99 protein-coding genes and 5 pseudogenes (2 of these 104 cut by a window edge) are annotated in these 115,343 nt (G+C 65.0%); 55 read left to right on the top strand and 49 right to left on the bottom strand.

The genetic code is table 11. The features are described 5' to 3' along the window. The 8 genes from JN280_RS15020 to JN280_RS14985 all read right to left on the bottom strand — a co-directional run. On the bottom strand, positions 1–536 hold the beginning of the coding sequence (locus tag JN280_RS15020; RefSeq protein ID WP_202313207.1) for an amidohydrolase family protein. Its footprint begins 961 nt before the window's first position; 536 of the gene's 1,497 nt are visible here — the first part of the coding sequence; its start codon is at positions 534–536; the stop codon falls past the left edge of the window. After that, on the bottom strand, positions 533–1,726 hold the full coding sequence (locus JN280_RS15015; RefSeq protein WP_202313205.1) for an amidohydrolase family protein: 1,194 nt from the start codon (positions 1,724–1,726) through the stop codon (positions 533–535). The genes JN280_RS15020 and JN280_RS15015 overlap by 4 nt, the downstream gene beginning before the upstream one ends. Before the next feature lie 6 nt (positions 1,727–1,732). Next, complete coding sequence (locus JN280_RS15010) at positions 1,733–2,683, bottom strand: ABC transporter permease (RefSeq protein WP_202313203.1); 951 nt, start codon at positions 2,681–2,683, stop codon at positions 1,733–1,735. Positions 2,684–2,700: 17 nt separating this feature from the next. After that, positions 2,701–3,669: an ABC transporter permease gene (locus JN280_RS15005; RefSeq protein WP_202313201.1), complete on the bottom strand. Its 969-nt coding sequence runs from the start codon at positions 3,667–3,669 to the stop codon at positions 2,701–2,703. Positions 3,670–3,729: 60 nt separating this feature from the next. Continuing rightward, a complete protein-coding gene (locus tag JN280_RS15000; protein WP_202313199.1) occupies positions 3,730–5,289 on the bottom strand; it encodes an ABC transporter substrate-binding protein in 1,560 nt (519 codons plus the stop codon). A 515-nt stretch (positions 5,290–5,804) separates the two neighbouring features. Continuing rightward, entirely contained in the window at positions 5,805–6,596 is a 792-nt protein-coding gene (map, locus tag JN280_RS14995; RefSeq protein ID WP_202313198.1) for a type I methionyl aminopeptidase, read from the bottom strand. Then, the gene (locus tag JN280_RS14990) at positions 6,593–6,805 is read right to left on the bottom strand and encodes a ParD-like family protein (protein ID WP_202313197.1); all 213 of its coding nucleotides are present in this window, start codon (positions 6,803–6,805) and stop codon (positions 6,593–6,595) included. The genes map and JN280_RS14990 overlap by 4 nt, the downstream gene beginning before the upstream one ends. 96 nt (positions 6,806–6,901) lie before the next feature. Continuing rightward, positions 6,902–7,735, bottom strand: coding sequence for a 3-keto-5-aminohexanoate cleavage protein (locus tag JN280_RS14985; protein ID WP_244743329.1), 834 nt, complete (start codon positions 7,733–7,735; stop codon positions 6,902–6,904). Between the two features lie 91 nt (positions 7,736–7,826). On the opposite strand from JN280_RS14985, the gene JN280_RS14980 reads away from it, so the two are divergent. The 8 genes from JN280_RS14980 (at position 7,827) to JN280_RS14945 (ending at position 14,938) form a co-directional block, all read left to right on the top strand. Continuing rightward, positions 7,827–8,711, top strand: coding sequence for a MurR/RpiR family transcriptional regulator (locus JN280_RS14980; RefSeq protein WP_202313195.1), 885 nt, complete (start codon positions 7,827–7,829; stop codon positions 8,709–8,711). Continuing rightward, positions 8,708–10,045, top strand: a complete 1,338-nt coding sequence (locus tag JN280_RS14975; RefSeq protein WP_202313194.1) for an aspartate aminotransferase family protein — start codon at positions 8,708–8,710, stop codon at positions 10,043–10,045. The genes JN280_RS14980 and JN280_RS14975 overlap by 4 nt, the downstream gene beginning before the upstream one ends. Before the next feature lie 42 nt (positions 10,046–10,087). Continuing rightward, the gene (glnH, locus tag JN280_RS14970; RefSeq protein WP_202313193.1) at positions 10,088–10,828 is read left to right on the top strand and encodes a glutamine ABC transporter substrate-binding protein GlnH; all 741 of its coding nucleotides are present in this window, start codon (positions 10,088–10,090) and stop codon (positions 10,826–10,828) included. A 58-nt stretch (positions 10,829–10,886) separates the two neighbouring features. Continuing rightward, positions 10,887–11,543 carry a glutamine ABC transporter permease GlnP gene (gene glnP, locus JN280_RS14965; RefSeq protein ID WP_202313191.1) on the top strand — a complete coding sequence of 219 codons (657 nt, stop codon included), beginning with the start codon at positions 10,887–10,889 and terminating at the stop codon, positions 11,541–11,543. After that, positions 11,540–12,268, top strand: a complete 729-nt coding sequence (gene glnQ / locus JN280_RS14960; RefSeq protein ID WP_202313189.1) for a glutamine ABC transporter ATP-binding protein GlnQ — start codon at positions 11,540–11,542, stop codon at positions 12,266–12,268. The genes glnP and glnQ overlap by 4 nt, the downstream gene beginning before the upstream one ends. Then, positions 12,258–13,307: a C45 family autoproteolytic acyltransferase/hydolase gene (locus tag JN280_RS14955; protein WP_202313187.1), complete on the top strand. Its 1,050-nt coding sequence runs from the start codon at positions 12,258–12,260 to the stop codon at positions 13,305–13,307. Before glnQ ends, JN280_RS14955 begins: the two co-directional genes overlap by 11 nt. Before the next feature lie 109 nt (positions 13,308–13,416). Then, positions 13,417–14,550: a serine hydrolase domain-containing protein gene (locus JN280_RS14950; RefSeq protein ID WP_202313185.1), complete on the top strand. Its 1,134-nt coding sequence runs from the start codon at positions 13,417–13,419 to the stop codon at positions 14,548–14,550. Between the two features lie 118 nt (positions 14,551–14,668). Next, entirely contained in the window at positions 14,669–14,938 is a 270-nt protein-coding gene (locus JN280_RS14945; protein WP_202313183.1) for a glycine zipper domain-containing protein, read from the top strand. Positions 14,939–15,052: 114 nt separating this feature from the next. On the opposite strand, the gene JN280_RS14940 is transcribed toward JN280_RS14945, so the two are convergent. The 3 genes from JN280_RS14940 to hglS all read right to left on the bottom strand — a co-directional run bounded on the left by JN280_RS14940 (position 15,053) and on the right by hglS (position 19,098). Then, positions 15,053–15,904, bottom strand: coding sequence for a sulfite exporter TauE/SafE family protein (locus JN280_RS14940; RefSeq protein WP_202313181.1), 852 nt, complete (start codon positions 15,902–15,904; stop codon positions 15,053–15,055). Between the two features lie 217 nt (positions 15,905–16,121). Continuing rightward, a complete protein-coding gene (gene amaB / locus JN280_RS14935; RefSeq protein WP_202313179.1) occupies positions 16,122–17,633 on the bottom strand; it encodes an L-piperidine-6-carboxylate dehydrogenase in 1,512 nt (503 codons plus the stop codon). A gap of 64 nt (positions 17,634–17,697) precedes the next feature. Next, complete coding sequence (hglS, locus tag JN280_RS14930; RefSeq protein WP_202313177.1) at positions 17,698–19,098, bottom strand: 2-oxoadipate dioxygenase/decarboxylase HglS; 1,401 nt, start codon at positions 19,096–19,098, stop codon at positions 17,698–17,700. A 112-nt stretch (positions 19,099–19,210) separates the two neighbouring features. On the opposite strand from hglS, the gene JN280_RS14925 reads away from it, so the two are divergent. Further along, entirely contained in the window at positions 19,211–20,116 is a 906-nt protein-coding gene (locus JN280_RS14925) for a LysR family transcriptional regulator (RefSeq protein WP_202313176.1), read from the top strand. Positions 20,117–20,134: 18 nt separating this feature from the next. Here the strand turns inward: JN280_RS14925 and JN280_RS14920 are convergent, their stop codons facing one another. After that, a complete protein-coding gene (locus JN280_RS14920) occupies positions 20,135–20,590 on the bottom strand; it encodes a hypothetical protein (RefSeq protein ID WP_202313175.1) in 456 nt (151 codons plus the stop codon). Between the two features lie 280 nt (positions 20,591–20,870). On the opposite strand from JN280_RS14920, the gene JN280_RS14915 reads away from it, so the two are divergent. Continuing rightward, entirely contained in the window at positions 20,871–21,521 is a 651-nt protein-coding gene (locus JN280_RS14915) for an MBL fold metallo-hydrolase (RefSeq protein WP_202313174.1), read from the top strand. 58 nt (positions 21,522–21,579) lie between these two features. Here JN280_RS14915 and JN280_RS14910 read toward each other — a convergent pair. From JN280_RS14910 to JN280_RS14895, 4 genes and pseudogenes are all read right to left on the bottom strand, one after another. Continuing rightward, positions 21,580–21,888: pseudogene (locus JN280_RS14910) on the bottom strand (recombinase family protein); the annotation flags it as partial. Between the two features lie 68 nt (positions 21,889–21,956). Further along, on the bottom strand, positions 21,957–22,370 hold the full coding sequence (locus JN280_RS14905; RefSeq protein WP_244743328.1) for a type II toxin-antitoxin system VapC family toxin: 414 nt from the start codon (positions 22,368–22,370) through the stop codon (positions 21,957–21,959). Further along, positions 22,367–22,639 (bottom strand): type II toxin-antitoxin system VapB family antitoxin, encoded by a 273-nt coding sequence (locus tag JN280_RS14900; RefSeq protein WP_202313173.1) that lies wholly within the window; start codon positions 22,637–22,639, stop codon positions 22,367–22,369. Before JN280_RS14900 ends, JN280_RS14905 begins: the two co-directional genes overlap by 4 nt. Before the next feature lie 337 nt (positions 22,640–22,976). Further along, positions 22,977–23,144: a hypothetical protein gene (locus JN280_RS14895; protein ID WP_202313172.1), complete on the bottom strand. Its 168-nt coding sequence runs from the start codon at positions 23,142–23,144 to the stop codon at positions 22,977–22,979. A gap of 118 nt (positions 23,145–23,262) precedes the next feature. Here JN280_RS14895 and JN280_RS14890 point away from each other — a divergent pair, with 118 nt between their 5' ends. Both JN280_RS14890 and JN280_RS14885 read left to right on the top strand, forming a co-directional pair. Beyond that, a complete protein-coding gene (locus JN280_RS14890; protein WP_202313171.1) occupies positions 23,263–23,553 on the top strand; it encodes a DUF982 domain-containing protein in 291 nt (96 codons plus the stop codon). 88 nt (positions 23,554–23,641) lie between these two features. Continuing rightward, positions 23,642–23,785, top strand: a complete 144-nt coding sequence (locus JN280_RS14885; protein WP_202313170.1) for a hypothetical protein — start codon at positions 23,642–23,644, stop codon at positions 23,783–23,785. A gap of 106 nt (positions 23,786–23,891) precedes the next feature. Here JN280_RS14885 and JN280_RS14880 read toward each other — a convergent pair whose 3' ends face one another. Continuing rightward, positions 23,892–24,317, bottom strand: coding sequence for a PaaI family thioesterase (locus JN280_RS14880; protein ID WP_202313169.1), 426 nt, complete (start codon positions 24,315–24,317; stop codon positions 23,892–23,894). Positions 24,318–24,582: 265 nt separating this feature from the next. On the opposite strand from JN280_RS14880, the gene JN280_RS40000 reads away from it, so the two are divergent. Continuing rightward, positions 24,583–24,714 carry a hypothetical protein gene (locus JN280_RS40000; protein ID WP_274609081.1) on the top strand — a complete coding sequence of 44 codons (132 nt, stop codon included), beginning with the start codon at positions 24,583–24,585 and terminating at the stop codon, positions 24,712–24,714. 4 nt (positions 24,715–24,718) lie between these two features. Here JN280_RS40000 and JN280_RS14875 read toward each other — a convergent pair whose 3' ends face one another. Then, complete coding sequence (locus JN280_RS14875) at positions 24,719–25,873, bottom strand: OpgC family protein (protein WP_202313167.1); 1,155 nt, start codon at positions 25,871–25,873, stop codon at positions 24,719–24,721. A 191-nt stretch (positions 25,874–26,064) separates the two neighbouring features. Here JN280_RS14875 and JN280_RS14870 point away from each other — a divergent pair, with 191 nt between their 5' ends. After that, positions 26,065–26,730 carry an alpha/beta hydrolase gene (locus JN280_RS14870; protein WP_202313166.1) on the top strand — a complete coding sequence of 222 codons (666 nt, stop codon included), beginning with the start codon at positions 26,065–26,067 and terminating at the stop codon, positions 26,728–26,730. Between the two features lie 280 nt (positions 26,731–27,010). After that, the gene (locus tag JN280_RS14865) at positions 27,011–29,554 is read left to right on the top strand and encodes an SH3 domain-containing protein (RefSeq protein WP_202313164.1); all 2,544 of its coding nucleotides are present in this window, start codon (positions 27,011–27,013) and stop codon (positions 29,552–29,554) included. Between the two features lie 97 nt (positions 29,555–29,651). Here the strand turns inward: JN280_RS14865 and JN280_RS14860 are convergent, their stop codons facing one another. Next, positions 29,652–30,146, bottom strand: a complete 495-nt coding sequence (locus tag JN280_RS14860; RefSeq protein ID WP_202313162.1) for an SRPBCC domain-containing protein — start codon at positions 30,144–30,146, stop codon at positions 29,652–29,654. Positions 30,147–30,530: 384 nt separating this feature from the next. Then, positions 30,531–31,445: a polyphosphate kinase 2 family protein gene (locus JN280_RS14855; RefSeq protein ID WP_244743326.1), complete on the bottom strand. Its 915-nt coding sequence runs from the start codon at positions 31,443–31,445 to the stop codon at positions 30,531–30,533. A 264-nt stretch (positions 31,446–31,709) separates the two neighbouring features. On the opposite strand from JN280_RS14855, the gene JN280_RS14850 reads away from it, so the two are divergent. Continuing rightward, positions 31,710–32,039, top strand: a complete 330-nt coding sequence (locus tag JN280_RS14850; protein WP_202313161.1) for a hypothetical protein — start codon at positions 31,710–31,712, stop codon at positions 32,037–32,039. A gap of 333 nt (positions 32,040–32,372) precedes the next feature. Here JN280_RS14850 and JN280_RS14845 read toward each other — a convergent pair whose 3' ends face one another. Next, positions 32,373–33,065: a TetR/AcrR family transcriptional regulator gene (locus JN280_RS14845; protein ID WP_202313160.1), complete on the bottom strand. Its 693-nt coding sequence runs from the start codon at positions 33,063–33,065 to the stop codon at positions 32,373–32,375. Between the two features lie 171 nt (positions 33,066–33,236). On the opposite strand from JN280_RS14845, the gene JN280_RS14840 reads away from it, so the two are divergent. The 6 genes from JN280_RS14840 to JN280_RS14815 all read left to right on the top strand — a co-directional run bounded on the left by JN280_RS14840 (position 33,237) and on the right by JN280_RS14815 (position 49,672). Then, positions 33,237–34,424: an HlyD family secretion protein gene (locus tag JN280_RS14840; RefSeq protein WP_202313159.1), complete on the top strand. Its 1,188-nt coding sequence runs from the start codon at positions 33,237–33,239 to the stop codon at positions 34,422–34,424. A gap of 75 nt (positions 34,425–34,499) precedes the next feature. Continuing rightward, a complete protein-coding gene (locus JN280_RS14835) occupies positions 34,500–36,035 on the top strand; it encodes a DHA2 family efflux MFS transporter permease subunit (protein WP_244743536.1) in 1,536 nt (511 codons plus the stop codon). Positions 36,036–36,248: 213 nt separating this feature from the next. Beyond that, positions 36,249–38,693, top strand: a complete 2,445-nt coding sequence (locus JN280_RS14830; protein WP_202313157.1) for a FecR domain-containing protein — start codon at positions 36,249–36,251, stop codon at positions 38,691–38,693. Further along, on the top strand, positions 38,690–41,548 hold the full coding sequence (locus JN280_RS14825; RefSeq protein WP_202313156.1) for a PKD domain-containing protein: 2,859 nt from the start codon (positions 38,690–38,692) through the stop codon (positions 41,546–41,548). Before JN280_RS14830 ends, JN280_RS14825 begins: the two co-directional genes overlap by 4 nt. After that, on the top strand, positions 41,545–47,907 hold the full coding sequence (locus tag JN280_RS14820) for a PKD domain-containing protein (RefSeq protein WP_202313155.1): 6,363 nt from the start codon (positions 41,545–41,547) through the stop codon (positions 47,905–47,907). The genes JN280_RS14825 and JN280_RS14820 overlap by 4 nt, the downstream gene beginning before the upstream one ends. A 4-nt stretch (positions 47,908–47,911) precedes the next feature. Further along, positions 47,912–49,672, top strand: coding sequence for an adenylate/guanylate cyclase domain-containing protein (locus JN280_RS14815; protein WP_202313153.1), 1,761 nt, complete (start codon positions 47,912–47,914; stop codon positions 49,670–49,672). An 838-nt stretch (positions 49,673–50,510) separates the two neighbouring features. Here JN280_RS14815 and rbsK read toward each other — a convergent pair. The 3 genes from rbsK to JN280_RS14800 are packed head-to-tail and all read right to left on the bottom strand — an operon-like array spanning position 50,511 to position 52,994. Continuing rightward, on the bottom strand, positions 50,511–51,440 hold the full coding sequence (gene rbsK, locus JN280_RS14810) for a ribokinase (RefSeq protein WP_202313151.1): 930 nt from the start codon (positions 51,438–51,440) through the stop codon (positions 50,511–50,513). A gap of 4 nt (positions 51,441–51,444) precedes the next feature. After that, complete coding sequence (locus JN280_RS14805; protein ID WP_202313149.1) at positions 51,445–51,900, bottom strand: RbsD/FucU family protein; 456 nt, start codon at positions 51,898–51,900, stop codon at positions 51,445–51,447. Positions 51,901–51,935: 35 nt separating this feature from the next. Continuing rightward, positions 51,936–52,994, bottom strand: a complete 1,059-nt coding sequence (locus JN280_RS14800) for an ABC transporter ATP-binding protein (protein ID WP_202313147.1) — start codon at positions 52,992–52,994, stop codon at positions 51,936–51,938. A 346-nt stretch (positions 52,995–53,340) separates the two neighbouring features. On the opposite strand from JN280_RS14800, the gene JN280_RS14795 reads away from it, so the two are divergent. The 3 genes from JN280_RS14795 (at position 53,341) to JN280_RS14785 (ending at position 57,283) form a co-directional block, all read left to right on the top strand. After that, a complete protein-coding gene (locus JN280_RS14795; protein WP_202313145.1) occupies positions 53,341–55,014 on the top strand; it encodes an ABC transporter substrate-binding protein in 1,674 nt (557 codons plus the stop codon). Between the two features lie 207 nt (positions 55,015–55,221). After that, entirely contained in the window at positions 55,222–56,352 is a 1,131-nt protein-coding gene (locus JN280_RS14790; protein WP_202313143.1) for a carbohydrate ABC transporter permease, read from the top strand. A gap of 1 nt (position 56,353) precedes the next feature. After that, positions 56,354–57,283: a carbohydrate ABC transporter permease gene (locus tag JN280_RS14785; protein WP_202313141.1), complete on the top strand. Its 930-nt coding sequence runs from the start codon at positions 56,354–56,356 to the stop codon at positions 57,281–57,283. A gap of 220 nt (positions 57,284–57,503) precedes the next feature. On the opposite strand, the gene JN280_RS14780 is transcribed toward JN280_RS14785, so the two are convergent. Beyond that, positions 57,504–59,012: an FGGY-family carbohydrate kinase gene (locus tag JN280_RS14780; RefSeq protein ID WP_202313139.1), complete on the bottom strand. Its 1,509-nt coding sequence runs from the start codon at positions 59,010–59,012 to the stop codon at positions 57,504–57,506. Further along, a complete protein-coding gene (locus JN280_RS14775) occupies positions 59,009–60,112 on the bottom strand; it encodes a M42 family metallopeptidase (protein ID WP_202313138.1) in 1,104 nt (367 codons plus the stop codon). The genes JN280_RS14780 and JN280_RS14775 overlap by 4 nt, the downstream gene beginning before the upstream one ends. A 259-nt stretch (positions 60,113–60,371) precedes the next feature. On the opposite strand from JN280_RS14775, the gene JN280_RS14770 reads away from it, so the two are divergent. After that, positions 60,372–61,394: an aldo/keto reductase gene (locus tag JN280_RS14770; protein ID WP_202313137.1), complete on the top strand. Its 1,023-nt coding sequence runs from the start codon at positions 60,372–60,374 to the stop codon at positions 61,392–61,394. Positions 61,395–61,520: 126 nt separating this feature from the next. On the opposite strand, the gene JN280_RS14765 is transcribed toward JN280_RS14770, so the two are convergent. From JN280_RS14765 to JN280_RS39995, 4 genes are all read right to left on the bottom strand, one after another. Further along, positions 61,521–63,251 (bottom strand): AMP-binding protein, encoded by a 1,731-nt coding sequence (locus tag JN280_RS14765; RefSeq protein ID WP_202313136.1) that lies wholly within the window; start codon positions 63,249–63,251, stop codon positions 61,521–61,523. A 384-nt stretch (positions 63,252–63,635) separates the two neighbouring features. Further along, positions 63,636–63,968: a hypothetical protein gene (locus JN280_RS14760; protein WP_244743324.1), complete on the bottom strand. Its 333-nt coding sequence runs from the start codon at positions 63,966–63,968 to the stop codon at positions 63,636–63,638. A gap of 162 nt (positions 63,969–64,130) precedes the next feature. Beyond that, entirely contained in the window at positions 64,131–64,364 is a 234-nt protein-coding gene (locus JN280_RS14755) for a hypothetical protein (RefSeq protein WP_202313135.1), read from the bottom strand. Positions 64,365–64,567: 203 nt separating this feature from the next. After that, the gene (locus tag JN280_RS39995) at positions 64,568–66,493 is read right to left on the bottom strand and encodes a patatin-like phospholipase family protein (RefSeq protein WP_202313134.1); all 1,926 of its coding nucleotides are present in this window, start codon (positions 66,491–66,493) and stop codon (positions 64,568–64,570) included. Positions 66,494–67,067: 574 nt separating this feature from the next. Between JN280_RS39995 and JN280_RS14745 the strand changes: the two genes are divergently transcribed. Both JN280_RS14745 and JN280_RS14740 read left to right on the top strand, forming a co-directional pair. Then, positions 67,068–67,262, top strand: coding sequence for a hypothetical protein (locus JN280_RS14745; protein ID WP_202313133.1), 195 nt, complete (start codon positions 67,068–67,070; stop codon positions 67,260–67,262). Between the two features lie 309 nt (positions 67,263–67,571). Continuing rightward, on the top strand, positions 67,572–67,955 hold the full coding sequence (locus tag JN280_RS14740; protein WP_202313132.1) for a VOC family protein: 384 nt from the start codon (positions 67,572–67,574) through the stop codon (positions 67,953–67,955). A 230-nt stretch (positions 67,956–68,185) separates the two neighbouring features. Here JN280_RS14740 and JN280_RS14735 read toward each other — a convergent pair whose 3' ends face one another. Next, the gene (locus JN280_RS14735; RefSeq protein WP_202313131.1) at positions 68,186–68,701 is read right to left on the bottom strand and encodes a WD40 repeat domain-containing protein; all 516 of its coding nucleotides are present in this window, start codon (positions 68,699–68,701) and stop codon (positions 68,186–68,188) included. A 35-nt stretch (positions 68,702–68,736) separates the two neighbouring features. On the opposite strand from JN280_RS14735, the gene JN280_RS14730 reads away from it, so the two are divergent. Both JN280_RS14730 and JN280_RS14725 read left to right on the top strand, forming a co-directional pair. Then, on the top strand, positions 68,737–69,036 hold the full coding sequence (locus JN280_RS14730) for a hypothetical protein (protein ID WP_202313129.1): 300 nt from the start codon (positions 68,737–68,739) through the stop codon (positions 69,034–69,036). A 532-nt stretch (positions 69,037–69,568) separates the two neighbouring features. Continuing rightward, entirely contained in the window at positions 69,569–70,276 is a 708-nt protein-coding gene (locus tag JN280_RS14725) for an HD domain-containing protein (protein WP_202313127.1), read from the top strand. A gap of 695 nt (positions 70,277–70,971) precedes the next feature. Here JN280_RS14725 and JN280_RS14720 read toward each other — a convergent pair. The 4 genes and pseudogenes from JN280_RS14720 to JN280_RS39440 all read right to left on the bottom strand — a co-directional run. Beyond that, positions 70,972–71,673 carry an ABC transporter ATP-binding protein gene (locus JN280_RS14720; RefSeq protein ID WP_202313125.1) on the bottom strand — a complete coding sequence of 234 codons (702 nt, stop codon included), beginning with the start codon at positions 71,671–71,673 and terminating at the stop codon, positions 70,972–70,974. After that, entirely contained in the window at positions 71,670–73,382 is a 1,713-nt protein-coding gene (locus tag JN280_RS14715; RefSeq protein ID WP_202313123.1) for a branched-chain amino acid ABC transporter ATP-binding protein/permease, read from the bottom strand. The genes JN280_RS14720 and JN280_RS14715 overlap by 4 nt, the downstream gene beginning before the upstream one ends. Further along, the gene (locus JN280_RS14710; protein WP_202313121.1) at positions 73,369–74,235 is read right to left on the bottom strand and encodes a branched-chain amino acid ABC transporter permease; all 867 of its coding nucleotides are present in this window, start codon (positions 74,233–74,235) and stop codon (positions 73,369–73,371) included. Before JN280_RS14710 ends, JN280_RS14715 begins: the two co-directional genes overlap by 14 nt. Before the next feature lie 259 nt (positions 74,236–74,494). Then, a pseudogene (locus JN280_RS39440) lies at positions 74,495–75,004 on the bottom strand (ABC transporter substrate-binding protein); the annotation flags it as partial. Here JN280_RS39440 and JN280_RS39435 point away from each other — a divergent pair. Then, entirely contained in the window at positions 74,972–75,514 is a 543-nt protein-coding gene (locus JN280_RS39435; RefSeq protein ID WP_244743534.1) for a DNA-3-methyladenine glycosylase, read from the top strand. The pseudogene JN280_RS39440 and the gene JN280_RS39435 sit on opposite strands and share 33 nt — an antisense overlap. A 142-nt stretch (positions 75,515–75,656) precedes the next feature. Here JN280_RS39435 and JN280_RS14695 read toward each other — a convergent pair. The 4 genes and pseudogenes from JN280_RS14695 to JN280_RS14680 all read right to left on the bottom strand — a co-directional run bounded on the left by JN280_RS14695 (position 75,657) and on the right by JN280_RS14680 (position 77,444). Further along, positions 75,657–76,074 (bottom strand): annotated as a pseudogene (locus JN280_RS14695) (hypothetical protein). Continuing rightward, positions 76,064–76,326 (bottom strand): annotated as a pseudogene (locus JN280_RS14690) (type II toxin-antitoxin system Phd/YefM family antitoxin). Before JN280_RS14690 ends, JN280_RS14695 begins: the two co-directional pseudogenes overlap by 11 nt. A gap of 59 nt (positions 76,327–76,385) precedes the next feature. Continuing rightward, positions 76,386–76,955, bottom strand: a pseudogene (locus JN280_RS14685) (hypothetical protein); the annotation flags it as partial. Positions 76,956–77,183: 228 nt separating this feature from the next. Next, on the bottom strand, positions 77,184–77,444 hold the full coding sequence (locus JN280_RS14680) for a hypothetical protein (RefSeq protein WP_202313116.1): 261 nt from the start codon (positions 77,442–77,444) through the stop codon (positions 77,184–77,186). Between the two features lie 600 nt (positions 77,445–78,044). On the opposite strand from JN280_RS14680, the gene amaB (JN280_RS14675) reads away from it, so the two are divergent. Next, a complete protein-coding gene (gene amaB / locus JN280_RS14675) occupies positions 78,045–79,556 on the top strand; it encodes an L-piperidine-6-carboxylate dehydrogenase (RefSeq protein WP_202313114.1) in 1,512 nt (503 codons plus the stop codon). A gap of 108 nt (positions 79,557–79,664) precedes the next feature. Here the strand turns inward: amaB (JN280_RS14675) and JN280_RS14670 are convergent, their stop codons facing one another. After that, complete coding sequence (locus JN280_RS14670) at positions 79,665–80,783, bottom strand: Gfo/Idh/MocA family protein (protein WP_202313112.1); 1,119 nt, start codon at positions 80,781–80,783, stop codon at positions 79,665–79,667. Positions 80,784–80,936: 153 nt separating this feature from the next. On the opposite strand from JN280_RS14670, the gene JN280_RS14665 reads away from it, so the two are divergent. The 6 genes from JN280_RS14665 (at position 80,937) to iolB (ending at position 87,864) form a co-directional block, all read left to right on the top strand. Further along, the gene (locus tag JN280_RS14665) at positions 80,937–81,767 is read left to right on the top strand and encodes a MurR/RpiR family transcriptional regulator (protein WP_202313110.1); all 831 of its coding nucleotides are present in this window, start codon (positions 80,937–80,939) and stop codon (positions 81,765–81,767) included. A 106-nt stretch (positions 81,768–81,873) separates the two neighbouring features. Further along, positions 81,874–83,802 carry a bifunctional 5-dehydro-2-deoxygluconokinase/5-dehydro-2-deoxyphosphogluconate aldolase gene (locus JN280_RS14660; RefSeq protein ID WP_202313109.1) on the top strand — a complete coding sequence of 643 codons (1,929 nt, stop codon included), beginning with the start codon at positions 81,874–81,876 and terminating at the stop codon, positions 83,800–83,802. 21 nt (positions 83,803–83,823) lie between these two features. Further along, positions 83,824–85,671, top strand: coding sequence for a 3D-(3,5/4)-trihydroxycyclohexane-1,2-dione acylhydrolase (decyclizing) (iolD, locus tag JN280_RS14655; protein ID WP_202313107.1), 1,848 nt, complete (start codon positions 83,824–83,826; stop codon positions 85,669–85,671). Between the two features lie 175 nt (positions 85,672–85,846). Further along, on the top strand, positions 85,847–86,731 hold the full coding sequence (iolE, locus tag JN280_RS14650) for a myo-inosose-2 dehydratase (protein WP_202313105.1): 885 nt from the start codon (positions 85,847–85,849) through the stop codon (positions 86,729–86,731). A gap of 19 nt (positions 86,732–86,750) precedes the next feature. Continuing rightward, complete coding sequence (locus JN280_RS14645; protein ID WP_202314775.1) at positions 86,751–86,939, top strand: DUF3329 domain-containing protein; 189 nt, start codon at positions 86,751–86,753, stop codon at positions 86,937–86,939. Between the two features lie 127 nt (positions 86,940–87,066). Beyond that, entirely contained in the window at positions 87,067–87,864 is a 798-nt protein-coding gene (gene iolB, locus JN280_RS14640; RefSeq protein WP_202313104.1) for a 5-deoxy-glucuronate isomerase, read from the top strand. 636 nt (positions 87,865–88,500) lie between these two features. Here the strand turns inward: iolB and JN280_RS14635 are convergent. The 3 genes from JN280_RS14635 to JN280_RS14625 form a co-directional block, all read right to left on the bottom strand. After that, positions 88,501–89,295, bottom strand: coding sequence for an SDR family oxidoreductase (locus tag JN280_RS14635; RefSeq protein WP_202313103.1), 795 nt, complete (start codon positions 89,293–89,295; stop codon positions 88,501–88,503). A gap of 27 nt (positions 89,296–89,322) precedes the next feature. Then, positions 89,323–90,312, bottom strand: a complete 990-nt coding sequence (gene iolG / locus JN280_RS14630) for an inositol 2-dehydrogenase (protein ID WP_202313102.1) — start codon at positions 90,310–90,312, stop codon at positions 89,323–89,325. 154 nt (positions 90,313–90,466) lie between these two features. Beyond that, complete coding sequence (locus tag JN280_RS14625) at positions 90,467–90,916, bottom strand: hypothetical protein (RefSeq protein WP_202313101.1); 450 nt, start codon at positions 90,914–90,916, stop codon at positions 90,467–90,469. Positions 90,917–91,185: 269 nt separating this feature from the next. Here JN280_RS14625 and JN280_RS14620 point away from each other — a divergent pair, with 269 nt between their 5' ends. The 3 genes from JN280_RS14620 (at position 91,186) to JN280_RS14610 (ending at position 95,243) form a co-directional block, all read left to right on the top strand. Continuing rightward, the gene (locus JN280_RS14620) at positions 91,186–92,574 is read left to right on the top strand and encodes a pyridoxal-phosphate dependent enzyme (protein WP_202313100.1); all 1,389 of its coding nucleotides are present in this window, start codon (positions 91,186–91,188) and stop codon (positions 92,572–92,574) included. Continuing rightward, positions 92,571–93,746: a cystathionine gamma-synthase gene (locus tag JN280_RS14615; protein WP_202313099.1), complete on the top strand. Its 1,176-nt coding sequence runs from the start codon at positions 92,571–92,573 to the stop codon at positions 93,744–93,746. Before JN280_RS14620 ends, JN280_RS14615 begins: the two co-directional genes overlap by 4 nt. Before the next feature lie 138 nt (positions 93,747–93,884). After that, positions 93,885–95,243 (top strand): phosphomannomutase, encoded by a 1,359-nt coding sequence (locus JN280_RS14610; protein ID WP_202313098.1) that lies wholly within the window; start codon positions 93,885–93,887, stop codon positions 95,241–95,243. A gap of 134 nt (positions 95,244–95,377) precedes the next feature. Here the strand turns inward: JN280_RS14610 and JN280_RS14605 are convergent, their stop codons facing one another. Next, positions 95,378–96,064, bottom strand: coding sequence for a D-lyxose/D-mannose family sugar isomerase (locus JN280_RS14605; protein WP_202313096.1), 687 nt, complete (start codon positions 96,062–96,064; stop codon positions 95,378–95,380). Positions 96,065–96,217: 153 nt separating this feature from the next. After that, positions 96,218–97,147 carry a flagellin N-terminal helical domain-containing protein gene (locus tag JN280_RS14600; protein ID WP_202313095.1) on the bottom strand — a complete coding sequence of 310 codons (930 nt, stop codon included), beginning with the start codon at positions 97,145–97,147 and terminating at the stop codon, positions 96,218–96,220. A 442-nt stretch (positions 97,148–97,589) separates the two neighbouring features. Here JN280_RS14600 and JN280_RS14595 point away from each other — a divergent pair, with 442 nt between their 5' ends. Genes JN280_RS14595 through JN280_RS14550 form a run of 10 tightly spaced genes read left to right on the top strand, consistent with a single transcriptional unit; the run spans position 97,590 to position 105,825 of the window. Further along, positions 97,590–99,182 carry a globin-coupled sensor protein gene (locus JN280_RS14595; RefSeq protein ID WP_202313094.1) on the top strand — a complete coding sequence of 531 codons (1,593 nt, stop codon included), beginning with the start codon at positions 97,590–97,592 and terminating at the stop codon, positions 99,180–99,182. A 1-nt stretch (position 99,183) separates the two neighbouring features. Continuing rightward, positions 99,184–99,480, top strand: coding sequence for an STAS domain-containing protein (locus JN280_RS14590; RefSeq protein WP_202313093.1), 297 nt, complete (start codon positions 99,184–99,186; stop codon positions 99,478–99,480). Beyond that, the gene (locus tag JN280_RS14585; protein ID WP_202313092.1) at positions 99,481–99,846 is read left to right on the top strand and encodes a response regulator; all 366 of its coding nucleotides are present in this window, start codon (positions 99,481–99,483) and stop codon (positions 99,844–99,846) included. It begins immediately after the preceding gene. Positions 99,847–99,866: 20 nt separating this feature from the next. After that, a complete protein-coding gene (locus JN280_RS14580; protein WP_202313091.1) occupies positions 99,867–102,086 on the top strand; it encodes a chemotaxis protein CheA in 2,220 nt (739 codons plus the stop codon). Beyond that, positions 102,086–102,559, top strand: coding sequence for a chemotaxis protein CheW (locus tag JN280_RS14575; protein ID WP_202314774.1), 474 nt, complete (start codon positions 102,086–102,088; stop codon positions 102,557–102,559). Before JN280_RS14580 ends, JN280_RS14575 begins: the two co-directional genes overlap by 1 nt. Positions 102,560–102,561: 2 nt before the next feature. Continuing rightward, positions 102,562–103,440 (top strand): CheR family methyltransferase, encoded by an 879-nt coding sequence (locus JN280_RS14570; protein WP_202313090.1) that lies wholly within the window; start codon positions 102,562–102,564, stop codon positions 103,438–103,440. Beyond that, entirely contained in the window at positions 103,437–104,495 is a 1,059-nt protein-coding gene (locus tag JN280_RS14565) for a protein-glutamate methylesterase/protein-glutamine glutaminase (protein ID WP_202313089.1), read from the top strand. Before JN280_RS14570 ends, JN280_RS14565 begins: the two co-directional genes overlap by 4 nt. A 1-nt stretch (position 104,496) precedes the next feature. Then, positions 104,497–104,886: a response regulator gene (locus JN280_RS14560; protein ID WP_202313087.1), complete on the top strand. Its 390-nt coding sequence runs from the start codon at positions 104,497–104,499 to the stop codon at positions 104,884–104,886. After that, on the top strand, positions 104,883–105,428 hold the full coding sequence (locus tag JN280_RS14555) for a chemotaxis protein CheD (RefSeq protein ID WP_202313085.1): 546 nt from the start codon (positions 104,883–104,885) through the stop codon (positions 105,426–105,428). The genes JN280_RS14560 and JN280_RS14555 overlap by 4 nt, the downstream gene beginning before the upstream one ends. A 7-nt stretch (positions 105,429–105,435) precedes the next feature. Beyond that, entirely contained in the window at positions 105,436–105,825 is a 390-nt protein-coding gene (locus tag JN280_RS14550) for a hypothetical protein (RefSeq protein ID WP_202313083.1), read from the top strand. 242 nt (positions 105,826–106,067) lie between these two features. On the opposite strand, the gene JN280_RS14545 is transcribed toward JN280_RS14550, so the two are convergent. The 4 genes from JN280_RS14545 to JN280_RS14530 form a co-directional block, all read right to left on the bottom strand. Next, entirely contained in the window at positions 106,068–106,268 is a 201-nt protein-coding gene (locus tag JN280_RS14545) for a hypothetical protein (protein WP_202313082.1), read from the bottom strand. 78 nt (positions 106,269–106,346) lie between these two features. Further along, positions 106,347–107,372 (bottom strand): hypothetical protein, encoded by a 1,026-nt coding sequence (locus JN280_RS14540; RefSeq protein WP_202313081.1) that lies wholly within the window; start codon positions 107,370–107,372, stop codon positions 106,347–106,349. A gap of 376 nt (positions 107,373–107,748) precedes the next feature. Continuing rightward, positions 107,749–108,474: a hypothetical protein gene (locus JN280_RS14535; protein ID WP_202313080.1), complete on the bottom strand. Its 726-nt coding sequence runs from the start codon at positions 108,472–108,474 to the stop codon at positions 107,749–107,751. 87 nt (positions 108,475–108,561) lie between these two features. Further along, positions 108,562–109,404 carry a hypothetical protein gene (locus JN280_RS14530; RefSeq protein WP_202313079.1) on the bottom strand — a complete coding sequence of 281 codons (843 nt, stop codon included), beginning with the start codon at positions 109,402–109,404 and terminating at the stop codon, positions 108,562–108,564. A gap of 285 nt (positions 109,405–109,689) precedes the next feature. Here JN280_RS14530 and JN280_RS14525 point away from each other — a divergent pair, with 285 nt between their 5' ends. From JN280_RS14525 to JN280_RS14510, 4 genes are all read left to right on the top strand, one after another. Continuing rightward, positions 109,690–110,340, top strand: coding sequence for a TIGR02466 family protein (locus JN280_RS14525; protein WP_202313078.1), 651 nt, complete (start codon positions 109,690–109,692; stop codon positions 110,338–110,340). Positions 110,341–110,464: 124 nt separating this feature from the next. Next, complete coding sequence (locus JN280_RS14520) at positions 110,465–112,216, top strand: ATP-binding cassette domain-containing protein (protein ID WP_202313077.1); 1,752 nt, start codon at positions 110,465–110,467, stop codon at positions 112,214–112,216. A 5-nt stretch (positions 112,217–112,221) separates the two neighbouring features. Continuing rightward, positions 112,222–113,535 (top strand): HlyD family type I secretion periplasmic adaptor subunit, encoded by a 1,314-nt coding sequence (locus JN280_RS14515; protein ID WP_202313076.1) that lies wholly within the window; start codon positions 112,222–112,224, stop codon positions 113,533–113,535. A 238-nt stretch (positions 113,536–113,773) separates the two neighbouring features. Next, on the top strand, positions 113,774–115,343 hold the 5' portion of the coding sequence (locus JN280_RS14510; protein WP_202313075.1) for a DNA translocase FtsK. It continues 980 nt past the right edge of the window; the window shows 1,570 of its 2,550 coding nt (coding positions 1–1,570); it begins with the start codon at positions 113,774–113,776; its stop codon lies beyond the right edge, outside the window.

Genomic DNA, 115,343 nt, shown 5'->3' with positions numbered 1-115,343 from the left:
CGGTAGGCGGGGCTGAGATAGACCCTGAGGCCAAGATCGCCGGCGGCTGAAGCCGCCGCATCGAACTCGGCGACGGTCTCGCCCCATTCGCGATAGAAGAGCGAGGCGATCGGCGCCGCCGTCGTGATGCCGTTGAGCAGGAGCTGGCCGAAGGCGAAGCGCTTCTGGAAGACGAGCTCGTCCGGCGAATACATCTCATAGGGGCCGGCCTCGACATAGGAGCGGGGCCACACCCGCCCCTTGGCCCAGCCCGGATGGTGGTCGATGCCGAGGATCGTCGTGTCGAGATCGGACAAGGCGTCGAGATCGATGAAGCCCGGGCTGATCAGCGCATTGCCGAAATCGATGCGCCTTGCGACTTCGCCCGGAAAGCGATGTCCGACGAACAGCACCGCGCCGCCTTCGATAACGACCTCGCCGTTCCTCAGCAGGCGGTGCCCGCCCTCCCCGTGCCCGAGCACCCAGGCCGCCGTCAGCAGCGTGCGGCCATCCGGCCGCTTTCCGAGCGCCAGTGTTTCGAGCGTGTCCTCGCTCATGGCATGTCCACCATGGGCCGGCCTTCGCGCGCCGTGACACGCCCGCCCTTGACCACCAGCGGTCGCGGCGCGACGTCGACCACGGCATGCGCGAGCGTCTCGCCGGTCAGGAGGGTGAGGTCGGCACGGCAGCCCACGGCGAGGCCGTAGCCGTCGAGGCGCATGACGTCGGCGCCGCCCTGCGAGACGATCGCCAGCACATGCTCGAGTTCGCGATCCTGCCTCAGCCCGTTCTTCATGCCGATGACCTTTGCCCGGTCGAGCATGTCGGTCTGGCCCCAGGGTCCCCAGGTGTCGCGAATGCCGTCGCAGCCGGCCCCCACCCGCACGCCGGCCTCCTTCAGCCGCATGATCGATGGAACCGTCGCCGACGGCGCGCCGGTGGTGACGATGGCGATGTCGAGCTCGGCGAGTTGCGCGATCAGCTGGCCGACACGCAGATAGTCGTTCATCCCGAGCGCGAAGGCATGGCTGATCGCGACCTTGCCCTGCATGCCGTTGGCCCGGACCCGTTCGGAGATCAGTTCCATGGTGAAGGCGCCGAGCTCGCCCGCCTCGTGCAGATGGATGTCGATGGGGCACTGGTGTTTCGCCGCCAGGCCGAAAAGCACATCGAGCTGGCCCTTGGGATCGCGGTCGATGCCGCAGGGGTCGATGCCGCCGAGCACCTTGCATCCCTGGCTGAGCGCCGCGTCGAGCAGTTCCACGGTGCCGGGCATCACCATGACGCCCGATTGCGGAAAGGCGACGATCTCGATGTCGATGACGCCCCTGAGCTTCTCGCGCGTTTCCATGACGCCGTCGACGATGGCAAGCCCGTGCATGGTGTCGATGTCGACATGGCTGCGGATATGGGTGGCCCCGTGCGCGGCCAGGCCGATCGCATGGCGCATCGACTGCCGGTGCGGGTCGATGCCGATGGCGCTGCGCTGCTCGCGTTCGAAGTCGATCCGTTCGCGCAGCACGGCACGCCGGTTGTTCACATGCCAGGGCATGCCCCAGGTCGTCTTGTCGAGATGGGTATGCGCATCGATCAGCCCCGGGATCGCGATCGCGCCGCCACCGTCCTCCACCGGCATGCCGGGCTCCGGTTCGTAGCGCCCGATCGCGGCGATCATGCCGTCGCGGATCAGCAGGTCGCATTCGGCTTCGGCGAAGGGCCGGACATTGCGAAGCAACAGGTCGTTCATCGGTCGCTACCTCAGTTTCGGATTGAGCACGTCGCGCAGCCAGTCACCCAGGAGGTTGACCGCCACGACGAGCAGGCAGAGCTGCATCACCGGAAACACCACGATCCACCAGGAGCCGGAGAACAGGAACTGATTTCCGATGCGGATCAGCGTGCCGAGCGACGGCTGGCCGGGCGGCATGCCGATGCCGAGGAACGACAAGGTCGCCTCGGTCAGGATCGCCATGCCGAAATTCAGTGTGGCTGCCACGAGCACCGGCGTCAGCGTGTTCGGCAGGATATGGCGCGCCATGATGCGGCGGGCGGGAACCTTGAGCAGCCGCGCGGCCTGGACATATTCCTTGCCGCGCTCGACGATGCATTGCGCGCGCACGGTGCGCGCATATTGCACCCAGGCCGACAGGGCGATGGCGAGCACGAGCACGGCCGACGCCCCCACCTCGCGCAGATCGGCCGGAAGCATCTGGCGCACGACCGTGGAAACCAGGATGGCTATCAGGATCGTCGGTATGGACAAGGTGATGTCGCCGACGCGCATAAGGACGTTGTCGACGATGCCGCCGAAGAAGCCCGAGACCAGACCGGCGCTCATGCCGATCAACAGGGACAGCGCCACCGAAGCCACGCCGATCACGATCGAGATGCGCGTGCCGTAGAGGATGGCCGACAGCATGTCCCGTCCCTGGGTGTCGGTGCCGAGCAGGTAAGGCCATTCGCCGTCGTCCTGCCAGATCGGCGGCAGCTCGGCCTTCCACATGTCGAGCTGGGCGGGGTCATAGGGGTTCTGCACGGCGATCAGCGGGGCGAACAGCGCCGTCAGCACCAGGATGGCGAGGATCAGCGCGGCGGCCATCGCCGTCTTGCTGTTCGTGAACGACCACCAGATGTCGCTGTCGCGAAGCCGCCGGATGATGGCCGGCCGCGCGGCTGCCTCGGATTTGGAGATGTCTGTCGTCATCGATCCGATCCTCCCCGTCAGTGCGCACTGCGCAGACGCGGATCGATCACCGCATAGGTGATGTCGACCAGCGTGTTGAGCGTGACGAAGATGAAGGAAATGATGCAGAGATAAGCCGCCATCACAGGTATGTCGATGAAGGTCACCGCCTGGATGAAGAGCATTCCCATCCCGGGCCATTGGAAGACGGTCTCGGTGATCAGCGCAAAGGCGATCAGCGAGCCGATATTCATGGCCGTCATGGTGACGACGGGCATCAGGCAGTTCCTGAGTGCGTGACGGAAATGGATACGCCAGCGCGGAATGCCGCGGGCGCGCGCGAATTTCACATAGTCCGAACGCAGCACTTCCAGCATCTCGGCGCGCACCAGACGCATGATCAGCGTGATCTGGTAGAGGGACAGGGCGATCGCCGGCAGGATCAGCGCGGCGCGTCCGGATGGCGTGAGAACGCCGGTCGACCACCAGCCGATCGTGACGACGTCGCCGCGGCCGAAGGCTGGCAGCCAGCCGGCGATCACCGAGAACACGAGGATGAGCAGTATGCCGACGACGAAGCTCGGCAGCGAGACGCCGACGATCGACACGAACTGCAAGGCCTCGGAATACCATTTGCCGCGCCTGATGGCGGTGAGCACGCCGAGCGGAATACCCACGACGAGCGAGATCAGCGTCGCCATCAGCACGAGTTCCAGCGTCGCCGGAAAGCGGTCGGCGATCAGCGTCAGCACGTCCTGCCCGTTCCGGTAGGAAATGCCGAAGTCGCCTTGCGCGGCATTCACCACGAAACGGGCGAACTGCGTGACGATGCCGTCATTGAGGCCGAGCCTCTCCCGCAGTTCGTCGCGATCGGCCTGCGTCATCTGCTCGTTGGCCATGAGCTCGACCGGATCGCCGGTGAGGCGGAAGATCAGGAAAGCCAGCATTGCGACCGCCAGCATGACCATGATCGCATTGGTGATGCGGCTGATGATGAAGACCAGCATCTGGATCCTCGCGAGTTGGGCGGGAGCCGCAGCGCCCGGCGTTGCGGCTCCGCCTGAGGACTACTGCTTGAAATGCGTGAGCCAGTGCCGCGGCTTGTTGTCGGCGAGTTGGGCGATGCCGTCGATCTTGTCGCTCATCACCCAGGCCATGGGCTGTTGGTGCAGCGGCAGCATCACGATCTCCTGCTTCGCCATTTCCAGCGCTTTGGTCTGCATGGCCAGGCGCTTGGCGCGATCGAGTTCGGTCGAGGCCTTCATGACGAGATCGTCGATTTCGGGATAGCTCCAGCCGCCCCAGTTGAAGACGCCGGCCTTGTCGGTCTTCGTCCTGATCATCTGCAGCAGGATGGAATAGCTGTCGAGCATCGGCTCGTTCGCCCAGCCGATCAGATAGACGTCGGCGAGGCCGCCCGTACGCTTGGGTGCCTGGACGGCCGTGGGTGCGATGTCGAGCTGGGGCTTGAAACCGGCACGGCTCAGCATGTTGACGAGCCCCTGGCATAGCTCCTCTTCATTCACATAGGCGTCGGTCGTGCACACCAGGGTGAAAGGCAGGTCGCTGGCGCCGGCTTCCGCAAGCAGCTTCTTCGACAGGTCCGGATCATAAGGGACCACGGCATCGAGCGCCTCGACATAGCCCGGGATGTCGGGGGCGATGATGGCGCCGGCGGTCCTGGACTTGCCGCGCATGATACGCTTCTGGATGAGCTTCGGGTCGAGCGCATGCGCGAAGGCCTGGCGCACGCGCAGGTCGTTGAACTTGTTGTCGGCGCCGTTCGCCAGCTCGGGCTTGCGGTTGAAGCCGAGCATCACGGTGCGCAGGTCGGTGCGCTCCATGATCTTCAGTCCGGGCTGCGCGGCGAGCCGCGGAAGATCCTGGGCGGGCGCGTTCTCGGTGAAGTCGATCTCGCCGGACAGAAGGGCCGCGACACGCGTCGCTGCCGAGGTGATGGGCGTGAACTCGATGCGGTCGACATTGCCTTGCGGCTTGTCCCACCAACTCGTGTTCCTGTTCAGCACCGTCTTACTGTCCGGCACGCGGCTTTCCAGCACGAACGGTCCCGTGCCGTTGGCGTTGTAGGTCGCATAACCCTCAATCTGGGCACCGACGTCGGTCGGCTTCAGCGAATTGTTGTCCGCGAGCCAGGTGGCATCGAACACATGGATGTTGGTGAGGTCGTTCAGAAGCAGCGGATAGGGACCGACCAGTTCGATGTCGATGGTGAAGTCGTCGATCTTCTTGGCGGATTTGTAGGCCGGCAGATTGCCGCGCAGCGGCGACACGGGATCGCTCACCCGGGTGAGCGAGGCCAGCACGTCATCGGCGGTGAAATCCGCGCCGTTATGGAATTTCACGCCCTTGCGCAGATGGAACCGCCACACCGTGTCCGAAACCGTCTCCCACGACGTCGCCAGCGCGGGTTCGATCTGCAGCTTGGCGTCGTAGCGGACGAGCCCTTCGTAGACATGGTTCAGGAAAGCCAGGGTGTAGCTGTCGCCGTAGGAATATGGATCGACCGAGTAGATGTCGCGCGATGCTCCCCATTTGAGCGTTTCGGCGTTGGCAACGGTGGTCAGGCTTGCCGCCACGACGGCGGCAAGGGTCAGCTTTTTGAGCATTCGAATGTTCTCCCGATAAAGGTTCCTAAGTCCCCTTGGCGGGGATCTTGCTGTTGGGCGGCCGCGGCCGCCGCCGGGTCACTCGCCGAGGCGCGTCAGCCAGTGGCTTGTTGTCGGCGCGGATCAGGACCTGCTCGACCTGTCGGTCATCGCCATCGGCTTTCCTGATCGTCGGCAACGGCTGGTCTTCGAACACGATCGGCCAAAGCACGACCTTTGTCAACCAGATTGTAGACAATTTTTGTCGATGAAATTTAGCATGGATTGCAGACAAGACGTCATCAACCTCAGGCTGCCGTGGAGGATGGCGGTTCCGGTCGGCTCCGGGATGGGAAGAACAATTGTCTGAGGCCGCCTCCTTCCAGGCGCGGGCGGACAATGGTTGCGCGCGCGAAGGCGGTCTGTCCCAGCAGGGACAGCCGTTGCGATCCCATGGAAATCGTTATCGTTTTCAATTGGACGGCGGCAGCCGCAAAGAACCGACGCGGTTCACGAACAGACCGGCGTAGCGCAGGTCATGCCCGGCTGACCTGGTTGGTTGGTCCTGAGCCTCTTTCTCCAGGACGCAGCGTCAGCACCGACACGCCGGAAGCCGTCACGGCAACGGTGTGCTCGAACTGTGCGGAAAGCGACCCGTCTCTCGTCACGACAGTCCAACCGTCGGCCTCGGTTTTCACACTCCTCCGGCCCCGATTGAGCATCGGTTCGATCGTGAACACCATGCCCTCGCGGAGGGCGAGGCCGGATCCCGGCTTTCCGAAGTGCAGGACCTGCGGTTCCTCATGCATCTCCCGGCCGATGCCGTGACCGCAATATTCACGCACCACGGAATAGCCGTTTCGCTTGGCATGTCGTTCGATCGCCCAGCCGATGTCTCCGAGACGCGCGCCCGGGCGAACCGCCCGGATGCCCATCCACATGGCTTCGTAGGCGGTCTGGACCAGCCTCCTGGCGGCTGGATTTACCTCACCGACGAGATAGGTCTTGCTGGAATCTGCGATATAGCCGTTCTTCTCGAGCGTGATGTCGAGATTGACGATGTCACCGTCCCGAAGCACGTTCGATTGCGATGGAATGCCATGGCAGACCACGTCGTTCACCGAAGAATTCAGCACAAAGCCATAGCCATATTGCCCCTTGCTGGCGGGACGAGCCTGGAGATCGTGAACGATGAAACGCTCGACCATTTCATTGATCTGAAGTGTCGACATACCAACGAGCGGGGTTCGGTCCAGCAGCCCGAATACGGACGCCAGCAACCGTCCGGATTCGGCCAGCAACGCCAGTTCCTGGGGCTGCTTCGTCATGCTTCGCTCAAGGCCAGCGATTGAGCCGAAACGCCTGCGGAGCCTAGCTCGCGCTCCATGATCTCTGTGAAACTGAGTGTCGGATTGATCTCGCACAGCATGCCGACCTTGATCCAGAAGGCGGCCTGCGCATTGATCGAACGACACGATACCTTGCTCGCTCTGCGCAGCTGATCGTGCAAGTCGTCGTCTATGTTCACGATGCCCAAGAGGATCTCCATATATGATACGTATATGGATCGTATACATATCGAATACGGAAAAGCCAAGGGCAGCGTCGGAAGCACCTCAGTTCGAGGGCGCACTCATGCCCGGGCGAGTTCGCGGATCGCCGCGGCGTCGCACAGCCCGAGGCCCAGCGCGCGCGCCGCGGTCGCGACGGTCTCGACGAGCGCGGCATTGGAGGGGGCGAGACGGCCGTCGGGCAAAAGCAGGTTGTTTTCAAATCCGACCCGCACATGCCCTCCAAGCAGCGCGGCGGCGGTTACGCAGGCCGCCTCGTGCTGCCCGAACGCGCATACGCTCCAATTGGCGAAGCGGGGCATGTCGGGAGCGAGGAACGGCAGCAGGTCGACCGGCTGCGAGGTCTGCGAAACAGTGTAGCGGCCGAGTACATAGAGAACCGGAATGTCCTGCCACGGCACCACGCCGCGCCGGATCATGCCGGCGAGCCGGACGGCTTCCGCGGGGTCGTAGAGGATGATCTGCGGCAGCACATGCTCCTGCTTCATCCACGAGAGCGTGTCGGCAAACACCGGTTCGGCGGCGTTATCAGGCACGATCTCCCGCAGTGCCAGCGAAGCCGCCTCCGGCCTGACCTCTTTCAGCACCGCCACCTGCTCGGCCGGCGCATAGATGCCGAGCGCTTCGGTCGTGATCTGGATCACCATGCGCTCGCCCGTCGCGGCACGGATGGCGGCGATGGCCTCGCGATAGGCGTCGGCATCGAGCAGGTGCCGGCCATCGGGTCGGCGCACATGCACATGGATCATGCCGGCGCCGGCCTCCAGGCACTCGGTCGCCGTCCGCGCCAGTTCGGCCGGACTGAGCGGGATCGCCGGATGGTCCGCCTTGGTCCGACGCCCGCCATTCGGCGCCACCGCGATCGCCGTTCGTCGCTGTTCGTCCTGGTCCGCCACGGCGCGCTCCGCTCTATGATCCAATCCAATCATATGATGCAATATTGAAACATATGTTGCAATCCTTCCGATACCGTTGTATTGGGATGGAATGAAGTCCGGCCCGCTTACCGAAACGATCATTCGCGACTTCGACGACATGTCGGGGCAGTTGCAGGCCGCAGCGCGCTACGTGCTCGACCATCCGCGCGAGGTCGCGCTCCTGTCGATGCGGGAGCAGGCGCGCCAGGCCGACGTCCAGCCGGCCACGATGACGCGCCTCGCCAAGCATCTGGGCTTCGCCGGCTATGAGGACATCCGCCAGCTTCATGCCGATGCCATGCGTCACGAGGGCACGGGTTTCGCCGGCCGCGTCGGCGCCCAGGCCAAGAGCCAGAAGCTCAAGGGCGACCATGCGCTCGCGGCCGATATGGTGAGCGGCATCGGGAAACAGGTCGCAGCCCTTTCCCAACCCGCCGGGCTCGACAATCTCGTGGAGGCTGCCCGCCGCATCGCCGGCGCGCGCAGGGTCTACTGCCTCGGCTTGCGCTCCAGCCATCCGACCGCCTGGCACCTGCACTACATCCTGTCGCTCGCCGGCAAGCAGTCGGCCATGCTCGACGCCGTGGGCGGCATCGGCGTGGACGCGCTGGGCAGCGCGACGCCTGAAGACGTGATGGTGGCGGTCAGCGTTCTTCCCTATACGCGGCAGACGGTCGAGATCACCGAATATGCCAAATCCTGCGGCGTATCCGTCGTCGCGATCACCGACAGTCTCGTCGCCCCGCTTGCGCAACTCGCGACCGTGTCGGTGGTCGTGCCGACCGAGAGCCCCTCCTTCCTGCACACCATGTCGCCGGCCTTCGTCGTGGCCGAAATCCTCGGCGCCCTCGTCGCCGGCCATGAGGCAGACGCCGCGGGCAAAGCGCTTGCCCGCATGGACAGGCAATCGGCCGCATTGAACACCCACTTCCAGGCAAGAACGAAGCGTCCATGACCCGCCTCCTCCACCGCGCCATTCACGCTGTCCCGCCGGTCGCCGTCGGCGGCAAGGGCATCGAACTCTACGATGCCGACGGCAAGGCCTATATCGACGCATCAGGGGGAGCGGCCGTTTCATGCCTGGGGCACGGCCACCCCGCGGTGCTCGCAGCCCTGCATGAGCAGCTGGACAAGCTGGCCTATGCGCATACGGGCTTCTTCACTTCCGAAGCGGCCGAGCAACTGGCCGAACTTCTGGTCGAGGACGCGCCGGCAGGACTGGGTCATGTCTACCTCGTCTCCGGCGGCTCCGAGGCGGTCGAGGCGGCGCTGAAGATGGCGCGGCAATATTTCGTCGAGAAGGGCGAGCCGCAGCGCCGGCACATCATCGCCCGCCGCCAGAGTTATCACGGCAACACGCTGGGGGCGCTGGCGGCCGGCGGCAACGAGTGGCGGCGGGCGCAGTTCAAGCCGTTGCTCATCGAGACGCACCACATCGACCCCTGCTACGCCTACCGCCTGCAAGAGACCGGCGAGAGCGACGAGGCCTATGCGAGCCGTGCGGCCGCGCAGCTCGAGCAGAAGATCCTCGAGCTCGGCGCCGATCAGGTCATCGCCTTCGTGGCGGAAACGGTCGTCGGCGCGACGGCGGGCGCCGTCCCTCCCGTCGCCGACTATTTCAGGCAGATCCGCGCCATCTGCGACCGCTATGGCGTGCTCCTCATCCTGGACGAGGTGATGTGCGGCATGGGCCGCACCGGCACGCTGCATGCCTGCGAGCAGGACGGTGTCGCACCCGACCTGATGACCGTCGCCAAGGGCCTGGGCGGCGGCTATCAGCCGCTGGGCGCGGTGCTGCTGTCCCGGCAGATCTTCCAGGCCTTTGCCGACGGCTCGGGTTTCTTCCAGCACGGCCACACCTATATGTGCCATCCGATGGCCGCGGCGGCCGGGCTCGCGGTGCAGCAGGTGATCCGGCGCGACAAGCTGCTCGCCAATGTCGTCGCCATGGGCGGCGAGCTCGAACAGCAGCTGAACGAGCGGCTCGGCAATCATCACCATGTCGGCGACATACGCGGGCGCGGCCTCTTTCGCGGTGTCGAGATGGTCGCCGATCGCATGAGCAAGCGGCCGTTCGATCCCGGCCTCAAGCTGCATGCCCGCATCAAGAAGGAAGCCATGGCGCGCGGGCTGATGGTCTATCCGATGGGCGGCACCATCGACGGGCGCCTCGGCGACCATGTGCTTCTTGCGCCGCCCTTCATCGTCGACCGCAACGACATCACCCGCATCGTCGAGCGCCTCGGCGACGCGATCGACGCGGCTCTTGCGTCGATCCCGGCCTCCTGAACTGCCGTTCATCATCAAGTCACCAGAAAAGGGGAACAGACAATGAAACTCCACACTCTTCTCTTCGCAGCCTTCGCGAGCGCCGTCGCCTTCACGCAACCCTCGCACGCCGAGGATCTCGTGGTGGCGACCGACACCGCCTTCGTGCCGTTCGAGTTCAAGGAAGGCGACAAATATGTCGGCTTCGACATCGACATGTGGGACGCGATCGCCAAGGAAATCGGCGTCACCTACACGCTGCAGCCGATGGACTTCAACGGCATCATCCCGGCCCTGCAGACCAAGCAGGTGGACGTCGCGCTTGCCGGCATCACCATCAAGGACGAGCGCAAGAAGGTCATCGACTTCTCCGACGGCTATTACGACAGCGGCTTCCTGCTGATGGTTCCCTCCGACAGCGCGATCGCCGGTGCCGACGACCTGAAGGGCAAGGTGCTGGCGGTCAAGACCGGCACCTCGGCCACCGACTATGCCAAGGAGAATTTCAAGGAAACCGAACTGCGCCAGTTCCCGAATGTCGACAATGCCTATCTGGAGCTGCAGACCGGCCGCGTCGACGCCGCCATGCACGACACGCCGAACGTGCTCTACTACGTCGCGACGGCCGGCGGCGGCAAGGTCAAGGCCGTGGGTGAGCAGATGATGGCGCATCAATACGGCATCGGCTTTCCCAAGGGCAGCGAACTGGTCGCCAAGGTCAATGCCGCACTGGCCAACATGAAGAAGGACGGCCGCTACAACGCGATCTACAAGAAGTGGTTCGGGACCGAACCGCAGAGCTGAGCGCCCTGACCAGCGCGCCGGCCCGCCGGCGCGCCTCACTCCTTGAACGGGTCCTGCCATGGAATTCGACTGGTCCGTCATCGCCGAAGCGATGCCCGCCCTCATCGGCGGCGCGCGCCTCACCGTGCTCATCACGCTGGCCGGCCTGGCCGGAGGCCTCGTCGTCGGCTTCGTCGCCGGCCTGATGCGCGCCTACGGCAATGCCTTGCTCAACGCGATCGCCTTCACCTATGTCGAACTGATCCGCGGCACGCCGATCGTCGTCCAGGTCATGTTCATCTATTTCGCGCTGCCGGTGCTGGCCGACATCCGCGTCAATCCGATGACGGCCGCCATCACGGCCATCGTCGTCAATGCCGGCGCCTATATCGCCGAGATCGTGCGCGGCTCGTTCCTGTCGGTCCAGAAGGGCCTCAAGGAAGCGGGCCTCGCGCTCGGCCTGCCGATGTGGAAGGTGCTCGTCTACATCGTCGGCCCGGTGGCCTTCCGCCGCATGATCCCGGCGCTGGGCAACCAGTTCATCGTCAGCCTCAAGGATACGTCGCTGTTCATCGTCATCGGCGTGGGCGAGCTCACCCGGCAGGGGCAGGAGATCATGGCCGCCAATTTCCGCGCCGTCGAGATCTGGACGGCCGTCGCCATCCTCTATCTGCTGATGACTGGCTCGCTGACCCTCATCCTGCGCATGACGGAAAAGAGGATGCGGATCCTATGAGCATCGTCGAATTTCGAAAGGTCACCAAGACCTTCGGCAAGGTCGTGGTTCTGAACGAGGTCGACCTGGCGATCGATGCCGGCGAGGTCGTCGTGCTGATCGGCCCCTCGGGTTCGGGCAAGTCCACTCTCCTGCGCTGCATCAACGCGCTCGAGGAGATCAATGGCGGCGACCTCATCGTCGACGACATCAGCGTCAGGTCCGGACGCTCCAAGGTCCGGCTGATCCGCCAGGAAGCCGGCATGGTGTTCCAGCAGTTCAACCTGTTTCCGCAGATGACCGCCTTGCAGAATGTCGCCTTCGGGCCGCGGCGCGTGCGCGGCGCGAGCCGGTCGGAAGCGCTCGAGCTGGCACAGGCGCTGCTCACCAAGGTCGGCCTCGCCGATCGCGGCCATCACTACCCTTCCGAGCTTTCGGGCGGACAGCAGCAGCGTGTGGCAATTGCCCGCGCGCTCGCCGTCAAGCCGAAGCTGATGCTGTTCGACGAACCGACCTCCGCACTCGATCCGGAGCTGCGCCACGAGGTCCTGCGCGTGATGCAGTCCCTCGCCGAAGAGGGCATGACGATGATCGTCGTCACCCATGAGATGGCCTTCGCCCGCCAGGTCGGCACGCGGCTCATCTTCATGGAAGGCGGCAAGATCTCGGTGGACGGCAATCCGGCCGCGCTTCTGGCCAATCCCGAAAATCCACGCCTGCGGGAATTCCTTCAGCATGTCCACTGACGATATGGGCCGGCTCCACTTCCTGGAGGCGAGCGGAACGCCTTACGACGTCGGCGTCCAGCTCGGCCGCTTCGGCGCCGAAATCGCCCATCGCCATCTCGTCGTCAGGCACGCCTGGGCTTCCGTAATGGCCTTCCGCGACGACCGGCGCGTCGCCATCATGCGCCGGATGGTCGAAGAGCGCTTCCCCGCCTATTGGCTGGAGCTGCATGGATTGGCGCATGGCCTCGGCCTGCCGCTCGACGAGGTGTTCCTGTGGAACTGCCGCGGCGACGTCTGGGCGATGGCGCCAGACGGCTGCACGACCGTGCAACTCCCGGGGGACGTGCCCGTGATCGCGCACAATGAAGACGGCGATCCCGGGCTTCGCGGCCATTGCGCGCTCGCCCATGTGCGGCCGCGGGACGGCAAGGCGTTCGCGGCTTTCGTCTATCCGGCATCGATCCCGGGACACACTTTCGCCGTGACCGAAGCCGGCCTCGTCCAGACGGTCAACAACATACGCTCGCGCGACACCGGCACCGGCCTGCCGCGCATGCTGCTCGGGCGTGCGCTGCTGGATTGCGCGACGCTGGACGAAGCGGTGAAACTGCTCGAAACGTCAAAGCGTGCCGGTGCCTTCCATATGACGCTGGCGCAGCGCGGCGACCCCCACCTTCTCAGCATCGAATTCACCCATTCGGGCTGCACGGCGATCACCATCGATGAGCCGCGGCTCCATGCGAACCATCTTGTCCATCCCGGTCGCTCGGAAGAGCCGCAGGTCGTCACCGGCTCGTCCCGATCCAGGCAACAGCGCGGCGACGCCATCATGGCCGGTTCTCGTAGTGAAATGCACCTCGATCCTCTTTCCGCGCTATGGGACAAGGGCGACCCTGTCCTGCCGATCCTTCGCGAGCAGCCGGACGATCCCGACCAGGAGAACACGCTCGCTACCGCCGTTTTCCATGTCGGGGCGACATCGCTCCAGTGGCAGGTCTATGACCGGGCGGGTGCCGACCCGCGCTTCGCCTTCGACGATGCGCTGACCCCGTCTTAGGCGGCGTCTTGGTCTCCCCGTCCGGCGGCCCGGACCACCGGTCGGCGTCTTGACTGTTTGCGCGGCTTGGCCGATTGCGCATGTCCGCCGAGCAACGAAGGCCATCGACATGAACCGCGCCGACTATATCTTCAGCCTGTTCACCGGCGCCAGCCAGCGGGACAACTTCCAGCGGTTGGACACCCTCTTCCCGGTGGCCGTCATGAGCGCGTCGCCCGCGCCCTTCCACTTCCCCGAAGCGGCGTCCATCACGCTGCCATCCACCTTTGCCCATGAGGGAACGCTCAGGAGTGTCGAAGCCTTTCTCGCCGAAACCGAGACGATGGCGCTGTTGGTCCTCCGTGACGGGGCCGTGGTCCACGAGCACTATGCTCCCTGGGGCGGCCGCGACGTCAGATGGGTTTCCATGTCGGTCGCCAAGAGCTTCGTCTCGCTGGCCCTCGGCGTCGCCGTCGACGAGGGTCTCGTGGCGTCGATCGAGCAGCCGGTCACCGACTACCTGCCTGCTCTCGCCGGTTCGGCCTATGACGGCGTGCGCATCAAGGACATTTTGCAGATGTCATCAGGGGCACGCTGGAACGAGGATTACAGCGACCCCTCTTCCGACATCAACCGCTTCGCCCATATCGCGGCCTATGGCGGATCGTTCAACGCTTTCGCCGCAACGCTCGAACGCCAGCGCGAGCCCGGCACCTGCAACCTCTACAATAGCACCGACACGCAGGTTCTGGGGATGTTGCTGGTCGCCGCGACCGGGCGCTCTCTGGCCGACTATGTCGAGGAGAAGATCTGGCATCCTCTGGGCATGGAGGCGGCGGGCTACTGGCTGGTCGATTCCGAGGGCATGGAGATGGCCTATGCAGGGCTGAACGCCACGGCCCGCGACTATGCGAAAATCGGTGAACTCTACCGCAACAGGGGTCGGTGGCACGGGCGGCAGATCGTTTCGGAAGGCTGGATAGAGGCCTCGATCACGCCGGACGCAGCGCACCTCATGCCCGGCGCCAGCGACCTGTCCGACTCGCTGTTCGGCTACGGCTATCAATGGTGGGTCATGGGCGGCGACGAGGGCGACTACGCCGCGATCGGCGTCTACAACCAGTTCGTCTATGTCAGCCCGCGCAGGCGGACGGTCGTCGTCAAGCTCTCGGCGAGCTCTGGCTATGGCACGACCAATGACGAGACCTCCTACCGCGAATATGAGACGATCGACCTCCTGAGGGCGATTGCGTCGAGCACGTGACGTCGGCGTCCTGGCGCGTTTGGCCGAGGTCATTTCGCAACCGATATTACGTACGCATGGATCGAATCCCCGCTTTGTAGGTTGGTATGTGGCCAAGGGGGCCGGACAGGAGATCGATATGAAGAAATCTGCCATGGTGATTGCGGCGCTGGTCGCGCTTGCCGGATGCACCTCGACCCAACAGGGTGCCGTCGTCGGCGGCGTCGGCGGTGCGGCGATCGGGTCGGCGGTGGCCGCTCCGGGCAGCCGCACCGAAGGTGCGCTGATCGGAGCTGCCGTGGGTACCGTCGCCGGCGCCCTCATCGGCCGCGCCGCCGACCCCGGCCGCTGCTATTATCGTGACCAGTACGGACGCCGTTACGTCGCGAACTGCCCGAGCGGATACTGACGCCCGAGCGACGCCAGTCGTCTCGCCGAGCGACGCCAGTCGTCTCGCCGAGCGACGCCAGTCGTCTCGCCCTACGCCGGTCGCCTGGGTCGCGCTCGCGACTTGCGCGGCCGGTCAGTCGACGAGGTCAGTCAGGAACCTGATGCAGACGAAGATCAGGAACAGGCCGAAGGCGATTTCGAGCTGGCGCCGGGAGAGCCTGTGGGCGAGACCTGCGCCGATCGGGGCCGTCAAGGTGCTCGTCGGAATGAAGGCGATGAGGCCGAGCAGCGAGACATATCCCGCCGCCAGCGGGAATTGTAGGGCAGCGACGTCGGGATACTCGGCCGCCCGCGGCCAGCCCGCATAGACATATCCGATGGCTCCGGGGATGGAGATCAGGATGCCCAGCCCCGAGGAGGTCGCCACCGCCTGGTGGATCGGGCGGCCGTAGAACGTCATGAACAGGCTGGAGAGTTGCCCGCCGCCGATGCCCATCAGGGCCGAAAGCAGCCCGATCAGCCAGCCATAGACGATCATGATGCCGCGCCTGGGCAGTTCCGTGCCCAATCGCCAACTGTCCCTGCCGAACAGCAGCCGCAGCGCCGAGACACCGGCGACCACCACGAATACCGCCTTGAACAGCTCCGCCGGCGCGAAGCGCGCGATCACGCTGCCCGCCGCGACGCCGATCATGACCGGCGCCGCCCAGACCTTGAGGATCGACACATCGACCGCGCCCTTGGCCCGATGGGCAAGGAAGGAACGGATCGAGGTCGGCACGATGATCGCGAGTGAAGTACCGACGCAGAGCGGCATCCTCACCTCTTCCGGCACGCCGACATAGTTGAACAGCTCGTAGAGCACCGGAACGGCAAGCGCCCCGCCCCCGACACCGAAGACGCCGGCAAGCAGCCCCGTCATCGCGCCGGCCGCCAACAGCGCCACGGCCAGCCAAACGAGGTCGAAGAGGGGAATGCCGAACATGTGCGCTGCCGTGGGACGGAAGGGAGCGAATAGCGAATAGCGAGTAGCGAATACGAGAACAAGGGGCTGGCGCCGACGCCGACCCTTTCCCCCTATTCGCTATTGGCTACTCGCTATTCGCTCTCTTCGCTCATTCGAGCGAGTAGGGGAACAAGGGTCTCGCGCCAATGCCGCGAACCCTCTTTCCCCTATTCGCTATTGGCTACTCGCTATTCGCTCACCCGATGTCGAACGACACCCCCTGCGCCAGCGGCAGCGCCTTGGAGTAGTTCACCGTGTTGGTGGCCCTTCGCATATAGGCCTTCCAGGCGTCGGAGCCCGATTCGCGGCCGCCGCCGGTCTCCTTCTCGCCGCCGAACGCGCCGCCGATCTCGGCCCCTGACGTGCCGATGTTGACATTGGCGATGCCGCAGTCCGAGCCGTCGGCGGCCAGGAAACGCTCCGCCTCCTGCAGGTCGAGCGTGAAGATCGACGACGACAGCCCCGCCCCCACCGCATTGTGCTCGGAAAGTGCGGCGTCGAAGTCGCCGTAGCGCATCACATAGAGGATCGGTGCGAAGGTCTCCTCGGTCACCGGCGCCACCTGGCGCGGCATCTCGACCAGCGCCGGCTTCACGTAATAGGCCGCGTCGTGGCCGGTCTCCACCCGGGTGCCGCCGGTGATGCGGCCGCCTTCGGCCTGCGCCGCCGTCAGCGCCTTCTGCATGGCCTCATAGGCCGCCTTGTCGATCAGCGGCCCGACCAGCGCGCTGGTCTCCAGCGGGCTGCCGACCGAAACGCTCTCATAGGCCCGCCGCAGCCGCGGCAGCAGCGCCTCATAGACGCTGTCATGCACGAACAGCCGCCGCAGCGTCGTGCAGCGCTGGCCGGCCGTGCCCATCGCGCCGAAGGCGATCGCCCTCAGCGCCATGTCGAGATCGGCCGACGGGCACACGATGCCGGCATTGTTGCCGCCCAGCTCCAGGATGGCGCGGGCGACGCGCCTGGCCAGCCGCGGCCCGACCTCGCGGCCCATGCGGGTCGAGCCGGTGGCCGACACCAGCGGCACCCTGGCATGGTCGACCAGCACCTCGCCGATCGCCCGGTCGCCGATCAGCACCTGGCTCAGCCCCTCCGGCACGCCGCCGAACCGCGCCGCCGCCCTGGCGAAGATCGCCTGGCAGGCAAGCGCCGTGAGCGGCGTCTTCTCCGACGGCTTCCACACCACCGCATTGCCGCAGACCAGGGCGAGCGCCGCATTCCACGACCACACCGCGACCGGGAAGTTGAAGGCCGAGATGACGCCGACCACGCCGAGCGGATGCCAGGTCTCCATCATGCGGTGGCCGGGGCGCTCGGTGGCGATGGTCAGCCCATAGAGCTGGCGCGACAGGCCGACGGCGAAGTCGCAGATGTCGATCATCTCCTGGACCTCGCCGAGGCCTTCCGACGGGATCTTGCCGGCCTCGATCGAAACCAGGCGGCCAAGATCGGCCTTCGCCGCGCGCAGTTCCTCGCCGAACAGGCGCACCAGCTCGCCGCGCCGGGGCGCCGGCACCAGGCGCCAGGCCCGGAAAGCGGCGTCCGCCTTGTCGATCATGGCGGCGGCCTCCGCCGGCGTCGTCGCCGGCAGCGACGCCACCTGCTCGCCCGTCACCGGGCTGAAGGACGCCATCGTCCCGCCCGCAAGGCTCTTTTCATCCACGCCCAGCTTGACCAGCAATATGGCCGTTTCGTCCTTGATGCTCATGTCGGTTCCTTTTCCTGTCGGCCTGCACGGCCCCGTGACACATGGGATTTGCGTGGGCAGCCGGTCAGGCCGCTGCCGCTCCTTCCCTCAATGCTGCGAGGCAGCGCTCGGCTGACGCCTTTTCCATGTCGGCATAAAGCTGGAACTCGTTCGCCACCGGTGCGCCCAGCGCCTGCTCGAACAGCCGCTGGTTCGGGCTCGCGACGAAGTCCTGCGCCGCATGGTCGCCGAGATTGGACTGGAAGATGCCGGCCGCGCTGACCGGCAGGAAGTCCTCATAAACGATCGGATCGAAGCGCACGACACCGGCCTCGATCAGGTCTTCCATGTCCATGCCGGTCGCCTTGGCGGCAGCGAAAGCGGAGGCTTCGACCGTATAGAGGAAATAGCCGAGGCCGGCCTTGCGGATCTCGTTCCAATCGTCGGGAAAGGCCTCGAAGCTCGCCGCCAGCGTGGCGCGATAGGCATCGGCGTTCGATCCGTCGGCCGCAGGGCGGACCGTCGCCCGCGCTTGCCTCAGCAGCCGGTCGTAGAGGGCACGCCCCTTGGGCGTCAGCGCGATGCCGCGCTGCTCGATCTCGCCGAAGCGCGCGGTATGCGAGTCGGCCTGCGGATCACCGGCCGCATCGCGGAACGACACGCGCTCCTCGATCGCCTTGAACGAAGTCTGCCGCAAGAGCACCGGACAGGCGCGGGTCGGCGGCCCTTCGACAATGGCCTTCGGCGCGATGCCTTCGCCGGGCATCCGCTCCTGCACGGCATCGATATCGAGGGTGCGCGGCGTCAGATGATTGATATGCGGCCCACGGAACGAGACGACGTCGGCGATCAGGCGGTGCGCGGCGTGCAGCCGCTCATAAAGCGCGCGGTCGACCAGCGCCTGGTCGTGCCAGCGGAATGTGTCGAGCACTTCCAAGACGAACAGGCCGGCATCCTCGCGCGACAGGCCCCCGTCGCGCTCCGCCTTCTCCACCAGCGATACCGCCGCGTCGGAGAAGATGCGGCGCGCCGCCAGGATGCGCCGCGCCTCTTCCCGCAATTCGGCATCGTCGATCAGATCGAGCCGCAGCAGCGAGGTGAACACCCGGAACGGGTTGATCTTCAGCGCCGCCTCGTCGATCGGCCGGAAGGCGGTGGAATGGACGGGCACGCCGGCCTCGCTGAGATCGTAGTAGCCGACCGGAAGCATGCCCATCACCGCGAATACCCGCCGCATCATGGCAAGCTCCTGCGCGGTTCCCAGGCGGATCGCGCCGTGGCGCTCCTCGGAAATTCGCTCGATCGTCTCGGTCGCCTCGAGGCTGGCGCGCAGGGCCTGGTCCCGCGACAGCGTTTCGGCGTTGACCTTCGTGACCAGCGAGATCAGCGTGCCGTAGGCAGGCACCTCCGCGCGATACATCGCCGACATGGCGGCGGAAAACGCCGCCCGTATCTCGTCGCGTGAAACGCACCGGTTCGCTGGCATCGCAACTCCTGATTTGACAAGATCGGGCATGACTTCATGCCGTGGTGGCGTCATAACGGGTTGACGCCTGGATGAATTTCGCTAATCGCAGCTAAGTTGATGCGAGAATGGAATGACCACCGCGCGAACCCTCATCCCTGACCTGGGCAAGCTGCAGGCCTTCGAAAGCGCTGCCCGCCATGGCAGCATCACCCAGGCCGGCAAGGAATTGCATCTCACCCAGAGCGCCGTCAGCCGCCAGATCCGCGAATTGGAGGCACAGCTCGGCCTGCTGCTTTTCGAGCGGGTGCGCCAACGCGTGGTGCTGTCGCGGGCGGGCGAAAAATTCCTGCCCGATGCGCGCCGGCTGCTGGCGCAGAGCGAGGCGGCCATGCTGCGCGCCATGGCGACCTCGCAGTCCTCACAGCTCAGCCTCGCCACTTTGCCGACCTTCGGCAGCCGCTGGCTGGTTCCGCGGCTGCCGGGTTTTCTCGCGCGCCATCCCGGCGTGACGCTCAGCCTGGCCTCGCGCTCCGCCCCCTTCGACCTCGAAGAGCAGGGTTTCGACGCCGCCATCCATTACGGACAGCCGATCTGGGCGAATGCCGACTGCCGTTATGTCTGCCAGGAAGTGATCGTGCCCGTTGCGAGCCCCGATTTCCTGGCCGGACGCGCGCTTCACGAGCCGGCAAGCCTGGCGGCCGGGCCGCTGCTTCATCTGTCCACCCGCCCCAAGGCCTGGGCGAGCTGGTTCGAGGCATCAGGCGTCGATACCGCTTCGGCCTATCAGGGCCATCGCTTCGACCAGTTCACCATGCTGATCGAAGCGACCGTGGCGGGCATGGGCCTCGCCCTCCTGCCCCGCTATCTGGTTGAAAAGGAGTTGAGGGACAAGAGCCTCGCGGTCGCCATGGACCGGCCGCTCGAAACGGAGAACGCCTATTATTTCGTCGTGCCGCTGCGCATGAAGGCCGATCCCCTGACCAATCTGATGTTCGAATGGATGATCGAGCAGATCGGCCCGCCCAGGCAGGGCTGAGGTCGCCCTCGCCCGTTCCTACTCCGGCCCGGCCGACTGGATCGTGATGACCTTGGCTTCGAACCTGTTGCAGGCATCGTCCTTGCAGATGCCGTTGATCCAGACCTGCCCGTTGCCGAACATGATGCCCTGGCTGTTGACCATCAGGTCCGCATATTTCTGGTCGGTCACCGCCTTGCTGATCTCGGGCGTCATGATCGCGTCGTAGTGGGCAATGAAGTCCTTGGGGGACTTGATGGCCATCTTCTTGCCCTTCACCGCGACGCTGATCGGATAGCGCACGAGTGCGGCGACGGCGGCCGCGTCGTGCGCCGTCACGCCTTTCTGCAGGGCGGAGATCGCAGCCTGGTAGACAGTATGGTCGCCGAGCAGGTCGTCGATCGACTTGTTGGTGTCGTCGGCCGCCGCCGACTGAAGCATGACGGCACCGAAGGCCGCCGCGATGAGCGTGATCCGCAAGCTGCTGATGGTCATGGCCTTTCCTCGTTTGCCCGACAGGCGTGGAGCCCGGCAGCCGACCGGGCGGATCCTTATCGCAGATAAAACCGTAGATTGCGACCAGCGACGGACCATGTCCCGCAGCAGATTTTTCCTGTGAGGGCCGAGCAGCCGCGAACAGAGCCACAATTTATTTTATGGCTCCCTCCAATTCTGGTCGTTTGCGAACCGGGAAAAGTACCTCTATTCAACGGCCTGCTCGAGCAACTCGCCAGCTCCATGCCTCCGCAACCCTGGGACGACAATGAAAAAATCTATGCTCTTCGCCGGTGCCATCTCCCTCACGTTTCTTGTCGGGATCCGGCTGGCCAGCCTCGCGGCCGCCGAAGAATTCCCGGCGGAATGGACGGAACCGACCAGGCCGTTCCGCATCGTCGGCGACATCTATTATGTCGGCACCAAGGGCCTCGCTGCCTATCTCATCCGGTCGGGCGGCGAAGCGGTGCTGATCGACGGCACCATGCCGGAAAATGCCGCGCTGGTCGAAGCCAATGTGGAAGCCCTCGGCATACCGCTCGGCGACGTCGACATCCTGCTCCTCAGCCATGCCCATATCGACCATGCCGGAGCCCTGGCCGAACTGAAGCGACGCAGCGGTGCGGCGGTCTATGCCAGCGAAGGCGACCGCTGGGCGCTCGAAAACGGCAAGCACGACGGCGACAGTGCCTATTCCTTTCCCACCTTCCCGCCGGTGACCGTCGACTATCGCCGCAGCTTCGGGACCGTCGGTGCGATGGAGGCCGACGTTGTCCTACCCTCCCACCCCGGCCTCGGCGGCGTTCTGCAGCGCGCCGCGCGGCGCGACGCCGGTGACCCCAGGGCCTTCGTCGACCGGGCGCTGCTGAAGCGCATCGTGGACGACGCCAGGGCGGCCTTCGAAAAGGAACTGTCCAAGGCGAAGCGGTAGGAGATCGGACCGCATTCCTCCGCCCCTTTGTCGAGGGCAGCGCTCGATCGACGACAGCAGTGACGATCGTCACACCCGCAAAGCGCAGCCGCTTGAACACACCCGCCACGTTTTCCTGATCGCGGCTGATGCGGTCCAGAGCCTCCGACAGCACCGTGTCGAAGCGGCCTGCCTGCGCGTCGGCCAGCAGCGACTAGATGCCGGATCGGATGAGCGACGCACCAGAAATAGCGCGGTCTGAATAGGTCTCCACCACCGTCCAGCCCTCGCGCGCCGCGCGCTCCCGGCACTGGCGCAACTGGTCCTCGATCGAGGCCTCACGCTGGTTATCGGAGGAATAGCGGGCGTAGAGGGCGACACGGGTCATAAGCTCAATCCTCTTCTCTTGTCCTTTGCTACGTCGCCGTTTTTCACCTCCGCTCGAACTCTCTGCATCTACAGCGACAGGGCGGATTGAACATCGGTCAGCGCGAAATCGTTGCCAACGTAGAGAAGTGGAGCCGAATGTCGTTTTGCGAGGGCATAGGCGAAGCAATCGCCGAAGTTCAGCCCGCCTCGCGTGCCGAATCCCTTGCCGTAGTCCAGACGCGCCCTCATGGCGGCCCGGGCAAGGTTCTCGTCTATGGGCCCTATCGATATCTGGAAGTCGGACAGAAACGCGTCGAGATCGGCAATTGCCTCGTGCCGATCTCCATCCTTGATCCTGCCCGCCATGACAGTGCCGGCCTCGACATAGTTCACCGCCGATATGAGACGCGAGGCATCCGTCCGGAGAGCGGCCATGCAGTCCGGCGCTTCCGTCTCCTCGAACAGGATCGCAATGATCGCGGACGAGTCGACGATCATCATCGGGAGACGCCAAGCTCTTCGGGCGTGTCGCCGACAGCTTCATCCCATTCCTGCTTGGTGACCGGGCGACGATCATAGCGGCCGGCGCGCTCGCGGACGAAAGCCTTCATGCGTGCGACGTAGTCGCCCTGAGCCTCCCGCTCGGCGCGCAGCCGCTCCAGCCGCTCACGCATCGCCTGGGTAATGGCGTCCGTCATGGTCTCGCCGGTCAAGCGGGACAATTCCCGCGCCAGCCGATCCGCTTCCTCCGTCTTGATGCTCAAGGCCATGACAACCACCTTTATAGATACGCAATCTAGATAGCATTTTCACATCGATCCTTCAACGGAAAAGACCGAAATCCTCGCTGCTATTGATCGTCACCTTCGCCGGAACGATGATCGCTTGCACTGAACCGGTTCTTGGGCGGTGCATTGTCATTGGCCGCGTGCATGGCCCTCTCGAAATCGCTTTGGATAGGGGCGCGAAGGACGCGTTGATGCTTGCGCGGGCCGAGACAATCGCGCTGTTGCAGAACCAAGTTGAGATGCCGACTGCAGGTGCAGCGCGTCAGCACCGCGCTGGTTTCAAATCTCGTTGCGCCGCAATGACATCTTCCCCTCAGAATCACGTTCGCTCCTGTCTGCCGGATGGCATCGTACCGACCCGCTCCGGCAGCCCTCTGGAGAACGCGATCGCGCCGCAAACCTTGAACTTACGCATCATCCCTCGCCGGGAATCGCGCATGATCTTCGGGCCGATGCGATAGTGCCTGCGGCGCATGGCCTCCTTCATCCTGCACTCCCTTCGAATGAGGCCGATGCAACGGACAGCCAAGTCGCGCGTTATCGGGCGCCCGCCTACGGTTTCAGGATTCCTTGCCGACTCCTGGCTTTCACAACTGGAGATCAAGATGAACGCACACCATTTCGCTCAGCCCGTTTCGATCTTCGTCGGCGTCGGCTTTCCGCGCGACATCGAGACGGTATCGGAAGCCTTCCAGGTGCTGATCGAATGGCATGGCCCCCGCAGCGTGTCCCATGCCATGGCGCTCGACGCCTGCCGGGCCGCGGCCTGCGGAGAGATCGACGCGTCGTCGGCACGCCTCGCCTTCGAGGAGTTCGCGCGCGTGCGCGGCATACTGGCGCCGGAAGCGCTGAATGAAAGCGTGCAACGCGCCGCAGAGGAGTGGATGGCCGCATAGCAGGCAGGCCCTCCGGCTGCTTGATATGGATCAAAGCGGGCCTGGGGCACCGCCTCCATGATCGAACCCACGATCAAAGGAGGCAACCATGCCAAGCGATTCCTTGTGGGTCATCGTCGCCGTGCTGGCGGTGTTCGGGTTCTTCACGGCAGCGGTCGTCTGGGCCGACGCGACCTGGCGACCGCGCCGCATTCTCCCCGACGAGCACCTGACCTCCGGCCAGAAGCGATAGGCGCCAGAGGCGACGAAGCCCCGAAACCCGAAGGCCATGCCCGTTCGGGCAAATCCACGAAAGACAAGGCAGCAGCGCAGATTGCAGGCAATGGCCGCGGGCTGTCTCAATCCTCCGACGGGCGCAGGACAAGCTGCGTCTGCGTCACGATCGCGGCGAGCTTTCCGTCGCCGCGGGTGATGCTGGTCTGCCAGACCAGGGTCTTGCGCCCTTTGTGGAGGCAGATGGAGGTGGCGCGGGCCGTGTCGCCGATCGGCACCGCGCGGAAGAAGTTGGTCTTGCTCTCGACCGTCGTCGTGCCCTCGCCGGGCGCGAGATTGAGGAAGGCTCCCGTTCCGCCGATATTGTCGGCGACACCCATCAGCGCCCCGCCATGCAACACGCCGTTGCGGTTTCCGAGCCCAGGTGTCGCCTCGAACTCGGCGATCACCTCGTCGGGCGTCGCACTGACGATGCGGAGCCCAAGCAATTGCGAGAAAGGCGGTTGATCCCGGGCGATCTCCTCGAGGCGGCTGCGATCTGCGTCGGCCATGTCTTCTCCTGCTCCAAAGCATGTCTCCCGAAAGCGTGCAGGGGTTTCGGATCAAAGACATTGGTCAAGCCCAAAACCTGCAGCGCGTCACGTGAATCCTTCTTCATGCGACGTGTTGTAGCCGCTGTGATTCCCGCCCGGCGCACCCAACTTGCCTGAGCGAACCGATCTCGTCGAGCCGCATGCCGCGAACCCGGCGGTCCGGCCGTTGCTCGACAGGGCACCGCCAGCGACATCACCCGGGGCCAGGCTCGAGCCCGGAAGAATGGGACAAGTCCTGCGGACCTCCGGCTACATCAGGAACATCGCCGATGCCTGCGGCTATTCCGGGAGCGATATCGACAGGATGCGTTCCGGCAACGGGCTGCGCGTCATGGAGGACGTCCGGGGCGAATGACCGTTCAACAGGACGGCGCGGCACGCAGGGCAGGCACGGCCGCTTCGCGCCGCGTCTCGCCGTGTGCGGTGCGCTTGCCCAGTCCCGCAAGCCATTCGAGATAATAGGCCAAAGCGAACTGGATGCCGATCCCCGACGCGATCAGCAGCGTGTCGAGGGCCAGACTTGCCGGAGCGAGTTGCTTCACGACCTGCGCAACCATCGCGACCACGGTGCCGGCAATGAACACCGGCAGCGACCGCTTGCCGAGGATCGCGAGCGGATGGTCGATCCGGGTGCGCAACAGGTTCGGAGCCGCTGTCGCCAGGAGATAGGCGACCGCCAGAATGTGCAGGAGCCGCGGCAGCGACAGGAACGTCTTGTCGAATCCCGTCAGGACCGCCGGCAGCCCGAGCCAGGCGTCGCGCCCCCACAGCGGGCTGTGCACCCAGGCCAACGAAATCACCACATAGGCGGCAGCCAGCCAGACCAGCCTGCGGTCGGCGGAGATACGGCCGCCTTGCGCCACATGCATCCGGCCCACGATCCCGATCATGAAGAGGAACTGCCAGGAAAGCGGGTTGAGGAACCAGAATCCGGCCTCCGGATAGTTCGGAGGCGCGATTTGCCATATCCCCGCCACCAGCCACAGCCCGCCCGACAGGCCGAGCGCAAGCGCGGGGCTTGCGCGCGCCGCGAGCAGGAAGACGGGGGACATCACGATCAGGGCCGCGTAGAGCGACAGGATGTTGTTGTAGCCGATCTGGTGACCGAGCGTGACGATGCCGACCAGCGCCCGCGCGGTGTCGCTTATCACCGGACCGATATTGATCTCGACCAGCAGCTCGGGGCGACTGGCATGCACCGCCGCGACGGCGAAGATGGCCAATGCCGTCATAGTGGTGACGATGTGCGAGGCGTAGAGTACGCCGGCACGGCGCCACATGCGCAGTGTCGTGACGAGCCGGCTGCCGGGCTTGAACTTCCCGCCATAGGCCAGCACGATCGAGATGCCCGAGATCAGCACAAAGGCCTCGGCCGCATCCGAAAAGCCGAAATTCCGGTAGGTCACATGTTCGAAGACGGTCCCCGGCACGTGATTGACGAAGATGGTCAGGAGGGCGAGGGCTCGAAGGACATCGATCCGCGTGTCGCGTTCCGTTCGGTTTTTTTCAGTCATCAGTCTTTGAGCCTCATCGGTCGGCAGCACGGCGCGACACGCGCCGCTTCGGTTGCGCATGGAAAACGCATCTCGGTGGCGAAAAGGGGCTTGAAATGCGCCCCGTCCGATCAATTTTGGAGGGCGTTGAAAACATTGCGTTTTGAAGCCGGCGAAGGAACGGAAGCAATGCCGGATCTCGGGGCTGGGCGATGAGCGGTATCTCTCCTGCTGCAGGCGGCGAAGACCCGGGCAGCGCGCTTTCCTTTCATTGCCGCATCCATCGACCGGCAGGCCCGGCCGGACTGACGCTCGTGCTGCTGCATGGTTCCGGTGCCGACGAAACGAGCCTGGTACCCCTGGCCAGGGAGATCGCGCCGGACGCCCTGCTGCTCGCCGTTCGCGGCCGCGTCGTGCAGGACGGCGGTCCGCGCTGGTTCGCGCGCGTCACGCCGACGCGATTCGTCCAGGAGAGCATCCGCGCCGAGGCGGCCGCCTTCGCCGGTTTCGCCAGGAGTGCGGCGGGAGCCTTGCGGTTCGACCTCTCCCGAGCCGTCTTCCTCGGCTATTCGAACGGCGCCAATCTCGTGACCAGCGTGATGCTGCTCAACCCTGACGTGATCACCCGTGCCGTGCTCCTGCGCGCGATACCGGTGTTGGACCACGTGCCCGGCACCGACCTGTCGGCGGCGCGCATCCTGGCCATATCGGGCACTGCCGACGTCACCTACGCGCCTTTCGCATCCACTCTGGTGGAACTGCTGCGCCGGCACGGCGCCGAGGTGGAGGACCGCGTCGTACCGGCCGGCCACGAATTCGGCGCCGACGATGCGGCCCTTGCCCGCGACTGGCTGATGAAGCTCCAACGGCGGCACTGAACGGTTCGGCCGCGTCCCTCCGGTCTGGCGGCTGTCTCGTCATCGACGTCGGCACGATGGCCCGTAAGAAGACCGCTCTCACTTTGGAAGGAATGACTGTCACGTTTGCACGTGTCCGATTTACCATATCCAAACAACAGCATATCAGACAGACCAGGTTTTCCGGTCCGTGCTCCGAAGCAGAGAAGCAGACGCTTGCCTGTCATTTCTGATGGGCTAGTTTGTCCGCGTCGGCTGACCGCATTGTGTAGCCGCCCAGGACACGGAAGAGGCCGCAGACATGACCAGACTGGTTATCTTGACGATATCAGCCGCACTCGCGGCAAGCTCCGCTCTGGCGGACCCCGCCGTCACGACCGCGAATGTGAACCTCCGTGAAGGCCCCGGCACGAACTACAGAAGCCTCGGCACCATTCCCGACGAGACGCAGGTCGAACTCGGCGACTGCGACAGCGGAGGCGCCTGGTGCGTCGTCTCCTGGGAGGGAAACCAGGGCTTCGTCGCCGGCAGGTATCTGGTCGCGCAGCAGGCCGACACCACGAACCCGGGTTGGCCTCGAACCTACGCCACCGACAAGGGCGCAGAGATCGTGCTCTATCAGCCGCAGGTCACTGATTGGCCGAACTTCGCCGAGGTAAACGCCCTGGTTGCTGCCGAATACAAGCAGGACAAGGACGCCAGGCCGGTCTTCGGCGTCATCGGGCTGACCGGGCGCACCGTCGCGGACAAGGAATCCGGCGACGTCGTGATCAGTGACATCAAGACGACCGAACTCAACTTCTCCGCGCTCGACCGCGGCCAGCTCGGCGACCTCGCGCTCGAGGTCGGCAAGGTCTTGCCGACCGGGGCCATCACCGTGTCCGAGAACCGGCTGGCCGCCAGCCTGGCCGATTACAAGCGTCTGGACGATGTCTCGGACCTGAAATCCGACCCGCCGCCCATCTTCGCCAGCAAGGTGCCGGCGATCCTGCTGCAGACCGACGGCAAGGAGGTCGTCGCTCCGGTGAAAAGTGTCGAGGGCCTGTCCTTCGTCGTCAACACCAACTGGGACCTGTTCAAGGTCGATGCCGACGGCAGCTACTATCTGCGCGACGACAAGGCGTGGCTGACGTCGAAGAGCCTGACCGGCGACTGGCAGGCGGCCACGACCTTGCCGGAAGTGCTGTCCAGACTGCCCGACGACGACAACTGGAAGGACGCCAGGGCTGCCATGCCGCCCGCGGCGCCTGAGGAAGGCAAGACGCCAAAGGTCATCTACGCGGACAAGCCGTCGGAACTCATCACCTTCGACGGCGAGCCGGCACTGCAGCCGGTGCCGGGCACCGGGCTGGAATGGGCGTCGAACAGCCATAGCGACGTGTTCTTCCGCAAAGCGGACGCCAAATGGTACATCCTGCTGTCCGGCCGCTGGTTCTCCTCCGCCTCGCTCGACGGTCCCTGGGTCTTCGCCACCCCTGACCTGCCGCAGGATTTCCAGAACATTCCGCAGGATGCACCCTATTACACGGTGCGGTCCTCCGTCCCGGGAACGTCCGAGAGCGCCGAGGCCAGGCTGAAGGCGAGCATCCCCGAAATGGCGCGCGTCTCCACCGACGGCTCCGTGAAGGTCGATGTCGCCTATAGCGGCGATCCCAAATTCGAGCCGATCGAGGGCACGTCGCTGCAGTACGCGGTCAACACCAATGAGGAGGTGATCCAGGTCGGCAACAAATATTACGTGCTGAAGGACGGCGTCTGGTTCGTCGGCGACAGTCCGACCGGGCCGTTCGCCGTCGCGACCTCCGTTCCGGACGAGATCTACAAGATCCCGCCGTCCTCGCCGGTCTACAACGCAACCTATGTGCGCATCTACGACACCGACGACGATGCCGTCTGGTTCGGCTACACTGCCGGCTATCTCGGCGCCTATCTCGCCTGGGACGCCCTGGTGTATGGCACCGGGTGGGTCTATCACGACTACTGGGACTATGGCTGGGCGGGCGGCTACTGGCCTTATTATCCCCGCCCGGTGACCTACGGTGTGGGCGCCTTCTACAATCCGGCACGCGGCACCTTCGGCCGTTACGGCTATGCTTACGGCCCCTATCGCGGCATTGCGGGCGGCGCGGCCTACAATCCGCGCACGGGCACTTACATCCGGGGCGGCGCAGTCGCCGGTCCGGCCGGCGAACGCGGCTTCATCAGCGCCTACAATCCGCGCACCGGCAACGCCGCCTTCGCACGCGGCGGCCAGAGTATCTATGGCTCCTGGGGCTCGGCAGGCGTCAAGCACGGCTCGGAATGGGCGCGTGCCGGCGGCGGCACGACGGCGGCCGGCGGCGCCGGAGCGCATTGGAACACTTCGGCCGGCAACCAGGGTTTCGTCGCGCGCGGCCGGGGTGGCGACGTCTATGCCGGCCGCGACGGCAATGTCTACCGCAACCAGAACGGCCAATGGGAGAAACGCGGCGACGGCGGCTGGTCGCCGGTGCAGAAGCCGTCGACGGCCGACCTGAAGCAGTCCGGCGAGAATTTCGCAGCCAGGCATCCCGACGCCGCCGACAGGATCAACCGGAACGGTGGAGGTCAGGCAACACAACAGGCCTCGGGGCGAGCCCGGCAGGCAGCTCCCGATCATCTCGGGCTCGACCGCGCAGGCCGCCAGGTCGGCAACCAGCGCGCCATGGAGTTCCGCAGCGCCAACCGGCCGCCGATGGTCCGCGCTCCGGAGTTCCGGGGTGGCGGCGACTTCGGTGGCGGCGGTTTCGGTGGTGGAGGCTTCCATGGTGGCGGGGGTTTCCGCGGCGGAGGCGGCTTCGGCGGCGGTGGTTTTCACCGGCGCTGACCTCCAGCGCGGGAACATGGGACCCGCGCGGGCTTCCGCTCGGGTCCTGCGGACTACCGGCTCTGATCCGGAGGGCGGAGCGGCCGCCCTCGCCTTGTCACCGTTGACCGGTCGCCGGTTCCGTTCCCGCCTCGAACCGGCGTGCAAGCTGCTCGAGGCTGAGCCGCGCGCCGGCATCGTTGTCTTCGGGCCGCAGGCCCGGTGGAAGGTTTTCGAACAACAGCATAACTTCTGTCCCGCCCCTCACCGGCTGAAAGGTCGCGGTCATCGTCATGACGCCGGCGAAGCCCGGATCGTCGCTGACGAAGCGGACGGCCTCGACGATACGGCGCGGCGGCGAGAGCTCCACGAAACGCACCTCGACCATGTCCTCCCTGTCCCTTGTCTTGCCGCGACGGTCATGCTCGTCGGTCGGATAGAACAGCGACATCCGATAGCCGCCGCCGATCCGCGCATCGAATTGATGGATCCTGCCCGTCATCTCGGCCGGCGGCAGCCAGGCCGCCAGCGCCTCCGGGTCGACAAAGGCTCCATAGAGCGCTTCAGGGCCCGCCCTGATCACGCGCGCTGCATGTGACGTTGCTCCAGTCATCCGACGCCTCCCTTTCGTTCCGAAAGTAGCGCCGAAAACCGTTTTGATTCAATGCGGCAGCCTGCACAGCTTTCAACAGGATGGCGTCCGGCGCCGGGCGGTGTGTCTCATCCGCCTGCCGACACCCGGCCGGGTCCCCGCTGCTCCCGGCGTTCGCTGGCCTTTCATCGTGCCACCGGCGCGCCCGCCTCGCGGGGAGAAGACCGATGTCGCCACCGGCTTCGCCAATCGTCAGCGTTGCAGATCGAGCGCCGTGGTCGCGGCAGGCCGTCTTCTCCCCGTCCTTCACGGGGAGAAGACGCCGATCCACCCTCCGCAGTTGCTGCGGAGGACGGGCAGGCAGATGAGGGCGGCGCAAACGATCGAAATCCAGGGCTGGCCGTCTCAGGACTTCTCCGCCATCAACGCCTTGCGCGTCTCTTCCATCTCCTTGAGCGCCTCGTCGTCGACTGGCGGAAACTTGGGATCGAGCCGTTCCAGCCGATCCACGATGGTGGCTGCGATCACCAGCCGCGTGAACCACTTGTTGTCGGCCGGCACCACATGCCAGGGCGCCGTCTTTGTTGCGGTGTGGCGGATCATGTCCTCATAGGCCGCCATATAGGCATCCCAATGGCCGCGCTCGACGATGTCCCCGGCGGAGAACTTCCAGCGCTTGTCCGGCTCGTCGATCCGTTCGAGGAAACGCCGCTTCTGCTCCTCCTTCGATACATGCAGGAAGAATTTGAGGATGACCGTGCCGTTGCGCACCAGATGTTCCTCGAAGGCGGCGATGCTCGCGAAACGCTCCTCCCAGACCTGGTCGGTGACCAGTTCCGGCGGCAGGTTCTGCCCGGCGAGGATTTCCGGATGCACCCGAACCACCAGCACTTCCTCATAGTAGGATCGGTTGAAGATGCCGATGCGCCCACGTTCAGGCAGCTTGATCGCCGCACGCCACAGGAAATCGTGGCGCAGTTCGGTCGCGCTCGGCGCCTTGAACGAGGTCACGTCGCAACCCTGCGGGTTTATGCCCGACATGACATGCTCGATGGCACTGTCCTTGCCGGCCGCGTCGATCGCCTGCAGGACGATCAGCACCGACCAACGGCCCTCCGCATAGAGCCTCTCTTGCAGGTCGCGAAGCCGCTTGACGCCCTGGGCGAGCAATTGCTTGGCGTCGTCCTTCTCTATGTCGAGCCCCAGCGTATCGGCCGGGTCGATGTCGGCGAGCCGCAACTTCTTGCCTTTCCTGACTCGGAAGACCTTGACGATCTCGGCCGGAACCATGCCGGCGAGCTCCTTCGGTTCGTCGGCCATTCGTCGTCTCCCGTCATTTCGCCGCAGGATGGATCGTCAGGCGGTCGTTCTTCCTGTCCATAATCGTCCATCCTCCCGCCTCGCCCCAGTCCGACCTGAACGGGAGAGTCCGACCTGAACGGGAGGCGGTCGATCGTAGCGCCATTCGCATTCGGCGTCCATGAAGCACGCGCCCGTGGCCCATGCCACCCGAGCCGACCTTTCCGGATGTCCTTGCGCGTCGGCCGCCGACGATCCATCTTCGCACCAGGGGGATGATCTGAGATGCGATTCCTGTTTGCCGTATTGCTGACGAGTGTCGGCGCCGCGCCGGCACACGCCGGCTGCGCCAACTATGTCGACGGTTCGCTGAGCCGGCCGGCGCCGCGGGCGAAGATCTGCTTCAAGGGTGTCTGCGAAGTGACCACCCTCGACTTCGGCTGCGGCAACGCTACCAGCCTGTCCGCCGGATTTGCGAATGGCTGGCGCATTTCGGAGGATCCGAAGAACGGCCTCGTGATCGAGCGCAAGGGGCGAAGAGTGCCGGTCTCCGACCACGACCAGGTCCAATGCGTGGAAATCGACCCCGGCGGCTGCGACGGTTCGGCTGTATAGGCGACGGCGTCTTTGCCTGCGACGTCTCTGCCAAGCCGTGCGCGTTTCCTGCACCCTCGGGTCCCGGCCGTCATTTCACGGCAACGGATCTTCGCACACCGTAGCGCCCCGTGCTCAGGCCCGAGGATGCCTATTGCGCGGGAGGCTGCAGCCGATCATCCAGTTCATCGCCCATCGGCGCGTAGCAGCGCCGCCTCCACTTCGTCATCCTCGGGCGCGGAGGCGAGCGAAGCGAAGCCGGAGGCTGACCCGAGGATCCATGCCGTGACATGACGGCAGCCGCGACGCTTCCATGAGGGGTCCCTTCGCCCACCCATCATAGGTCGCCGCACGCTATCCGCGCTTGTCCGCCGCATAAGCCTTCAGGAACACATCGACGCCGGCAGTCACGATCCGCGTGATCTCGGCCTCGGTCGGCGTCTTGGTCCGGTAGCCGAACAGGCATTGGCGGAATATGCGCGCCATGCACAGGTCGACAAACTGATAGGCGGCAAGGTCGATGTCGGGAATGTCGAGCTTGCCCGCCTCCACCGCCCGCGTGAGATAGGCGACCAGGCGTTCATGACCCTTCTTGGGGCCGCGCTCGTAGAAGCGCACGCCGAGTTCCGGCATGCGCTCGCAGATGCTGATCACGGTGCGCTGCGCCCTCAGCACCATGGGCGAGGTGATCTTGCGCGCCAGCGCGATGCCGTAGCGGACGAGGGTCTCCCGCACGTCGCCGTCCCCGCTCTCCAGCGCTTCGTAGAGATTGCCGAAAATCGACTGCCGCTCCTCGTCGATGAGGGCCTCGAACAGTTCTTCCTTGTTGGCGAAATAGACATAGATCGTGCCTTTCGACACGCCCGCCTCACGCGTGATGTCGTTCATGGACGCCGCGTCGAAGCCGAGATTGATGAAGACGCGCCGTGCGCCTTCCAGTATCTGTCGGCGTTTGTCCGGATCCTGGCCCGCCGCCCTGCGTCCGCGACGGTTTTCTGCCGGCACCTCGCCCTCCGCGGGTGGAACCGCCATCGTGTCGGTGCTCATCGTTTCCTCGAACTTTTTTCGAACCGCTCGGTTCGATTGGCCTTGATATGCCCGCTTTCTTGCGCTACGTCAAGTTCGAACCGAACGGTTCGGTTCAACTGGCTTCTGCCGCATCGCGGCCGTCGGGCCAGCATCTTTCAAGGAATCAGCGTCCTTCAGGGAACAGATGTCATGTCCGCTCGCGCCGCGTCCGAACCCTTGCCGACGATCCACTCCGTGACGACGCTGAAGGCCGAGCAGGAACGCCCCCATCCCGTGCCGGTTCCTGCCCGCGCCCCGGAAGCGCCTGCACGCAAGCGCCGCTCGGCCAAGTCGCTCCTGCTGCCGATCCTCGGCATCGCCGTTCTCGCCGCCGCCGGCTTGTACGGCCATGAATACTGGACCGAGGGCCGTTTCATGATCTCGACCGACGACGCCTATGTGCAGGCCGACATGGCCTTCGTCGCGCCGAAGATCACCGGCTATGTCGCGCGCCTCGACGCCGAGGAGAACCAGCACGTCAAAACAGGCGATCCGCTGGTGACCATCGACGACGGCGACTACCGCATCGCGCTGGCTCAGGCGGAAGCGCAGATCGACGTCCAGAACAAGACGCTGGAGCGTATCACCGCCCAGATCCGGGCCGGGCGCGCCGCCCTCGGCCAGGCGGAGGCCCAGAAGACGGCAGCTGCGGCCGCGGCGACCAACGCCGCCCGCACGGCCGACCGCACTGCGCAGCTTGTCAAGACCAATGTATCGACCCAGGCCCAGCTCGACGACGCCAGGACCGCGCTCGACCAGGCCAATGCCGCGCTCGCCGGCGCCGACGCCCAGGTCGAAAGCGCCAAGGCCAATATCGGCGTGCTCGAGGCGCAGTATCAGGAGGCGGAGTCGGTCCTCCCCAATCTGAGGCTCGCGCACGACAAGGCCGCGCGCGATCTCTCCTTCACCGTGCTTCGGGCGCCCTATGACGGCGTCGTCGGCAACCGTTCGGTCGAGCAGGGCGATCTCGTCTCGCCCGGCCAGAAGCTCGCCGCCATCGTGCCGCTGAACAAGCTCTACATCGTCGCCAACTTCAAGGAGACGCAGCTCCCGCAGCTTGTGCCGGGGGAGAAGGTCCACTTCCGGGTCGATGCCATCGACGATGCCGCCTTCGAAGGCACCGTCTCCTCCCTGTCGCCAGCCTCGGGTGCGGTCTTCTCCCTGCTGCCGCCCAACAACGCCACCGGCAACTTCACCAAGATCGTGCAGCGCCTCCCGGTCCGTATCGACGTTTCCGAGGCGGCACTGAATTCCGGCAAGCTGCGCGCCGGCCTGTCGGTCATTGTCGATGTCGACAGCCGCACGGCCCCGCCTTCGACCACGGCGAGCCTGCACTAAGGCACGAGGAATGCTGTCATGGCCAGCACAACCGCCACGGTAAGCCTGCCGGCAGCCGCGCCGCAGCGCGACGCCATGCCGAGCACGCGCCGCATCGTCGCCTTCCTGGCGATGGTGTTCGGCATGTTCATGGCCATCCTCGACATCCAGATCGTCTCGGCATCGCTGGCCGAGATCCAGGCCGGCCTCGGCGCCAGCGCCGACGAGATCTCCTGGGTGCAGACCTCCTATCTGATCGCCGAAGTGGTCATGATCCCGCTGTCGGGTTTCCTGTCGCGGCTCCTCTCCACCCGTGTCCTGTTCGCTGTGTCGGCTGCCGGCTTCACTCTGGCGAGCGCGCTCTGCGCCACCGCCACCAGCCTCGAGCAGATGATCGTCTATCGCGCGTTGCAGGGCTTCATCGGCGGCGGCATGATCCCCAGCGTCTTCGCCGCCGCCTTCACCATCTTCCCGCCGTCGCGCCGCGCCGTCGTCTCGCCGATGATCGGTCTGGTAGCAACGCTCGCCCCCACCATCGGCCCGACGGTCGGCGGCTATATCAGCCATGCCATGTCCTGGCACTGGCTGTTCCTCGTCAACGTGGTCCCCGGTGTCTTCGTCACCATCGCCGCCTGGACGCTGATCGACTTCGACAAGCCCGAGCGCGGCCTGCTGGCGAAGTTCGACTGGTGGGGGCTCGCCGGCATGGCCGCCTTCCTCGGCTCGCTCGAATTTGTGCTGGAGGAAGGGCCGCGCAACGACTGGCTGCAGGACGAGAGCGTCTTCATCTTCAGCATCGTCCTCGTCGTCGGCGCCATCGTCTTCTTTGCCCGCGTCTTGACCCGGGAGGAACCGATCGTCGACCTGCGCGCCTTCAAGGACGTCAACTTCGCGCTGGGCTCGTTGTTCTCCTTCGTGCTGGGCATCGGCCTCTACGGGCTGACCTATCTTTATCCGATCTTCCTCGGCCGCATTCGCGGCTACGATTCCCTGATGATCGGCGAGGCGCTGTTCGTCAGCGGCCTCGCCATGTTCCTGACCGCGCCACTGGCCGGCTTCCTGTCGACCCGCCTCGACCTGCGCGCCATCATGATGGTGGGCTTCCTCGGCTTCGCCGCCGGCACCTGGCGCATGACCTATCTCACCGCGGACTGGGATTTCCACGAGTTGCTGGTCCCGCAGATCCTGCGCGGCATGTCGCTGATGCTATGCATGGTGCCGATCAACAATCTGGCGCTGGGTACCTTGCCGCCCGACCGGCTGAAGAACGCCTCCGGCCTGTTCAATCTCACGCGCAATGTCGGCGGCGCGGTCGGGTTGGCCGTCATCAACACCGTGCTCATCCACCGCAGCGACTTCCATTTCTCGCGGCTGGCCGAGTATGTGCGCTGGGGCAACCCGCAGGCCGAAGAGATGCTCGCCGACATGGCGCGCAACTTCAACGCCCGCGGGCTCGACGGCGAGGCCGTGGCATTGGCTCGGCTCGACGCCATGGTCAACCACCAGGCGGCGGTGATGTCCTTCATCGATGTCTTCTATCTGCTGACGGTGCTGTTCGCCTCGCTCGCCATCTTCGCCGTGCTGATGCGCAAACCTCCCGCCTCGGCCGGCGGTGGCGGCGGCGGTCACTGAACCGCCGCCGCAGCCAATCCAGGGCCGAGGAGGTCGGCCTCCGCGGCACATGACGACGCCGCGACATTTCATGCCGGGCCGAGGCGACGGAAAAGTCTCTGCCGGACCGATCGCCGATCCCGTTCACCATACCGCAACGGGCTGAATTGCGGCTAAGGGCCTTGTGTGCTTATGTATCGCCAAAGCATAGACAAGACATACCAGACATAGCATTTGGGGCTGGCAGCCAAGGGGCTGTTCATCTTGTCGATCCTGGGTACGGATAGTTTCGCGTTCGCCGAGCCTATGCGAAGCGGCACCGGGAGGATTCTGCTCTTTTTCCTGCTGGTTGTGGTCGTTGCGGGCACTGCCGGGATCGCGTCGTCGCAGACGCCGGCAGCCCCCGTCGTCAGCGACATGGCCGACGACGTCGTCAAGGTCAGGATGGCGCCTGGCGCAACCCTGCGCGGCATCTCCGAGAAATACCTCAAGGATCCCGACCTCTGGCCCGTCATCCTGCGGCTCAACGGCATCGAAAGCATCACCGACGTCACGGAAGGGCGTGAGCTGCTGCTGCCCGGGAGCGAGGTGCGACTTTCCACGACTGCGCTCGACACCTCGCTGGCCGAGATCCAGAGGGCCAACGAGGCCGGCGCCCAGCTCTTCGCCCCGATCCTGATCAGGAACGCCATCGACTTCCGCGACCAGGCCGTGGTCCAGCATCGCAACGGCGCCTACCAGCAGAGCATCTCCTTGTCCTCCCAATCGATCGGCCGCGCCGATGCGGCGCGTGCGAGAAGCGAGGAAAGACGCGACATCGAGGCGGAGGCCCGCCTCAGCGATCGGCAGGGCTGGGTCGAGGGCCAGAAGGTCAGCGAGAACGGCTGGACCGAGCGCGAGCTCGACGCGGTGCTCAACGAACAGGAGAAGCTCCGGACGCTGTCGGCCTCGACGGCGCAGGTCGTGTTCCGCGACGCCAGCCGGTTCCGGCTCAATCCCAATTCGCAGGCCGTGATCCAGCGCATGCGCGACGATCCGCTGAAGCGTCGCAAGGAAGCGCAGATCAGCCTCGTGGAAGGTGACTTCTATGCTCTGCTCGCACCCGAAAGCGACCGCAGTCGCCTCGAAGTGAACCTTGCCAATGTCGACGCGAAGATCGACTCCGGCAGCTTCTGGGTCAGCCAGGACCGGGACAGCGCAAAATTCTCCAACTATGACGCCAAGCCCGTCGCCATCGTCTCGGGCGACGACACGCTGGTGCTCGGACGCAACGAGGGCGCGGTCGTGCACGCCGGCGAAGCGCCGAAGGAGAAGGTGGCTATCATCGGCCGCCTCGCTTTGTCCGAGCCCGCCGACAACGCGATCGTCTTCGGCACCCATGTCCGGCTCGGCTGGCAGGCGGTCGGCGACGGCCACGGCTACTGGGTCGAGATCGCCTTTGATCCGCTGTTCGACCGGATGGCCGAGAGCCTGTGGAACGTGCCGCAGAACCGGACCGACGACGTCGGCCTCGCGCCGGGCATCTACTATTGGCGCGTTGCCGCCCTCGACGCCCTCGGCCTGCCCGGACAGATGAGCGTCGCACGCAGATTCGAGCTCATCGACGACAGCGCGCCGCCCTATCTGCAGATCCGCACGCCTCAGCCGGATGCCATCCTGCGCGAGGCGGCGGTGACGGTTTCGGGCGAGACGGAAGCCGGCGCCGCCGTCTTCGTCGATGGCGAAGTCGCCGATGTCGACGGCAGCGGCCGCTTCTTCATGACCATATCAGGCAAGGACGGATCGAACGACCTCACCGTCGTCGCCCGTGATGCCGCCGGCAACGAAACGACGCGCCGGCTGGCCTTCACCTATGTGGCGGACCGGCGGCGCGACATCGTCTACGATGCTCACCTTCCGCGCGACGCGACGGGCCGCTTCCTGACCGCAACCCGTGAGTTCGGGCTTTCCGGAACCGTGACGGAGCAGGCAAAAGTATCCGTCCTCGGCGGTGACGGCGCCTTGCGCTCGGAAGCCTATGCCGACGCATCAGGCCGCTTCACGCTGAACGTACCGCTCGAGGCGGCGGAGGAAACGCTCGCGGTCGTCGTCACGACGGTTTCCGGCTATGCCTATCGGGAAACGATCGAGACCCTGGTCTCCGACCGGCCGCCGCGTTTTCGTTTGTCCGAACCGCCGCCGGCGATCACGTCGACCCCGCGGCTCGACCTCGCCATCGCGGCTGATCCCGGAACCATCCTCAGGGTCAATGGCATGGCACCCAAGGCCAGCGACGACGCGGTGCGCTTCCACATAGATCTCGAACAGGGCGCCAACCTCATCGAGATCGTCGGTACCAACGCCGTCGGCCTCGTCAGCATCGAAAAATACACGGTCGTCTTCGACACGGTGAAACCCGAGATGACGGCCAGTGAAATCACGGCAAAAGACCTCGGAGACACCGAGATGCTGTCGATCCGCGTCGCGGCGCGGGATGATACCGGCCTCGCCTTGACCTCGCGGTTCAGGGTGCGCCTGGGCGACGCCGAGCGGTCGGGCATCCTCCGCTACAGCAAGGCCGACAAATCCTACAGGGGCATGATCGAGGTCCCGCGCCGGGCGGACGGTTCGGCTCCCGACGTGGTGGTCGAACTCGCCGACGTCGCCGGAAACATCAACGAGGTGACGCTCAGCCGATGAAGAGACGCTACGCATCGCGCACCGGTGTCGGTCCGGCCCTTGTCGCGGCCGCCATGCTCCACTGCGGCGTCGCCGCCGGCGACGAAGGCCCTTCCGACGTCGGCCTTGTGACGTTCGGTCCGATGGCGCGGGTGAACGAGGGCGATCATGATTTTCGCCAGGTCGTCCGTATCGCGCTGCCTGAGGCTGCCGGCACGGTCCATGTGCGGGTCTACGACCCCGATGCCGCCGGCACCTATGACGAGCCCAAGGCCGGCTTCGACACCACCACCCGCTTCAGCCTGTTCGGCGACGGCGCCACCGCGCATCTGTCGCGCGACGCGGCCGGGGTGGTTCAGGAGAGCATCGACGGCACGCCGCTCGCGACCGCCGAATTCGGCGCCGATCCGGCCCTCGACGGGCGCTGGACGACGCTGTTCTCGGTCGATGCGGCAAAGGGCAGGCGGACCGCTGATGGGACACGCGAGTTGCTGCTCCTCGTCGAGGGCCTGACCGGCAATGACGGCAATGTCTTCGACGTCACGGTGAGCCGGACGGAAGACGCCAACCAGCCGCCGGAGGGACTGAAGCTCTCGTCCTTCCTGCCGACCTTCCAGGTGCCGCGCGGCAACCGCCAGGCCGAGCTCGGCTTCGACGTGCCCGCCGACGCCGAAGGCCTCGTCATCGAGAACTTCGATGCCGCCGCCGGTTCGGTTGCTTTCGCCGGCCGCTTCCGGTCCGATCCGCTCACCGCTTCCGCCAAGAGCCAGTGGGGGCACGACGACGTCGCCCTCGACAGGGACGACACCGGCCAGAGAGCGTCGGTGACGGCCACCGGCGGCAGCGAGACCCCCAACGACATCACCGTCTTCGTCGGCGCGCGCAAGTCGGGCGCGGATGCGGTCGAGCAGCCTTTGGCGATCGACCTGCCGATCCGTGCCATCGCGCCCAACCGGCGCCCGGTGACGGAACTCGCCGTCACCCAGCTCGCCTGCGGCCGGATGCGCTTCGACGCCTCGGCCTCGCGCGATCCCGACGGCGGCCCGCTCACCCATCGCTGGCGGTTCGATGCGGGTGACGAGATCACCGGCGCAACGATCGAGCAGGACTTCGCCGGGACCGGCATGCATGCCGGCCGCCTCGAGAGTTTCGACGCCTCCGGCGTCATCGGCGACGGCAGCGCGCGCGATTTCACTTTCCTGGTCAAGCCGCCGCCGGCGGCGAGCTTCGAGGCGCCTGACCTGGTCGCCGAAGGTGCTGCCCTGGTGCTCGACGGCACCGGCGCGAAGGCCCCGGCCCTGCCCGAGGGCACGGCAATCGTCCGTTACCACTGGACGATGGGCGACGGCACCGAGCTCGTGCAGGCCCCGGGCGATCCCGACTTCGGCCGGCCGAACCACCGCTATGCCGGCCACGGCGCCTATACGGTCACCCTCACCGTCACCGACGGCACCGACAATCCCTGCAACAGCGCCACGGTCACACGCACCGTCACCGTCAACGCTCCGCCCGTCGCCAATGCAGGCGGCAACAGGAGCATGGTCACAGGTGAGATCGCCACTTTCGATGCGGCCGCCTCCTCCGACCCTGACGGAACGATCGTCTCCTATCTCTGGGACTTCGGCGACGGCGGCCGGGCGGCGGGCCCGGCGGTCCGCCATGCCTTTCATCGGGGCGGCGACTATCAGGTCAGGCTGTCCGTCCTCGACGACTCGCCCTTCGAGACCGGAAAGGGATTCGATACGGTGACCGTCACGGTGCGCGACGCGCCCAACCGGCAACCGACAGCCGATGCCGGACCGGATCGCACGGCCTATGTCGGCGAGGCGGTCCGCTTCGATGCCAGCCGGTCGGTCGATCCGGACGGCGAGATCCAGTTCTATGCCTGGGATTTCGGCGACGGCTCCGGCTCGGACTCCATGGTCGTCGAACATAGTTTCTGGCAGCCGGGGACCTATCCGGTCAGTCTCGCCGTCACGGACAATGGCCAGGGCGGCAACACCAGGTCAGTGGCCTCGACCGTCGTGACGGTGCTTCCCGCGCAGAACCGGCCGCCGGTGGCCGACTTTCCGCGAGAGTTCACGGCCACGACGTTCAGGCCTCTTGCCCTCGACGCATCGACCGCCGACGACCGCGACGGTTCCGTCATCGCCTTCGAATGGGATTTCGGCGACGGTTCGAAAGGCTCCGGACCCAAGGTCAGCCACCAGTACGGGAAGCCAGGCGTATATGACGCCCGGTTGACGCTTCGCGACAACGGACTGCCCGAGCCGGCGGCCGTCGGCTTCGACTTCAAGGTCCATGTCGCCGACAAGGTCAATCTGGCGCCCGTCGCAAATGCCGGCAAGGACGTGACCGTGAAGGTCGGGGAAGAAGTCACCCTCGACGGCTCGGCATCCAGCGACCCTGACGGCTCGATCCTCTCCTATCGATGGGACCTCGGCGACGGTAATAGCTCATCCGGCATCCGAAACCGGCATATCTATCAGTTTCCCGGCACCTATCCCGTGAAGCTGACCATCGGCGATGACGGGCCGGATGTCGCTCTCGTCGCCGGCGACGAGTTCGTGGTCACCGTGCTCCCCTCCGCCAACGCCGCCCCGGTCGCGGCCCTGAGCGGACCGACAGCAGTAAGGACAGGCGAGGTCGTGCTTTTCGACGGCCAGGCTTCCGCCGATCCCGATGGCAACATCCTCCAGTACCGCTGGGATTTCGGGGATGGCGGGGTGTCGAGCGACGCCAGCCCACGTCACACCTTCCATGCCGCAGGGACATATGACGTAAGGTTGAGGGTCACCGATGACGGCGTGACGCCGATGAGCGCCGAACGCATGATGAAAGTCACAGTGACCGATGACGGCGGGGATGCACAATGAGGCGTCACCGTCGAAATCTCTGGGTCAGGACCTGGCGCCTTCTTGGGCTGGCCGGGCTCGGCATGGCCTCTGTCGTCGTGCCGGCCTTTATCGGCGCCAATCTGGATGCGATCCGCGCCACCCTGCCTGGCATAGGCGCGTTCGCGGAGGTCGTTGCTCCTTCCCCTTCCGACGTCGGCCTTGTGACGTTCGGTCCGATGGCGCGGGTGAACGAGGGCGATCATGATTTTCGCCAGGTCGTCCGTATCGCGCTGCCTGAGGCTGCCGGCACGGTCCATGTGCGGGTCTACGACCCCGATGCCGCCGGCACCTATGACGAGCCCAAGGCCGGCTTCGACACCACCACCCGCTTCAGCCTGTTCGGCGACGGCGCGACCGCGCATCTGTCGCGCGACGCGGCCGGGGTGGTGCAGGAGAGCATCGACGGCACGCCGCTCGCCACCGCCGAGTTCGGCGCCGATCCGGCCCTCGACGGGCGCTGGACGACGCTGTTCTCGGTCGATGCCGCGAAGGGAAGCCGAACCGCCGCCGGGGCGCGCGAATTCCTGCTCCTTGTCGAGGGCCTGACCGGCAATGACGGCAATGTCTTCGACGTCGCGGTGAGCCGGACGGAAGATGCCAACCAGCCGCCGGAGGGACTGAAGCTCTCGTCCTTCCTGCCGACCTTCCAGATGCCGCGCGGCAACCGCCAGGCCGAGCTCGGCTTCGACGTGCCCGCCGACGCCGAAGGCCTCGTCATCGAGAACTTCGATGCCGCCGCCGGTTCGGTTGCTTTCGCCGGCCGCTTCCGGTCCCACCCGCTCGCCGCTTCCGCCAAGAGCCAGTGGCGGCACGACGACGTCGCCCTCGACGGGGACGACACCGGCCAGAGAGCGTCGGTGACGGCCACCGGCGGCAGCGAGACCCCCAACGACATCACCGTCTTCGTCGGCGCGCGCAAGTCGGGCGCGGATGCGGTCGAGCAGCCTTTGGCGATCGACCTGCCGATCCGTGCCATCGCCCCCAACCGGCGCCCGGCGACAGCGCTCACTGTCACCCAGCTCGCCTGCGGCCGGATGCGCTTCGATGCCTCGGCTTCGCGCGATCCCGACGGCGGCCCGCTCACCCATCGCTGGCGGTTCGATGCGGGTGACGAGATCACCGGCGCAACGATCGAGCAGGACTTCGCCGAGACCGGCATGCATACCGGCCGCCTCGAGAGTTTCGACGCCTCCGGCGTCATCGGCGACGGCAGCGCGCGCGATTTCGCCCTCCTGGTCAAGCCGCCGCCGACGGCGAGCTTCGAAGCGCCTGACCTGGTCGCCGAAGGTGCTGCCCTGGTGCTCGACGGCACCGGCTCGAAGGCCCCGACCCTGCCCGAGGGCACGGCAATCGTCCGTTACCACTGGACGATGGGCGACGGCACCGAGCTCGTGCAGGCCCCGGGCGATCCCGACTTCGGCCGGCCGGACCACCGCTATGCCGGCCATGGCGCCTATACGGTCACCCTCACCGTCACCGACGGCACCGACAATCCCTGCAACAGCGCCACGGTCACACGCACCGTCACCGTCAACGCTCCGCCCGTCGCCAACGCAGGCGGCAACAGGAGCATGGCCCTCGACGACACGCTCGATCTCGACGCCGGTCAGCCGACGGACCCCGATGGCGACAGCATCCGCTATCTCTGGGACTTCGGCGACGGAACGACGGCGGAAGGAGCAAAGGCATCGCACCGCTTCGAGCGGCCAGGAACCTTCGCAGTCACGCTCACCGTCGACGACGGCAAGGGCGCCGAAAACAGTGTCGCGACCGACCATGCCACCATCATCGTGAACGCCGCACCGGTCGGCGACGCCGTCGCCACGCCCGACAAGCTGGTCGTCGGCGCGCCGGGACTGTTCGATGCCGCGCGCGCCATCGACCCGGACGGCAGGATAACCCGGTTTCAATGGTCGTTCGGCGACGGCACGCGAAGCGACAGGGCGACTGTCCGCCATTCCTTCGCAAAGCCTGGAACCTACGACGTGACCCTGACGCTGACCGACGATTCCGGTCTCGCCAATGGAACAAGCGTGATTGCCCGCAAGGTCGTCGCCGTCGAGGCCGGCAACGAAACGCCGCTCGCCGATGCCGGCGGTGACCGCAAGGCCGTCGTCGGCGATGTGCTCGTGTTCGACGGTTCCGCCTCGCGCGATCCGGACGGGTCCATCCTCTCCTACCGCTGGGATTTCGGCGACGGCGCGAGCGCGGCCGGCATCGGTGCCACCCATGTCTACCGTGCTGCGGGAACCTACCGTGTCACCCTCGCGGTCGCCGACGATTCCGGCAAACCCAATGCCGAGGCCAGCACTTCCTTCGACATTGCCGTCACCAACAAGGACAACAGCCCGCCCGAAGTCCGCGTCGGAGGCGACCGGTCCGCCTTTGTCGACGAGATCGTCGATTTCGATGCGACCGGCACGGTCGACAGCGACGGCAGCATCGTCTCCGTCCACTGGGATTTCGGTGATGGCGCACGCGCCTCCGGCTTCCGCGCGCGCCACGCCTATCGCGCGCCCGGCCGCTACAAGGTGCATGTCCTGGTCGGCGACGATTCCGGCCGGCGCGGCGCCACCAACGAGGCCACCTTCACCGTCAATGTCACCGATCGTTACAACAAGGCCCCCGACAGCGACATCCCCGCGGAGATCGCGATGGAGGCCGGCGTGCCGCGTGTCTTCGACGCCACGGCCGCTGTCGATCCCGATGGGCGGATCACCAGCTACAAATGGGATTTCGGAGACGGCACGCAGACCGGCGAGCCGCTGATCGAGCACAGCTATGCGGCTCCCGGGACATATTTCGGCAAGCTGACGCTGGTCGACGATTCCGGCCTCGAGAACGGGATCACGACGAAACGCTTCGTCGCATTCGTCGAGGAACGGCACAACATCAAGCCCGTCGCAGCCGCTGGCGCCGACGTCTCGGCGATCGTCGGGCAGCGCATCGATTTCGACGGCGGCGCATCCGCCGACAGCGACGGCAGCCTGATCGCCTATCACTGGGATTTCGGCACCGGCAAGACCGCTGATGGAGAGCGGCGGTCGATCGCCTATTTCGCACCGGGCCGCTACGAGGTGAAGCTGACGGTCACGGATAATTCCGGCCAGGACAATGCCACGGCGAGCGACACGCTGGTCGTGACCGTCGCCGACCGCCCGAACACGGCGCCGGTCGCGGCGGTCGAAGCGGACCGGCCGGCCGCGATCGACGAGCCGGTGGCGTTCTCGGGCGCCGCGTCGCGTGATCCTGACGGCAACATCCTGACCTATGCCTGGGATTTCGGCGACGGCTCCACGGCCGAGGGGCGCGAGGTCGTCCACAGCTATGCGAGGTCGGGAGCCTACACCGCGCGTCTCACGGTAACGGACGATTCCGGTCTGGCCAACAGCCAGGCGACGGCCGAACGCAGGATCAAGGTCAATGAGCCGCCTGTCGCGCGTGCGGGAGAAGATCAATATGTCACCGCCTCGGTCGTCGAGTTCGATGCCTCCGCTTCGTCCGACGAGGACGGGTCGATCGCCCGCTTCGAATGGGATTTCGGCGACGGCGAAACCGGAACGGGCGCCCGCATCGCCCACACCTACAGCAGCCCGGGCGCCTATGAAGCGCGCCTCACGGTCTCCGACGATTCCGGCACCATAAGAAACGCGGCGCAGGATACCGTCGCCATCCGCATCAACGCCATGCCGGTGGCCGATGCCGGCTTCGACCGTGTCGTCACGCCAGGCGAAAGCGTCACCCTCGACGGCCGCAGGTCGACCGATCCCGACGGCCGCATCGCGCGCTATCACTGGGACTTCCGCGACGGCGCGACGGCCGAGGGCGACGTCGTCACGCATGCCTTCGCCAAGCCGGGCCGCTACACGGTCGAACTGACGGTCGCCGACGACAGCGGCCATCCGGAGGCGACGGATTTCTCGCAGATCGTCGTGACGGTGAACCAGCCGCCGGTCGCGGATGCCGGCCCCGACCTGAGCGTCGCGCCGGGCCAGAAATTCATGCTCTCAGGCAGCGGATCCCGCGACGCGGATGGCGCGATCAGTGACTGGCGCTGGGATGTCAGGGGCACCGACAAGGTCCTGCAAGGGGCCCGGCCCGAAATGCGGTTCGAGCAGCCTGGCATCCACACCGTCACGCTCACGGTGACCGACGACAGCAGCGCCTCGAACCGCACGGCCCAGGACGACGTCACCGTCGCCGTCAACCACGCGCCGGCAGCCGAGGCCGGGCATGACATATTCAGCGAGACGCTTCGGGTCGTGCTCGACGGCAGCGCCTCGACCGACGCCGACAATGACGGCCTCGCCTATCGCTGGGATTTCGGCGACGGAGGTTCGGGCGCGGGTGCCGTCGTCGAGCATACCTATGAGACAGGCGGCATCTATCCCGTTAGGCTGACTGTCGACGACGGCAGGGGTCTTGCCAACTCGCGCGATATCGACGCGATCACCGTGCGGATCAACCGTCCGCCCGTGGCGCAGGCCGGCGACGACAAGCAGGCCTGCATCGGCGATGTCGTCGTCTTCGACGGAAGCGCTTCGACCGATCCGGACAACGGCCTGTTGCGTTATGGCTGGGACTTCGCCGATGGCGAGACGGCTGACATCGTCAATCCCACCAAGGTCTTCGCCGCACCCGGCAGCTACCGCGTGCGGCTCAAGGTGACCGACGAGTCCGGGCTCGCCAACGACAGCGGCGCCGACGAAGCGCTGGTGTCGATCCTGCCCGCGCCGGTGGCGCGCGCGGGCGACGACATGAAGGTCTGCGCCAACACCATTGTCCGCTTCGACGGAACCAGGTCCACCGACATCGACGGCGTGGTGAACCGCTACAGCTGGGATTTCGGCGACGGCCAGGCCGGCGGCGGAGATCAGCCGGAGCATATGTACAGCGACCCCGGGACCTATCGTGTGACGCTGCAGATCGAGGGCGACAATCTGGGACTGTGCTCGCCGGTGTCGACCGATGACCTGATCATCGATGTGATCGACGCGCCCAAACCCGCCATCTCGGCGCCGAAGGCCGCCGCGACGAACCAGGAGGTGACTTTCGACGGCACCGGCTCCTCCATCGGAAGCCGGATCGCTCTCCGTTACGAATGGGACTTCGGCGACGGCTCCACGGGGACTGGCGCGATAGCCCGCCACGCCTATGCGCAACCCGGAACCTATCGCGCCCTGCTGCGGGCCGTGGCGCCGGCCGAGGCCGGCGGCTGCGCCAGCGCGCAGGCCGTTCACGTCATAACGGTGAACGCCGCGCCGAACGCCGATCCCGGCCCCGGCCGTTCGGTGGAGGTCGGCCAGTCGCTGCTTCTGTCGGGAGCCCGATCGAGCGATCCGGACGGCGGCATCGCCGACTATCGCTGGGATTTCGGCGACGGAGGAAGCGCCGCCGGCATCGAGGTCCGCCACATCTGGCGCACGGCCGGCCGCTACCGGGTCATGCTCGTCGTCAGCGACGGAACCGGCCTGCCCAACGGCACCGACGAGAAGTCCGTGGAGATAGAGGTCACCGACAAGCCCAAGGTGGAGATTAGTGCCGCATCGGTGGCCTGCGTCGGCCAGGAGGTCCGGTTCGGCCTCTCCGCTCTGTCGGCCGGCGGCGAAACAGGCCCGCTCGCCTGGAATTTCGGCGACGGCGCCACAGGCAGCGGAGAGAGCATCGGCCACGCCTATGCCCGACCCGGTACCTTCACGGTCGGGGTCAGCGGTCCGATGAACCGCGCCGGAAATGTGCTCAGCACGCCGATCGCGCGCACGATCAGGGTCAACCAGCCGCCGGTCGCCATCATCGATGCCGAACGCAAGGCCTGTCCGGGCACCGTGGTCAGCTTCGACGGATCGGGTTCCTTCGACCCCGACGGAACCCTGACCGGCCTGGCCTGGGATTTCGGCGACGGATCCACCGCCGCCGGCGCCAAGGTCTCGCACAGCTTCTCTCAACCCGGAACCTATCCGGTCCGCCTGACGGTGACGGACGACTCAGGCGCGGCCTGCGCGACCGGTGTCGCCATGCTCGATCTTTTCGTCGATGCCCCGCCGGTCGCCGATGCCGGGCCTGATGCCGAGGTGCAGATCGGCGGCGCCAGGGACAGCTACGTGCTCGACGCAAGCCGTTCGCGCGACGCCGACGGCGATGCGCTCAGCCATCACTGGGTTCTGTCCAACGGCGTGGAACTCGACGGGGAGAAGGTCCGCCTCGAGTTCGCGGAACCCGGCATGGTTACGGCGAAGCTGACCACGACCGATCCGCATGGGCTCGCCTGCAGCGCCGCCACCGCCGGCGTGCGCATCGACGTTCGCCTGCGGGAACAGTCCGTCCGGCTGGCGGACTGAGCCTATGCCGCGCTTCCGCCTGAACCTGCGCAGCAAGATGATGCTGTTCGCGGCCGTCATCGCCATGCTGCCACTGCTGGTCGCCGGCCAATCGCTCATCCGCGTCGCTCGCGACGAACTGAAGAGTGCGGCCAATGAACAGCTTGCAGCGACTGCCGGTCGGCTGACCCGCGAGTTCAACACCTTCTTCGAATATTCCCTGCTGACGCCGCTCGACCTGATCCGCAACGCCATCGGCGGCGACAAGCTCGGCTCGGCGGAGAAGATCGCCATCCTCAGGCAGGGCATCGCCGACCTGCCCGACGTGGTCGCGCTGCAGGTGGATGTCGAGAACCTTCCTCGCCCGATCGTCGTGGCGCAGGAAGCCTATTTCGAGAAGCTCCAGTCCGCGTTTCCCACGCCGATGGAGGTGCTCAGGGTGGATCCTGCGACGCTGGATCCGTTGAAGGCCTCGGCGCGCAGCATCGTCGCCATTACCCGTGTCGAGGAAACCGACGATTGGCTGGCAACGGCCAGCCTGCCGATCGAGGAAGGCATCGGCGGGCGAAAGGCGACGCTTTTCGCCCGCATCAATCTCGCCCGCCTGGGTGACCTGATCGCCAATGATCCCTTCGCCAGGACGGGCACGATCCGCGTGATCGACGCGCAGCGCCGCATCGTCTTCTCCACGCAGCCCGGCCCCTACGACCACGAGAGCGTCATAGCCAAGGCGCTTCAATTGCTCGATGCGGGGATCGCAACCATAACGGTCGAGCCATTCGTCCTCGCCGACGGCTCGACATCGCTGGCCGCGATCGCCCTGCCCCGGGCCTTTCCCTGGGGCATCCTCGTGGAGAAGTCCGAGGCCGACGCCTATCGTCCGATCACCGACATGGTCCGCGACCTCCTGAAATGGCTCGGCATCGGCCTCGCCGCGGCGCTGCTCGGCGCGGCACTGTTCGCGCTGGGCATCTCGCGGCCCATCCTCAGGATCACCCAGACGGCGCTGCGTGTCGCCGGGGGAGACCTCGAAGCGCGCGTCGGCGGCGTCCGGACGCGCGACGAGATCGGCGATCTCGCCAAGCGCTTCAACGACATGATCGTGCAGTTGAACGAACGGTTCGAGCTGCAGAAATTCGTCTCGCGCGAGACCATGAAAGCCATCCAGGGCAGCGACCGTCACACCGTGTCGCTGGGCGGCGAACGCCGGCGCGTCGCCGTGCTCTTTGCGGACATACGCGGCTACACCGCCTATGCGGAGAACCGCGATCCGGTCGAGGTGGTCACGGTGCTCAACGACTATTTCCAGCAGTTGGCGGACCTGGTGGCCGCGCATCACGGCGACATCGACAAATTCGTCGGCGACCAGATCATGGCGGTCTTCTACGGCTCGCATATGACCAAACACGCGGCCGAATGCGCCATCGCCATCATGGACGGCATGGAAAGGGCGGCGAGCCGGACCGGCGCCGATCTCGCGATCGGCATCGGCGTCCATGTAGGCGAGGTCGTCGCCGGCGCCATGGGAAGCCGGCAACGCAAGGACTTCACCGTACTCGGCGATCGCGTCAATCTCGCCGCTCGGCTCTGCGCCAACGCCGCACGGGGCCAGACCCTCATCACGCGCGACGTGCTGGAGGACCTGCCGCCCAAGCTCGCGGCCCAGGCGACAGCGCTCGATCCGATCGCGGTCAAGGGCAAGTCCAGGCCCGTCGAGGTGTTCGCATTCTACAAGACCGCGCCGGCACCGGTCGGAGCGCCCGCCGTCGGGCGCCATCCTGGATGAAAGCGTGGATTTGATCACGGCAACGGATTTCGGCGCTCTTCTGGCGACGTCGGGCTGGGCCCCCGCCACAAAGTAGCGCCGAAAGCCCTTTTGATTCAGTTGGATAAGGGATTCGCCAACGCCGCGAAAAGTCCCTCATCCGCCTGCTGGCACCTTCTCCCCGCAACGCGGCTAGGGCATATGCACATCTCTCGAGCCCCACCGTTACCTGGTCTCGTCCTTTGTCCGTTTTGGTCGACCGCCGCGCTCCCTGGAGCACCCCTCATCCGACCCAGCCTGTATTTCGGCGTCACCCTTGAGCCCAGCACGATCGTAGGGGCCGAAATACAGTCTGGGCCACCTTCTCCCACAAGGGGAGAAGGGAGAGCTTGGCTTCGACGGTTCCGCAAATCGCCGACGTTGAAGGTTGGCGGCAACGCCTCTGCAATCCTGCCTTCTCCCCTTGTGGGAGAAGGTGGCCCAGACAGTATTTCGGCTCCGGCGGTGATGACGGGCTCGACAGTCGAGCCGAAATACTGGCTGGGTCGGATGAGGGGTGCTCCAGGGAGCGCGGTGGTCGACGAGGCGTTGCAGCAGGCCGTGTCCCCTGCAGAAGAGATGTGTATATGCCCTAGCGCAACGCGGGGAGAAGACCGATGTCGCCGCCCCTTTCGCCAATCGCCGGCGTTGCAGATCGAGCACCATCATCGCGGCAGGCGATCTTCTCCTCGCGATGCGGGGAGAAGGTGGCGGCAGCCGGATGAGGGGCTTTTCGCGGCGTCGCCGAAACCCTATCCGACTGAAATCAAAAGGCTTTCCGCTCTGCCGCAATCACAGGGGCGGCACGCTGCAGGCCATGCTACAGCGTCCCGCCCGCCAGCACCCTTTCCACCTCGTCGAGGCTCGGCATCGACGGCGCAGTGCCCGGCCTGGTGACGGAGATGCTCGCCACTGCGCAGGCGAACCGCACCGCTTCCACCTCCGGCAGTCCCCTGGACAGGCCTACGGCGAAGCCGCCGTTGAAGGCGTCGCCGGCACCGGTCGTTTCGACCACCGGCCCGACGGCGAAGGCGGCCACGTGTTGCGAAGCACTGCGGCTGTGGAAGAGCGCGCCCTTCTCGCCGAGCGTCACGATCACCGCTCCGACGCCCTTGTCGAGCAGCTTGTCGGCAGCCCGGCGCGCATCCTCGACGGTCGCGATGGCGATGCCGGTCAGCGCCTCGGCCTCGGTCTCGTTCGGGGTGACGTAGTCGCAGAGCGGGAAGATCGCCTCCGGCAGCGCCGCCGCCGGGGCCGGATTGAGGATCGTGGTCACGCCCACCGAATGGGCGAGCGCCAGCGCCCGCATCGCGGCTTCGATCGGCTGCTCGAGCTGCGTCACGAACACGCCGGCCGAGCGGATCAGCGCCTCGTTGGCGTCGATGTCGGCCGGCGAGATCAGCATCGCCGCGCCCGGGGAGACGATGATGGCGTTGTCGCCCGTCGTCTCCTCGACGAAGATATAGGCCGCTCCCGTATAGCTCTCAGGCGTCTCGATCACGGCGGGCTTGACCCCGGCCTCCCTCCAGGTCGCCAGCGCCATGTCGGCGAACGGGTCGCGGCCGAGCCGCGTGATCATGGAGACGGCGGCCCCTAGCCGGCCGGCAGCGACCGCCTGGTTGGAGCCCTTCCCGCCCGGCCCGAGCTTGAAGGAGGTGCCGAGCAGGGTCTCCCCCATGCGCGGCTGACGCGGCGCGCGATAGGCCGTATCGGCGACGAACACGCCGAGGATGACGATCGGCTTTGCCATGGTCTCAGCCCGCGTCCGGGGGGATGACGCCCTTGCGGAAGGCGAAGCAGCCGTAGAAGCGCCGCTCCCCGCTCTGGATCACGCAATAGGCCTGCTTGGCGCGCTCGTAGAAGGCGTAGCGCTCGATACCGACCATCGGCCAGGATCGCCCCTCCGCCTCGTCGATCACGGCCTGCACTTCCTGCTGCACGGGAGGGACCTCGGAGGCATTGCCGACGATCTCCATACGGCCGGCCGCGTCGTCGACGAAACTGTCGAGCGGATAGAGCGACAGCACCGCGGCGGCGGCCTCGGCCGCAGTGCAGTTGTCGATGCGCAGCAGCCGCCCGAGCCGCGTCTGGCGCGCGATGGAATCGGCCGGGAAGTTGGTGTCGCAGATGATCAGGTCGTCGCCATGCCCCATCGCTCGCAAGGCATAGAGCACGTCGGCATTGAGCAACGGGTTTATTCCCTTCAGCATTCTCTTCTCCCCGGCGCGCCTCGGACGGGCGGCATTCAGATTCTCTGCGCGGTTCCGGCGTCGAACAGATGGACCTGGTTCGGCCGCGGCCGCAGTCTTATCGTGTCACCCGGCTTGAAGTCGTGCCGTTCGCGGAACAGCGCCACCATGTCGCTCTCGCCGAAGCGCAGGAACACCATCGTCTCTGAACCGGTCGGCTCGACCACGGAAATGCGCGCGGGGAAGCCGTCGTCGGCGAGATCGAGATGTTCCGGCCTGATCCCGAAGATCACCGGCTGCCCCTCGCCGGCCTGGTGCCTGCCGGCGACGGCGAGCCGTGCGCCGTTCACGTCGATCGTCTGCGCAGTGCCGCCGGCCACGGTGCCCTTCAGCATATTCATGGCCGGCGAGCCGAGGAATCCCGCCACGAAAGTGTTGACAGGACGGTCGAACAGTTCGAGCGGCGCCCCCATCTGCTCGACATTGCCGTCCTGCAGCACGACGATCTTGTCGGCCATGGTCATGGCCTCGACCTGATCGTGGGTCACATAGACCGTCGTCGTCTTCAGCCGCTGGTGCAGTTCCTTGATTTCGGTGCGCATCTGGACGCGAAGCTTGGCGTCGAGATTGGACAGCGGCTCGTCGAACAGGAAGACCTCCGGATCGCGCACGATCGCCCGGCCCATGGCCACGCGCTGCCGCTGGCCGCCCGACAACTGCCGCGGATAGCGGTCGAGAAACGGCACGAGGCCGAGTATCTCCGCTGCCTGCCGCACGCGCCGCGTGACCTCGGCCGGGTCGGTCTTGCGCAGCCGGAGCGCGAAGGCCATGTTGTCCTTCACCTTCATGTGCGGATAGAGCGCGTAGTTCTGGAACACCATGGCGATGTCGCGCTCCGACGGCGCCAGATTGTTCACCACCCGGTCGCCGATCGAGATCGTGCCCGATGTGATGCTCTCCAGCCCGGCGATCATGCGCAGCAAGGTCGACTTGCCGCAGCCGGACGGGCCGACCAGAACCACGAATTCTCCATCCGCAATGTCGAGATCGACGCCGTGGATGACCTCCACGTCGCCGTAAGCCTTGCGCACCTGGCGCACAGAAACCCTTGCCATAGCTCCTCCCGCCGCAACGCTCCCCCGGAGCGGCGCGCCACGAAGAACAGACGAGCCGGGCCGCCATGTCAACATGGCTCGTGACGGCGGCGCCGCTTTTCGTGCCGCCCGGCCGGCGGGCCGCGTCTTCGTTTCGAATGCTACGCAATTGCTTTCGTCCGTCCTGCGTTGACTCGAAAAAGGCTTGCCCCTCATATTGGCATCGCGTTGCCGGGCCGGAGGAGAAGGCGGCGTGCGACCTCCCGGCCGCAAGGGCGGGGACCGTCACGTGTGGCCCGGGCGAGGTGCCGCGGAACATGCCGCCGCGGCATCTGCGGGTTGGCATCCGGTCAGGGAGGAAACAGCGATGAAAGTTGAAGTTTACGAGCGGCTTATGGCCATGCAGGCCAGCCGCAGGAATGTTCTCAAGGCGGCCGCCGGGGTGTCGGCCATGGCGCTCGGCGCTTCGGCCGGTCTCGGCATGCTTGCGCCGCAGGCGCGGGCACAGGGCAATCTGCGCTCGGAGATCCTGAAGATCCCCGGCGTGGGCATGGGCTCCCCGACCGACGCCGACTGGCAGAAAGTCGGCGAGATGTGTCTGGAGGGCACTAAGTCGACCGTGCAGCAGGGCGAGTTCGCCGGTGTCGAGCTCACCTTCATGGGTCTCAACAACCAGAACCTGCACAATTTCCTGTTCCGCGGCTTCCTGAAGCCCTGGGAGGCCTATACGGGCGCCAGGATCAACTGGATCGACCTCGCCCAGGCCGACTACAATGCCCGCCTGCAGCAATCGATCGCCACCGGCACGGTGGACTTCGACATCATCGAGATGGGCGCCCCCTTCGAGGGCGACGTCTGCGGCAAGGGCCTCGCCTCGGAGATGCCCGACTGGGTCAAGAAGCTGATCGACATGGACGACTATGTCGGCTACCTGAAGGCGCCGGTCGGCACCTGGGACGGCAAGACCTACCGCATCTCGATCGACGGCGACTGCCACACCTTCAGCTACCGCAAGGACTATTTCGACAATGCCGATCTCGCCGCGGCGTGGAAGGCCGAGGGCAATCAGGGCGAATGGGCCGCGCCCGTCACCTGGCAGCAGGTCCAGGCCGTCACCAAGTTCCTGAAGGGCAAGAAGGACCCGCTAACCGGCGGCGAGGCCTATGGCTATCTCGACCCGCTCAAGGGCTGGGGCGGCTTCGGCTTCTATTTCCTCGAGAGCCGGGCGACCGCCTATGCCAAGCATCCGGACGACAAGGCCTGGCTGTTCGATCCCGACACGATGAAGCCGCGCGTCAACAACGAGGCCTTCGTGCGCGCCATCCAGGACGTGCTCGACGTCATGGCCACCCAGCCCGCCGACCAGATCAATGCCGATCCCGGCACCACCGCCTTCCAGCAGTTCCTGGCCGGCACCGGCTCGTCGCTGAGCTGGTGGGGCGACGTCGGCTCCATGGCCCGCACCTCCGACACCTCGGTGGTCGGCGAAGTCTCCGCCTTCTCCATCCTGCCCGGCTCCGACGACGTGTGGAACCACGGCAAGGGCGCCTGGGAAAAGCTCGCCTCCGGCCCGAACTATGCGCCCAACATGGCCTATATCGGCTGGGGCATCTATGTGATGGCCCGCGTGGACGGCGACGAAAAGAAGAAGAAGGCGGCCTGGTCGGCGGCCGCCCATCTCGGCGGCAAGGACCTGTCGCTGTGGACGTCGGCCTATCCCTCCGGTTTCCAGCCCTATCGCAATTCCCACTTCAACTATGACGAATGGGAAGCGGCGGGCTACGACCGCGCCTATATCGAGGACTATCTCGGCTCTAATCTCGATTCCTACAACCATCCGAACGCCGCGATCGAGCCGCGCATTCCCGGCATCTTCCAGTATTATTCGGTCGCCGAGGACGAACTCGCCAAGACCTATGCCGGCCAGTACAAGTCGGCGCAGGAAGGCGCGGACGCCATCGCCGCGGCCTGGGAGAAGCTCACCGACCAGATCGGCCGGGAGAACCAGATCAAGCTCTACAAGGCTTCGCTGGGCCTGTAGGAGCCACCGCCCCTCGCCGTCTTCCCCGAAGGGGAAAAGGCAGCGGGCGCAAAAACGACCAATACCGGTCCCGCAACGAGCGGGGCCGCGTTGAAACGGGAGCATCGGGCCCGAAAGCGGGACGTTTCGGGATATCCGGTGCTTGGACGCATGGTTAGAGCGGCGGCGTCAATTCTTTCGGCACCGCCACCCGGTTTTGGTGTCACAATGCAGAATGCGTCGGCAGTCGTTGCCGATCCCCCTCATGTCGTCGCGGCCGAGCCGGTCCCGGAAAGCCGGCGCCGCCTTGGAACCCTTGTTCTAGCTGCTGGCTGGCTGGTGCTGGCCGCGACCTTCGCGATCCAGATCCTCCATTCGGCGGGGTTGATCACGGCGGGCTTCGCGAACTGGCGCCCTGCGGTCTATGCCTATGTCTTCTGGGCTGTGGCTTTCGGCGCCTCGCTCGTGCTGCGGCGCGGCTCCGACGGCGCCAAGGCGCTCTTCGTGCTGCCGGCCGTGCTGTTCATCGCGGCCATGGTCGTCTTCCCGCTTGTGTTCGGGCTCAACATCGCCTTCACCGACTGGAACCTCTCATCCTTCGAGGGCCGCAAATTCAACGGGCTCGACAATTTCAGGCAGATGCTTGCCGATCCGTTCTACTGGAACGCGCTCCGCAACATGGTCTGGTACACGCTCTCGGTGCTGGTCGAATATGCCATCGCCTTCGGCCTGGCCCTGCTGCTCAATGCGCAGATCCGCGGCCGGAAATTCTTCCGCGTCGTCTTCCTCCTGCCCCTCATGCTGTCGCCCGTGGCGGTGAGTTGGATGGTCGGCAAGTCGATGATGGAGATCCGCTTCGGCCCCGTCGCCAATCTCGCCCGCTGGCTGGGCTGGAACACGCCGGCCTTCTTCAGCGATCCCTGGCTCGCCAAGCTGTCGATCATCGCGATGGATGCCTGGACCTTCATTCCGCTGATGATGATCATGCTGCTCGCCGGGCTGCAGGCCTTGCCGCGCGAGGTCATGGAGGCCGCCAGGGTCGACGGCGCCAATGGCTGGCAGACCTTCTGGAAGGTCGTCTTCCCGCTCACTTTGCCGGTATCGATCACCGCGATCATGATCCGCATCATCTTCAAGCTGAAGATCGCCGACATCATCATCAACGTCACCTCGGGCGGGCCGGGCGGGGCGACGGATTCGGTGACGAGCTTCATCTATCGCGAGTACCGCGACCGCTCCAATGTCGGCTACGGCACGTTGCTGGCGATGGTCTATCTGGTGCTGATCGTGGTGGCGCTGACATTGATGCTCAACGTGGCGGGCCGCTGGTTGCGCGGCTACGGGCAGGAGGAGAGCTGAGATGGCCGCGATCGACGTCTCCGCCGCCGCTGTGGACACCAGCGTGAAGCCGGCCGCCCGGCTGCGCCACGCCGCTTCCCGCATCGCCGTCTACGGCATCCTGATCGTCTGGGCATGCATCTGCCTGTTCCCGATCTTCTGGACGGTCACCACATCCTTCAAGATCGCGCCCGACGTCATGCAGGGACACCTGATCCCCTTCGTCGACTTCCAGCCGCAATGGAAAGGCTGGCAGTCGCTCGGCCTGTCGCCCGATACGATCACCGGCACGTCGACGGTGCGCGACGAGTTCCTGAAACGCTTCTGGAACAGCGTCGTGGCCTCGGTCGCGGCCTCGTCGCTCGCCTTGGTGATCGGCTCGCTCGCCGCCTACGGCCTCAGCCGCTTCTCCTACCGCTTCCTGTGGATGACGAACAAGGACATCTCCTTCTTCTTCCTGTCGCAGATGATCCTGCCGCCGGTGGTGCTCGCTTTGCCCTTCCTCGTTCTCTACAAGGAGATCGCTCTGCTCGACACCCGCATCGGGCTCATCCTGCTCTACACGCTGATGGTGCTGCCGATCGTGATCTGGATCATGCGCGACCAGTTCAAGGCGATCCCCGTCGTGCTCGAGGAGGCGGCCCTCGTCGACGGCCTGTCCGTCTGGGGCGCCTTCCTGCGCATCGTCGTGCCGATCGCGCTCCCCGGCATGGTCGCCTCCTTCATCCTGGCGCTCATCCTGTGCTGGAACGAGTATTTCTTCGCCGCGCTGCTCACCTCGACCGACGCCAAGACGCTTCCCGTCATGGTCGCCAGCCAGACCGGCAGCCAGGGCATCAACTGGTGGGCGATGGCCGCACTTTCGACCGCCGCGATCGCCCCGCTGGTCGTGGTCGGCATCGTGCTCGAACGCTACATCATCGCCGGCATGGCGGCGGGCGCGGTGAAGTAGGCAGCGCCGTGGCCCCCTCAACCGACCTGCGCGGGCGCGCCTGCCGCGACGGCGGCGCTTGATCTTCAACGCTGACGATTGGCGAAGCCGGTGGCGACACCGGTCTTCTCCCCGCGTTGCGGGGAGAAAGTGCCGGCAGGCGGATGAGGGGCTTCTCGCGGCGTTGCCGATGCCCTTATCTTACTGAAATCAAAAGGCAAACCTGCCTGCCGCGAAGCCTTCAGCCCAGCGCGTTGTCCGACAGTTCGGCCATCAAATCCTTCGTCCGCTCGTAGAGCCGGCGGAAGATGCGATACTGGCGCTCATAGATTGCGGCCGTCCGCTTGTTGGGCGACAGCTTGCCCTCCACCGGGTTCCAGGTCTCGATGTCGCCGCGCCTGGCGTCACCCACCGCCACGGCCGCCAGGAAGGCGTCGCCATAGGAGGCGCCGATCGTGCGCCGGCGCAGGATCTGGGCGAGGCCGGAAATGTCGGAGGTCGCCTGCACCCAGGCAATGTTCTTGGTGCCGCCGCCGACGGCGTAGATCCTGCCGGGCGGCGCCCCGATCTCCCGATAGGTGTCGACGATATGGGTGGTGCCGCAGGCAATGCCTTCGAGCAGCGCCCGGTAGACGTCGCTGCGCGTATGGGTGAGGTCGAGCCCGAACACCATGCCCTTGGCCCGGGGATCGTGGATCGGCGTGCGCTCGCCGGAGAAATAGGGAAGCACGACAAGGCCTTTGGCACCCGGCGGCGAGGCGAGCGCTTCCTCCGCCAAGGTCAGGAAGACCATGTTCGGCTGCAATTCCTTGGCGAACTGGTCGCGAAACCAGTGGGTCAGCGTGCCGCTGGTCGATAGCCCGGCCATCGAGGCGTGCTCGCCCTCGAACAGCCAGGGCGCGTACCAGAGCCGCGGGTCGCGGATACGTTCCTCGCTGAGCATGATGGTGAAGACGGTCGAACCGTACATCACCATCATGTCGCCCGGCTCGGCGACGCCGACGCTCAGCGCCTCGGCGGCCGCGTCGATCGTTCCGGCGATGACCGGCGTGCCCGCCGCCAGCCCCGTCTCCTCCGCGGCGGCGGCCGTCACCGTGCCCGCGATATCGGTGGTCCACAACAGGTCCGGAAGCTGGTCCGGCCGGGCGATGTCGTCGGCGAGGTCGAAGGTCCAGTCGCGCGTGCCGACATCGTAGAGCGGGCTGGAACTGGCCGCCGAATAGTGGTCGATGACGTACCGGCCGGTCAGCCGGAAATTGATGTAGCTTGTCGAGTTGAGGAACTTCGCCGCCCGGGCGTGGATCTCCGGCCGGTTGTTCTTCAGCCAGAGGATCTTCGGCCCCACCGACTGCGAGGTCAGCGCATTGCCGCAGCGGTCGAGGATCCGCTCCGCGCCGATGCGCGCGTCGAGCGCCGCGATCTCCTTCGCCGCCCGCGTGTCGACGCCGTAGAGCACGGCGTTGGACAGCGGCTCGCCGGCCGCGTCGACCGGCAGCATGCACGGTCCGATCGCGCTGCAGCCAACCGCGCGGATCGATCGCGGGTCGACCCGGCTCGCGGCCAGGAGCTTGCGCGTCACGAAGACGAAATCGACCCACCAGTCTTCCCGTGGCCGGTGCTCGGCCCAGCCGGGCTGCGGCACCAGCATCTTGTGGCTGTGGGCGGAGCTGGCCACGATGTTGCCAGCCTCGTCGACGAGCACGCCCTTCGTCTCGAAGGTTCCGATATCGACGCCGAGATAGTGCCTCATCCGATGTGGTCGTCCCTGTCGAGGCTGAAGGTAGCGTCGATGGCGCCGATGCCGGCCGCGAGCAGCCTGGTCAGCCCCTCGAGATCGGCGAGATCGCACAGCTCCAGCGAGGAATGGGTGTAGCGCATCGGGAAGCCGAGATCGATCGAGGCGACCCCGCCGCCGACGAGTTGCACATAGGCCGAATCGGTGAGTGCGCCCGTATGGGCCGAACGCTGGAGCGGCAGGCCGAGCCCGCCGGCGGCGCCTTCGAACAGCGTCACGAGAGCCGGATGCGGGATGGTTCCGTTGAGCGTGCCGCGGCCATGGAAGGAATAGAGGCTCATCGCCGGGCCGCCGCCCAGCCGCACCTCGCCGCGATAGCCCATGTCGGGCGTGTCGGTGGCGAGGATAAGGTCGAGCTGGATCGCGATCTCGGGCATGAGCACCTGGGCGGCGGTCAACGCGCCGCGCAGGTTGAACTCCTCCTGCACGGAAAAGACGATATGCACCCTCGGCCCCGCCTTGGCTTCGGCGATCGCGTGGGTGGCCTCCACCAGCACGGCGCAGCCCGCCCGGTCGTCTGCCGCGGTTCCGGCGATGCGGTCGCCGCCGAGTTCGATCACGGTCGGCCGGTAGACGACGGGCGTGCCGATGTCGATACCGGCGGCCCTCGCCTCCGCAGCGCTGCCGAAGCCGGCATCGACATAGAGGTCCATATAGGGGACGACCTTGTATTTCTCCTCCGGCGTTGTGGCATGGTGGCTCTTGCTGGCGATGATGCCGGGCCTGTCCCTGCCCTCGCCAACGCATAAAAGCACCGCCTGCGAGGCGAGCGCGCGCTCCGGCACGCCGCCCAGCCGTTCCAGCCGGATGAAGCCGTCGGGCTCGATCTTGCGCACGACGAAGCCGAGCTGATCCATATGGGTGAAGAGCATGACCGAGGGCAGGGCCGGGTCGCCGTCGATCGTGGCGATCAGATTGCCCAGCATGTCGGTGCGGGTGGCAAGGCCGAGCTCTTCCAGCCGCTCCTTCAGATAGCGCCGTACCCTGCCCTCATGGCCGCTGAGGCCCGGAATCATCATCAGCTCGCACAGCAGCTTGCGCAGGCGGTCCTTCATCATTTCCTTCCAGATGCGATCGAAGCAGCGGCCGCCGGGGCGCCGAAATCAATCGGGGGGCCAGACTCCTTCGGGACGCCAAAATCCTTCGGGACGCCAGAATCCTTCCGGACGACAGTCGCTTGGCGACCGCCCGACGCATGCACGAATTTTTCCGACATCGCCTCCCCTCGGAATATTCCTCCGCCGCGACGCGAATGCTAGCAACGGCGTGCCGTCGAGTCCATTGTCGGAGGCTGGCGCGGAGCGGGAGGGACCCATGAGGACACGGCATTTCGATCGTATCGGCAATGGGGGCATCGACTTCACCGAACTCGGCTTCGGCGGCGCCCCCCTCGGCAATCTCTACCGGGCTATCTCCGAGGAGGACGCAGCCCGGATCCTCGAAACTGCCTGGGAGACCGGCTGCCGCTATTTCGACACCGCGCCGCTCTACGGGCTCGGCCTCTCCGAGACGCGCCTCAACCGGTTCCTGCGCGGCAGGCGCCGCGACGACTATGTTCTGTCGAGCAAGGTCGGGCGGCTGTTGAAGGTCTGTCCGCCGGACGAGCGCACCGGCCTCTGCAAATTCTTCGACACGCCGTCGCGCCGCGAGGTCTACGACTACAGCTATGACGGCGTCATGCGGTCCTTCGAGGCCTCGCTCGAGCGCCTCGGCGTCGACCGTATCGACATCCTCTATGCGCATGATCTCGACATCTTCAACCACGGCTCGCAGGAGGCGCTGCAGGCCAGGCTCGATGCATTCATGGCGTCGGGCTATTACGCGCTGCTGTCGCTGCGCGACCAGGGCGTGATCAAGGCCTTCGGCGCCGGCATCAACGAATGGCAGCCTTGCCAGTGGCTGGCCGAGCGCGGCGACTTCGACCTCTTCCTGCTGGCCGGGCGCTACACGCTTCTGGAGCAGGAATCGCTCGCCTCCTTCCTGCCGCTCTGCGAGCGGCGCGGTATCGGCATCGTGCTCGGCGGCCCCTACAATTCCGGCATTCTGGCGACCGGCCCGAAACTCGGCGCCCATTACAACTATTCCGAGGCGCCGCAGGAGATCCTGGACAAGGCCGCGCGCATCGAGGCCGTCTGCCGGCGCCACGGCGTCCGCCTCATCGAGGCCGCGCTGCATTTCCCGCTGCTCCACGCCGCCGTCGTCTCCGTCATCCCGGGCGGCCAGGGCATCGCCGAGGCCAGGGGCAACCGCACCATCTACGACGCCGCGATCCCGCCAGTGTTATGGGACGATCTCAAGGCCGAGGGCCTCCTGCGCGCGGATGCGCCGGTGGGGTGAATGGTGAATGGTGAATGGTGAATGGTGAAGAATATTCTTTGATTCGCAACATCCGCAACTGGCAATAACTACCTTCTCATCCCCCAAATCTACCATTCACCATTCACCATTCACTACTTCACCACTTCACGCCGTCTTCGCCACCACCAGGTCGAGTTCGTCGATCATGGCGTCGCGCATCAGGAATTTCTGCGGCTTGCCCGTCACCGTCATCGGAAGTTCCGCCTTGAAGCGGATGTAGCGCGGCACCTTGTAGTGGGCGATCTGGTCGCGGCAAAAAGCGCGGATCTCGTCCTCCGTCGCCTCCTGTCCTGCCTGCAGCACGATCCAGGCGCAGATCTCCTCGCCATATTTGGCGTCGGGCACGCCGAACACCTGCACCTCGCGCACTTTCGGATGGCGGTAGAGGAACTCCTCCACCTCGCGCGGATAGACGTTCTCGCCGCCCCGGATGACCAGATCCTTCACCCGACCGACGATGTTGCAGTAGCCCTCGGCGTCGATGGTCGCCAGGTCGCCGGTGTGCATCCAGCCCTCGGCGTCGATCGCCTCGGCGGTGCGCTCGGGGTCGCCCCAATAACCCTTCATCACCGAATAGCCGCGGGTGCAGAGTTCGCCGCGCTCGCCGACGCCGAGCGTACGGCCGTCGTCGCCGATGATCTTGACCTCGACATGCGGATGAACCCGGCCGACCGTCGACACCCGCCGCTCCAGCGGATCGTCGACCGCGCTCTGGAACGACACCGGGCTGGTCTCCGTCATGCCGTAGGCGATGGTCACCTGGCTCATGTGCATCTTGCCGACGACGCGCTTCATCACCTCGATCGGGCATGGCGCGCCGGCCATGATGCCGGTGCGCAGCGACGAGAGGTCGAAGCGGGCGAATTCGGGGTGGTCGAGCATCGCCACGAACATGGTCGGCACGCCGTAGAGGCCGGTGCATTTCTCGCTCTCCACCGCGCGCAGCGTGGCAACCGGGTCGAACCCCTCGCCCGGGAACACCATGGTGGCACCCTTCGAGACGCAGCCGAGCGAGCCCATCACCATGCCGAAGCAGTGATAGAAGGGCACCGGAATGCACAGCCGGTCGTCGGCAGTGAAGTTCATCGCCGAGGTGACGAAATTGCCGTTGTTGACGATGTTGGAATGGCTGAGCGTCGCCCCCTTGGGCGCCCCGGTGGTGCCGCTGGTGAACTGGACATTGACCGCCTCGTCAGGGGCGAGCGTCGCGGTGGCGGCATCGAGCGCGGCGCGCGGCACGGCGGCGCCACGTTCCATGACCTCGCCGAAACTGAGCATGCCCGGGCTCGCCTCCTCCCCCATGAGGATGACCGAGCGAAGCGTCGGCAGCTTGCGCGCCTCGAGCGCGCCGGGGGCGCAGTGGTCGAGTTCCGGCGCGAGCGAGCGCAGCATGCCGACATAGTCCGACGTCTTGAAGCGCGAGGCCGCCACCAGCGCCGCGCAGCCGACCTTGTTCAGCGCATAGTCGAGCTCGAAGACCCGGTAGGCCGGATTGATGTTGACCAGCACGACGCCGATGCGCGCCGTCGCATATTGGGTGACCAGCCATTCCCAGCGGTTGGGCGACCAGATGCCGACCCGGTCGCCCTTGCCGAGACCAAGGCTCAGGAGGCCGCCCGCGAACGCATCCACTTCGGCGGCGAGCTGATCCCAGGAGAGGCGCCTGCGCTGCTCGGGAAAGACGGCGGCGTCGCGCGGCCCATAGGCCGCGACCGCGCGCTCAAGCAGTTGCGGTATGGTGAGCGAAAGCAGCGGTTCCGACCGTTCTCCCGCGACATGCGCCAGCCCGTCGACGGGCGCCCGGCCAGCCTGGCCGCTCGTGCCGGCATCAGTCATTCAGAACCTCCCATGCTTCTCGGCTCCGACTCTATCCGTCCCCGACGGAAGGAGCCAGCCCGTCGACGACGGCTCGCCCGTTGTGGACCAGAGGAGAATCGCGCTCCGTCTTTCCGGCCGATGGGTAGCGCGAAGGACGCGCCTGCTGGAGAGAGACTTTCGTCCATGTGAGACCCGGCGGGGCTTCCTGGCTGGAAGATCATCGCGAGTCCCGCTCAACAGCCGCAGCCCGCGTCGTGAACGAGGTGCCGACATTTCCTGCCCAGCCTGATCATGCTCGTCCCCGGGTTCCGGATTATCGGAAGGCCAAGGTCAGCCCATCATCCGCAAGCCGAAAATCCATGACGCCGGATCAATTTCGGATGGCATGTCTGGTGCGGCGTCTCACTCCGGTTGCTGCTGCTTCGGCAACTCGTCGGGACGGATCACCGGGGTTTCGCCCAGATCGGGCGGCGGCTTGGCGATCTCGCTGTCGCCGGTCCGCGGCGGCTTGAGAACGCCGCGGCAGTGGTCCAGGAACTCCGACAGCGACTGCTTGCCGGCGCCGCGGTTCACATCGGCTTCGGGGTTTTGGCCATTGAGAGCGGCGCGACACCGTTCCTCTGGTGAGGGCGAGGCCTGGCTATCCGCCTGACCATGGGCAGGCGCCCCAAGACAAAGCACGGCAAGCAGGCAGGCGGGCACGCGCAGGACCGCCCTTCTCTCCGCGGCGCGCATCTTCCTCAGGTCACCGGCCCGCAAGCGGAACGGCAGGGCGTCAGATGCTCGGCCCGGCGTTGCGGCGTGTCGCGCGAAGAAAACTTCACGCGGCGCGCTGCAGTTCCTGATCCGTCGCACGTCTTCTTCCCGGGACCGCCGCACGCTTTCGGAAGACATGCTTCACGCCCTGTCGCGAAGGGCCGTCGCGCCTTCCTGTTCTGCGCAATGGGCGCAGCAGTAGATGATATCGTCCTGCTCGACCCCGTGTCCGACGACACGGACCCCGCAATGCGGGCATGTCGGGGCAAGCTTCTGGATGGCACATTCGAAGCTGTCGAATGTGTACGTCTCTCCGGCCGAGATCACCTGGAAGGACTTGTCGTAGTTGTTTCCGCACTGGTCGCAGCGAGCCATCACGAGCACCTCCTGTCCGGTTCGAACCCATCGCGGCCTCAAAAGTTCCGAATTTGCGCTTGGTGCCCCTCGCCCGAACCTGCGCGAGTGCGCTGCGCCGCCGCCGCGCACCATGACGGTCTCGGGTGCGTGCCGGTCTCTCCCCTCACGGGAACGTCGATCGAAACACGTTCTACTTCAACGAGACGCGCGACGGCGGGTAACTACAAAGACCGCTTCAGCAATCGATGCAGCGCCCGCCAGGGGCCGAGCCGGCTCGACGAGACGGAGAGGTGGCGGGCGGCCGCGATCGTTTCGGCCTGGGTCGGAGCGTTCCAGTTGCGGAAAATCCCCTTCCCGCTCCAGGTGAAACTGGAGGGAGGCTGGGGCTGCGCAAGCCAGTCGTTCCTGTATGCCCACAGGCAATGGTCGATCGTCGTGTAGCCATGGAACATCAGGGCCGAAATCTCCTCGGACGTGAAGCGGTCGAGATCGGTCCGGATCGATGCGACGAACGGTATCAACGGTTCGGGAAGGCGAGGCAGGTCGTTGCGCCAGCCGAAGTCGGCATCCGGCGTCAGTTCGACATAGGCGTAGCCGGTCACGTAGGGAGCATATTTCTCCAGCTTCTTCAGCAGCTGGTGGCGAAGATATGCGATGGCTTGCGCGCCACCGCGTGGTTCCCCGTCGTCGACGCCCGGCGTCCAGCTCTTGAATTTCTTCAGGAATTCCTCGTCATAGGGTCCGTTGTGCTCAGGGTCGATCCGTTTTCGCATGAATGAGGCAAGTTCCTCGGCGAACTCCCTGGGATGCGTGAACATCCTCTCCGGATCGACGCAGATTCCGGCGAGATCCTGCTTCGATTGCCATACGGCGTCCACCACCGCCGGAGCGAGTTCAGGCATGCCGATCAGCTTGGAGAAATCCGTCAGCATGCAAAAGAGCTCGTATTTGTTGGCCAGCCTCATATAGCCAAGGTCGCGCGACCGCTCGTAGGTGATGTCGAAGGATCGCGATACGACACCTTTTCCCGGTGGGAACATCTGCCACGTCGACGGCTTCGGGATCGACGCGAGCGCGCCGCATCCGTCGCTGACGATGACGCTGCTGCAAGCCTTCTCGAGCAGCAGATGCGTGCCTTGATTGTCGAACACACCGCCATCGACCGACCAGCAAGGCCGCGCGGAATCGATCGACCGCCATATTCGATTGCGCAAAGAAGGCTCCACATTCTTGATCGGGTCGCCATAGGGGATCGGCGAGAATACGAACGGGATCGCCGAGGAGGAGGCGACCGCCTTGCTGAATGGCGTATCGTCCGGCATCGGCAAGGATATCTGCCGACGGGTCAGCCCAGGCATGAACGGGTCGAGGCCGTCGATGGCCTCGTTGATCGCGGCCACCCTGGACTGCAGTCCCCCGGCCGGGCCCTCTGCCGCCCGTCCTCTGAGGCCTTCCGCTTTGAACATTCCCGCGCTTGCATCGTGAGCGCAGAGTTCGAGTTCGAGCCCCTGGTTCCGGGAGAAGAAGACGTGGGCGCCGGTGTTGAGCAGGGTGGCGTTGATGTAAAGGTCCGGAAACTTCCGTCGCGGATTTCCGAAGACGATGTCGTCGATGGCCCCCAGAAGGCCGCTGGCGAAGGGAGAACCCTGCTGTTCTCGATGAGGAGCGAGCGAGCGCAACACCTCATAGCCGAAGAGGCGCTCATATTCCCTTTCCAGCAGCGTCGGCGCCAGGCGGTGCCAGACGACATAGGCACAGCCGAGCGCTGCCGACGCGAGCAGGAACGCTGTGCCGGGACCTATCGGGGCGAATGCCCAGGCATAGGCGCAGACCGCCGCTCCGAGAAGCAGTGCGGGCAGGACGAAGCCTTTGCGGAAGATTCGCTCGCGGACACCGGAACGCATGAACTCTACGAGCGAGTCCTCGAACTTCTGCCATTCCCCGGCATCGGCCAGGGTATCTCCCTTCAATGCCTGCCAGTAGACCCAGTACGCGCCGGTGATCGATCCGCCGGAGACGGTCGACATCATGTCCACCTGAGCCAGGAGACCGACTTCTCGCAGCCGCCTCAGGACGCCAAGGTGGAAGGCGGCGGCTCTGAACCCCCCGCCCGAGAGCGCCAGACCGAAAGGGTGTGTCAGCTTCATGCCTGGTCCCTCGACCGGCCCTTCGGGGCGCCGCTCACCGGCGCGAGGTGGGCGCTTCCGAGCGAAGCGGCAAGATCGCTCGGTCGCCGAACTCCGCCACCGCAATCTCCGCGAGGCGATGGCGCAGGGGCGAGGCGGCGGAGCCGCAAGGATGCAATGTGAGCAGGATCCGAGACTGGACGGCCAAACGGCTGACGCTCTGGTCGGCGAAACTCGCTCTCCTGCGGCGCATATTCATCTCCAGGAGAAGTATGCGCCGATTTACTTGAGAGCGCCAGTAAATCGTAGGACGCTGATCCTCGACCGTCTTTGCCGTCAAAGTCACCAGCTTCCCTGTTGTGCAGGATCCAGTTGGCAGCCCGCCACGCTCGCGTGGCTGGCCCGGATCTCGGGGCGGCAGGGCCGGCATGGCATCGGGCTGCCGTTGGCCGGCAACCTTTCGATTGCTCGCGATCAACCAGTTGCCGAGAAGCGCCGACGAACCGACGCGCCGGTTGTACATCAAAGTTAATAGACAGCGCAGTCGCCACCCGCCCACAATTGCCCGCCTGCGACAATTCGAAGGGTGAGTACGATGTCCGGCATTATCCGACCGTCCGATTTCGAGATTCTCGAGCGGATACTCGCGCGGGTCTGTGATCAGGAGGCGAGCGATGAGCAGCTTGAACAAATGGCGGAAAAGCTGGTCGCGCTCTGGAATACCGGAACAAGGGACGAAGACGCCCTCGAGCAAGTCCTGAAGGCCTGGTTCCACAACATGGCGAACTGAAAGGTTCTGCCGGAAGACGTTGCACGAAAAGCCTGCCTGTCCGACTTCAGGACGGACCGCTTCGCCACCGATGCCCACATCTTGCGATAGGCGACATCGGGCGGGATCGCGTCTTTCGTTTTTTCTCTGCCTTGGCCGGTGTAAGCTGCGCTATGCGGGCGACCGCGACCTGAACGCGCCGGTATGTAGGCATCGCACGCTGTTGGGCCGGTTCGGGATCGCCCCCCGAAACCGGCCCGGATGCCACGACAAACCGATAATGCGGCAGCGCCGATCCCATCGCTGCGTCCGCCGCTCGGAGGTGGAACCATGAAAATGCGAGCGCTCGATCACATCGTGCTCTGCGTCAACGACGTTGCCGCCACCCGCCATTTCTACGAGCGTGTGCTCAATATGGAAGCGCGGGAAGAACGACCGGGGAAGTGGTCGCTGCATTTCGGCACGAACAAGATCAGCCTTCAGGATGCGGTCCTGTCGCCGGGCATCGCCCGCCGCACCGTCCCCGGCAGCGGAAATTTCTGCCTTCTGACCGATACATCACTGGACGCGGTCGTCCTGCACCTTGAGCGCCACGGCGTGGAGATTGTCGACGGACCCGGCGAGCGGGCCGGGGCGACGGGGAAAATCCTGTCGGTCTACTTCAATGATCCGGACGGCAATCTGGTCGAAGTGAGCAACCAGCTCGAGCCGTAAGCAATCCAATCCTCTCCGGTGGACGTCGTCCTCGATCGTCACTTCACGCGACAAGCGGCGAGACGCGCGACGGCGCCACACAGGCCGCCCGGTCGAGATGTTGCGCGCACGGCACGCCGCCGGCATCGGCAAGACTACAGCGTGTCGCGTGAAAAGGATTGACGCGACACGCTGAAGGCTCTTGATTTAACGCATGTCCTCTTCCCGAAACCGCTTTCGGGAGACATGCTCTAGGGCACGAGTTCCCAGAGTTTTACCTTGCCATCATTGCCGCCGGTGAGCGCGAATTTCCCGTTGGGCAGAAAGGCGACGCAGGTGACGAATCCGGCGCCATGATTGAGTGTCTGGATCTCCTTGCCGGTGTTCACCTCCCACAGCTTCGCTGAGAAGTCCTCGCTTCCCGACAGCGCCCGGCTGCCGTCGGGCGAGAAGGCGACGCTCGTCACGTTGCGCGAATGCCCCGGCGTACCGAACCTGCGGATCGACTCGCCGGTCCCGGCGTTCAGGGTCTCCAGCTCGCCGTGTATGTCTCCTGCCAGAAGCACGCCGTCATCGGGGCCCATCGCAACGGCGTTGAAGGACCCGTTCGGGTCCGTCTTCAGCGAGGGCCTGTCGTTGAGAAGGTCGTAGACGATGATGTTCGGTCGGCTGGGCTCATGGACCGACGCCACGAAGCGCCCGCCCGGCGCCAGCGATGGAGAGAAGAGCTGGCCGCTCTGCAGATTGTCGTGATTCCCCTTCGGCACGAGCGCCGTGTGTCGAAGCGCGAATAGAGCCGGCCGTGAGCGCAAAGGATGAAGGTTCCGTCGCGGGGAAAGGCGACGCCGATGCCGCCGGAAGGAGCCTGCGTTTCGACCGCACCGATCCGTTGCTGCGCCTCGATATCCCACAGGACGACGCTGTGGCGGTGGGTCGCCGCAGCAAGGAAGAACCCCTCGGGAGACAGCGCTACGCCTCGGACTTCGTCCTGGTCGTCGACCGTGGGAAACGTATGCAAAAGCCCGCCGGACTGCACGTTCCAGAACCTTATCCCGTCGGCCGCCCTCCGCGTTGCAGACGCGAATCGCTGACCGTTGCTTGAAACCGAGATCGAGCTCACTGGCTCCGATCCTGCTCTATACTCCTGGACCAACCGCTCCATTTCAGGCTCCTCAATTGACCGGATCGTCAAAGTCCCGCACGAGCCACGAGCGAAAAACGCACCCGCCAATCGTGGTCCGGCGCTTCTGGTTACTAGGAATTATCAGTAAAGCTCGCCGGTATCCCACATCATCGGCGACAAGTTCTAAACCATAGCATTTTCTACACAAGAATCAATCAGGAAAATTTTTCGCTTAACTCGTAAAACCTTTCTCATGACAGACATTATGACTTATAGACCGATCCTCGCCGACGCTGCCTGGCCGGAGCCGCTCGCATGCACGACGCGCTTGCCGACAACCCGCATGTCGGGCATTTCGACAGCCGGAAACGCGGCTATATGCGTTGCACGTCACGCGGGACGTCTGGAGCAGGGATCCGCGCGTCATTGAACATACCGACCGCCCAGGCGGGTGGTTACAACGGACAGGAGCTTCGTGGTGGAAAACGGGCAGGCAGGAGCAAAAGCAGGCATGACGGGCCGTTCGCAAACGGAAGACCTCGCGCGCCTGTTCGCACCCTACGAGAGCCTCGCCGCAACGCTGCTCGGCCGCTGGGACGGAAGCATCGCGGAGGGCGACGGCTCGCACGACCGGTCGCACCTGATGCGCGTCTGGCAGCTCGTCCGCCGCATCGCCCGGGGCGAGCCGGCAGCCGACATGGAAGTGCTCGTTGTCGCGACGCTGTTCCACGACTGCGTTGCCGTCGAGAAGAACTCCCCGCAGCGCGCCATGGCCTCGCGCCTCTCGGCCGACGTGGCGCGTCGCCTGCTCGACGGCATCGGCTGGCAGCCGGCGCGCATCGAGGCGGTCGCCCATGCGATCGAGGCGCACAGCTTCTCCGCCGGCATCGCGCCGCGCAGCACGGAGGCCGCGATACTGCGCGACGCGGACCGGCTCGACGCGTTGGGCGCACTCGGCATCGCACGGGTCTTCTACATCGCCGGCCGGCTCGGCACGCAGCTCTACGATCCCGACGATCCCATGGCCGAACGCCGGCCTCTTGACGACCGGCGCTTCGCGCTCGACCATTTCGAGACCAAGCTCTTCCTGCTTTCCGCCGGCCTCGTCACGCCCACGGGCCAGGAGATCGGCCGGCAGCGGACCGCGCTGATGAGGGCCTTCGTCGAGGATTTCGGCGAGGAGATCGCCATGCCGGAAGATCTCGCATTGGCCGATTGAAAGCCACCGCCCGAGCAATTCCCGCAAGAGCGCTCGGCGGTCTCGGGTCAGGACAAAAGAGCCAGAGCAAATGCTCCGCACCCGGCGCGATCACTTCTTGCAGACCCACCCCGATTTCCATTGACTTGAGCCGCATCGGAGGTTTTTCTGACGCCCAGTTTCACCGTCGCAGAACTGCGGCTGCGGTCACGATGCATGATCGCCAATCGAAACAATTGGCGCGCGATTTGTCTGCGTCCTGCCTGAAGAACCCCTCATCCGACCTCGCCCTCGCGGGCGAGGCCACCTTCTCCCACAAGGGGAGAAGGCTGGAGCCAAGCGTGGCCGGCTCTGCAAATTAGGAACGTCGACGGTTGGCCGAGACCTTGCTGCTGGCGTTCCCTTCTCCCCTTGTGGGGTCCGAAGGACGGGTGGAGACCCGTGGCTCCACCCCGGGTGGTGGCCGCGCCCACGGGTCTTGCCTCCGGCAAGCCTGAGGACAGGCTCCGCGCGGTCGGATGAGGGGTCGGCCGCGCAACCTCGACGCCTTGGCAAAAATACTATTGAAAGTTGTATTTCACAGCCATGCCCCAACAGGCCCCATCCTGTAAACTTCCAGTACTTTACAGGACGACGGCATGATCACGCGTGCCGCCTGTTCCGCAGCCGTATCAACCAGCAGCTGCAACACATCGCACAGAAAAGCGCCGCACCCGTCACCCCTCGGCCGCACCCAGATAAAGCCGGTGCAGTTCGTCGGGTGCCTTGCGCAACGCGGCGCAGGCGCCGGAATAGACCATGCGGCCGCGCCGCATGACATAGGCGCGGTCGCCGACCGCGAGCGCGAGCGCGGCGAACTGCTCGACCAGCAGCACCGCCAGCCCGTCGTCGGCGAGCTTGCGCACCGCCGCCATCAGCCTGCTGACGATGACGGGCGCCAGGCCCGCCGACATCTCGTCGATCAGAAGCACCTTCGGCCGCGTGAGCAAGGCGCGCGCGATCACCAGCATCTGCTGCTCGCCGCCGGAGAGCAGCCCGGCTCGTACCGCCCGCCGCTGCACCAGCTCCGGGAACAGCGCATAGGCTTCGTCGAGCCTGGCGTCGGCGCGCAGGCCGACGGCCAGGTTTTCCTCGGTGGTCAGTTGGCGGAAGACGGTGCGTCCCTGTTCGACATGAGCGAGCCCGGCGCGCGAGCGCACGCCGGGCCGCGTCTTCTGGATTTCCTGGCCGTCGAGCGTGATCGTCCCGCCATTGGCCGGGATGATGCCCGACAGGCCTTCGAGCAGCGTGGTCTTGCCGGCCCCGTTGGCGCCGAGCAGCACGCTGATGCCGCCGCTCTCGGCGACGAGATCGACCTCGGCGACGACGGGCAGGTCCGCGCGGCTCACCGAAAGCGAGGAGACGACGAGCTCGCTCATGCGGCAACCTCCTCCTCGATGCCGAGATAGGCCTTTTTCACAGTGCCCTGCTCCAGCACCTTGGCCGGCGGACCGGAGGCGATGACCCGGCCGAAGTCGAGCACGGTCACTTCCGAGCAGGCCGAGCGGACGAGGTCCATGTCATGCTCGACCAGGAGCACGGCCGTGCCGAACAGGCGGGGGATCTCGGCGATGCGTTTTCCGAGACGCAGCGTCTCCTCATGCGACTGCCCGGCGGCCGGCTCGTCGAGCAGCGCCACGGCCGGGCGCGAGGCGACGACGCCTGCGACATCGAGCAGGCGCCGCGTGCCGGCATCGACCGACGCGACCGCGACATCGGGATGCGGGCAGTCGAGCCAGTCGAGCACCGCTTTCATCTCGGCATCGGAAAGACCCTTCGCGGCAAGGTTCAGATAGCCGCCGACGGTGAGTTCCGGCGCGATGCGGTTGGTCTGCCAGCTCCGCCGCACGCCGGCGCGGGCGCGCTGGTGGGCGGGTACGCCCTCGAGCGCCCTGCCCTCGAGGCGCACATTGCCGTCATAGGAGGCAAGAAAACCGGTCACGGCGTCGATGAAGGTCGACTTGCCGGCGCCATTCGGGCCGATCAGCCCGGCGACCGTGCCGGCCGGCACCGTCAGGTCGACCGTGTCGAGCGCGACCACGCTGCCATAGCGCACGGTGAGGCCTTCGATCATCAGCGCCGGGCCGGCCGGCCGCGCCACGGATACCGGCAGATCCGATACCGGTCCGCGCGCCGGCCTGACCGGCCTTCCGGGCAAGAGCCTGCGGAACAGGCGACGGAAGGTCTCGCTCATCGTTTCGCCGGTCGACAGCGCCTGGGTAGCGCCGATGGCGAAGAGCACATTGCCCAGGTCCTGGGGAAGGTCGAGCCGGCGCAGGAGTTCGGGGAACGTCGTCACCAGAACGCCGCCGATGACGGCGCCTTCGGCGAAATGCGCGCCGGCCATGACGGCCACGGCGAACAGCACCAGCGACTGCATCATGCTGAAATTGTCCGAGACGAGCGTGCCGAGATAGCCGGCGAGCAGCCCGCCGGAAATCCCGGCGATGAAGGCGCTGATGGCGAAGGCGGAAAGCTTGGCCGCGGCGATGCTCACCCCATGCGCGGCGGCCGCACGCTCCGAATGGCGCACGGCGAGCCATGAGGCGCCGAGCCGCGAACGGGTGAGGAACTCGAGCGCGACGGCGATCGCGACATAGAAGAAAAGCGCGAAGACGAAATAGCCCTCGTCGCTGTCGAACCATTCCGGCCGGGGAACCGACAGGAACGCCGTCTGGCCGGGAAAGGTCACCGTGGCGAGGAATGTGTCGAAGGCCGTGGCGAAGGAGAGCGTGACGATGGCAAGGTTGATGCCGCGCAGCCTGAGCGCCGGCAGGCCGATGGCGACGCCGAGCGGCACCGCCGCCAGTCCGCCGGCCAGGATCCACATCGGCAGGCCGCCCGGCGCCTCGGCGACATTGAGATAGCCGACCGTCCAGGCGCCGACGCCGGCGAAGGACATCTGGCAGAGCGCGATCATGCCCGTTCGGCCGGCGACGAGGCCGAGGCTCTGCAGCGCCACCGCCGTGATCAGCACCGACGTGAGAAGAAAGACCCAATAGGAGGACAGGAGCCCGACCACCACCAGCGCCGCAACGATCGCCGCGGCGATGACGATCAAGGAACTGCGGATGCTAGCGCGCTTCATCCCAACGGGCCTCCCGCTGCGACCACAGGAGAACGGCCAGGATGACCAGGAAAGGCACTGCACTGCGATATTGGCTGAGCCCTTCGAAGGTGCTGGTCATGCCTTCGATCACGCCGATCAGGATGCCGCCCGCCAGCGCCAGCCAGAAGCTGCGGAAGAGGCCGATCAGGGCGGCGGCGAGCGCCGGCACGGCCAGCAGGCTGAGCGCCAGGAAATTCGGCGAGCGCTGCGGCGCGATGATCATCAGCGCGAAGGTCGTGAAGGTGCCGGTCACCGCCCAGACCAGGATGGACAGGAACTTCACCCGCACGCCGATCAGCTCGGCCGCCATCGGCCGCTCCGAGAGCGCGCGCAGATGGAGCCCCGTGCGGGTGTGGTTGAGGAAGCGGTCGGCGAGCAGCGTGAAGGCCACGGCGAGCCCGATGGTCAGCACAGAGGCGATCGTCACCTCGACGCCGGCCAGCCGGAAGGCCGAACCCGGAAAGAGCTCCGGAAAGGGCCGCGGATGCTGTCCGCCGATGAGGCGAAGCCCGATCGCGATCATGCCGACCAGCAGCGCCACCGTCACCGCCGCCTTGGTGGAGGCGTTGGCCTCGGCGAACCAGGTGGTCATGATGAAGCCGACGGCCATGCCGACCAGCGTGCCGACGACAAGACCGGCGAGCACCGCCGGCCACAGCGGAAAGCCCGCTTCGGTGAGCACGACGAGCACGAAGGCACCCGAAGCGCCGATCGCCGCGCCGGTGAAGTTGACGACGGCGACCAGCCGGTAGGTGAAGATGGCGCAGACGCCGAGCAGCGCATAGGCGCCCCCCGCCGTCAGTCCCGCCACCGCTGAAGTCAAGAGGTTCATCGATGCTCCTGTCGCTGATTGCTTTGGAGAGGGTGGTCGCCCGCACCGCTTGTGGAAGTACCCCTCATCCGTCCTCGCTTCGCGAGGCCACCTTCTCCCACAAGGGGAGAAGGGAACGCCCTGCAGCAGCGTCTCGGCCAATCGCAGACGTTGACGATTTGCAGAGCAGGCCAAGCCAGGCTCCAGCCTTCTCCCCTTGTGGGAGAAGGTGGCCTCGCCCGTCAGGGCGAGGTCGGATGAGGGGTGCTTCCGCGATGCACTACTGCACCGCCGGCAGCGCCACCCAGTCCGGCGTCTCCACCTTCCAGGTGCCGCCGTCGAGCTTCATCACCTTGGTCGCCTGCATCGGAGAATGGGTTTTCCCCTCGCCGAAAACGTAAGGACTGCCGGCGAGCGGATTGCTGATCGGCTTCATTTCGAGCAGGGCCTTGTTCACGCTTTCGCGGGTAACCTCGCCATCGATGCCCTTCAGCACGTCGAGGAACACCTGCGCGGCGAGATAACCGCCCTGGGAGAAGGCGGTCAGCGGCCGGCCGGCCTTCTCCATGTCGGCGATCCATTGCGCATTGGCTGCCGAGCCTTTCTCGGTGAAGGGTTCCCATTCGGTGCCGACATAGATGGGCTGCTTGCTGTCGGCGAGCGCCTTGGCCACCTGCTCGGTATAGCCCGGCGCCAGGAACAGCCAGTTGATGCCCTCTATCTTCTGCGCATCGACCGTCTTGATGAGCTGCACGACCTGCGGCTCGACTTCTTTGCCAAAAACGCCGTTTCCGTCGCCGAGGACCTGATCGGCGCGGAACTGTCGGTCGGATCGGCCGGCGGCATCATCGCCGAGACCGAGGCCTACGAGCCCGATGACCCCGCCTCCCATAGCTTCGCCGGCCAGACGCTGCGCAACCGGGTGATGTTCGGGCCGCCCGGACATGCCTATGTCTATCGCTCCTATGGCATCCATTGGTGCCTCAACGTGGTCTGCCTTCCCGGCAGCGCAGTCCTCATCCGGGCGCTCGAGCCGGCATTCGGGATCGAGGACATGAAGGCGCGGCGCGCACGCGGCGAGGCCCGCCTGCTCTGCTCCGGACCGGGTCGGCTTTGCCAGGCGCTCGGCATCGACGGTTCTTTCGACGGGCTGGCGCTCGATCGGCCGCCTTTCCGACTCCGCCTGCCCGACACGAAACCCAAGGTCGCCGTGGGGACGCGTATCGGCATTACCCGCGCGACAGACCGTCCCTGGCGGTTCGGCCTGGCGGCTTCAGCCCATTTGAGCCGGAGGTTCTGATCCGGACGGCTGGCCCGAAAAACGAAGTGCCCGGCGGGCTAACCCGTCTTCGCCGATTCGGCCGTGGACAAGTCGAAATCGAAGATTTTCCGATAAGCCTTGGCTCGAGCCGAGGCATGCTCGCTGCCGAGAACAGAAAGCGTCAATCCAGACGGCTGACGCGTCGCCCATAGCTGCGCGCGTCGATAAAGGCGCCCGCGATCTTCATCATGAATGCCTTGCTGAACCGGCCGAGGATCTTCCCGTCGGGCTCGATGCACCAGGAGCGTTCGGCAATATCGTAATCGTATTCGTCAACGACGACCCAGCAGCGATTGAGGTCGGTCAGACCGGCGCGGCGACACTCGATCGCGGAGACTTCCAAGGCGACGCGATCAGCATGCGGTGGCTGGGTGGTTATCGCCAGGAGCGCCAGATGGATCAGGCCGTCTTTTGTGCCGCGGACGGTGACGACCACGCAGGTCCGCCGGGTCTTGCGACCTTCCGTTTCGCCGCGCTCGTGTCGCCATGCCCAGATACGGGTAAGAGATGACCTGACCGGGCAGGAATCTACCGCCCATCGTCATATCCCTCGCCCCTCGCCAGTCTGTCGATCTCGGCGGTGCAGAGTTCCGCGTGGTCCCCCGGCATCTCGGAGGCACGGTGTGCGCGGCGGGATCTCCGCCAGCGGTGCGCATCCGTTCGTAGTGATCATAACTCATCAACACGAACCGGGGTTTCCGGTGTTTCGTGAGGATAACGGGTTCACGGCTGGCAACGTCGGTGACGTCGCCAACCTGCTTGTTGAGATCGCCTGTCGTCAACTGTCGCATGGCTGGACTCCTATCTCCATATTATCCAGATTTTCCGCATTTGCAGGAAAACGCGCTCGCGCGCCGCCATCAATGAAGCGCCAGATCGGGATGCCGAGGCGGCTGGCCTTCTGGGCCAGGTTCTCGGTGATGCCAGAGCCTGGGAATATGATCAGCCCGTGGGGCAACACCGGCAGCAGCTGGTCGTTGCGCCGGAACGGAGCCGCCTTGGCGTGACGGTTCCAGTCCGGCTTGAAGGCGATCTGCGTGACCTTGCGGCGCTCGATAAAGGTGCTGCCCCCGGCGGTGAGCCGTTCCAGCTCGACCAACTTCATCTCTGAGCCATTCCGCTCGCGCTGGTTCGAGCGCTATGCTTCCTCGTGGCGGTCGAGGTTGTGGGCGACGCGCTCGGCGGCACGGCGGAAGAAGGACCGGAGCAGGTCGTCGAGATCGGGTTCTGGACTGGTGTCGCCAATGCCGGTGAAGGTTTCGACGATCCCGGCGAGGCCGGCCCGGATCACGGTTTCGTCCGGTAATGGATCGGGCTCGTCCTGATGCGGACGGCGGCCGTACATCTGCAGTTCGAGGATGACGCGGTCAGTCGGCGAGGAGGCATGATAGTCTGCGGCATGTCTCCCGAAAGTGGGCATCGGTTTCGGGAAAAAGACATGCGTCAAGTCAAGGACCGACGGCGTGTCGCGTGAAACCATTTTCACACGACACGCTGTAGGGGCCGCGCCGGGCTCGAATTCGAGGCAGTTCCTGGTTCGGTCGCCATTCGCGACCTTGAAACTGCTGGGTTCTCGGGAGTTTGCGAAAGGCGTTTCGCGATGGGTTCCGGCGCGCCGTTTCGGGAAAGATGGCGCCCTGGGACGGCTTCAGAGGCCTGCGTGTCGCTGCTGGCTGCGCATCCCGGCCTCGACCGCGAAATCGAAGGCGACATTGCGGCCGCGGCTGATGGCGGAAGCCGCCACCATTTCCGCGAGCTGGCGGTCCGACAGGTCGCAATTCGGCAGCACCGTGCGTATCGCGCGGAGCGCATAGCCCGTGGAAATCGGCCATTCCGGATTCCTGCGGGATTCAACGTACTGATCGACGACGTAGCTGACGGTTCTTTCCTGGAAGTGGGTCTTCGACATGATATCTCCCTTACTTCGTCTCGCTCCGTACTGCCCGGAATCTAGCACCGCACCATGCAGCTTTGATGACTGACGGAGGTCCTTGGAACGCCGGACGGCATACGCGGAACAATGACAACGAATAGCCACGGCCACCCGCCTCCGGTCGATTCCGATGGATCGGCTCCGGGCAAATCGGCCTGGTCGTTCGTTGAGTGGCATCCTATCCCGAAACAAGGCTTCACCGTGGCGTCGGAGGGGCAGGACCAAGATTCGCGCTCACATCTTTGGAGGCTTCGGCATCCACCAAGAGGACGAGCCACACTCTCCCCCGACCCGGCGGCTGGGAGGCTATGCCATCGCTCGTCGGCGTGCCGATGCTGGTTCTGGCCTTTCGCCTGTGGAGCCGGCGGTACGTCGCAGACCCAGGCAGGATAGACCTTTCCGCGACGGCGTCACGCCGGGCCTTGACTTTGGCCCCAACCGGGATGAGCAAGGCTGAAACCGGCGCATCGATCCGGAATCCCTGACGGCCTCGGATCGATGGCGCACAGACAGAGATGTCGGGCCCTTCTTCGCTTCCCAGCGGATGTTGCGCTCCGACTATCGGGAAGGTGGGCCATGACCCTTGTGAAGGAAACGCAGGCACTTCTCGCCAAGCTGGGCGTGGACGAAAAGAGCCTTACGGGCGGGACGATGGCGTCCTTCAGCCCGGTGACGGGCGAGCAGGTGGCGTCGCTGCCGGCGACGACGCCGGCGGAGGCCGCCGCCATGATCGACAAAGCGGACGCCGCTTTCCGGGCCTGGCGCCTGGTGCCGGCGCCCCGGCGCGGCGAACTGGTGCGCCTGTTCGGCGAGGAACTGCGCGCGGCGAAGGCCGATCTTGGCCGCCTGGTTTCGATCGAGGCCGGCAAGATCCCGTCGGAAGGCCTCGGCGAGGTCCAGGAGATGATCGACATCTGCGACTTCGCCGTCGGCCTGTCGCGCCAGCTCTATGGCCTGACCATCGCCACCGAGCGCCCCGGCCACCGCATGATGGAGACCTGGCATCCGCTCGGCGTGGTCGGCGTCATCTCGGCCTTCAACTTCCCGGTCGCGGTGTGGTCGTGGAATGCGGCGCTCGCCCTGGTCTGCGGCAATGCGGTGGTGTGGAAGCCGTCGGAGAAGACGCCGCTCACGGCGCTTGCCTGCCAGGCGATCTTCGCCAGGGCGGCGGCGCGGTTCGGCGGCGTGCCGGAGGGGCTGAGCCAGGTGCTGATCGGCGACCGGGCGATCGGCGAGGTGCTGGTCGACCATGCCAGGGTGCCGCTGGTGTCGGCCACCGGCTCGACCCGCATGGGCCGCGAGGTCGGGCCGCGGCTGGCCAGGCGCTTCGCCCGCGCCATCCTGGAGCTGGGCGGCAACAATGCCGGCATCGTGTGCCCGTCGGCCGATCTCGACATGGCGCTGAGGGCGATCGCCTTCGGCGCGATGGGCACGGCCGGGCAGCGCTGCACGACGCTGCGGCGGCTGTTCGTGCATGACAGCGTCTATGAGGCGCTGCTGCCGCGGCTGCGGCGGGCCTATGAGAGCGTTTCGGTCGGCAGCCCGCTGGAGACCAGCGCGCTGGTCGGGCCGCTGATCGACAAGGCGGCCTATGAGGCCATGCAGAAGGCGCTGACGGCGGCGCAGGCCGAGGGCGGCCGCATCACCGGCGGGGCGCGGGTGGAGACCGGCCACGACGCGGCCTATTACGTGAAGCCGGCGCTGGTCGAGATGCCGCGCCAGGTGGCGCCGGTGACCGAGGAGACGTTCGCGCCGATCCTCTATGTGATGCGCTACGGCGACTTCGACGCCGCGCTTTCCGAGCACAATGCGGTGGGGGCGGGGCTGTCGTCGTCGATCTTCACGCTCGACCTGCAGGAGGCGGAGCGTTTCCTGGCCGCCGACGGCTCGGACTGCGGCATCGCCAATGTCAACATCGGCACATCAGGGGCCGAGATCGGCGGGGCGTTCGGCGGCGAGAAGGAGACCGGCGGCGGCCGCGAATCGGGCTCCGACGCCTGGAAGGCCTATATGCGAAGGGCCACCAACACGGTGAACTACTCCAAGGCGCTGCCGCTGGCGCAGGGGGTGTCGTTCGACATCGAATGAAAGGGGTGAATGGTGAATGGTGAATGGAATGTAGTAGACAGCGCTCTCCGACAACAGCTGCCCGCCTAGATACTACTCACCAATTCTTACCATTCACCATTTTACCATTCACCATTCACCACCAACTTCCATCCATCCCCCCGTCTCGAACGACCGCGCCATGGCATGGACGGTCCGTTCGATGTCGAGGCCTTCGTCGAAGCCGATGACATTGGCCGGCCGGCCTTCGATCTTCGCTACCAGTTCGTGGCATTCGATCGTCTTCAGGTCGTTGAAGCCGAGCCCGTGGCCGGGCGCAGGGATGAAACGGCCATAGGGCTCGTGCTGGGGGGCGGCCAGGATGGTGCGATAACCCTGTTCGGTCGCGCGATCGGACGTGACGTAGAGCTGGAACTCGTTGAAACGTTCCTGGTCGAACAGGATGGAACCCTGCGAGCCGAAGACCTGCAGCGCGATGCGCCCCTTGCGACCCCAGGCAGAACGGTTGGTCAGCAGCGTGCCGGAAATGCCGGTCTCCAGGCGGATGAGGCTGGAGGCAATGTCGTAGGTCTCGACCGCCCTGCGGCCTCCCGCCTCGGTGCGACGCTCGCCAAAGGGCTTGGCCATGTCGCAGAGAACGCGCGTGACGCGGCCGAACAGGTTCTGGATCAGCGACAGCGGATGGACGGCGAAGTCGTCGAGCGCGCCATAACCCGAAGCGGCCTCGTGCTTCCAGAAGAAGGGCGCGTCCGGATCGGCCATGAAATCCTCGTCCATCTCGACGCGCAGATGGTTGACCGTGCCGATGGCGCCTTCGTCGAGCAGCCGGCGGATGTGGCGGATAGCGGGGCTCTGGATGTAGTTGTAGCCGAGCACCGCCACCTTGCCGGATGCCCTTGCGGCCGCGGCCATGGCTTCCGCTTCGGCGAAACTCGGCGCCATCGGCTTCTCGCACCACAGATGCTTGCCGGCGCGAAGTGCAGCCAGCGCCATTTCGGGATGGAACTGGTTCGGCGTCGTCAGCGACACCACGTCCACTTCAGGGTCGTCGATCACGGCGCGCCAGTCTCCGGATGCCTTGGCGAAGCCGAACTCGGCGGCGCGACGGGCCGCGAGTTCGGCATTGGCTTCGCCGAGATGGACCAGACGGATCTCGGGCATGTCGCCGAAGGCGATCCTGACCGAGTTCCAGGCCATGGCATGGCACTTGCCCATGAAACCCGAACCGATGAGACCGACACCGATCATTTCCCAGCGCTCCTCTGATGTCGACGTCGTGCCGACTTTGAATGAATTAGTCCATTCTTTCCGGAAATGGAACATACAATTCATTTTGTGGACATCTCGGCGGGCGACAGTTAGGCTCTTGCAGCTTTTGACCATGCAACGCACCTTGCGACCATGAATGCCGAACCAGACCTGCCACGCGACTTCGAGACACTCCGGGCCAAAATCCTGGAAAGGAGGGATGTGCTGCCCAAGCGCATCGCCCAGGTGGCGGCATTCGCACTCGACAATCCTGACGAGATCGCCTTCGGCACGGCGGCGAGCATAGCCGCCTCGGCGGGCGTTCAGCCTTCGACGCTCATACGCTTCGCCCAGCATCTCGGCTTCGACGGCTTCACCAGCTTGCAGGCTGTGTTCCGCGAAAGGCTGCGCGAGCGCACGACATCCTACGAGGATCGCCTGAAGGCCCTGCGTGGCGACGCCGAGGAACCCCAGGCCGGAGAGATCGTACGCGGCTTCATCGCGGCGGCGAGCCGGTCGCTGGAGACGGTCTCACGCACCCTCGACGACGACATCTTCGAGCGGGCCGTGACCATCCTCGCCCAAGCAGAGACGATCTATCTGCTGGCCCGGCGCCGTGCCTATCCGATCGCGAATTACATGGCCTATGCGCTCGGCAAGCTGAAGATCCGCTATCAGCTCATCGAGTCCTCCTCCGGCCTCGAGCCCGAGATGGTTTCCTTCGCAACCCAGAAGGATGCGGTCATTGCGGTGAGCTTCTCGCCCTATGCCGCGGCCACGATCGAAACGGCGCGCTTTCTTTCCGGGCAGGGCGTCCCCGTCATCGCCATCACCGACAGTTCGTTCTCGCCGCTGGCGCAGTCCGCCAAGGAATGGTTCGAGGTCGCGGAGGCCGATTGCGCGGGCTTCCGCTCGCTTTCCGCCACCATGGCGCTCGCAATGGCCCTCACCGTCGCAGTGGCGGAACGTCGCCAGCAGGCGTGACCGCGCCCTCCGGCCGGGCAATCAGGAATGTTCATTCCATATTGACTGTTTGATGGAATTGATATTTCATACAATCGATCAACGCCCGCATTCCTCGGAGGAAACCATGACTCAGGGCGCCGCCCAAGCGCAGCTCGACGTCATCACCATCGGCCGGGCATCGGTGGATCTCTACGGCCAGCAGATCGGCTCGCGCCTCGAAGATATCGCCTCCTTCGCAAAATCGGTCGGCGGCTGCCCGGCCAATATCGCGGTCGGGACCGCCCGGCTCGGCCTGCGCTCGGCCCTGCTCACCCGCGTCGGCGACGAACAGATGGGGCGTTTCATACGCGAGCAGCTCCAACGCGAGGGCGTGTCCGTCGAAGGGCTCGTCACCGATCCCGCGCGGCTGACTGCGCTGGTCCTCCTCTCGGTCGAGGACGAGGGTGTCTCGCCGATGATCTTCTACCGTTCCGATTGCGCCGACATGGCGCTGTCGCCGGAGGATGTCGACGAAACCTTCGTCGCCTCGGCCCGGGCGATCGTCGTCACCGGCACGCATTTCTCGCGTGAGAACACCGAGGCTGCGCAGCGAAAGGCCATCGGGATCGCAAAAAACAACGGCCGCAAGGTCGTGTTCGATATTGACTACCGGCCCAATCTGTGGGGGCTTGCCGGCCATGCCGAGGGTTTCGAGCGCTACGTGAAGTCGGACAAGGTCTCCGGCAAGCTGAAGACCGTGCTGCCCGACTGCGACCTCATCGTAGGCACCGAAGAGGAGATCATGATCGCCTCGGGCGCGGACGACGTGCTGGGCGCGCTGAAGACCATCCGCTCGCTGTCGCCGGCAACGATCGTGCTGAAGCGCGGGGCCATGGGCTGCATCGTCTATGACGGCCCGATCAGCGACGATCTCGAGGACGGCATCGTCGGCAAGGGTTTCCCGATCGAGGTGTTCAATGTGCTGGGCGCGGGCGACGCCTTCATGTCCGGGCTGCTGCGCGGATGGCTGGGCGGCGAGGACTTCGAGACGGCGGCGACCTGGGCCAACGCCTGCGGCGCCTTCGCCGTGTCGCGCCTGCTCTGCTCGCCGGAATATCCGACCTGGGAAGAGCTCCGGTTCTTCCTGGAGAAAGGCAGCGCGTATCGGGCCCTGCGCAAGGACGAGGCAATCAATCACATCCACTGGGCGACGACGCGGCGGCGCGTCATCCCGTCGCTCATGGCGCTCGCCGTCGACCACCGCGTACAACTTGAAGACCTTGCCCGCAAGACCGGAGCTGATGCCGCCCGCATCGAGGACTTCAAGGTTCTGGCCGTGAAGGCTGCGGCCCGGGTCGCCGATGGCCGCGACGGCTACGGCATGCTGATCGACGAAAGGTTCGGCCGCAAGGCGATGTTCGAATTCGCGCGCCACGGCTTCGCGTGGCTCGGCCGCCCGGTCGAACTGCCCGGCTCGCGGCCCCTGCGCTTCGAATTCTCGCAGGATATCGGCTCGCATCTCGTCGAATGGCCGATCGAGCACTGCATCAAATGCCTGTGTTTCTATCATCCCGACGACCCCTTGGCCTTGAAGACGGAGCAGCAGGAAAAGCTCAGGAGCCTGTTCGGGGCGGCCCGCAAGGTCGGCCGCGAATTGCTGGTCGAGATCATCGCGGGCAAGCATGGCAAGCTCGCCGACGATACCGTGCCCCGGGCGCTGGAAGAGCTCTATGCGCTGGGCATCAGGCCCGACTGGTGGAAACTCGAGCCGCAGGCGTCGGCAACGGCATGGCGGCAGATCGAGGCAGTGATCACCCGTAACGACCCGCATTGCCGCGGCGTCGTACTGCTCGGCCTGGAGGCGCCGCATGACGAGCTGGAAGCGGCTTTCGCCGCGACTGCAGAGGCACCCGTGGTGAAGGGTTTCGCGGTCGGCCGCACCATCTTCATGGACGCCGCGGAGAAATGGCTGCCCGGAACGATTTCGGACGAGGCGGCGATCGCCGACATGGCCGCGCGCTTCGAAAAGCTGACCGAAGCCTGGCTTGCGGCACGCAGCCGCAAGGCCGCATAATTCCGGCGGGAGGAAACTACCATGAAGACGATCCGCCTGACCATGGCGCAGGCGCTCACGCGCTATCTCGCGCGCCAGATGACCGAGATCGACGGCGAGAAGGTGCCGCTCTTCGGCGGCGTGTGGGCGATCTTCGGCCATGGCAATGTCGCCGGCATCGGCGAGGCGCTCTACCAGGTCAGAGACGAGCTCCCGACCTACCGCGCCCATAACGAGCAGGCGATGGCGCATGCCGCGATCGCCTATGCCAAGGCCAGTTTCCGCCGCCGGATCATGGCCGCGACCACCTCGATCGGACCGGGCGCGACCAACCTCGTGACGGCGGCGGCACTCGCCCATGTCAACCGGCTGCCGCTCCTGCTTCTGCCCGGTGACGTCTTCGCCAACCGCATCCCAGATCCGGTGCTGCAGCAGGTCGAGGATTTCGGCGACGGGACGGTCTCGGCAAACGACTGCTTCCGCCCGGTGTCGCGCTATTTCGACCGCATCACGCGGCCTGAGCAGATCGTTCCGGCGCTCGCCCGCGCCATGCTGGTGTTGACCGACCCGGCCGCGTGCGGACCGGTGACGCTCGCCCTCTGCCAGGACGTCCAGGCGGAAGCCTATGATTATCCCGAAACCTTCTTCGAGGAACGGCTGCGGACGCCGCGGCGCCCGCGCCCGGATCTTGCCGAGCTGAAGCATGTCGCCGACGCCCTGCGCCGCGCCAGGAAGCCCCTCGTCGTCGCCGGCGGCGGCGTGCTTTATTCGCATGCCTCCCCCGCCCTCGCCCGTTTCGTCGAGGCGACCGGCATCCCGGTCTGCGAGACGCAGGGCGGCAAGTCCTCGCTGCCCGACGACCATCCGCTGAACATGGGTGCCGTCGGCGTGACCGGGACGTCGGCCGCCAACCGGCTGGCGGAAGAAGCCGACCTGGTGCTGGCCATCGGTACGCGGCTCCAGGATTTCACCACCGGCTCGTGGGCCCTGTTCAAGAACAGCGGCAAGACGATCGTCGGCCTCAATGTCCAGCCCTTCGATGCCGGCAAGCACAAGGCGCTGACCCTGGTTGCGGACGCGCGCGAAGGGCTCAAGGAGCTGGAAAAAGCCGCCGAAGGCTGGGCCTCGCCTGCGGCCTGGACCGAAGATGCCAAGGGCGGCAAAGCTGAATGGCGGAAGGCGGCCGCCAAGGCGACGGCCGCGACCAATACGGCTCTGCCCTCCGACGCCCAGGTGATCGGCGCCGTCCAGCGCGCCATGGGTTCCGATGTGACGCTGCTCCATGCCGCCGGCGGCCTGCCCGGCGAGCTGCACAAACTCTGGCAGGCCGGAAAGCCCGGTTCCTACCACGCCGAATATGGCTATTCCTGCATGGGCTACGAGATCGCCGGAGGGCTCGGCGCCAAGATGGCGAGATCAGGCGAGGAGGTCGTCGTCATGGTCGGCGACGGCTCCTATCTGATGCTGAATTCCGAGATCGCCACCTCGGTGATGCTCGGCCTGAAGCTGGTGATCGTGCTGCTCGACAACCGGGGTTACGGCTGCATCAACCGGCTGCAGATGGGCACGGGCGGCGCCAACTTCAACAATCTTTTGAAGGATGCGCGGCACGAGCTGCTGCCCGAGATCGACTTTGCCGCCCATGCCGCGAGCCTCGGGGCGATCGCCGAAAAGGTGACGTCGATCGCGGATCTCGAGGCTGCTCTCGGCAGGGCGAAGGAAAATGCCCGAACGACCGTCGTCGTTATCGAGACCGATCCTCTGATCTCGACCGAAGCGGGCGGCCATTGGTGGGATGTCGCGGTCCCCGAGGTCAGTTCGCGCAAGGAAGTGGAAAAGGCCCGCAAGACCTATGAGGACAAGGTCAAGCTGCAGCGTGTCGGGGACTAAGCAGGTTTCGGAAAAGTGTCCCACGGTTTTCCGGCAAAAACCTGCGGCAAAAAGAAGTGGCTAAGCAGGTGAAGCGTGGGCGAAGCCACGCAAGCCAGCTTAGGTCGCTGCTTTCGTTTGGCCGGCGCCGGAAGTCGGCGAAGCGAGCGCGACCATATTCTTGGAGAGGGACGGAATGATCCGCATCGGGGCGAACCCAATCGGCTGGTCGAACGACGACATGCCTGAGATCGGTGGCGACATATCGCTCGAAACATGCCTCAAGGAGGCCAAGGCGGCAGGGTTCGTCGGCATGGAGCTCGGCAACAAGTTTCCGCGCGAGGCCAAGGCCCTGCGGCCGATCCTCGATAGTTTCGGCCACGCCCTGGTCGGTGGCTGGTATTCCACGGAGCTGCTGACGCGTAATGTGGCCACCGAACTCAAGGCGGCGAAGGCGCATGCAACCCTGCTGAAGGAGATGGGCTCGACGGTCTTCATCGCGGCAGAGACCTCGAACGCCATCCACTCCAACCGCAAGCTGCCGCTTTCGGCGCGGCCGGTGTTGCCGAAGAAAGCCTGGAAGCAGTTCGGCGAGCGCTATACGAAATTCGCCCAGGCGATCAGGGAGACCTACGGGCTGCAGCTCGTCTACCATCATCACATGGGCACCGCCGTTCAATCGGAAGCCGACATCGACCGTTTCATGGAAGTCACGGCCGATCCGGTGCATCTGCTGCTCGATACGGGCCATGCGACCTGGGGCGGCGCCGACCCGGCGCGGCTTGCCCGCCACTACAGGGCGCGCATCTCCCACGTACACTGCAAGGACATACGCGAAGCGGTGATGTGGCAATCGAACCGCGAGGACTGGTCGTTCCTCGATTCCGTCCTTGCAGGCGTCTACACCGTTCCGGGGGACGGCATGATCGATTATGTTCGCGTGCTCAGGGAACTGAAAGGCTATTCGGGCTGGGTGGTCGTCGAGGCGGAGCAGGATCCGAAGAAGGCGACGCCGTCGAAATACGCCAAGCTCGGCCACAAGAACCTTTCGCGTTTCCTTGCCGAGGCAGGATTGACGTGAGCGAGGCAGGACATTCGTGATCAAGGACAACGAGCATCCGTTCTTCAGGCCGCTGTGGCGACGCATCGCCGTCGTCATCGTCTGCGCGGCCTGGGCCGTGCTCGAATTCGCAACCTCTACGCCGTTGTGGGGCATGATCGCCCTCGCCTTCACGGCCTATGCGGTATGGACCTTCCTGATCAACTATAAGGGTCCGGCCGGGAACTGATTTGCCGACGGTCGATTTCCTCGACCGTTGGAGCGCGGAACGGCGTGACCCACGCCATTCGGCGCGAAAGCCGAGCGGCCCGAATGGGCCGCAACGGCGATCGAGGCCTGATACGAGGAGTGAGCCCATGTCGCGACTGCTGGTGAAGCCGAAGAAAGGTAGTGGGCTGGTGAGCCATGTCACGCCCGAAAGCGCGGGCTGGACCTATGTCGGCTTCGACCTCCACAAGATGAAGCCGGGCGAGAGCGCTTCTGCATCGACCGGCGCGCGCGAGGTCTGCCTGGTGTTCGTCTCCGGCAAGGGCAAGGTCTCGGCGGGAGGCGAGGATTTCGATACGCTCGGCGGCCGATCGTCGCCTTTCGAAGGCAAGCCCTGGTCGGTCTACGTGCCGCAAGGGTCAGACTGGAAGGTAACGGCCGAGACCGATGTCGAACTCGCCGTCTGCTCGGCGCCGGGGCTTGGCGGCGGCCTGCCCGCGCGTGTGATCGCTCCCGACAGCCTCGGCCAGGAGACCCGCGGCAAAGGCACCAACACGCGTTACGTCACCAACATCCTGCCGGAAGGCGAGCCGGCCGATTCGCTGCTGGTGGTCGAGGTGATCACGCCGGGCGGGCATACGTCGAGCTATCCGCCGCACAAGCACGACCGGGACAATCTGCCCGAGGAGTCGCTGCTGGAGGAAACCTATTATCACCGGCTGAACCCGCCGCAGGGCTTTGCCTTCCAGCGCGTCTACACCGACGACCGCTCGCTCGACGAGACCATGGCGGTGGAGGACGGCGACGTCGTGCTGGTGCCCAGGGGCTACCACCCCTGCGCCGCCTGCCATGGCTACGACCTCTATTACCTCAACGTGATGGCCGGACCGAAGCGGACCTGGAAGTTCCACAACGCCAGGGAACATGAGTGGCTGATGAAGGCGTGAGGCCGCTGGTGCCGGCGACCACATAGGCTTCGTGATTGCCGCCTCCGGATGAACGTGGCCGCCGATGCGGTGCTCTTCCTCCACTCAATCTGGCTGCCGTAATGTCACGGCATGGATCCCCGGGTCACCTTCGGCTTCGCTGCGCTCGCCTGCGGGCCCGGGGATGACGATGGCGCGGAGGCCGAAGCGAGTCGTCGATGCCGTCGCCGACATCAGCGATTGCCGGCCGCCACCGTTGACGATTAACGGCGAGAACACCTCCCTTCGTCATTCTCGGGCAGGAGGCGAGCGCAGCGAAGCCGACGCGACCCGAGAATCCATGCCGTGACGGTGATGCCGGGAGCTACGGCGCAGGATGAGGGATCGGTGCGGCATTTGCCCCAAGATGGCGACTTGGCAATTGGCACCATATCGTCTTCGTGATGCGTGAACGCCGAGATGGTTTTCTTCCACCGAAGCGGCCGGTCGCGACGTCTCGGCATAGATCCCCGGGTCGCCTCCGGCTTCGCTCGGCTCGCCTTCGGGCCCGGGGATGACGACGGTATGAGCGGTGGATGCCAATCGCCGAGGTCATCGCGCCGACATATGCAAAGAAAAATTCTGGTATCGAAAACAATCGCTATTCGCGACGGCCCACTATTCCCCGAACGCGCCCGCGACGTTCTGGTCGTAGTCGACCAGCGAGCCGGTCATGACGCCGGACTGGGGGCTGAGCATATAGGTGATGAGCGCGGCAAGCTCATGCGTCTTGACCAGTTGTCCCATCGGCTGGGCGGCTTCGGCCTTTTCCAGCCAGTCCGGCCCCGCGCCGTGGAACTTGGCCTGCACCACCGCCTCGCCCGGCGTGTCCATCCAGCCCGGCAGCACCGCATTGCAGCGGATCCGGTTGCCGCGATAGGCATTGGCGACATTCTTGGTGAGCACGGCGAGCGCGCCCTTGCTCGACGAATAGGCGGTCAGGAAGGACTGGCCGGCGTGGGCGGACATCGACAGGACGTTGACGATGGCGCCCGGCTTTTTCTCGGCCAGCAGGTGGCGGACCAAGCCCTGCATCATGAAGAAGGGCCCGCGCACATTGGTGGCGAACAGGCTGTCGAAGAGCTCCGGCGTCGTATCCACCAGCGAACCGCGCGCGGAAGACGCCGCCGCGTTGACGAGGCCGTTGAGTGAACCGAAGCGCTCGAGCCCGGCCTCCATCACCCTGGCGCAGTCGTCCGGCTTCGACACGTCGGCGCTGACGAAGATCACTTCGGCGCCGAGCTTCTCGATGACAGACACCGCTTCGGCGCCCTTCTCTTTCGAGCGGCCGACAAGGACAAGCGCCCTGCAGCCCTCCGCGACGAGCTGCCGGGCGACGGCCAGGCCGATACCTTGCGCGCCCCCCGTCACGATCGCCTTCGTGCCCGCGTTGCGTTCCATCATGCCGGTCATGGCCGAAACTCCAAAATAGCTATGGATCTAAAGGCGGATCGTCTTGCCGTCCTTTACCGAGCGCAAAGCGGCATCGGCCAGCGCCAAGGCGAGCAACCCGTCGCGTCCGCTCGGCATGGCCTTGGCGCCCTGGTTCATCGCCGCGATGAAGGACGCGATCTCGTTGGCATAGGCGTCGATATAGCGGGTCATGAAGAAGTCGTGCAGCGGCGGACGTGTATAGCCCCCCGCATTGGCCACCTCGATCGACACCGGCCGCTGGTTCTCCGCGGCCACCATTCCTTTGGAGCCGTGCACCTCGATGCGCTGGTCGTAGCCATAGGTGGCCCGGCGCGAATTGGAGATCACGCACTGCTTGCCCGATGCGGTCTGCAGAAGCACGCTGACGCTGTCGTAATCGCCGAGCTCGCCGATCTTCTTGTCGACGAGCACGGAGGCCTGCGCCGTCACCGCCACCGGCTCCTCGCCGAGCAGGAAACGCGCCATATCGAAGTCGTGGATGGTCATGTCGCGGAAGATGCCGCCGGAGCGGGTGATATAGTCGTGCGGCGGCGGCCCTGGGTCGCGCGAAGTGATGCTGACCATCTCGACATCGCCGATGGCGCCGTCGTCAATGGCCTTGCGCACCGCCGCGAAATGCGGGTCGAAGCGACGGTTGAAGCCCACCATGAGCGTCGCGCCGGCCTTTTCCACCACGGCAAGACAGCGCTCGACGCGCTTCAGATCGAGGTCGATCGGCTTCTCGCAGAAGACTGCCTTGCCGGCCCTGGCGAAACGTTCGATCAGGTCGGCATGGGTATCGGTCGGGGTGCAGATGATCACGGCGTCGATGTCTGGCGCCTTCTCGATCGCCTCGATCGATCTCACATCGGCGCCATAGGCCGAAGCGAGCTCCTTTGCCGGGGCTTCGAAGGCATCGGCGACCGCGACCAGCTTCGCATCGCGGTCCGCGGCGACGGCCCTTGCATGCACCTTGCCGATGCGACCAGCACCCAGCAGGCCAAAACGAACTGTCATGAAAACTTCCTCCCGAAGACCGTGACCGACCGGCAGCATTCATCCAGGGGCGTCGGCTCGATTGGAGCAGACGCCGCCCAAAGACGAAATATTTGAACCAGATATTACACGTGATGAAATAGATATTCCATCTTGGTTCTTCGATCAAGCCGGCTCAGGGAAGTTTGTGATGGCTTCCACCCTTGTCGAGAACGAACCCATTCGCCTCGCACCAGTCACTCAGGGCCTGTTCTTCGGCTTCAGCTTCGAAGGCATGCCAGGCATCGAGTTTGCCGCGCTGGACCAGCCAGTTCTTGAAGCGGGAAAAACCTCCCTTCCGGCTGAACATGTCGGAAACGGCGTCGGCATCCTCCGGCGCTTCATGCCAGGCGAAAGCCCGGGCGACACGGCTCCCCAAACCGAGTTCTCGCTTGGAAGGAACAGCAACATAGTCCTCGGATTCCGCCATGTCCTCAGTCACCTCGGAAAGGTCGGGATCGTCGGAGGGAATATGGACCTCGCCGGTCCGACGATCGACATAGGCTTCGTCCATAATGAGATAGCTGTCGGCGATCTCGAGCGCCAGGCACAGCGCCTCGAAGTCGACTTTGACCTTTTCAGTCATTCCCGTGTTCCTTGAGCAAACGAGAGCAGACCTCTATCGCGCCGGCAGAGAGAAAGCCACCGCAAGATCGCGCACTCGATGGCTCGAGCGGTACGTCCAAGAATAGTGTTCACAAAACAGGCCATCTTCAGGAATGACTTTTCTCCGACCTGGGCTATTTTTCACTGCATGCAGCCCATCATTCCCGCTTGCGTTGCGATAAACAGTGGCATGTCCCCGATGGGAGGTGCCGGCGCATGGAAGCGAACATCGGAACGGGAGGTAAAGTCATGAGCCGCCTGCGCGGACCTTATGGATCGGTACTGGAGTTGATCGGCGAAACGCCTGTCGTCGAGCTCACACGCTTCGACACCGGTCGCTGCCGCCTCTTCGTCAAGCTGGAGAGCCAGAATCCGGGTGGCTCGATCAAGGACCGCATCGCGCTTTCCATGATCGCCGACGCCGAGCGCTACGGCCGGCTGGCGCCGGGTGGAACGATCGTCGAGGCGACGGCGGGCAATACCGGTCTCGGCCTCGCCCAGGTCGGCATTCCCAAGGGCTATCGCATCATCCTGGTCGTTCCGGACAAGATGTCCCGCGAGAAGATCCAGCATCTGAGGGCGCTCGGCGCCGAGGTGCGCCTGACGCGCTCGGACGTCGGCAAGGGTCATCCGGAATATTATCAGGACATGGCCGAGAAGATCGCGGCCGACATTCCCGGCGCATTCTACGTCAACCAGTTCGCCAACCCGGCCAACCCGCTGGCGCACGAAACCACCACCGGCCCCGAAATCTGGAAGCAACTCGGCGAGGATGTCGACGCCGTCGTCGTCGGCGTCGGTTCGGGCGGCACGCTGACCGGCCTCGGCCGCTTCTTCGCGAAGGTTTCGCCGAAGACCGAGATGGTGCTCGCCGATCCGGTCGGTTCGGTGCTCGCCCCCTATCTCAAGACGGGCAAGCTGGAGGAGGCAGGAAGCTGGACGGTCGAGGGCATCGGCGAAGACTTCATCCCCCCCAATGCCGACCTGTCCCTGGTGAAGAAGGCCTATTCCATTCCCGACAAGCAGAGCATGCTCGCCGCCCGCGACCTGCTCGCCAAGGAAGGGATTTTGGCGGGCTCGTCTTCCGGCACTCTGCTCGCCGCCGCCTTGCGCTACTGCCGCGAGCAGACGGTCGCCAAGCGTGTGGTGACCCTGGTCTGCGACAGCGGCAACAAATATCTCTCGAAGGTCTTCGACGATTTCTGGCTGGCCGAGCAGGGTCTCGCCGAGCGCGAGCAGCATGGCGACCTTTCCGATCTCGTTGCCCGCTCGCATCGCGAGGGCGGCACGGTCTTCGTTGGCCCCGCAGACACGCTGCTGACTGCCTATGGCCGCATGCGGCGCGCCGACGTCTCGCAGCTGCCGGTGCTCGAGGACGGCAAGCTTGTCGGCATCATCGACGAGAGCGACATCTTGTCGGTCGTGGAGGGCCCGTATGACGGCCGCTGGGACCGCTTCAACCAGCCGGTCCGCTCCGCCATGACCGCCGAACTCCACACGCTTCAGGCCCGCCAGACGCTCGACGCGCTGCTGCCGGTGTTCGAGCGCAACGAGGTCGCCATCGTCTTCGACGGCGACGAGTTCGTCGGCCTCATCACCCGCATCGACCTGATCAACCATCTGAGACGCAACCGATGAACGACCAGCCCGTGCAGCGCAATCGCCTCGCCTTCTCGACCCGCACTATCCATGGCGGCCAGAGCCACGACCCGACGACGGGGGCGGTGATGGTGCCGATCTATGCGACCTCCACCTACGGCCAGCAGAGCCCGGGCGTGCACAAGGGCTTCGAATATGCCAGGAGCCAGAACCCGACACGCTTCGCCTTCGAGCGGGCCGTCGCCGACCTCGAAAGCGGCACGGCCGCCTTCGCTTTCGCCTCGGGGCTCGCCGCGATCGGCACGGTTTTCGAGCTCTTCGACAGCGGCACCCATGTGGTGGCGACCGACGACATCTACGGCGGCACCTTCCGGCTGCTCGAAAGGGTGCGCAAGCGCTCGGCGAACCTGCAGGCGAGCTTCGTCGACTTCACCGACCTCGAGGCGGTCGAGGCGGCGATCCGCCCGGAGACGAAGCTGCTCTGGGTCGAGACGCCGACCAACCCGCTGCTGCGCGTCGTCGATCTCGAGGGCGTCGCCGCACTGGCGCGGCGCAAGGGCCTGATCTCGGTCGCCGACAACACCTTCTGCAGCCCCTATCTGCAACGCCCGCTGGAGCTCGGCATCGACATCGTCGTGCACTCGACCACGAAATATCTGAACGGACATTCCGACATGGTGGGCGGGGTCGCCGTCGTCGGCGAGGACAAGGACATCGCCGACCGGCTGAAATTCCTGCAGAACGCGGTCGGCGCGATCTCGGGGCCGTTCGACAGCTTCCTGGCTTTGCGCGGCATCAAGACGCTGGCGCTCCGCATGGAGCGCCATTCGGCCAACGGCCTGAAGATCGCCCGGTGGCTCGAAGGGCGCCGCGACGTCCGACGCGTCGTCTATCCAGGGCTCCCCAGCCATCCCCAGCACGCGATCGCAGCACGCCAGATGCATGCCTTCGGCGGCATGATCTCCGTCGAACTCGACCGCGACCTCGCCGGTACGAGGCGCTTCCTGGAGCGCACCCGGCTCTTCACCCTGGCCGAGAGCCTCGGCGGGGTCGAAAGCCTGATCGAGCATCCTGCCCTGATGACCCATGGCAGCATCCCGGCCGAGAAGCGCGACGCGATCGGCATCTCCGATTCGCTGGTGCGCCTCTCGGCCGGCATCGAGGATGCCGACGACCTGATCGCGGATCTCGACCAGGCCCTGGCGGGATAAAGGCTCGAACGCCCCTGCCCGCTCCGGAACCGGGGATCGAAGGTGACGGCATGCGGGCCCTCCCCGCGACACACCGCTATGCGGGAGAGCAGGTTCTTGTTAGGAGTGCGCCGTCCGACAGACGCGACGGGAAACCGGATGAAGCCTCCTTTCAAAGCCTATGACCTGCGCGGCCGTATCCCGGCCGAGATCAACGTGCCCTTCGCCTATCGATTCGCACAGGCTGCGGCCCGTTCGCTCGACCCGAAAAAGATCGTCGTCGGCCACGACATGCGGCGCGACAGCCCGGCATTGGCAGAAGCGCTGACTCAAGGCTTCCTCGACAGCGGCGTCGGCGTCCTGCCGGTCGGCTTGTGCGGCACGGAGGAAGTTTATTTTCATACCGCGGACACCGGCGCCGACGCCGGGCTGATGGTGACCGCGAGCCACAATCCGGCGGACTATAACGGCATCAAGATGGTGCTGAAGGGCGCGACCGCGGCCACGCGGGGCAACGCCTTCGCCGCGATCGAGGCCTTGGTGTTTTCGGGCTCCGAACTGCCCGCAGTCGGCTCCTATGCGGCGCGCGGCCGGCTCGAGGGCACGCTCGACCGTTCCCGCTATGTCGACCGGCTGCTGCAGCAGGTTGCCGGCAAGGCGCTGAAGCCGATGAAGATCGTCTGCCACGCCGGCAATGGCTGCGCCGGCCCGGTCATCGACCTCCTCGAACGGCATCTGCCCTTCGAATTCATCAAGATCGACCATCAGCCGGATGCGAGCCTGCCCAACGGCATTCCCAACCCGCTGCTTCCGGAGAAGCGCGCCAGGGCCGCGCAGGCGGTGGTCGACAGCGGCGCCGATCTCGGCATCGCCTGGGACGGCGATTTCGACCGCTGCTTCCTCTATGATCATCGCGGCGCATTCGTCGAAGGTTACTATCTGGTCGGCATGATCGCCGAGACGATGCTGCGCGAGCGCCCCGGCGGCACGGTCGTCTACGATCCCCGGCTCACCTGGAACACGATCGCGCTCGTGGAGCGCGCCGGCGGCGTGGCGAAACCCTGTCCGACGGGCCATGCCTTCTTCAAGGCCAGGATGCGCGCCGAGGACGCCATCTATGGCGGCGAGATGAGCGCGCACCACTATTTCCGCGATTTCAGCTACTGCGATTCCGGCATGCTGGCCTGGCTGGAGGTCGTGGCCGAACTATCCGCTTCCGGCGCGCAGCTCGCCGAGGTCATGGAAGAGCGCATCGCCGCCTTTCCCTGCTCCGGCGAGATCAATTTCACGGTGGCCGACGCCAAAGCGAGCCAGCAGAAGGTCGCCGAAGCCTATCAGCGCTTCAACCCTCATGTGGACACGCTCGACGGGCTCGGCATGGAATTCGACGACTGGCGCTTCAACCTGCGCGCCTCGAACACCGAGCCGTTGCTGAGGCTGAATGTCGAGACCCGCGCCGACCCGACGCTGCTGGCTCGCAAGGTGGACGAATTGAAGAAGCTGATCGCAAGCGGGTAGGAGCGAATAGCGAATAGCGAATAGCGAATAGCGAATAGCGAATAGCGAATAGCGAAAGAAGTCCGCGGAATTTGGCGGCACGCAACCCCTCTTTTTCCCTATTCGCTATTCGCTATTCGCTACTCGCTCGTTCCCTATTCGCTCTTCACCCATCTGTCATAGTCCGACACCAGCAGATGCAGCGGCGGCTCATCCTCCTCGATGCTGGAAAAGCGGCCGATCGGCTCGGCGAAGATGTTGTCGGTAAGGTCGTCGTTGACGGTCGAGACTTCGCCGATCAGCACGTCCCCACCCTCGCCCCAGAAAGCGTGCCAGACCCCCGGCAGCAGCGTCACGCTTTCGCCTGGATCGAGACTGAGCCGCGCGCCGGCCGGCATGGTCCGGATCACGCCGTCGGTGGGAACGCTCACCTCGGCCTTGTCGTCGATGCCGCCGTCCGACTGCGACATGAAGAGTTCGAGCACCAGCTTGCCGCCGCCGCGGTTGATGATGTCCTCCGCCTTCACGATATGGCGGTGCATCGGCGACAGCTGGTCCTTGCGGGAGATCATGATCTTTTCGGCGTAGAGCATGCCGGTGCCGCGCGCCAGATCGGCGGCGCGGCCGTTGCGCACGGTGAAGAGGAAGAGGCCGAGTTCGTCGAATTTCTCCAGCCCGTAGTCGGTGATATCCCATCCCAGACGGGCATCGACGATGCCGGCCGGCCGCCGATCCTTCAGGTCCTGCGGCGACCAATAGGCGAAGGGCGGCATGATGTAGCCGAAGGACCGGATGAAGGCGTCGCCTTCCCGGATGATCTCGTTGACGCGCGACCGCTTCATGATGTCCTCCGCGTGCTGCAGGGACAAGGCCTCGCACATTTTCAGTTCGCACGGAAGGTCGCAGCCGAATGATCGGCGATGGGCTATGCCCGGATCCCAACGTGCGACGCTCCGGCGGTTGCGTGGCGCCGGGGAGTCGGGTTTTCAGCGCGATCAGTTCTGGAACAGCGAGAGGATGCCCTGGACGCTGGCATTGGCGATCGACAGGCCCTGGATGCCGAGTTGCTGCTGCACCTGGAGCGCCTGGAGGCGGGTCGATTCCTCGTTCATGTCGGCATCGACGAGGGCGCCGACGCCGCGCTCGATGGCGTCCATCAGATTGTCGACGAACTCGACCTGCAGGCCGATGCGCTTCTTGGCGGCGCCGAGATCGCTGGCCGAATTGGTCATCGCCTGCAGGGCGGCGTCGACCGTACGGATCATCTCATCGAGATCGGCGAGATCGTTGGCGGAGCTCGACAGCGTCGAGATATTGAGCGTCGACACCGAATAGACCACGCCGCCATTGGTGGTGGTGCTGGTCGTGTCGAGAATGCCCGTCTGGCCGTTGGCATCGAACAGCTTGGAGGAGTCGACGTCGATGGTGATGGTGCCGATCGACACGGTGCCGTCGGAAGCGCGCGCGAAGGACGCGACGATGCTCTTGGTGGTGCTGTAGTCGGGGCTGGCCGAATCGACCGACAGCCAGTTCTCGCCGGAGAACGATGCCGATGCGCCGATATTGATGAGTTGCTGCTGCAACTGACTGATTTCGGCCTGCACCTTGGCACGGTCGACGCCGGGTTCGCGCGCCGCGACCAGCTTCGACTTGATCTCGTCGACCACGTCGATGGCGCTGTTGGTGGCGGTGTAGGCGATATCGATTTTCGAGGCGCCGAGGCCGAGCGCATCCTGGACCGTCAGCAGCGCCTTGTTGTCGGAGCGCATCGTGGTGGCGATCGACCAGTAGGCGGCATTGTCGCTTGCGCCGGCCACGCGGTAACCGGTCGAGATCCGCGCCTGCGCCTGCTCCAGGGCCTTGTTGGTGGTCTGGAGACTTCTCAGCGCCGTCATCGCGGACGCATTGGTCAAGATGCTCGTCATGGAACCCGCCCTTAATCCTGATTGTCCGCCCGCCGGAACAGCCCGGCCGCCGGAGCAGCTTCAGGCCTGTCGAAGCGTGGAGAAGGCCTGTGCTGCTGTTAACTTCTATGAACAAACATCCTTAACAAATGGCTAATCGAAATCGGTTGTTAACCATGTTCGCAAAGAAATCGCCCGGCCGTCACGCTCCTGCGAAGGGGCGGCCAAAACCTCCGGTTGATGCCGAAACAGGCGGAAACACGCAGCCAGGCGCCGCCGTACTCAGTCTCGCAATTATCCCTGGACGGCGTGCGACCTGTTAATCTGACCGAAACCATTGGTCCCGATACTCGGCCTACCCGGGCTTGGTTGTTTCTTAACCATAGGCATGATGCCGCGCCTTGGGGCCCGGCCGATCCGGAATGCCTTCGCCTTCTTCATATCTTTCGGATCGCATATCGCCGTGCATGACAGCGCTCGCCCCTCTTTGACCAGCCATCTCGAATTCATGGGTCTCGACGCTGAAGCGCGCGGCCGGCTCAAGGCACTGAAACCGACCGTCGCCAAGGCGATCGGCCCCGCCCTCGGCGTCTTCTACGACAAGGTCCGCTCCCACTCCGAGACGCGCCGGTTCTTCGCCAACGACGCCCATATGGCGTCGGCGAAAAGTCGTCAGGAGCAGCATTGGAACATCATGGCCGATGCCGAATTCGGCAGCACCTACGAGAATGCGGTGCGCGGCATCGGCAAGGCCCATGCGAAGCTGGGCATCGAGCCGGGCATCTATGTCGCCGGCTACGCCCTCGTCACCGAGCAGCTCGTCAAGGCAGTGGTGGCCGAGCACTGGCCCCGCCGCTTCGGCCTGTCCAAGGGTGGCCGGGACGACGTCGCCGACGCCCTCGGCCTGCTGATCAAAGCGGTGATGGTCGACATCGGCCTCGCGATCTCGACCTATATGGAGGAACTCGAAGCCGAGCGGCGGAAGGTGGAAGCCGAGCGCGCCGCCGCGGAAGCGCATCAGGCAGTCGCGCTCGACGCGGTGAACGCGGCTTTGCGCAGCCTTGCCGGCGGCGACCTCAAGACGCGGATAAGCGACGAGCTTTCCAGCGCATTCGTGCCGCTCAAATCGGACTTCAACAGCGCCACCGCCTCGCTCGAGAAGGCGATCGCTTCGGTCGCCCGTTCGGCGAACGCCATCGGCGGCGGTTCGGCCGAGATCGGGCAGGCCGCCGACGACCTGTCCCGCCGCACCGAGCAGCAGGCGGCAAGCCTCGAAGAGACGGCCGCCGCGCTCAACCAGTTGACCGCCGGCGTCAAGCGCGCCACTGCGGGAGCAGGCGAGGCCGCCAGCAAGGTCGTCGCCGCACGCGTGCAGGCCGAGCATGCCGGCGAGATCGTGCAGAATGCCGTGACCGCCATGAGCGAGATCGAGAAGTCCTCGCGCGAAATCTCCCAGATCATCGGCGTCATCGACGAGATCGCCTTCCAGACCAATCTTCTGGCGCTCAATGCCGGCGTCGAGGCGGCGCGCGCCGGCGAGGCCGGCCGCGGTTTCGCGGTGGTCGCCTCGGAGGTGCGTTCGCTCGCCCAACGCTCGGCGGAGGCCGCCAAGGAAATCAAGGCGCTGATTTCGGCCAGTTCCACTCAGGTCGAGGCCGGGGTGCAGTTGATGGCCGAGACAGGCAAGGTCTCGGAGGACATCATCGTCCAGGTCACGGAGATCAACAGCCTGGTCGCCCAGATCGCCTCCTCTTCGCAGGAGCAGTCGACCGGCCTCAGCGAGGTAAACATCGCCATCAACCAGATGGACCAGGCGACACAGCAGAACGCGGCGATGGTCGAGCAGACGACGGCCGCCGTCCATTCGCTGCGCAGCCAGGTCGCCGAGCTGCTTCGTACGGTTTCCGGTTTCAGCATCGAGGACGGCATGCGCGCCGCCGCGCCGCGCCAAGCGCCGCAGACCCGCGCCGCGCCTGCGCCGAGACGGACCGGCTATGCCGTGCAGGGCAACACCGCTTTGACCGCAGGAGACGTGGATGGATGGGAGGAGTTCTGAGGTGCTGACCGAGAAGACCGGAATCCAGGCGACGATGGCTCTCCCGCCATTGCTCGATATCACCGCGGCAGGCCCGCTGGCGGGCGAAATCCTCGGGCACCGCGGCAAGGACCTGGCGGTGAACGCGGCGCAGGTGCAGCGCATGGGCGCGCAATGCCTCCAGGTGCTGCTATCGGCGGCGGCTACCTGGTTGCAGGACGGAATGGAATTTGAAGTCACCGAAGCATCACCCGAATTCACCGAGGCCCTCGAAACGGCGGGGCTAGGCATGAACCACCTTTCGGCGAGGAACAGCTAGATGAAGAAAGTCATTCTTACCGTCGACGATTCCAGGACCATCCGCGAAATGCTGCGCACGGCGCTCTGTGACGCCGGGATGGAAGTGGTGCAGGCTGAGGACGGCATGGAGGGCCTGGAGGTGCTCCAGTCCACCACGCCGAACGTGATCGTCACCGACATCAACATGCCGCGGCTGGACGGTTTCGGTTTCATCGAAGCGGTGCGCAGCAATGATCAGTATCGGGCCATCCCGATCCTCGTGCTCACGACTGAAAGCATGGACGAGAAGAAGGACCGCGCCCGCCGCGCCGGCGCCACCGGCTGGATCGTCAAGCCTTTCGATCCGGTGAAGCTGGTCAGCGCCATCAATCGCGTCGCAGCCTGATCCGCCGGGGGCATTTCATCATGGATACGATGGCGGCAATCAGGCAGACCTTCTTCCAGGAATGCGAGGAACAACTCGCCGAGCTGGAAAGCGGGCTGCTGGCGATCGAACAGCAGGAGAGCGATTCCGAGACGATCAACGCCGTCTTCCGCGCTGTTCATTCCATCAAGGGCGGCGCGGGCGCATTCGGGCTCGATGAACTCGTCCGCTTCGCACACACCTTCGAAACCACCCTCGACCTCATGCGCTCCAATGCGCTCGAGATCAGCAGCAGCCTGATCAAGCTCATGCTGCGCGCCGCCGACGGTCTTGCCGACCTCGTGCGCTTCTCGCGCGACGGAACCGATCTCGACCGCGCCCGCATCTCGCAGCTCAATGGCGAGCTGACGCGCGCGGCTTCGGGAGACGCCGCCCCGTCAGCCGCGCAGACGGAAGGGACCGCGCCGGAAGCAGCGGCCGAGCCGGAGCCCGGTCCGGACGAGAACGGCTTCACGCCGATCCGCTTCTCGCTCGAGGATCTGGTCGGCTCCGGCCTCGACTCGCCCTTCGGCGACGATGCCTCGGCCCCGCTCCAGGTCACCTTCCGGCCGAAGCCCGAGCTTTATGCCAAGGCCAATGACGCCGTCGTGCTGCTGCGCGAGCTGCGCCGCCTCGGCGAGGCCAGGATCGCCTGCGACATATCTGCGGTGCCGCTGCTGACGGAACTCGATCCCGAGGGCTCCTATCTTTCCTGGACAATCGAGCTCGATCCGTCGATCGAGGAAAGCGCGGTGCGCGAGGTGTTCGAATTCGTCACCTTCGACTGCGATCTCGACATCGCCCGCAAGGCGCCGAGCGATCCGGACGCCACCGAATCCGCCGACTTCCAGGTGATCCCGATAGCCGACATCTCGGCGCTGGTAGCGGAACTGCCGGGTCCGGTCGCTCCGGTCGAGGCCGCAGCCGCTCCCCAGCCGCAGCGCGAGCCGACACCGACCGAACTTCTGATCAAGGCCGGCACCGCACAGGCGGCAGCCCAATCCGGACAGCAGACCACGATCCGCGTCGACCTCGATCGTGTCGACCGGCTGATCGACCTCGTCGGGGAACTGGTCATCAACCAGTCGATGCTGGCACAGCGCGTCACCGAGGCCGGCATCGCGCGGCTTTCGGAAGTGGCGGTCGGCCTCGACGATCTCGAGCACCTGACCCGCGAGATCCAGGACAGCGTCATGGCGATCCGCGCCCAGCCGGTGCGGCCGATCTTCCAGCGCATGTCGCGCGTCGTCCGCGAGGTCGCCGACATGGTCGGCAAGTCGGTCCGCCTGGTGACCGAGGGCGAGAATTGCGAGGTCGACAAGACGGTCATCGAACGGCTGGCGGACCCCCTTACCCACATGATCCGCAACGCCATCGATCACGGCCTTGAAAAACCGGAGGATCGGCTTGCCGCCGGCAAGAGCGAGCAGGGCGTGGTCCGCATGACCGCGGCCCACCGTTCCGGCCGTGTGATCATCGAGGTGTCCGACGACGGCGGCGGCATCAACCGGGCGCGCGTCAGGGACATCGCGATCACGAAGGGGCTCATCGACCCCAATGCGCAGCTGACCGACGGCGAGATCGACGACCTGATTTTCCATCCCGGCTTCTCCACCGCGAGCACGATCTCGGATGTTTCGGGACGCGGCGTCGGCATGGACGTGGTGAAACGTTCGATCCAGGCTCTCGGCGGCCGCATCTCGATCACCTCGCGGCCGGGCCTGGGCACCACCTTCACGCTCAGCCTGCCGCTGACGCTGGCCGTGCTCGACGGCATGGTCGTGACCATCGCCGGCCAGACGCTCGTGGTGCCGCTGACCGCCATTGTGGAGACGCTGCAACCCAAGCGGCAGGATGTGCACGGGCTCGGTGAGACGAGCCAGGTCATCGCCATACGCGGCTCCTTCATTCCGCTCATCGATATCGGGCTGCAGCTCGGTTATCGCGACGAGGAGGCCGACCCGCTCAACAGCGTGGCCATCCTGGTGGAATCGGAGAACCGTACCCAGAATGCCCTGCTCGTCGACGGCATTATCGGCCAGCAGCAGGTTGTGATCAAAAGCCTCGAAACCAACTACGGCCACGTCGTCGGCGTTGCCGCCGCCACCATCCTGGGTGACGGGCGTGTGGCCGTCATCCTCGATGTCGACGCGATCGTCGCCGGCACCCGCTCCGAGATGAATCGGTCCGACCTCTCCAATCGCAAAAGGAACGCAGCATGATGCAAGCCAGCGAGAAAGACCTCTCCGCGAACAGCGAGCTGATCGCCTTCCGTCTCGGCGGCCAGGAGTTCTGCGTCGACATCATGTCGGTGCGGGACATCCGGGGCTGGACCCAGACCACTCCCCTGCCCCATTCGCCGGACTATGTGAAGGGCGTGATCAACCTGCGCGGCTCCGTGCTGCCGGTGATAGACCTCGCGGCTCGCCTGGGCTTCACGGCAACGGAGCCGACGGCACGCCACGTCATCATCGTCACGCAGGTCAACAACCAGAGCGTCGGACTGCTGGTCGAGGCCGTCTCGGACATCCTCACGATCAACGCCAACACGATCCAGCCGACGCCCGACGTGGCTTCCGAGCTGGCCCGCCTCTTCATGCGAGGCGTCCTGGCGATCGAAGGCCGGATGATCAGCCTCATCTCGCTGGATTGCGTCCTGCCGCAGAGCCAGGAATCGGCGGGAACCGTCCATTGACCATGTCGGCGACCAGGGAGGCTCCGGCTCTCGTTCCGGGCGAGTATCTGCTGACGATGGCCGATTTCCGGCAGATCGCGGCGATCCTCCATGACGATGCCGGGATAAGCCTGTCGGAAGCGAAGGCGGCGCTCGTCTATGCCCGCCTCGCCAAGCGCCTTCGCGCGCTCGGCCTGTCAAGCTTCCGCGACTATTGCGCGCTCGTCTCCAGCGGCAACGCGGTCGACGAGCGCCAGAAGCTGGTCGCCGCCCTCACCACCAACGTCACCAAGTTCTTCCGGGAGAAGCATCATTTCGACCATCTGCAGCGGACCGTTCTGCCGCAGCTCGTCGCCCGCGCCCGCCGGGGCGGGCAGGTGCGCATCTGGTCGGCCGGCTGCTCGAACGGCCAGGAGGCTTACTCCGCCGCCCTGGTCATCCTGCAGATGATGCCCGACGTGCTCGACTGCGATTTCAAGATCCTGGCGAGCGACATCGACCCCAACATGGTCGCCGAGGGCCGTGCCGGCCTCTACAGCGACGTCGCTGTCGAGGATGTTCCGGCCGAGATCAGGAACCGCTGGCTGCGCAAGGTCCGCGACGGCAGCGAGCTGAAATGGCAGGTGCCCGACGAGGCGCGCGAGCTGGTCGCCTTCCGCGAGCTCAACCTGTTCGCCCGCTGGCCTATGAAGCGGCCTTTCGACGTGATCTTCTGCCGCAACGTCGCGATCTATTTCGACAAGGACAAGCAGGCCGAGCTTTGGGCGCGTTTCGCCGGCACGCTGCTGCCGGGCGGCTATCTCTATATCGGCCATTCCGAGCGCATCGCCGGACCGGCCGCCGACATCTTCGTCAATGACGGCATCACCACATGGCGCCGCGCGCCGGGGAGCCTGCGATGAAACCCGTCCGCGCGCTGGTCATCGACGACAGCGCCACGATGCGCAAGATCATCTCCTATGCACTGAGCAGCTCGCCCGGCATCGAGGTCGTCGGCGAAGCGCCGGACCCGACGGAAGCCTTTCGCCTGGTCGATACGCTCGACCCTGACGTGATCACCCTCGACGTCGAAATGCCCAAGATGAACGGCCTCGACTTCCTGCGGCGCGTCATGAAACATCGCCCTCGCCCCGTCATCATGGTGTCGACGCTCACCGTCAGTGGCGCCGCGGTCACCGTCGAGGCCCTGATGAACGGCGCCTTCGACTGCGTGGCCAAACCGTCGCTGCAGGACGACAGGACCTTTGCCGACCTCGCCGACAAGGTTCGCGCCGCCGGCGAATCCCGGCGGGCCCGGCAGGAGCGCAGCCAGGCGGCGCAACAATCGCACCCGACCGCCGCGGCCCCGGTCGCGCACGGTTATCGGGCGACCGAGCGCATCGTCGCGATCGGCGCTTCGACCGGCGGCGTCGAGGCGCTCATCACCGTGCTGTCGGGCTTTCCGGCCGACTGCCCGCCGACAGTCATTACCCAGCATATGCCGGCGAATTTCACCAGGAGCTTCTCCGAGCGGCTCGACCGGCTGTGCAAGCCGACCGTCACCGAGGCGCGGGACCGCGAGCTGCTCAGCCCCGGCCATGTCTATATCGCGCCCGGCGGTCAGTTCCATCTGGAGGTGACGCGGCGCGGCGATCTGTTCGAGAGCCGCCTGCGCGAAGGCGATCCGGTCTCCGGCCATCGCCCGTCGGTCGACGTGCTGATGTCCTCGGTGGCCAGGGCGGCGGGGCGCAGCGCCGTCGGCGCCATCCTCACGGGCATGGGCAGGGACGGCGCGCAAGGCCTGCTGCAGATGCGCCAGGCGGGTGCGCGCACGATCGGCCAGAACGAAGCGAGTTCACTGATCTACGGCATGCCGCGGGTCGCCCACGAAATCGGTGCGGTTGAGAAACAGGTGCACCTGACAAGAATAAGCCAGGAAATTCTCGACCCCACCGGGGCCGGAAACAAGGGAGCATAAAGTGTCACTCCTCGCCCAATTGAAGATCCTCGTCGTCGACGACACGACCACCAGCCGGCTCCTGCTGCGCGACGCGCTGGAGAATCTCGGCTTCCGCCAGATCCACGTGGCAGCCGACGGCGAGCAGGCGCTGAAGATGATGATGACTGCCCCCTGCCACCTGATCATCTCGGACTACAACATGCCGAAGATGGACGGCCTGCAGCTGCTGAAGGCGATCCGGGAATGCAAGCCGCTCAGCCGCACGCCCTTCATCATCCTGACCGGCAATGCCGACCGCAAGGTGCTCGAGGACGGCTCCAAGCTGGGCCTCAACAACTATCTGACGAAGCCCTTCACGCCGGACAATCTGCGACGCTCGCTCGAAGCGATCGTCGGGAGGCTTCATTGAGCCAAGTCTCCCGACGGCCCAACCGGGTCCATATCATCCAGGGCGACTGCTACGTCACGGATGAGAGCGACACCGTGCTCACCACCGTGCTCGGCTCCTGCATCGCCGCCTGCATGCGCGACCCCGTGCTCGGCATCGGCGGCATGAATCACTTTCTCCTGCCCGGCGACGGAGAGCGCGCGAAGCAGAATGAAGCAGAACGTTTCGGCGTGTATCTGATGGAGTTGCTGGTCAACGGCCTGCTCCAGCGCGGCGCGACCCGGCACACACTTGAGGCCAAGCTGTTCGGCGGCGCCCGCACCGTGCAGGGTTTTGCCGACATCGGGGCCAAGAACTTCGAATTCGCCCGCAAGTTCCTGGACAATGAATCGATCCGCTATGCCGGCGGCAGCGTCGGCGGCGACCAGGGCCGCAAGCTCGAATACCAGCCCTCGACCGGCAAGGCGCGCCAGTTCCTTCTGCCGCGCAGCACCGTCGAGCCCCCGCAGCCCGTGATCCAGCGGCCGGCTCCGGCGGAACTCGGCAATGTCGAACTCTTCTGAGGATAACATGCTCACCGCGCAGACCATCGCCCATGCCGAGGAATTCCACGAGCCGCTGGCGGCGGTGATGCTTCGCGTCGAGCAGGAACTCGCCGCCATGGCGCAACTCGTCGACCACAACCAGTCACTGATCGCCCGCCTCACCTGGGCAGCGGGCGCGGCGGACACCGCCTATGTGAAGGCCATGCAGGAATCGGACCTGGTCTCACAGAAACTGGCCGGCATTGCGGATTTCCTGCGCATGATCGCCGAGGCCGTGCCCGCCGACTTCCACGTCGAGACCCGTCGTGCGACCGGAAAGCTGCGTCTCGACGAACTCGTCGGCAAGATCGGCGCCGGAAACGGCGACAAGGCTCGGGGCGGCAAGCACGAGGCGGGCGACTTCGACCTGTTCTGAAGGCTCCCTCCGGTGGCCGCCGCGCGAAGGCCGGCGTCGGATCGAGCATCGTTGGCACCTTCTGCAAGGGCGAGGAAGGCAAGAAGAAAACGCCGGTCGAACAGCTGGCGCCAGCTGTTCGACGACAACGCCCGGCTTTTTTCGACGTCAGTCGCCGGCGCGGCCCATCCGGGCCCGCCCGGCTTTCGCGCAAGGACACACGCCGCAATCGGCAACTCACGCAGCCGACATAGGCAGTCCAACTAGCGCTTTTCCTCGTCCTGCGGGGGCAGAGGGGGCAATACGGCAAGACGGCGCCCCAGGGGCAAGGCATCGAGGAGAATCGATATTCCCTCCGCCTCGTGGCGTTTGAAGGCTACGCCGATCTTGGTGAACACGTCCTTTCCGCCGTCGCGTTCCCTGATCGAGAACACATCGAAGTCCGGTTTTCTTCCTTCGGCCATGGCTGCACTCCATCCGTTCTGCAGTGGCTTTCCGTCTTGCATGCGCAATACGGATTCCGTCACGATGATCGGACCCGGTCAAGCGGATCCGGCAATTCTGTCCAGCGGTCTTGTTGCCCATCCAGCTCGAGCGAGTTGCGCTCGTTCAAGTCTGGATCTGATGTAGAACGGTTGATCCGGTCGCGGAGGGGCGCAAGAACGGCAGTTCCAAGCGGGGCGGCAGTCCGCCATCACCTGTTGAAAGGAGAGCCCGGCATACCGGGCTCCCGTCTTCGCTTGGCTTGAGCGGCTGCGCAAAAGCGCAGCCGGCAGCCCTGTGGCATTGAGCCGATAGTCAGCTCTCGTCGCCTTCGTTGCCTTCGTTGCCTTCGTTGCCTTCGTTGTCCTCGTCGCCTTCGTCGCCTTCGTCGTTCTCATTGTTTTCATTGTTTTCGTCGCCTTCGTTGCCTTCGTCGCCCTCATTGCCTTCGTTGTCCTCGTCGCCCTCGTCGCCCTCGTCGCCCTCGTTGCCTTCGTTGCCTTCGTCGCCTTCGTTGAATTCGTTGCCTTCGTCGCCTTCGTCGCCGTTGCCTTCGTCGCCTTCGTCGCCTTCGTTGTTTTCGTCGCCTTCGTTGCCTTCGTTGTCTTCGTCGCCCTCGTCGCCTTCGTTGCCTTCGTTGCCTTCGTTGTCCTCGTCGCCTTCGTCGCCTTCGTTGGCTGTGCCTTCGTTGCCTTCGTTGCCTTCGTCGCCCTCGTTGATTCGTCGCCCTCGTTGCCTTCGTTGCCTTCGTCGCCTTCGTTGCCTTCGTCGCCTTCGTTGCCTTCGTTGCCCTCTTCGCCCTCGTCGCCTTCGTTGAATTCGTCGCCCTCGTTGCCTTCGTCGCCTTCGTTGAACTCGTCGCCCTCGTTACCTTCGTTGCCGTCATTGTCGGCGGGCTGCGCAAAGCTGAGGGGTGAGTAGAGATCTTCCGGTCCGAACAAGCTCAGGGCCGCTTCGAACGGATCCGCCCCGAGGAATCGGCCCAGGCCGGCTGAGGTCTCAGCGGAGATTGCGGAGCGGGTTTCACAAATAAACATCGACGTCCTCCATGAGGTTAGCACCGTGAACAGCTCCTTGCTGCTCACTGAATGTCTTCATCTTGCTTGAAGGGTTGGCCGATCTACTGTGGACCCTGCCAAAGACTACTACGGTTGACTGACCCGAACGGGGCCCGCCAGCCTGTCGACGTATTCGAATTTGCTTCCGCCGACAGAGACCCAACCGGGGTACGACCATCGTCGGATACTGCGATACGTCGCTTCGATCGGCACGCGAAGTGCAGGCGAATGAAGTATTTTTCTCCACGCCTGCTTAGCGCCGTAGAGATCGCGCGCCTATCAGAAAACCAACTATCAGCCATGCTTTCAAATATGTCAAGCATATCGTCAAAAATCTAACGTGAGTTGCAATTATATTCGATAACAATCCCCTGGAATGAACATAGAATGCCATAAATAATATCTAAGAAATACTCGTATTCAAGCTTGGTTCAATTGTAATTTTACTAAGAATTTTTTGCATTTGAACTTTACCTTCGAAGACTGCCCAAACATGCTCGCGTGCCATCTTTTGGCAAATCTCGATGGAAAGGTACCTGGCTATGGGATAATTCCAGCTGTAGCGATAAGGCGAATCCGGCCAGCTCAGAACGGATTCCAGTTCCTCCCGATCCGTCCCGAGGTATTTGAGATCGTCTCGCGCCCATGCCCGCTGAAGTCGAAGCGACCGGTCATCGCCAAGTATTCGCATATGTGAGATCAAGGTTATCTCGCCGATGAAGGCGCACACCTCCCGGATGGCGGGTGCCACGAACCGCCCCTCGCTTGCGACCGCTTGGAGGGCATGACCGAATTCGTGCGCGATGACCATCCAGTCGGAGGCGGTACCGCGGTAGGTGTACAGGATGAGCGGGAAGCCGTTTCCTGCGTCGTTCAAGGTAACCGCACGCCGGCGATACCTCGCCTCTTTCACCAGGATCCTGGACGTATTCTCGAAAGCGAACCGGATGGTGCCGCTTGCCGACGGGAAGAATGCGCACAATGCCTCGACAGCTCCCAGCCACGCGGTCTCCCGGTCGAATGCGCATGTTTCGGATGCAAACTCGCCGTCATCGGTCGGTTCACGAGCGATCTGTCTCGCCGCCGCGTCCAGAAGCCGCCCGCAAAGAGACGGATCGAGATCGTGCAAGGCGAGCCAATCCGAAAGATCATGCCTTGCCGCGGAAGGGGTCATAGTACTGCTGTCGAGCCGACTGCTCATCGTGCCACGGCACCCCTATTTCGCATCCTGCCTGCAGGCTTCCGCATCCCGGACCTTGTGAAATATCGCCTGATGCGGAGGAAGAAGCTGTTTGATGTAGTCGATCCGATTGGGCACGGCGCGCAATGTGTCCGAGGTGTCCGCTGGCGGAAAGCGCTCGGGGTAATGCGATATCGCGTAAGCGAACAGCGCGGTTTCGGCCAGGTCCTCCCGCTCGGGGCTCCTTTGCGCATAGGATGTAAGAAATCGGCCGTCGCGCATCTGTGCGTCGCGCCAGCCGGCCGACAGCCTGTGTTCGTCGTCGAGCGAGGCATGCACGGATTCGTGAAACAACGACTCTTCGAGATGACTGTGGTCTGAACGCTTGTCGGCGGTCCCTGAATAGACGACGATTTGTCCGGTGCCCGCGTGAAATCCCTTCTCGCCCATGTGGACGCTGAAGCGCTGGACCCCCTCCCTGAGCAGCGTGGGCAGCAGCCCGAGCGGAGCGGCATAGCGGAGCGCCTCTTTCCGGGCATTCTCCTCCGTTTCGAATTCGGGGTTTATGGCGATCTCGATGCTCGTCCCATCATTGTATCGCGCGACGAAGAGGAATGCGTCGACCACGGGTTCGCCGTCTACCCTTTTGTCCCAGATCTGGCGCGCACCACGACCGGCATATTCCATGCAGACGAAGGTTGTCGGATCGGACTCATGTATTATGTCGAAAACCGTATCCACGGTGCTGTCATAGGGCGGCTGCTCCTCGGCGCCTGCCGCCCGCGCCCGCAAGGGCGCCTCCATCACGAAGACCCCCAGGGCACATAGGACCACGCCATTGACGAGGGTCTTCGCTCTTGTGCCGCCATTTGCCCGCATCACAGGTCCTCCATCCGATGCTCTCAACAGTTCCGTTCGATAACAATACAAACAAGTAATAGATTTGGATTCTGTCGCCCGACGTTGAATTCACGGTCAATTCACGATCGGTATGCAATGATATATGTACAGTAGCATTCCTTCTTTGGCAAGATGTATCTTTGATAGACTGGAGATTATCTTCCAAGAACGAAGCAGATTTCGACTGCAATCTACATCATGGATGCAGTGTTGCAGCGATTGTGAAACAAACTAAGATTCACTATCGGTGGAGGAAAGTGTACGATGAATGCAAATGTCTCTTTGGTTCGCACCAATTATTTCCCGACGATGGTCTTTCAGCATGACATCGGGAACCATGGCGACCTGAACAATTCCCTTCTGACTTCCATATACAACGAGCGGGAACGAGACAGGAGCGGCGTCAACAAGTCGAATACTCCCCAACTCGGGAGCTGGCACAGCCATACCGGGCTTCACAAATCGCCGGCATACGCGGAGCTGCTGACGCACGTGAATTCCGTGACAAGCCTGATGTCGAGGGAACTCGGCTACGCGAATGACTACACCCTGAAAGTCACGACGATGTGGTCGATCATAAACCCTCCTGGGAACGGCAATCGTGCGCATATCCATCCCGGCTGCATCTGGAGCGGCGTCTACTATGTTCAAGCACCCGAAGGTGCCGGAGAAATAGAGTTTGTCGATCCGCGCACGGCTCTGCTCATGAATCAGCCAAAATACATCGCGAAGAAGAAAAGGCCTCGGGATTGCTGGACCAAGGTGAACTATAAGCCGATGGCCGGGCGCATGCTCATATTCCCCAGCTGGCTCTATCACGGCGTCGACCCGAACATGGCGAAAGAAAGCGGGCAGAAGGCCGATCGGGTCATCATGTCCTTCAACATCTCTCAGGTCAAAAGAGCGGAAGCCTGACAGTTCCTTCAACAGGACCCGTCACGAGCGGGATTGCGCGCTGTTGCCTCTATTCACAGGCAACACCTGCGCAATCCCCCAATGGCCTTCACGAAGAGACAACCTTCGGGGGAAGCGGACTGCCATGGGCGAGAGACAAAACCAGAATATTCTCAGGGGCACGTTTCGCAGCGTCAGCTATATCCTGTACGTCGCGGTCGCCTTCAGCTTCCTGTACAACCTGTTGAGGCTCACAGGGCCACTCTTCATACTTCTCGTTCACGACAGGGTTCTCCCCTCGCGGTCCGAAGCCACCCTGGTCGCCCTATTCCTGCTCGTGGTCACGTTCCTGGTCGTGATGACGCTGCTCGATTACTCCAGGCGCCGTATCCTGGCCAGGTTCGGCGCGCAATTTCAGGAACGGCTGGAAGACCATATATTCAGCGCCACGGCGCGAGACGCATATCTCGTCGGTAATGCCAGCAAGCCGACGAGCGATCTGAACGAGGCGGACAACCTTCGCAGCTTTTTCCACTCGGGTTCCCTGGTGGCCATCCTGGACTTCCTGTGGTCTCCCATGTTTCTGGTCACGATTTTCCTCATTCACTGGGTATTGGGCTGGGTCGTGGTCGGCGGTCTCTTGCTGTTGCTCGCGATCATGATTGTGAGGACCGCCTTCGCCAAAGACCGCGACGAGCGGTTCAGCGAAGCGAGGAACAGGATCGGCGCCCTGAAGGACATGCTGCTCGTCTCGCGCGACGTCATCCAATCCCAGCAGATGACGCCGGCCTACAACGAAAACTGGATACGGGCCCGGCGGAAGTCGCGCGACAGCGCGATCGAGCTCAACGACTGGAACGCATGGTTTTCGATACTTTCGACCCATGCGGCGATGCTCATGCAGTATTCGGTTCTGGCTGCCGGAGCCTATCTGATCCTCGATGAACAACTCACAATGGGCGCCATGGTCGCGTGCATGTTCCTGTCGATGCGCGTCTTCTACCCCGTGGAACGGTTCGTGAAGCAATTGCCGAGGATTGGCGAGGCGATCTCCGATTGGAGAAAGCTCGACAAAACACTCAAGGCCGCCAAATCGACAGGCGTCCATCATCCCGAGGTCGGCGACGCATCATCTCTTTCGCTGTCTGGCGTTTCGGTGCGGTCGCCGCTTACCAGGCAGAAGATCCTCAGATCCGTCGACCTGAAAGCCGAACCCGGGTCGTTTATTGAAATCGTCGGCAACAGCGGGTCCGGAAAGACCGTGCTGGCCGAAACCTTGCTCGGACGAATGCCGCGGGCCGGCGGCGAAGTCCGGGTCGGCGACGCGCGCATCGAGCGCCTTTCCGTGGACCAGGCGAGCGAGGTCTTCGCCTATGTTCCCCAGCATGTCGGGTTCGTCAACGGAACAATCGAGGAGAACATCACGTGCCTGCAGCATGCACCGGACAGAGAGAAGCTGTTCGAGGTCGCAAGACTGGCGCAAATCGACCAGTTGATCCGCGCACTGCCGAACGGGTACGGCACTCCCATCGACGCTGCGGCAAGCAGCTTCTCCAAGAGCGAGCGACACCAGATCGCGCTCGCGCGTGCGCTCTACAGGGACCCCAAGATATTGATTGTCGATGAGCCGGACCAGACCTTCAGGGAAGGTCTCTCGAACGAGCTGAGGGGCACCGTCGAAAGCCTTCTCGGACGCGGAGGCGTCATAATCCTCCTGACCCGCGCTGCCTTGAAGAAGTTCCAGCCCACCCGGCGTTTCCGTTTGGACGACGGTCGACTGAGTGAGGTCAAACCCGCGGGAAACGATATGGCCAGGACGATGGGCAACGTGGTGAAGCTCAATGAGAAGAAAGCGATCGACGGCATCAAGATAAGCAAGGCACGGGACGAGGGCTGAACGATATGGTCCAAGCTGGACAAACACGACGTTCGTGGTCGATCTGGAAGCCGCTCAGTATCGGTTTCGTCGCGGCAGCCGCACTATTCGGGCTCCTTTTCGTGTGGGGCACGACGCTGAAGATATCCGGCGCAGTGATCGCCAAGGGCCAGGTTCAGGTGTCTTCCGTTCGAACCGTGGTTCAGCATCCGGTCGGCGGCGTCGTCGCCGAGGTCCTGGCGCGCAACGGAGACAAGGTGCAAAGCGGCGACATCGTCTTGAAGCTCGACGAAACCCAGCTTCGCACCGAACTGGCTGCAGTCGAAGGCGAGTTGTTCGAGATCCTGGCAAATGAAGCACGGCTGATGGCCGAGCTTAGCGACCAGAAGAAGCTTTCACCGCACCGCATCCTGCGGGAAGCGACAACGGAAAATCCCGAGCTGACCGCATTGCTCGAGCGCCAGCAACGACAGCTGGATGCACACTACACCTCCCTGGATACGCAGGTTCGCCTTCTCGAAGAGCAGATCAGGCAGGTCCACGACCAGACCGTCGGGGAGCAGGCCGTACTCGACTCCAAACGCGAGCATCTGGCGCTGGCGCAGGACGAACTGGAGAAATCACTTCAAAGCCTGGAGAAGGGGATCATCACGAAGACGGTTGTGACGACGTTGCAAAGGGACGTCATCGCGACGAACGGCGAAATCGGGCGTTTGATAGCGAAGATCGCAGAGATGAAGGCAAAGATATCCGAGCAGAAACTAAAAATCCACTTGATACCGTACGAGATAAAAGAAAAATCGTCGGACAGCCTGAATCTGATTGGACAAATGAAAAAGAAGCTGCTCGAGAGCAGGAGAGGACTTTTATACAAGCTTTCGAAGCTCGAAATAAGAACACCTGTCAGCGGAATAATACATGACTCGAAGGTGCTGGGGCTGCAATCCGTGGTAGAAGCGGCGAAACCGATCATGTACGTCGTCCCCGACAACGAGCCCGTATCCGTCTCGGTTCGGGTCGACGCGGCGGACGTTGATCAGGTCTATCCGGGACAGGCCGCCTCGCTCCGGTTCATCGCATTCAACCAACGCTCGACGCCTGTAATCGAAGGACAAGTAACGAACATCTCCGCCGATGCTTTCCTGGACGAACGCACACAGAAGCTCTACTACTTCGTCGAAGTTTCGCTGATAGAGCCGGAGGTCGAAAGACTGGGTGAGGTCACCTTGATATCGGGAATGCCAGTCGAGGCATTTTTCACGACAAGGAGTCGCTCCCCTGTGAGCTATATCACAAAGCCCATCACGGACTATTTCAACCGGGCGCTCAGAGACACATAGTCGGGGCCGCGATGCGGCGGACCATGGCGCAACCCGTCAGGCGGTCCGCCGTTCGCGCCAATGGATTACGTCGTCGCGCTCAGCAATGGCCTTGCCGACGACCGGGGCCGCCTCCTGACCCTTTCGCGTCACTCACGATGCCGACGCCTCGTGTCCGACTATGGAGTTGGAAGGAACTGTTAACCACCGGTTCCTATTGCTCAAGGGGTGTCTCACCGGCGAGTCTCGAGTAGGGTCCATGCGTTTTCCCCGATCCAATTTTTCCGGCCAAGGTTCTGACGGCGACGGCCCTGAAGGCCATTTCGAAGATGGGTCCCAAAGGGCGCCGAGGGCGGGAGGACCCGACGACGGGAGTTCCCGGGTCGTGTGTCTCTACGCCAACGACCGTCAGCGTGGGCGGGGCGGGCAACCGGCCATGGACGCCAGCGCACGGCCCGGCCCGAGCGAACCGAATCGCTCCACGCTGCAGGAACATTTCTTCCTGGCGCCCAATGTCCGGTTCACCCGCACGCCCGACTACGAGGCCGAGAACCCTCGTTTGCCGCGGGAGAACGAGCGGCCTGCCGCCGGTGCGCCCGCATCGCGGCCCCAGTCCGTGGCCACATCCGCGAAGACGGCACCCATGTCGCCGCCTGCAAGCAGGCCTTCGGTCGAAGAACGTCCCGCGCCTGTCGTCGCACATACGGCACCGAACCCGGACCTGCCTGCGACGGCGAAGGCGACGGCTTTGCCGGCCGAGACGCCCGCGGTCGCTCAGCCCTGCCCGGTCGAGCCTATCCGCGTGGAAGACAGCCGCTGGTCCTACCTGTCGGACCACGCCTTCTTCGAACTCGCCGAACCCGACACAGCCGCTCCGCTTTCCCGCCTGGCCGTTCGCGGCCCGCTCGCCGGAGCGGAGCCGCCGGTCGGCAGTGCACCGGCCACCGCGGCGCCGGCGGGACTGCCGGGGGCAGCGGCCGAAATCACGGCGTTGTTCCGCGTCATCGAGTGCCTGCCCGTTCATGGTGTGCCGGCGGCGCCAATGGAGGCCGTTGCACCCGTCGTACCGGATGTCGCGACCGCCGAGGCCGAGCTCCCGTCGACCGCCGTCGACCCGCAAGAGCAAGCGGCGGCTCCCGTCGTCGTCGAACCGGCGGCCGAGACTGGGGAAATGCCGGTCCGTGAACCGGATGCGACCAACGAAACGGTCCCCGCGGTCCCTGCCCCGCGCATCCCGGCTGCCCTGCCGCCCGTGGGCGGCACGACGCAGCCGCGCGGCGGCGACAGCTATGAACTCCCCTCCGAAGAGCTTCTCCAGGAGGCGCCGGAAGGCCAGGGCTTCTACATGTCCCAGGAACGGCTGGAGCAGAATGCCGACCTCCTGGAGAGCGTTCTGGAGGATTTCGGCGTGCGCGGCGAGATCATCCATGTCCGGCCGGGTCCCGTCGTCACGCTCTATGAATTCGAGCCGGCGCCCGGCGTCAAATCCTCGCGCGTCATCGGCCTGGCCGACGACATCGCCCGTTCGATGTCCGCGATTTCGGCGCGCGTCGCCGTGGTTCCCGGCCGCAACGTCATCGGCATCGAGTTGCCGAACGAAACCCGCGAGACTGTCTATTTCCGCGAATTGATCGGGTCCGACGGCTTCCGCAAGACCGGCTGCAAGCTGGCGCTCGGCCTCGGCAAGACGATCGGAGGCGAGCCCGTCATCGCCGAACTCGCCAAGATGCCTCATCTGCTCGTCGCCGGCACCACGGGCTCGGGCAAGTCGGTCGCCATCAACACCATGATCCTGTCGCTGCTCTACCGGCTGAAGCCGGAGGAATGCC

It is taken from the genome of Mesorhizobium sp. L-8-10 (assembly GCF_016756635.1).
Lineage (GTDB): Bacteria > Pseudomonadota > Alphaproteobacteria > Rhizobiales > Rhizobiaceae.
Note: the sequence above shows the minus strand (reverse complement) of the source record. Positions and strands in the feature narration are given on the sequence as shown.

Coding starts and splice junctions, on each gene's coding strand:
- JN280_RS14740 (WP_202313132.1), top strand. CDS start 67,572: ATGAAAATGCGAGCGCTCGATCACATCGTGCTCTGCGTCAACGACGTT.
- JN280_RS14670 (WP_202313112.1), bottom strand. CDS start 80,783: ATGATCGGTGTCGGTCTCATCGGTTCGGGTTTCATGGGCAAGTGCCAT.
- JN280_RS39995 (WP_202313134.1), bottom strand. CDS start 66,493: ATGAAGCTGACACACCCTTTCGGTCTGGCGCTCTCGGGCGGGGGGTTC.
- glnP (WP_202313191.1), top strand. CDS start 10,887: ATGGAATTCGACTGGTCCGTCATCGCCGAAGCGATGCCCGCCCTCATC.
- JN280_RS14945 (WP_202313183.1), top strand. CDS start 14,669: ATGAAGAAATCTGCCATGGTGATTGCGGCGCTGGTCGCGCTTGCCGGA.
- JN280_RS14825 (WP_202313156.1), top strand. CDS start 38,690: ATGAAGAGACGCTACGCATCGCGCACCGGTGTCGGTCCGGCCCTTGTC.
- JN280_RS14605 (WP_202313096.1), bottom strand. CDS start 96,064: ATGAAGCGGTCGCGCGTCAACGAGATCATCCGGGAAGGCGACGCCTTC.
- JN280_RS15005 (WP_202313201.1), bottom strand. CDS start 3,669: ATGCTGGTCTTCATCATCAGCCGCATCACCAATGCGATCATGGTCATG.
- JN280_RS14615 (WP_202313099.1), top strand. CDS start 92,571: ATGAACGACCAGCCCGTGCAGCGCAATCGCCTCGCCTTCTCGACCCGC.
- hglS (WP_202313177.1), bottom strand. CDS start 19,098: ATGCCAGCGAACCGGTGCGTTTCACGCGACGAGATACGGGCGGCGTTT.
- glnQ (WP_202313189.1), top strand. CDS start 11,540: ATGAGCATCGTCGAATTTCGAAAGGTCACCAAGACCTTCGGCAAGGTC.
- iolE (WP_202313105.1), top strand. CDS start 85,847: ATGATCCGCATCGGGGCGAACCCAATCGGCTGGTCGAACGACGACATG.
- JN280_RS14885 (WP_202313170.1), top strand. CDS start 23,642: ATGCCAAGCGATTCCTTGTGGGTCATCGTCGCCGTGCTGGCGGTGTTC.
- JN280_RS14520 (WP_202313077.1), top strand. CDS start 110,465: ATGGGCGAGAGACAAAACCAGAATATTCTCAGGGGCACGTTTCGCAGC.
- JN280_RS14905 (WP_244743328.1), bottom strand. CDS start 22,370: ATGATGATCGTCGACTCGTCCGCGATCATTGCGATCCTGTTCGAGGAG.
- JN280_RS14550 (WP_202313083.1), top strand. CDS start 105,436: ATGCTCACCGCGCAGACCATCGCCCATGCCGAGGAATTCCACGAGCCG.
- JN280_RS14870 (WP_202313166.1), top strand. CDS start 26,065: ATGAGCGGTATCTCTCCTGCTGCAGGCGGCGAAGACCCGGGCAGCGCG.
- amaB (WP_202313179.1), bottom strand. CDS start 17,633: ATGAGCATCAAGGACGAAACGGCCATATTGCTGGTCAAGCTGGGCGTG.
- JN280_RS14680 (WP_202313116.1), bottom strand. CDS start 77,444: ATGTCGAAGACCCACTTCCAGGAAAGAACCGTCAGCTACGTCGTCGAT.
- JN280_RS14525 (WP_202313078.1), top strand. CDS start 109,690: ATGAATGCAAATGTCTCTTTGGTTCGCACCAATTATTTCCCGACGATG.
- JN280_RS14980 (WP_202313195.1), top strand. CDS start 7,827: ATGAAGTCCGGCCCGCTTACCGAAACGATCATTCGCGACTTCGACGAC.
- JN280_RS14890 (WP_202313171.1), top strand. CDS start 23,263: ATGAACGCACACCATTTCGCTCAGCCCGTTTCGATCTTCGTCGGCGTC.
- iolB (WP_202313104.1), top strand. CDS start 87,067: ATGTCGCGACTGCTGGTGAAGCCGAAGAAAGGTAGTGGGCTGGTGAGC.
- JN280_RS14620 (WP_202313100.1), top strand. CDS start 91,186: ATGAGCCGCCTGCGCGGACCTTATGGATCGGTACTGGAGTTGATCGGC.
- JN280_RS14585 (WP_202313092.1), top strand. CDS start 99,481: ATGAAGAAAGTCATTCTTACCGTCGACGATTCCAGGACCATCCGCGAA.
- JN280_RS14840 (WP_202313159.1), top strand. CDS start 33,237: ATGTCCGCTCGCGCCGCGTCCGAACCCTTGCCGACGATCCACTCCGTG.
- JN280_RS14915 (WP_202313174.1), top strand. CDS start 20,871: ATGCTCTTCGCCGGTGCCATCTCCCTCACGTTTCTTGTCGGGATCCGG.
- JN280_RS14625 (WP_202313101.1), bottom strand. CDS start 90,916: ATGACTGAAAAGGTCAAAGTCGACTTCGAGGCGCTGTGCCTGGCGCTC.
- JN280_RS15015 (WP_202313205.1), bottom strand. CDS start 1,726: ATGAACGACCTGTTGCTTCGCAATGTCCGGCCCTTCGCCGAAGCCGAA.
- JN280_RS14790 (WP_202313143.1), top strand. CDS start 55,222: ATGCAGAATGCGTCGGCAGTCGTTGCCGATCCCCCTCATGTCGTCGCG.
- JN280_RS14845 (WP_202313160.1), bottom strand. CDS start 33,065: ATGAGCACCGACACGATGGCGGTTCCACCCGCGGAGGGCGAGGTGCCG.
- JN280_RS14570 (WP_202313090.1), top strand. CDS start 102,562: ATGTCGGCGACCAGGGAGGCTCCGGCTCTCGTTCCGGGCGAGTATCTG.
- JN280_RS14765 (WP_202313136.1), bottom strand. CDS start 63,251: ATGACTGATGCCGGCACGAGCGGCCAGGCTGGCCGGGCGCCCGTCGAC.
- JN280_RS14515 (WP_202313076.1), top strand. CDS start 112,222: ATGGTCCAAGCTGGACAAACACGACGTTCGTGGTCGATCTGGAAGCCG.
- JN280_RS14950 (WP_202313185.1), top strand. CDS start 13,417: ATGAACCGCGCCGACTATATCTTCAGCCTGTTCACCGGCGCCAGCCAG.
- JN280_RS14940 (WP_202313181.1), bottom strand. CDS start 15,904: ATGTTCGGCATTCCCCTCTTCGACCTCGTTTGGCTGGCCGTGGCGCTG.
- JN280_RS14760 (WP_244743324.1), bottom strand. CDS start 63,968: ATGCGCGCCGCGGAGAGAAGGGCGGTCCTGCGCGTGCCCGCCTGCCTG.
- JN280_RS14530 (WP_202313079.1), bottom strand. CDS start 109,404: ATGCGGGCAAATGGCGGCACAAGAGCGAAGACCCTCGTCAATGGCGTG.
- JN280_RS14780 (WP_202313139.1), bottom strand. CDS start 59,012: ATGAGGCACTATCTCGGCGTCGATATCGGAACCTTCGAGACGAAGGGC.
- JN280_RS14720 (WP_202313125.1), bottom strand. CDS start 71,673: ATGAGCGAGCTCGTCGTCTCCTCGCTTTCGGTGAGCCGCGCGGACCTG.
- JN280_RS14770 (WP_202313137.1), top strand. CDS start 60,372: ATGAGGACACGGCATTTCGATCGTATCGGCAATGGGGGCATCGACTTC.
- JN280_RS14575 (WP_202314774.1), top strand. CDS start 102,086: ATGCAAGCCAGCGAGAAAGACCTCTCCGCGAACAGCGAGCTGATCGCC.
- JN280_RS14725 (WP_202313127.1), top strand. CDS start 69,569: ATGACGGGCCGTTCGCAAACGGAAGACCTCGCGCGCCTGTTCGCACCC.
- JN280_RS40000 (WP_274609081.1), top strand. CDS start 24,583: ATGGGACAAGTCCTGCGGACCTCCGGCTACATCAGGAACATCGCCGAT.
- JN280_RS14715 (WP_202313123.1), bottom strand. CDS start 73,382: ATGAAGCGCGCTAGCATCCGCAGTTCCTTGATCGTCATCGCCGCGGCG.
- JN280_RS14755 (WP_202313135.1), bottom strand. CDS start 64,364: ATGGCTCGCTGCGACCAGTGCGGAAACAACTACGACAAGTCCTTCCAG.
- JN280_RS14565 (WP_202313089.1), top strand. CDS start 103,437: ATGAAACCCGTCCGCGCGCTGGTCATCGACGACAGCGCCACGATGCGC.
- JN280_RS15000 (WP_202313199.1), bottom strand. CDS start 5,289: ATGCTCAAAAAGCTGACCCTTGCCGCCGTCGTGGCGGCAAGCCTGACC.
- iolD (WP_202313107.1), top strand. CDS start 83,824: ATGAAGACGATCCGCCTGACCATGGCGCAGGCGCTCACGCGCTATCTC.
- JN280_RS14795 (WP_202313145.1), top strand. CDS start 53,341: ATGAAAGTTGAAGTTTACGAGCGGCTTATGGCCATGCAGGCCAGCCGC.
- JN280_RS14955 (WP_202313187.1), top strand. CDS start 12,258: ATGTCCACTGACGATATGGGCCGGCTCCACTTCCTGGAGGCGAGCGGA.
- JN280_RS14815 (WP_202313153.1), top strand. CDS start 47,912: ATGCCGCGCTTCCGCCTGAACCTGCGCAGCAAGATGATGCTGTTCGCG.
- JN280_RS14660 (WP_202313109.1), top strand. CDS start 81,874: ATGACTCAGGGCGCCGCCCAAGCGCAGCTCGACGTCATCACCATCGGC.
- JN280_RS14850 (WP_202313161.1), top strand. CDS start 31,710: ATGCGATTCCTGTTTGCCGTATTGCTGACGAGTGTCGGCGCCGCGCCG.
- JN280_RS14860 (WP_202313162.1), bottom strand. CDS start 30,146: ATGACTGGAGCAACGTCACATGCAGCGCGCGTGATCAGGGCGGGCCCT.
- JN280_RS14745 (WP_202313133.1), top strand. CDS start 67,068: ATGTCCGGCATTATCCGACCGTCCGATTTCGAGATTCTCGAGCGGATA.
- JN280_RS14895 (WP_202313172.1), bottom strand. CDS start 23,144: ATGAAGGAGGCCATGCGCCGCAGGCACTATCGCATCGGCCCGAAGATC.
- rbsK (WP_202313151.1), bottom strand. CDS start 51,440: ATGGCAAAGCCGATCGTCATCCTCGGCGTGTTCGTCGCCGATACGGCC.
- JN280_RS14785 (WP_202313141.1), top strand. CDS start 56,354: ATGGCCGCGATCGACGTCTCCGCCGCCGCTGTGGACACCAGCGTGAAG.
- JN280_RS14580 (WP_202313091.1), top strand. CDS start 99,867: ATGGATACGATGGCGGCAATCAGGCAGACCTTCTTCCAGGAATGCGAG.
- amaB (WP_202313114.1), top strand. CDS start 78,045: ATGACCCTTGTGAAGGAAACGCAGGCACTTCTCGCCAAGCTGGGCGTG.
- map (WP_202313198.1), bottom strand. CDS start 6,596: ATGACGAAGCAGCCCCAGGAACTGGCGTTGCTGGCCGAATCCGGACGG.
- JN280_RS14875 (WP_202313167.1), bottom strand. CDS start 25,873: ATGACTGAAAAAAACCGAACGGAACGCGACACGCGGATCGATGTCCTT.
- JN280_RS14975 (WP_202313194.1), top strand. CDS start 8,708: ATGACCCGCCTCCTCCACCGCGCCATTCACGCTGTCCCGCCGGTCGCC.
- JN280_RS14610 (WP_202313098.1), top strand. CDS start 93,885: ATGAAGCCTCCTTTCAAAGCCTATGACCTGCGCGGCCGTATCCCGGCC.
- JN280_RS14600 (WP_202313095.1), bottom strand. CDS start 97,147: ATGACGAGCATCTTGACCAATGCGTCCGCGATGACGGCGCTGAGAAGT.
- JN280_RS15010 (WP_202313203.1), bottom strand. CDS start 2,683: ATGACGACAGACATCTCCAAATCCGAGGCAGCCGCGCGGCCGGCCATC.
- JN280_RS14880 (WP_202313169.1), bottom strand. CDS start 24,317: ATGGCCGACGCAGATCGCAGCCGCCTCGAGGAGATCGCCCGGGATCAA.
- JN280_RS14900 (WP_202313173.1), bottom strand. CDS start 22,639: ATGGCCTTGAGCATCAAGACGGAGGAAGCGGATCGGCTGGCGCGGGAA.
- JN280_RS14545 (WP_202313082.1), bottom strand. CDS start 106,268: ATGGCCGAAGGAAGAAAACCGGACTTCGATGTGTTCTCGATCAGGGAA.
- JN280_RS14805 (WP_202313149.1), bottom strand. CDS start 51,900: ATGCTGAAGGGAATAAACCCGTTGCTCAATGCCGACGTGCTCTATGCC.
- JN280_RS14635 (WP_202313103.1), bottom strand. CDS start 89,295: ATGACCGGCATGATGGAACGCAACGCGGGCACGAAGGCGATCGTGACG.
- JN280_RS14665 (WP_202313110.1), top strand. CDS start 80,937: ATGAATGCCGAACCAGACCTGCCACGCGACTTCGAGACACTCCGGGCC.
- JN280_RS14925 (WP_202313176.1), top strand. CDS start 19,211: ATGACCACCGCGCGAACCCTCATCCCTGACCTGGGCAAGCTGCAGGCC.
- iolG (WP_202313102.1), bottom strand. CDS start 90,312: ATGACAGTTCGTTTTGGCCTGCTGGGTGCTGGTCGCATCGGCAAGGTG.
- JN280_RS14835 (WP_244743536.1), top strand. CDS start 34,500: ATGCCGAGCACGCGCCGCATCGTCGCCTTCCTGGCGATGGTGTTCGGC.
- JN280_RS14920 (WP_202313175.1), bottom strand. CDS start 20,590: ATGACCATCAGCAGCTTGCGGATCACGCTCATCGCGGCGGCCTTCGGT.
- JN280_RS14855 (WP_244743326.1), bottom strand. CDS start 31,445: ATGGCCGACGAACCGAAGGAGCTCGCCGGCATGGTTCCGGCCGAGATC.
- JN280_RS14865 (WP_202313164.1), top strand. CDS start 27,011: ATGACCAGACTGGTTATCTTGACGATATCAGCCGCACTCGCGGCAAGC.
- JN280_RS14820 (WP_202313155.1), top strand. CDS start 41,545: ATGAGGCGTCACCGTCGAAATCTCTGGGTCAGGACCTGGCGCCTTCTT.
- JN280_RS14800 (WP_202313147.1), bottom strand. CDS start 52,994: ATGGCAAGGGTTTCTGTGCGCCAGGTGCGCAAGGCTTACGGCGACGTG.
- JN280_RS14710 (WP_202313121.1), bottom strand. CDS start 74,235: ATGAACCTCTTGACTTCAGCGGTGGCGGGACTGACGGCGGGGGGCGCC.
- JN280_RS14775 (WP_202313138.1), bottom strand. CDS start 60,112: ATGAAGGACCGCCTGCGCAAGCTGCTGTGCGAGCTGATGATGATTCCG.
- glnH (WP_202313193.1), top strand. CDS start 10,088: ATGAAACTCCACACTCTTCTCTTCGCAGCCTTCGCGAGCGCCGTCGCC.